General features: G+C 60.0%; 103 protein-coding genes and 3 pseudogenes (1 of these 106 only partly in view). 68 read left to right on the plus strand and 38 right to left on the minus strand.

Going from position 1 to position 114,408, the window contains the following annotated elements:
- Both IFT66_RS23565 and IFT66_RS16865 read left to right on the plus strand, forming a co-directional pair.
- Positions 1–170, plus strand: a pseudogene (locus tag IFT66_RS23565) (phosphoglycerate mutase family protein); the annotation flags it as partial.
- Positions 171–321: 151 nt separating this feature from the next.
- Positions 322–934, plus strand: a pseudogene (locus IFT66_RS16865) (3'-5' exonuclease); the annotation flags it as partial.
- A gap of 55 nt (positions 935–989) precedes the next feature.
- Here IFT66_RS16865 and IFT66_RS16870 read toward each other — a convergent pair.
- Entirely contained in the window at positions 990–2,483 is a 1,494-nt protein-coding gene (locus IFT66_RS16870; protein ID WP_192078295.1) for an aldehyde dehydrogenase family protein, read from the minus strand.
- A gap of 13 nt (positions 2,484–2,496) precedes the next feature.
- On the minus strand, positions 2,497–3,582 hold the full coding sequence (locus tag IFT66_RS16875; protein ID WP_192078296.1) for a Zn-dependent alcohol dehydrogenase: 1,086 nt from the start codon (positions 3,580–3,582) through the stop codon (positions 2,497–2,499).
- A 422-nt stretch (positions 3,583–4,004) separates the two neighbouring features.
- On the opposite strand from IFT66_RS16875, the gene IFT66_RS16880 reads away from it, so the two are divergent.
- Genes IFT66_RS16880 through IFT66_RS16890 form a run of 3 tightly spaced genes read left to right on the plus strand, consistent with a single transcriptional unit; the run spans position 4,005 to position 7,868 of the window.
- On the plus strand, positions 4,005–4,922 hold the full coding sequence (locus tag IFT66_RS16880; RefSeq protein WP_062577608.1) for an ABC transporter permease: 918 nt from the start codon (positions 4,005–4,007) through the stop codon (positions 4,920–4,922).
- Position 4,923: 1 nt separating this feature from the next.
- Positions 4,924–5,763, plus strand: a complete 840-nt coding sequence (locus IFT66_RS16885) for an ABC transporter permease (protein ID WP_192078297.1) — start codon at positions 4,924–4,926, stop codon at positions 5,761–5,763.
- Positions 5,760–7,868, plus strand: a complete 2,109-nt coding sequence (locus tag IFT66_RS16890) for an ABC transporter ATP-binding protein (RefSeq protein WP_199864863.1) — start codon at positions 5,760–5,762, stop codon at positions 7,866–7,868. The genes IFT66_RS16885 and IFT66_RS16890 overlap by 4 nt, the downstream gene beginning before the upstream one ends.
- Before the next feature lie 5 nt (positions 7,869–7,873).
- On the opposite strand, the gene IFT66_RS16895 is transcribed toward IFT66_RS16890, so the two are convergent.
- A complete protein-coding gene (locus IFT66_RS16895; RefSeq protein ID WP_192078298.1) occupies positions 7,874–9,472 on the minus strand; it encodes an FAD-binding oxidoreductase in 1,599 nt (532 codons plus the stop codon).
- A gap of 133 nt (positions 9,473–9,605) precedes the next feature.
- Between IFT66_RS16895 and IFT66_RS16900 the strand changes: the two genes are divergently transcribed.
- Entirely contained in the window at positions 9,606–11,297 is a 1,692-nt protein-coding gene (locus IFT66_RS16900; RefSeq protein WP_192078299.1) for an alpha/beta fold hydrolase, read from the plus strand.
- Between the two features lie 10 nt (positions 11,298–11,307).
- Here the strand turns inward: IFT66_RS16900 and IFT66_RS16905 are convergent, their stop codons facing one another.
- A complete protein-coding gene (locus IFT66_RS16905) occupies positions 11,308–12,135 on the minus strand; it encodes a cupin domain-containing protein (protein ID WP_192078300.1) in 828 nt (275 codons plus the stop codon).
- 225 nt (positions 12,136–12,360) lie between these two features.
- Here IFT66_RS16905 and IFT66_RS16910 point away from each other — a divergent pair, with 225 nt between their 5' ends.
- The 4 genes from IFT66_RS16910 to IFT66_RS16925 all read left to right on the plus strand — a co-directional run bounded on the left by IFT66_RS16910 (position 12,361) and on the right by IFT66_RS16925 (position 16,974).
- Complete coding sequence (locus IFT66_RS16910; RefSeq protein ID WP_062577618.1) at positions 12,361–13,863, plus strand: ABC transporter substrate-binding protein; 1,503 nt, start codon at positions 12,361–12,363, stop codon at positions 13,861–13,863.
- Positions 13,864–13,970: 107 nt separating this feature from the next.
- Positions 13,971–15,353, plus strand: coding sequence for a phenylacetate--CoA ligase family protein (locus tag IFT66_RS16915; RefSeq protein WP_192078301.1), 1,383 nt, complete (start codon positions 13,971–13,973; stop codon positions 15,351–15,353).
- The gene (locus IFT66_RS16920; protein ID WP_192078302.1) at positions 15,350–16,102 is read left to right on the plus strand and encodes an enoyl-CoA hydratase/isomerase family protein; all 753 of its coding nucleotides are present in this window, start codon (positions 15,350–15,352) and stop codon (positions 16,100–16,102) included. Before IFT66_RS16915 ends, IFT66_RS16920 begins: the two co-directional genes overlap by 4 nt.
- Before the next feature lie 185 nt (positions 16,103–16,287).
- Positions 16,288–16,974, plus strand: coding sequence for a GntR family transcriptional regulator (locus tag IFT66_RS16925; protein ID WP_082471747.1), 687 nt, complete (start codon positions 16,288–16,290; stop codon positions 16,972–16,974).
- Between the two features lie 43 nt (positions 16,975–17,017).
- Here the strand turns inward: IFT66_RS16925 and IFT66_RS16930 are convergent, their stop codons facing one another.
- Positions 17,018–17,923, minus strand: a complete 906-nt coding sequence (locus tag IFT66_RS16930) for an amidohydrolase family protein (protein WP_062577626.1) — start codon at positions 17,921–17,923, stop codon at positions 17,018–17,020.
- Positions 17,924–18,182: 259 nt separating this feature from the next.
- Here IFT66_RS16930 and IFT66_RS16935 point away from each other — a divergent pair, with 259 nt between their 5' ends.
- From IFT66_RS16935 to IFT66_RS16950, 4 genes are all read left to right on the plus strand, one after another.
- Entirely contained in the window at positions 18,183–19,070 is an 888-nt protein-coding gene (locus IFT66_RS16935; RefSeq protein ID WP_192078303.1) for an isocitrate lyase/PEP mutase family protein, read from the plus strand.
- Complete coding sequence (locus tag IFT66_RS16940) at positions 19,067–19,744, plus strand: isochorismatase family protein (RefSeq protein WP_192078304.1); 678 nt, start codon at positions 19,067–19,069, stop codon at positions 19,742–19,744. Before IFT66_RS16935 ends, IFT66_RS16940 begins: the two co-directional genes overlap by 4 nt.
- Positions 19,745–19,786: 42 nt before the next feature.
- On the plus strand, positions 19,787–21,181 hold the full coding sequence (locus tag IFT66_RS16945; protein ID WP_199864864.1) for a dihydroorotase: 1,395 nt from the start codon (positions 19,787–19,789) through the stop codon (positions 21,179–21,181).
- 258 nt (positions 21,182–21,439) lie between these two features.
- Positions 21,440–22,939, plus strand: coding sequence for an ABC transporter substrate-binding protein (locus tag IFT66_RS16950; protein WP_192078305.1), 1,500 nt, complete (start codon positions 21,440–21,442; stop codon positions 22,937–22,939).
- Positions 22,940–22,994: 55 nt separating this feature from the next.
- Here the strand turns inward: IFT66_RS16950 and IFT66_RS16955 are convergent, their stop codons facing one another.
- The 11 genes from IFT66_RS16955 to IFT66_RS17005 all read right to left on the minus strand — a co-directional run bounded on the left by IFT66_RS16955 (position 22,995) and on the right by IFT66_RS17005 (position 32,207).
- The gene (locus IFT66_RS16955) at positions 22,995–25,295 is read right to left on the minus strand and encodes a xanthine dehydrogenase family protein molybdopterin-binding subunit (protein WP_192078306.1); all 2,301 of its coding nucleotides are present in this window, start codon (positions 25,293–25,295) and stop codon (positions 22,995–22,997) included.
- Positions 25,292–26,275 (minus strand): FAD binding domain-containing protein, encoded by a 984-nt coding sequence (locus IFT66_RS16960; protein WP_192078307.1) that lies wholly within the window; start codon positions 26,273–26,275, stop codon positions 25,292–25,294. Before IFT66_RS16960 ends, IFT66_RS16955 begins: the two co-directional genes overlap by 4 nt.
- Positions 26,272–26,766, minus strand: coding sequence for a (2Fe-2S)-binding protein (locus IFT66_RS16965; protein WP_192078308.1), 495 nt, complete (start codon positions 26,764–26,766; stop codon positions 26,272–26,274). Before IFT66_RS16965 ends, IFT66_RS16960 begins: the two co-directional genes overlap by 4 nt.
- A 15-nt stretch (positions 26,767–26,781) precedes the next feature.
- Positions 26,782–27,966: an FAD-dependent monooxygenase gene (locus tag IFT66_RS16970; protein WP_082471749.1), complete on the minus strand. Its 1,185-nt coding sequence runs from the start codon at positions 27,964–27,966 to the stop codon at positions 26,782–26,784.
- 281 nt (positions 27,967–28,247) lie between these two features.
- Positions 28,248–28,466 carry a Rid family hydrolase gene (locus IFT66_RS23855; protein WP_342344781.1) on the minus strand — a complete coding sequence of 73 codons (219 nt, stop codon included), beginning with the start codon at positions 28,464–28,466 and terminating at the stop codon, positions 28,248–28,250.
- 133 nt (positions 28,467–28,599) lie between these two features.
- The gene (locus tag IFT66_RS16980; protein WP_274604878.1) at positions 28,600–28,800 is read right to left on the minus strand and encodes a hypothetical protein; all 201 of its coding nucleotides are present in this window, start codon (positions 28,798–28,800) and stop codon (positions 28,600–28,602) included.
- A 770-nt stretch (positions 28,801–29,570) separates the two neighbouring features.
- Positions 29,571–29,930: a hypothetical protein gene (locus tag IFT66_RS16985; protein WP_192078309.1), complete on the minus strand. Its 360-nt coding sequence runs from the start codon at positions 29,928–29,930 to the stop codon at positions 29,571–29,573.
- A 168-nt stretch (positions 29,931–30,098) separates the two neighbouring features.
- Positions 30,099–30,416 carry a hypothetical protein gene (locus tag IFT66_RS16990; RefSeq protein ID WP_192078310.1) on the minus strand — a complete coding sequence of 106 codons (318 nt, stop codon included), beginning with the start codon at positions 30,414–30,416 and terminating at the stop codon, positions 30,099–30,101.
- Between the two features lie 77 nt (positions 30,417–30,493).
- Positions 30,494–30,700 (minus strand): hypothetical protein, encoded by a 207-nt coding sequence (locus tag IFT66_RS16995; protein WP_192078311.1) that lies wholly within the window; start codon positions 30,698–30,700, stop codon positions 30,494–30,496.
- Between the two features lie 90 nt (positions 30,701–30,790).
- On the minus strand, positions 30,791–31,027 hold the full coding sequence (locus IFT66_RS17000; protein WP_139283871.1) for a hypothetical protein: 237 nt from the start codon (positions 31,025–31,027) through the stop codon (positions 30,791–30,793).
- Positions 31,028–31,310: 283 nt separating this feature from the next.
- Positions 31,311–32,207 carry a LysR family transcriptional regulator gene (locus tag IFT66_RS17005; RefSeq protein WP_192078312.1) on the minus strand — a complete coding sequence of 299 codons (897 nt, stop codon included), beginning with the start codon at positions 32,205–32,207 and terminating at the stop codon, positions 31,311–31,313.
- A 148-nt stretch (positions 32,208–32,355) separates the two neighbouring features.
- Here IFT66_RS17005 and IFT66_RS17010 point away from each other — a divergent pair, with 148 nt between their 5' ends.
- Positions 32,356–33,366, plus strand: a complete 1,011-nt coding sequence (locus IFT66_RS17010; RefSeq protein WP_192078313.1) for a zinc-dependent alcohol dehydrogenase family protein — start codon at positions 32,356–32,358, stop codon at positions 33,364–33,366.
- Positions 33,367–33,929: 563 nt separating this feature from the next.
- The gene (locus IFT66_RS17015) at positions 33,930–35,567 is read left to right on the plus strand and encodes an alpha/beta hydrolase (RefSeq protein ID WP_174196952.1); all 1,638 of its coding nucleotides are present in this window, start codon (positions 33,930–33,932) and stop codon (positions 35,565–35,567) included.
- A 59-nt stretch (positions 35,568–35,626) separates the two neighbouring features.
- Here IFT66_RS17015 and IFT66_RS17020 read toward each other — a convergent pair whose 3' ends face one another.
- Positions 35,627–37,141 (minus strand): metal-dependent hydrolase family protein, encoded by a 1,515-nt coding sequence (locus tag IFT66_RS17020; RefSeq protein WP_249406480.1) that lies wholly within the window; start codon positions 37,139–37,141, stop codon positions 35,627–35,629.
- 110 nt (positions 37,142–37,251) lie between these two features.
- Here IFT66_RS17020 and IFT66_RS17025 point away from each other — a divergent pair, with 110 nt between their 5' ends.
- The 8 genes from IFT66_RS17025 (at position 37,252) to IFT66_RS17060 (ending at position 46,130) form a co-directional block, all read left to right on the plus strand.
- Entirely contained in the window at positions 37,252–38,049 is a 798-nt protein-coding gene (locus IFT66_RS17025; protein ID WP_192078314.1) for a hypothetical protein, read from the plus strand.
- 260 nt (positions 38,050–38,309) lie between these two features.
- Positions 38,310–39,437, plus strand: coding sequence for a transporter substrate-binding protein (locus IFT66_RS17030; RefSeq protein WP_192078315.1), 1,128 nt, complete (start codon positions 38,310–38,312; stop codon positions 39,435–39,437).
- Positions 39,434–40,015, plus strand: a complete 582-nt coding sequence (locus IFT66_RS17035) for an ANTAR domain-containing response regulator (RefSeq protein ID WP_192078316.1) — start codon at positions 39,434–39,436, stop codon at positions 40,013–40,015. Before IFT66_RS17030 ends, IFT66_RS17035 begins: the two co-directional genes overlap by 4 nt.
- Positions 40,015–40,863: an ABC transporter permease gene (locus IFT66_RS17040; protein ID WP_192078317.1), complete on the plus strand. Its 849-nt coding sequence runs from the start codon at positions 40,015–40,017 to the stop codon at positions 40,861–40,863. Before IFT66_RS17035 ends, IFT66_RS17040 begins: the two co-directional genes overlap by 1 nt.
- Entirely contained in the window at positions 40,863–41,783 is a 921-nt protein-coding gene (locus tag IFT66_RS17045; RefSeq protein ID WP_192078318.1) for an ABC transporter permease, read from the plus strand. The genes IFT66_RS17040 and IFT66_RS17045 overlap by 1 nt, the downstream gene beginning before the upstream one ends.
- A 22-nt stretch (positions 41,784–41,805) precedes the next feature.
- Positions 41,806–43,434, plus strand: coding sequence for an ABC transporter substrate-binding protein (locus IFT66_RS17050; RefSeq protein ID WP_192078319.1), 1,629 nt, complete (start codon positions 41,806–41,808; stop codon positions 43,432–43,434).
- 69 nt (positions 43,435–43,503) lie between these two features.
- The gene (locus IFT66_RS17055) at positions 43,504–44,448 is read left to right on the plus strand and encodes an acetamidase/formamidase family protein (RefSeq protein ID WP_113166302.1); all 945 of its coding nucleotides are present in this window, start codon (positions 43,504–43,506) and stop codon (positions 44,446–44,448) included.
- A 23-nt stretch (positions 44,449–44,471) separates the two neighbouring features.
- On the plus strand, positions 44,472–46,130 hold the full coding sequence (locus tag IFT66_RS17060; protein WP_199864879.1) for an ABC transporter ATP-binding protein: 1,659 nt from the start codon (positions 44,472–44,474) through the stop codon (positions 46,128–46,130).
- Between the two features lie 134 nt (positions 46,131–46,264).
- On the opposite strand, the gene IFT66_RS17065 is transcribed toward IFT66_RS17060, so the two are convergent.
- Positions 46,265–46,573 carry a hypothetical protein gene (locus tag IFT66_RS17065; RefSeq protein WP_192078321.1) on the minus strand — a complete coding sequence of 103 codons (309 nt, stop codon included), beginning with the start codon at positions 46,571–46,573 and terminating at the stop codon, positions 46,265–46,267.
- 416 nt (positions 46,574–46,989) lie between these two features.
- Here IFT66_RS17065 and IFT66_RS17070 point away from each other — a divergent pair, with 416 nt between their 5' ends.
- On the plus strand, positions 46,990–47,496 hold the full coding sequence (locus IFT66_RS17070) for a DUF427 domain-containing protein (RefSeq protein WP_092662723.1): 507 nt from the start codon (positions 46,990–46,992) through the stop codon (positions 47,494–47,496).
- A gap of 96 nt (positions 47,497–47,592) precedes the next feature.
- Here the strand turns inward: IFT66_RS17070 and IFT66_RS17075 are convergent, their stop codons facing one another.
- Positions 47,593–48,246 carry an NAD(P)H-dependent oxidoreductase gene (locus IFT66_RS17075; protein WP_249406481.1) on the minus strand — a complete coding sequence of 218 codons (654 nt, stop codon included), beginning with the start codon at positions 48,244–48,246 and terminating at the stop codon, positions 47,593–47,595.
- A 154-nt stretch (positions 48,247–48,400) separates the two neighbouring features.
- Here IFT66_RS17075 and IFT66_RS23570 point away from each other — a divergent pair, with 154 nt between their 5' ends.
- Together IFT66_RS23570 and IFT66_RS23575 are read left to right on the plus strand one after the other, a co-directional pair.
- Positions 48,401–48,739, plus strand: a complete 339-nt coding sequence (locus tag IFT66_RS23570; RefSeq protein ID WP_342344782.1) for a hypothetical protein — start codon at positions 48,401–48,403, stop codon at positions 48,737–48,739.
- An 18-nt stretch (positions 48,740–48,757) separates the two neighbouring features.
- On the plus strand, positions 48,758–49,075 hold the full coding sequence (locus tag IFT66_RS23575) for an FCD domain-containing protein (protein WP_244508836.1): 318 nt from the start codon (positions 48,758–48,760) through the stop codon (positions 49,073–49,075).
- Positions 49,076–49,384: 309 nt separating this feature from the next.
- Here the strand turns inward: IFT66_RS23575 and IFT66_RS17085 are convergent, their stop codons facing one another.
- A complete protein-coding gene (locus tag IFT66_RS17085) occupies positions 49,385–50,008 on the minus strand; it encodes an exopolysaccharide biosynthesis protein (protein WP_062577675.1) in 624 nt (207 codons plus the stop codon).
- Positions 50,005–50,319 (minus strand): hypothetical protein, encoded by a 315-nt coding sequence (locus IFT66_RS17090; protein WP_244473955.1) that lies wholly within the window; start codon positions 50,317–50,319, stop codon positions 50,005–50,007. The genes IFT66_RS17085 and IFT66_RS17090 overlap by 4 nt, the downstream gene beginning before the upstream one ends.
- 202 nt (positions 50,320–50,521) lie before the next feature.
- Here IFT66_RS17090 and IFT66_RS17095 point away from each other — a divergent pair, with 202 nt between their 5' ends.
- Positions 50,522–50,908 carry a hypothetical protein gene (locus IFT66_RS17095; protein WP_062463197.1) on the plus strand — a complete coding sequence of 129 codons (387 nt, stop codon included), beginning with the start codon at positions 50,522–50,524 and terminating at the stop codon, positions 50,906–50,908.
- 282 nt (positions 50,909–51,190) lie between these two features.
- Entirely contained in the window at positions 51,191–51,613 is a 423-nt protein-coding gene (locus IFT66_RS17100; protein ID WP_062463200.1) for an ABC transporter permease, read from the plus strand.
- Here the strand turns inward: IFT66_RS17100 and IFT66_RS17105 are convergent.
- Positions 51,573–52,730 carry a patatin-like phospholipase family protein gene (locus IFT66_RS17105; RefSeq protein WP_342344784.1) on the minus strand — a complete coding sequence of 386 codons (1,158 nt, stop codon included), beginning with the start codon at positions 52,728–52,730 and terminating at the stop codon, positions 51,573–51,575. The two genes, IFT66_RS17100 and IFT66_RS17105, sit on opposite strands and share 41 nt — an antisense overlap.
- Before the next feature lie 138 nt (positions 52,731–52,868).
- Positions 52,869–53,321 carry a BA14K family protein gene (locus IFT66_RS23945; protein ID WP_192078322.1) on the minus strand — a complete coding sequence of 151 codons (453 nt, stop codon included), beginning with the start codon at positions 53,319–53,321 and terminating at the stop codon, positions 52,869–52,871.
- A gap of 1,407 nt (positions 53,322–54,728) precedes the next feature.
- On the opposite strand from IFT66_RS23945, the gene IFT66_RS17115 reads away from it, so the two are divergent.
- The 7 genes from IFT66_RS17115 (at position 54,729) to IFT66_RS17145 (ending at position 61,459) form a co-directional block, all read left to right on the plus strand.
- Complete coding sequence (locus tag IFT66_RS17115) at positions 54,729–55,364, plus strand: TetR/AcrR family transcriptional regulator (protein WP_174197842.1); 636 nt, start codon at positions 54,729–54,731, stop codon at positions 55,362–55,364.
- Between the two features lie 41 nt (positions 55,365–55,405).
- Positions 55,406–56,257: a metallophosphoesterase gene (locus tag IFT66_RS17120; RefSeq protein ID WP_192078323.1), complete on the plus strand. Its 852-nt coding sequence runs from the start codon at positions 55,406–55,408 to the stop codon at positions 56,255–56,257.
- A gap of 29 nt (positions 56,258–56,286) precedes the next feature.
- Positions 56,287–57,585, plus strand: coding sequence for an ABC transporter substrate-binding protein (locus IFT66_RS17125; RefSeq protein ID WP_192078324.1), 1,299 nt, complete (start codon positions 56,287–56,289; stop codon positions 57,583–57,585).
- 89 nt (positions 57,586–57,674) lie between these two features.
- Positions 57,675–58,394, plus strand: coding sequence for a tyrosine-protein phosphatase (locus tag IFT66_RS17130; RefSeq protein WP_192078325.1), 720 nt, complete (start codon positions 57,675–57,677; stop codon positions 58,392–58,394).
- Positions 58,395–58,469: 75 nt separating this feature from the next.
- On the plus strand, positions 58,470–59,390 hold the full coding sequence (locus tag IFT66_RS17135; protein ID WP_092662735.1) for a carbohydrate ABC transporter permease: 921 nt from the start codon (positions 58,470–58,472) through the stop codon (positions 59,388–59,390).
- Entirely contained in the window at positions 59,380–60,252 is an 873-nt protein-coding gene (locus IFT66_RS17140) for a carbohydrate ABC transporter permease (RefSeq protein WP_113167712.1), read from the plus strand. The genes IFT66_RS17135 and IFT66_RS17140 overlap by 11 nt, the downstream gene beginning before the upstream one ends.
- 85 nt (positions 60,253–60,337) lie before the next feature.
- The gene (locus IFT66_RS17145; protein ID WP_192078326.1) at positions 60,338–61,459 is read left to right on the plus strand and encodes an ABC transporter ATP-binding protein; all 1,122 of its coding nucleotides are present in this window, start codon (positions 60,338–60,340) and stop codon (positions 61,457–61,459) included.
- A gap of 210 nt (positions 61,460–61,669) precedes the next feature.
- Here IFT66_RS17145 and treS read toward each other — a convergent pair whose 3' ends face one another.
- The 8 genes from treS to IFT66_RS17185 form a co-directional block, all read right to left on the minus strand.
- On the minus strand, positions 61,670–63,736 hold the full coding sequence (treS, locus tag IFT66_RS17150) for a maltose alpha-D-glucosyltransferase (protein WP_062577695.1): 2,067 nt from the start codon (positions 63,734–63,736) through the stop codon (positions 61,670–61,672).
- Between the two features lie 424 nt (positions 63,737–64,160).
- Positions 64,161–65,813, minus strand: a complete 1,653-nt coding sequence (locus IFT66_RS17155; protein WP_192078327.1) for a dihydroxyacetone kinase subunit DhaK — start codon at positions 65,811–65,813, stop codon at positions 64,161–64,163.
- An 11-nt stretch (positions 65,814–65,824) separates the two neighbouring features.
- Positions 65,825–66,820 (minus strand): ATP-binding cassette domain-containing protein, encoded by a 996-nt coding sequence (locus IFT66_RS17160; protein WP_192078328.1) that lies wholly within the window; start codon positions 66,818–66,820, stop codon positions 65,825–65,827.
- Complete coding sequence (locus tag IFT66_RS17165) at positions 66,813–67,910, minus strand: ABC transporter ATP-binding protein (RefSeq protein ID WP_192078329.1); 1,098 nt, start codon at positions 67,908–67,910, stop codon at positions 66,813–66,815. The genes IFT66_RS17160 and IFT66_RS17165 overlap by 8 nt, the downstream gene beginning before the upstream one ends.
- A 3-nt stretch (positions 67,911–67,913) precedes the next feature.
- On the minus strand, positions 67,914–68,102 hold the full coding sequence (locus tag IFT66_RS17170) for a hypothetical protein (protein ID WP_192078330.1): 189 nt from the start codon (positions 68,100–68,102) through the stop codon (positions 67,914–67,916).
- Positions 68,099–69,043, minus strand: coding sequence for a carbohydrate ABC transporter permease (locus tag IFT66_RS17175; RefSeq protein ID WP_062577702.1), 945 nt, complete (start codon positions 69,041–69,043; stop codon positions 68,099–68,101). Before IFT66_RS17175 ends, IFT66_RS17170 begins: the two co-directional genes overlap by 4 nt.
- A complete protein-coding gene (locus IFT66_RS17180; RefSeq protein ID WP_062460076.1) occupies positions 69,040–69,987 on the minus strand; it encodes a carbohydrate ABC transporter permease in 948 nt (315 codons plus the stop codon). The genes IFT66_RS17175 and IFT66_RS17180 overlap by 4 nt, the downstream gene beginning before the upstream one ends.
- Positions 69,988–70,198: 211 nt before the next feature.
- Positions 70,199–71,485 carry an ABC transporter substrate-binding protein gene (locus IFT66_RS17185; RefSeq protein WP_062460537.1) on the minus strand — a complete coding sequence of 429 codons (1,287 nt, stop codon included), beginning with the start codon at positions 71,483–71,485 and terminating at the stop codon, positions 70,199–70,201.
- 315 nt (positions 71,486–71,800) lie between these two features.
- Between IFT66_RS17185 and IFT66_RS17190 the strand changes: the two genes are divergently transcribed.
- From IFT66_RS17190 to IFT66_RS23950, 3 genes and pseudogenes are all read left to right on the plus strand, one after another.
- Positions 71,801–72,823 carry a LacI family DNA-binding transcriptional regulator gene (locus IFT66_RS17190; protein ID WP_192078332.1) on the plus strand — a complete coding sequence of 341 codons (1,023 nt, stop codon included), beginning with the start codon at positions 71,801–71,803 and terminating at the stop codon, positions 72,821–72,823.
- A 188-nt stretch (positions 72,824–73,011) separates the two neighbouring features.
- A pseudogene (locus tag IFT66_RS23580) lies at positions 73,012–73,202 on the plus strand (ribokinase); the annotation flags it as partial.
- Positions 73,203–73,670: 468 nt separating this feature from the next.
- Positions 73,671–73,928 carry a DUF3253 domain-containing protein gene (locus IFT66_RS23950; RefSeq protein ID WP_192078333.1) on the plus strand — a complete coding sequence of 86 codons (258 nt, stop codon included), beginning with the start codon at positions 73,671–73,673 and terminating at the stop codon, positions 73,926–73,928.
- A 154-nt stretch (positions 73,929–74,082) separates the two neighbouring features.
- Here the strand turns inward: IFT66_RS23950 and IFT66_RS17205 are convergent, their stop codons facing one another.
- Positions 74,083–74,733, minus strand: a complete 651-nt coding sequence (locus IFT66_RS17205) for a DUF2461 family protein (RefSeq protein ID WP_062577706.1) — start codon at positions 74,731–74,733, stop codon at positions 74,083–74,085.
- 230 nt (positions 74,734–74,963) lie between these two features.
- Here IFT66_RS17205 and IFT66_RS17210 point away from each other — a divergent pair, with 230 nt between their 5' ends.
- From IFT66_RS17210 to IFT66_RS17255, 10 genes are all read left to right on the plus strand, one after another.
- Complete coding sequence (locus IFT66_RS17210) at positions 74,964–75,116, plus strand: DUF2256 domain-containing protein (protein WP_342344795.1); 153 nt, start codon at positions 74,964–74,966, stop codon at positions 75,114–75,116.
- A 440-nt stretch (positions 75,117–75,556) separates the two neighbouring features.
- Positions 75,557–76,633 carry a LacI family DNA-binding transcriptional regulator gene (locus IFT66_RS17215; RefSeq protein WP_062577710.1) on the plus strand — a complete coding sequence of 359 codons (1,077 nt, stop codon included), beginning with the start codon at positions 75,557–75,559 and terminating at the stop codon, positions 76,631–76,633.
- Positions 76,634–76,699: 66 nt separating this feature from the next.
- The gene (locus IFT66_RS17220; RefSeq protein WP_192078334.1) at positions 76,700–77,986 is read left to right on the plus strand and encodes an extracellular solute-binding protein; all 1,287 of its coding nucleotides are present in this window, start codon (positions 76,700–76,702) and stop codon (positions 77,984–77,986) included.
- Between the two features lie 78 nt (positions 77,987–78,064).
- Complete coding sequence (locus IFT66_RS17225) at positions 78,065–78,973, plus strand: carbohydrate ABC transporter permease (RefSeq protein ID WP_199864866.1); 909 nt, start codon at positions 78,065–78,067, stop codon at positions 78,971–78,973.
- Between the two features lie 12 nt (positions 78,974–78,985).
- On the plus strand, positions 78,986–79,828 hold the full coding sequence (locus IFT66_RS17230) for a carbohydrate ABC transporter permease (RefSeq protein WP_092662762.1): 843 nt from the start codon (positions 78,986–78,988) through the stop codon (positions 79,826–79,828).
- Positions 79,829–79,886: 58 nt separating this feature from the next.
- A complete protein-coding gene (melA, locus tag IFT66_RS17235; RefSeq protein ID WP_092662764.1) occupies positions 79,887–81,212 on the plus strand; it encodes an alpha-glucosidase/alpha-galactosidase in 1,326 nt (441 codons plus the stop codon).
- A 64-nt stretch (positions 81,213–81,276) separates the two neighbouring features.
- Complete coding sequence (locus IFT66_RS17240) at positions 81,277–82,329, plus strand: ABC transporter ATP-binding protein (protein WP_192078336.1); 1,053 nt, start codon at positions 81,277–81,279, stop codon at positions 82,327–82,329.
- Positions 82,330–82,725: 396 nt separating this feature from the next.
- Positions 82,726–82,905 (plus strand): 4-hydroxythreonine-4-phosphate dehydrogenase PdxA, encoded by a 180-nt coding sequence (locus IFT66_RS23955; RefSeq protein WP_446737928.1) that lies wholly within the window; start codon positions 82,726–82,728, stop codon positions 82,903–82,905.
- A 256-nt stretch (positions 82,906–83,161) separates the two neighbouring features.
- Complete coding sequence (locus IFT66_RS17250) at positions 83,162–84,190, plus strand: four-carbon acid sugar kinase family protein (RefSeq protein ID WP_192078337.1); 1,029 nt, start codon at positions 83,162–83,164, stop codon at positions 84,188–84,190.
- A 2-nt stretch (positions 84,191–84,192) separates the two neighbouring features.
- The gene (locus IFT66_RS17255; RefSeq protein WP_192078338.1) at positions 84,193–84,897 is read left to right on the plus strand and encodes a FadR/GntR family transcriptional regulator; all 705 of its coding nucleotides are present in this window, start codon (positions 84,193–84,195) and stop codon (positions 84,895–84,897) included.
- 93 nt (positions 84,898–84,990) lie between these two features.
- Here IFT66_RS17255 and IFT66_RS17260 read toward each other — a convergent pair whose 3' ends face one another.
- Genes IFT66_RS17260 through IFT66_RS17270 form a run of 3 tightly spaced genes read right to left on the minus strand, consistent with a single transcriptional unit; the run spans position 84,991 to position 88,261 of the window.
- The gene (locus tag IFT66_RS17260) at positions 84,991–86,112 is read right to left on the minus strand and encodes an iron-containing alcohol dehydrogenase (RefSeq protein WP_192078339.1); all 1,122 of its coding nucleotides are present in this window, start codon (positions 86,110–86,112) and stop codon (positions 84,991–84,993) included.
- Positions 86,109–87,068 (minus strand): 4-hydroxythreonine-4-phosphate dehydrogenase PdxA, encoded by a 960-nt coding sequence (gene pdxA / locus IFT66_RS17265; RefSeq protein ID WP_062459984.1) that lies wholly within the window; start codon positions 87,066–87,068, stop codon positions 86,109–86,111. The genes IFT66_RS17260 and pdxA overlap by 4 nt, the downstream gene beginning before the upstream one ends.
- Positions 87,065–88,261, minus strand: a complete 1,197-nt coding sequence (locus tag IFT66_RS17270; protein ID WP_192078340.1) for a sialidase family protein — start codon at positions 88,259–88,261, stop codon at positions 87,065–87,067. Before IFT66_RS17270 ends, pdxA begins: the two co-directional genes overlap by 4 nt.
- Before the next feature lie 348 nt (positions 88,262–88,609).
- On the opposite strand from IFT66_RS17270, the gene IFT66_RS17275 reads away from it, so the two are divergent.
- From IFT66_RS17275 to IFT66_RS17295, 5 genes are all read left to right on the plus strand, one after another.
- Positions 88,610–90,127 carry an ABC transporter substrate-binding protein gene (locus IFT66_RS17275; protein ID WP_192078341.1) on the plus strand — a complete coding sequence of 506 codons (1,518 nt, stop codon included), beginning with the start codon at positions 88,610–88,612 and terminating at the stop codon, positions 90,125–90,127.
- Between the two features lie 97 nt (positions 90,128–90,224).
- Positions 90,225–91,139 carry an ABC transporter permease gene (locus IFT66_RS17280; protein ID WP_092663432.1) on the plus strand — a complete coding sequence of 305 codons (915 nt, stop codon included), beginning with the start codon at positions 90,225–90,227 and terminating at the stop codon, positions 91,137–91,139.
- A 14-nt stretch (positions 91,140–91,153) separates the two neighbouring features.
- Positions 91,154–92,083 carry an ABC transporter permease gene (locus IFT66_RS17285; protein ID WP_371816266.1) on the plus strand — a complete coding sequence of 310 codons (930 nt, stop codon included), beginning with the start codon at positions 91,154–91,156 and terminating at the stop codon, positions 92,081–92,083.
- Entirely contained in the window at positions 92,076–93,701 is a 1,626-nt protein-coding gene (locus IFT66_RS17290; RefSeq protein ID WP_192078342.1) for an ABC transporter ATP-binding protein, read from the plus strand. Before IFT66_RS17285 ends, IFT66_RS17290 begins: the two co-directional genes overlap by 8 nt.
- A 15-nt stretch (positions 93,702–93,716) precedes the next feature.
- Positions 93,717–94,598, plus strand: a complete 882-nt coding sequence (locus IFT66_RS17295; RefSeq protein ID WP_192078343.1) for a dihydrodipicolinate synthase family protein — start codon at positions 93,717–93,719, stop codon at positions 94,596–94,598.
- Positions 94,599–94,808: 210 nt separating this feature from the next.
- Here IFT66_RS17295 and IFT66_RS17300 read toward each other — a convergent pair whose 3' ends face one another.
- On the minus strand, positions 94,809–95,708 hold the full coding sequence (locus tag IFT66_RS17300) for a LysR family transcriptional regulator (RefSeq protein ID WP_192078344.1): 900 nt from the start codon (positions 95,706–95,708) through the stop codon (positions 94,809–94,811).
- A gap of 127 nt (positions 95,709–95,835) precedes the next feature.
- Between IFT66_RS17300 and IFT66_RS17305 the strand changes: the two genes are divergently transcribed.
- Positions 95,836–96,996: an L-talarate/galactarate dehydratase gene (locus IFT66_RS17305; RefSeq protein WP_446737929.1), complete on the plus strand. Its 1,161-nt coding sequence runs from the start codon at positions 95,836–95,838 to the stop codon at positions 96,994–96,996.
- Positions 96,997–96,999: 3 nt separating this feature from the next.
- On the opposite strand, the gene IFT66_RS17310 is transcribed toward IFT66_RS17305, so the two are convergent.
- Positions 97,000–98,025, minus strand: coding sequence for a LacI family DNA-binding transcriptional regulator (locus IFT66_RS17310; RefSeq protein ID WP_192078346.1), 1,026 nt, complete (start codon positions 98,023–98,025; stop codon positions 97,000–97,002).
- A 240-nt stretch (positions 98,026–98,265) separates the two neighbouring features.
- Here IFT66_RS17310 and IFT66_RS17315 point away from each other — a divergent pair, with 240 nt between their 5' ends.
- The 9 genes from IFT66_RS17315 (at position 98,266) to IFT66_RS17355 (ending at position 110,003) form a co-directional block, all read left to right on the plus strand.
- Entirely contained in the window at positions 98,266–99,246 is a 981-nt protein-coding gene (locus IFT66_RS17315) for a Bug family tripartite tricarboxylate transporter substrate binding protein (protein WP_192078347.1), read from the plus strand.
- Between the two features lie 62 nt (positions 99,247–99,308).
- Positions 99,309–99,788 carry a tripartite tricarboxylate transporter TctB family protein gene (locus IFT66_RS17320; RefSeq protein WP_192078348.1) on the plus strand — a complete coding sequence of 160 codons (480 nt, stop codon included), beginning with the start codon at positions 99,309–99,311 and terminating at the stop codon, positions 99,786–99,788.
- Between the two features lie 51 nt (positions 99,789–99,839).
- Positions 99,840–101,339: a tripartite tricarboxylate transporter permease gene (locus IFT66_RS17325; RefSeq protein WP_162759485.1), complete on the plus strand. Its 1,500-nt coding sequence runs from the start codon at positions 99,840–99,842 to the stop codon at positions 101,337–101,339.
- Positions 101,340–101,388: 49 nt separating this feature from the next.
- Positions 101,389–103,125: an L-arabinonate dehydratase gene (gene araD / locus IFT66_RS17330; RefSeq protein WP_192078349.1), complete on the plus strand. Its 1,737-nt coding sequence runs from the start codon at positions 101,389–101,391 to the stop codon at positions 103,123–103,125.
- A gap of 20 nt (positions 103,126–103,145) precedes the next feature.
- Entirely contained in the window at positions 103,146–103,856 is a 711-nt protein-coding gene (locus IFT66_RS17335) for a ribonuclease activity regulator RraA (RefSeq protein WP_062577750.1), read from the plus strand.
- Between the two features lie 363 nt (positions 103,857–104,219).
- On the plus strand, positions 104,220–106,208 hold the full coding sequence (locus IFT66_RS17340; RefSeq protein WP_192078350.1) for a BCCT family transporter: 1,989 nt from the start codon (positions 104,220–104,222) through the stop codon (positions 106,206–106,208).
- 254 nt (positions 106,209–106,462) lie between these two features.
- Positions 106,463–107,722, plus strand: coding sequence for a DUF2254 domain-containing protein (locus IFT66_RS17345; RefSeq protein ID WP_192078351.1), 1,260 nt, complete (start codon positions 106,463–106,465; stop codon positions 107,720–107,722).
- 164 nt (positions 107,723–107,886) lie between these two features.
- Positions 107,887–109,389 carry a dihydrolipoyl dehydrogenase family protein gene (locus tag IFT66_RS17350; protein ID WP_192078352.1) on the plus strand — a complete coding sequence of 501 codons (1,503 nt, stop codon included), beginning with the start codon at positions 107,887–107,889 and terminating at the stop codon, positions 109,387–109,389.
- Complete coding sequence (locus tag IFT66_RS17355) at positions 109,386–110,003, plus strand: CDP-alcohol phosphatidyltransferase family protein (RefSeq protein WP_192078353.1); 618 nt, start codon at positions 109,386–109,388, stop codon at positions 110,001–110,003. The genes IFT66_RS17350 and IFT66_RS17355 overlap by 4 nt, the downstream gene beginning before the upstream one ends.
- Positions 110,004–110,020: 17 nt before the next feature.
- Here IFT66_RS17355 and IFT66_RS17360 read toward each other — a convergent pair whose 3' ends face one another.
- A complete protein-coding gene (locus tag IFT66_RS17360) occupies positions 110,021–110,629 on the minus strand; it encodes an RNA polymerase sigma factor (protein WP_062463278.1) in 609 nt (202 codons plus the stop codon).
- A gap of 154 nt (positions 110,630–110,783) precedes the next feature.
- On the opposite strand from IFT66_RS17360, the gene IFT66_RS17365 reads away from it, so the two are divergent.
- The 4 genes from IFT66_RS17365 to IFT66_RS17380 form a co-directional block, all read left to right on the plus strand.
- Entirely contained in the window at positions 110,784–111,575 is a 792-nt protein-coding gene (locus tag IFT66_RS17365) for a TVP38/TMEM64 family protein (protein ID WP_342344785.1), read from the plus strand.
- 35 nt (positions 111,576–111,610) lie between these two features.
- Positions 111,611–111,856 (plus strand): zf-HC2 domain-containing protein, encoded by a 246-nt coding sequence (locus IFT66_RS17370; RefSeq protein ID WP_092662804.1) that lies wholly within the window; start codon positions 111,611–111,613, stop codon positions 111,854–111,856.
- Between the two features lie 96 nt (positions 111,857–111,952).
- Positions 111,953–113,173: an ABC transporter substrate-binding protein gene (locus IFT66_RS17375; protein WP_249406482.1), complete on the plus strand. Its 1,221-nt coding sequence runs from the start codon at positions 111,953–111,955 to the stop codon at positions 113,171–113,173.
- 42 nt (positions 113,174–113,215) lie between these two features.
- Positions 113,216–114,408, plus strand: partial view of an ABC transporter permease gene (locus tag IFT66_RS17380; RefSeq protein WP_192078355.1) — the 5' portion only. 496 nt of this gene lie beyond the right edge of the window; 1,193 of the gene's 1,689 nt are visible here — the first part of the coding sequence; its start codon is at positions 113,216–113,218; its stop codon lies off the right edge, out of view.

Below are 114,408 nucleotides of genomic sequence, written 5' to 3' on the forward strand. Positions count from 1 at the left end.
AACGTTCGGACAATCCCGGGAATGCTGACATCACTCTGATCGAGGGAACGCGCGAAATGGGATACACCTCGACGATGCTGCACCGGGCAAATGACCGTCAGCCTGGTCATAACGATCTGCGCCAGGCGTATGGCGCCGCGACAACTATACGGTCAGATCCGGAGGCCTGAAATACATAACAACCCGCGAGGGATACTGCGGATAATAAGTGGGTTATCTCGTAGGTATGCGGCGGTAAACTCGGTCCCTTTAGGGCCAGCGAGCCGGAACTTGGCGCGCTTCTTTACAGGTCGGCGATGCGAGGTGCAGGTAGGGCCATATGTGGTTGCCGGTCAGTTCATTGATATACCGGAGCTACGGTCGCTCATCGAACCTGCTGATCTGGTTATTGCCCACAATGCCAGATTCGATCGCTCCTTCTGCGAGGTATTTTCGCCGATGTTTTCCGGCAAGGCATGGACCTGCTCGAACGCCGAAATCGACTGGTCGTCGCGAGGCTTCGAAGGCACCAAACGCGGTTACCTGATCGGCCAGGCAGGATTTTTCCACAATGGCCATCGAGCGGTCGACGACTGCTTTGCGTTACTGGAGGTCCTCGACCGGAAGGGTGAAGCCGACGGTATCTCACCGTTCGCAGAGCTTTACAACGCGACCCAGCGGTCACGTGTCCGAATTTGCCGAGAGCAGCCCTTACGATTTCAATGATCACCTGAAGGCTCGTGGCTATCGTTGGTCGGACGGAGCAGAGGGTGGATTGAGAATCTGGTGGATAGAGGTTGATGAGGCCGACCTCGAGGACGAGCTTTGCTACCTGCGAACTGAGATCTACCCGTATCCTGAAGCCGATCCGCTAACCAAAATCCTGACGGGCTTCGAAGCCGCTACGACCTCTAGTGCGGCCTCGTTAATTTTGTCATTTCTCGACCCTGTTTAATGCTGATACGCCGCCACTCCTGACGAGTGACGGCGTTTTTTGTTGTAAGGCTGGATTACAGCGGGCTCGCGATGGTCTTTGTCTCAAGATAGCTGTCGAAAACATCGCGGCCACGTTCGCGACCCCAGCCGGACTGGCGAAAGCCACCAAAGGGGAGGGCGCTGTCGCCGACGAAGTGACGGTTGATGCCGATTGTGCCGGCGCGCACCCGTGCCGCCATCTTGTGGGCGACCTTGAAATCGCGCGTCCATATGCTTGCGGCAAGTCCGTAAACACTGCGATTGGCTTCTGCTGCAATGCGGTCGAGGTCGTCGTCATCGTATCGAAGGACGCTAAGCACTGGTCCGAAAATTTCGTCATTGACGACACTCATGTCCGGTCGAAGGCCGGCAAGCACCGTTGGCTTGTAGAAATAGCCGTCCGTGCCGATCTGTTCGCCACCGGTAATAACCGATGCGCCCTCCTTGACGCCGATATCGGTCATCGAAGAGACCCGCGCAAGATGTGCCGAGGAGATCAGCGGCCCCATCTGCACGCCCTGGGAGAAGCCATACCCCACGTTGAGCGCCTGAGCCGCAGCCGACACGCCCTCAACGATCCGGTCGAACACGTCGCGATGGGCGTAGACCCGTGATCCCGCCGTACAGATTTGACCGGAATTGGCGAAGATACCGGTCGCGACGCCCGGAATTGCCAGATCCATGTCGGCGTCGGGAAAAATGATGACCGGGCTCTTGCCGCCCAGCTCGAGCGAGCAGCGCTTAAGATTGCTGGCGGCGGATGCTGCGACGATGGCGCGGCCGACCTGTGTCGATCCGGTAAAGGCGATCTTGTCGACATCCGGGTGTGATGCCATCGCCGATCCAACGGCGGCACCGCCGGTCACGACATTGAACACGCCTTTGGGGAAGCCTGCTTCCAAGGCCAGTTCGGCAAGCAGAAGTGCGGTGAGCGGTGTCTGTTCGGCAGGTTTCAGGATCACCGTGCAGCCAGTCGCAAGAGCCGGCGCGATCTTCCAGCTCGCCATCAGCACTGGTCCATTCCACGGCACGATCTGGCATACGACACCGATTGGTTCACGTAGCGTGTAGGCGTGCCATTCTCCGGGCGACGACACCGGGATTGTTTCACCGGTCAGCTTGGTCGGCCAGCCGGCGGTATAGCGCATCAGATCGACCGAGGAGCTGACATGACCCGCTTTTGCAAGTGCCAGCGGCATTCCATTGTTGATGGTTTCGATCTCTGCGATCTTGTCGGTATTGGCTTCGATGAGGTCAGCAAAGCGCCAAAGCAGTTTGGAGCGCTCGTTCGGCTTCATCAGCCGCCACGCGGGGTTGTCAAATGCCGCACGGGCGGCCTTGACGGCGCGATTGACATCCTCGGCATCGCCCCTCGGTACCGAGGTGACGACCTTGCCGGTGCCCGGATCGAACACATCCGTCATTGCACCGTCATGGGCCTGTACCCACTGGCCATCGATCATCATGGCATGGCTGCGCGCGACATATTGCTGGGTTGCCGCGCTCGGCGACGTTATCTGGATATTCATGGAATAGCTCTCCTCAGGCGGCCATGTCGATGATCTGACGCACCGGTGCGCCGGTGCGCAGCTTGGCAAAGGCATCGTTGATGGAGGTGAGTGGGATGCGGTCGGAGATCAAGTGATCGAGGTTCAGACGCCCTTGCATGTAATATTCGAGAAGGTTCGGGATATCGACGCGAAACTGATTTGAACCCATCGACGAGCCCTGGATACGGCGGTCCTTGATGAACATCGAGCCCTCGAGCTCAAGCTTCATGCCGGGCTTGAACATGCCGAGGATGGTGGCTGTACCGCCCATTCTCAGCATCGCAAAAGCCTGTTCGGCGGTCTTCTTGAAACCGAGCGCTTCGAACGAGTAGGGCACGCCGCCGGAGGTCATATCCATTACGGCCGCGACCGGATCGACCGTCGAGGCATTGATGACGTCGGTCGCGCCGAGCTGCCGGGCGAGATCGAGCTTGCTGTCGAGCATGTCGATGGCGATGATGCGGCCCGCACCGGCAAGCATGGCGCCGCTAACGACGGAAAGTCCGACGCCGCCACAGCCTATCACCGCAACAGTTGAGCCCGGCTTGACCTTGGCGGCATGAATGACAGCGCCGACACCGGTCAACACACCGCAGCCGACCAGTGAGGCACGGTCGAGCGGCACGTCGCGGTTGATTTTGACGATCGCATTTTCATGCACCAGCATCTGCTCGGCAAAAGACGACAGGTTGGAGAACTGGTGCACGAGCTTGCCATTCAGCCACATTCTTTCAGCCTTGCCCGGCGGGAGCTTCACATCGACGCTCTCGCAAATATTGGGTCGGCCAGTAACGCAGTTCGGGCATGTGCCGCAAAACACCGAAAGGCAGGTGACGACGTGGTCGCCCTTTTGGACGTAGGTCACGTCTTCGCCGACGGCCTCAACGATGCCCGACGATTCATGCCCCGGTATGAATGGCATGGGATAGGCATAGGTGCCGTCGGCAAAGTGAAGATCGGAATGGCAGACACCGGCATAGGATGTGCGGATCAACACTTCTCTCCGCGCGGGCTTGCCGATTTCGACATTCTCGATGGTCATAGGCTGACCAGATTCCCAGATCACTGCGGCTTTCATCGGTCTATCCTGCTCTCTAAGTTGACAAAATCTACAACCATACTGCAATCTGTTGACAGTTGACGTCAAGGTCTAGTTGTTAAGTCGATTGCGCATTTCTGACGTCGTGATATGTCTGAAGCACCTGCGAGATCTCACTAAGACAACCAAATAACTTGGCACTCGTTCCGATCCTCGTCTCACGAGACCTGACTTTCGTCAGTTTACCAAGATCGACGTTCGATCACTTATCGAACACTTTTGCCTCAAAAAACCTATCGAAGCACAGATTTTAAGCAATATCATTGAGTTTATGTAGACTGTTGACAGTTCAATGGTCGCGCGGTAGCTTTGGTCAACGCCGTACGAAAACGGCAATGGGAACTCTCACGTCTGACTGGAGCCGGCTGATGCCGGCATTCGACGCAAGGCGGAGGATGCAAATGACCAAATTTCTGCTTCGGCGCATATTCCAGTCGATCCTAACTGTACTTGGCGTCATCACCGCCGCGTTTTTTCTCGTGCGGATGGCCGGTGACCCTGCCGTCCTGCAGCTATCCGCCGAAGCGACGGCCGACGATATTCAGAGGGTCAGGGAAGCGCTTGGCCTCAACCGGCCTATGATCGTTCAATACGGTGATTTCCTCTGGCGCGTGCTGCATGGCGATTTCGGGGTATCGCTGCGGCAGAATATATCGGCCATGGATCTGGTGCTGGAGCGCGTTCCGGCAACGCTGGAACTTGCACTGACCTCCTTCTTCATCGGTATCGGGCTTGCGTTTCTCTTTGGCATCATCATGCGCATGACCGGGTCAAGGACGGTGCGTCAGGTGATCATGTGGATTGCGCTCGGTCGACAGGCAATCCCTATCTTCTCCTTTGGCTTGCTGATGATCCTGATCTTTTCGGTGTGGCTGCGATGGTTGCCGTCTCTCGGGAGAGGCACCTGGGCGCATCTGGTTCTGCCGGCTATGACGCTCGGAACCTACGAGCTGGCGCTCTATCTTCGTCTATTCAATGCCTCGCTCGCCACCGAGCAGCGTCAGGACTATGTACGCACCGCCTATGCAAAGGGGCAGGGCCGGATACAGGTTCTGCTTGGCCACATGCTGCCCAATGCACTTTTGCCGCTGGTCACTGTCGCCGGCATCAATCTCGGCCTGCTCCTGGGCGGTACCGTGGTCACCGAAACCGTTTTCAGCTGGCCGGGTGTAGGGCGTCTGATTGTCCAGTCCGTCAGCCAGCGGGACTTCCCGGTCATCATCGCCGGAGTATTCCTGATTTCGCTGATGTTTGTCGTGATCAACCTGATCGTGGATGTGCTTTACGGCTTCCTTGATCCGCGTGTGAGGCTAACCTGAGATGCGTTTCGACCTTTCCAGAACCATTGCTGTCACGCTCCTGGCGATCATGGCACTGTTTATGATCATCACGCCGGTGATGCCGTTCTACGACCCCTACGCGCAGGACCTCGCCGGCAGTCTTGTGCCTGTCGGCGGATCCTCCCTCGAGGGCCGATTCTATCTACTCGGCACCGATACGCTCGGCCGGGATATTCTCAGCCGCCTCGCCCTTGCTGGGCAGGTCTCCGCATTGATCGGCCTCGGCGCCGTTGCCGTCAGCCTTGTGATCGGCGTCTTTCTCGGGCTCGTCGCAGGCTATTTTCGAGGTCCGGTGGAGGCCGTGATCATGGGGCTCGCCGATCTTCAGCTTTCGATCCCGCGCGTCTTGCTGCTGATCGCCGTCAGCGCGATTGTCGGGCCGAGCGTCACCAATCTCGCGCTCCTGCTTGGCATCACCAGTTGGGTCGCCTACGGTCGCGTGGCGCGGGGCATGGCGCTCAGCCTGCGGGAACGTGAGTTCGTCCTGTCTGCCCGCACCCAGGGCGCGACCGCCACCTGGAACATCCGGAAGCATCTCTTGCCCAACGTGCTGCCGCAAATGCTGATCGTCGGCTCTTACGAGTTTGGTCAGATCGTGGTGATGGAAGCCTCACTCAGCTACCTGGGCCTTGGCGTGCAGCCGCCCCTGCCGAGCTGGGGGATGATGGTCAGCGAAGGCCAGACTTACTTGGCGCTTGCACCATCCCTGTCGATCCTGCCCAGCATCGCCCTGTTCATACTGGTGGCCGGGCTTCAATTTCTGTCACAGGCCTTCACCTCCGAAGGTGAAGTAGTCGGCGTTGCCGAAAGGTCGAAATGATGATGGCCGCAGTTTCACCATCCGACGCGATCGATCCCGACGTCATCCTCAGCGTTCGCAACCTGTCGATCGAGGTCCCGAAGGCGAGCGGCAACGTCCGCCTCGTCGATGACGTCTCCTTCGATGTCCGGCAGAACGAGGTGTTTGGCATCGTCGGCGAGTCCGGGTCTGGCAAGAGCCTGACTATGCTGGCGGTGCTGGGCCTGCTGTCGCATCCGCTCAAGATCGTCTCGGGTTCGATCCGGCTGCGAGGGCAGGAGCTGACCGATCTGACGTTCGAGCAGATGCGCAAGATCCGTGGCAAGACCATGTCGATCGTGTTCCAGGATCCGATGACGACGCTCAACCCGGTCTTGCGCGTCGGGGCGCAGATCGGCGAGGCGGTTCGCCTCCACAATCCGAAACTGAACCAGCAGCAAATCCGTGACCGGGTTATCGAGCTTCTGTCGCTCGTCGGTATCCCCAATCCGCAGCAGCGTTATCATCAGTACCCAAATGAATTCTCCGGCGGCATGCGTCAGCGCGTGGTCATCGCCATCGCCATGGCAAACGAGCCGGACCTGCTGATTGCTGACGAGCCGACAACGGCGCTCGACGTCACGATCCAGGCGCAGGTAATGCGGGTTCTGGCCGAGGTGCGCCAGCGCACCAAGGCGGCGATGGTGCTTATCACGCACGATCTCGGTCTGGTGGCCGAAACTGCCGACCGGATGGCTGTTATGTACGGTGGCCGTATGATGGAAAGCGCGCCGGCCGGTTCTCTGTTTTCCGACCCTGCGCATCCCTATACCGCCGGCCTCATCACCAGCCTGCCGCGCGTTGACCGCGAAGTGGGCGAGCTCTATTCCATTCCGGGCTTTGTGCCGGATCCGGCAAACAAGCCGAGCGGCTGTGTGTTTCACCCGCGCTGCGCCATGTCCAACGGCCGCGCGCAATGTCGCGACTACAAGCCGCAGTTGGCGCCGCGGGGTACACATCGTGCTGTCGCCTGTCATTTCAGCGAGGAAACGCCGGCTTGGCGCGCAGCCCAAGAGCGACTGATGGAGCAGTCCGTCGATCACAAGCGGATGCTGGACGCCACGGAGACGCTCGAGCCTATCCTCAAGGTGTCCGGCCTGACCAAGGAATTCCAGGTTGGTTTCAAGTTCCTGCGCGGCAGCCAGAGCCTGAAGGCCCTTCGGGATATTTCCTTCGAACTGCCGCGCGGTCGGACCCTTGGCCTGGTCGGCGAGTCCGGTTGTGGCAAATCGACCCTGGCCCGCGTTCTCCTGCGTCTGTTCGAAGCGTCAGGCGGCAACGTCATCCTCAATGGCGAGCCGTTCATGACGATGACCGGAACAAAGCTCAGAACCAAGCGGCGCGACCTGCAAGTCGTGTTCCAGGATCCTTATTCGTCGCTTGATCCGCGCATGACCATTCACGAAGTCATCGCGGAGCCGCTACGCATTCACGGTCGCTATGATACAAACCGCGTCGACGAACTGCTTGCGCATGTCGGGCTGACACCGGATGCGGGCAAGCGGCGACCGCCTGAATTTTCCGGCGGACAGAGGCAACGTGTGGCGATTGCGCGGGCGCTTGCGCTCAACCCGGATGTGCTGATCCTGGACGAGGCGGTCTCGGCGCTGGACGTGTCGATCCAGGCCCAGATCATCAATCTTCTGCGCAACCTGCAGAGCAAACTCGGCCTCACCTATCTGTTTATTTCGCACGATCTATCGGTTGTCCGGCATATCTCAGACGAGGTGGCCGTGATGTATCTGGGGCGGATCATCGAGCATGGCCCTGTGCGGCGTGTGTTCGAGCATCCGGCGCATCCTTATACACAGGCGCTGTTGTCCTCGATCCCGCGTCCGGATGCGAGCGGCAAGCAGACTCATTCACGGATCATCTTGTCGGGCGATCTTCCCAATCCGCTGTCGCCGCCTTCCGGCTGTACGTTCCGCACCCGTTGCTTCCGGGCGGTGGAGGAATGCGCAAGGATCGAGCCCGAGTTGAAGGCGCGCACGGCCGAGGATCATCTCAGCGCCTGCCTGTTTCCCGGAAATATCGATCCGCGAAAGATTGAGGCTCTTCCTGCAGACGAAAGCCTGCAGGAAGCCTGACGGGATCATGTCCCGGCTGTAAACAGATTGCCTGGGTTGATGACGCCGTCCGGGTCGAGCGTCTGTTTGAGGCTCGACAGGAAGTCAGCCGTCGCGGGCATTCTGGTCTCAAGATAGGGATATTTCCGGCCGATCTGCATATGCACGCCGCCAAGCGCGCGCCAGGCATCGATGATGTCACGCGACAGGGCGGTGATTGCCGCCGCGGCCTGTGGATTGGACGCCCGCGTGCGGATCCTGGCGCGTTCCTCGTCCGTCATGAAATGCGTGTGGAGTGCATAAGGCATATCGGACCAGCGTATAAGCGTCTCTATGCCGACACCGGATGGGCCGTGGGTCGAGAGAAGATAACCCCGGTCAATGCCATGCAATTTCATCGCGGCGGAGTGCTTCTCGAAAACCACTTCGGTCTGCAGAAAACAGTCGCTGCCACGGGAATTGGGCACGACCGTATGGAGCCAGTTCATCCGTTTTGCAGATGGCGTCAGCAATCCGTTCATGCGCGGAAATGGCATGGCGCGCATAACCTTGGGGATCGATGCCGGTACGGCCCGGCCCCCGGCCTTGGCGGCGATCTCCTGGACGCGGCGCAGTTTCGACTGAGCGTCCTGGGCATCGCGGCCTTCCGTGACGCAGTTCATCAGGTATCCGATGTCGTTGGCGAAGCGCCGGCCGCGTGCCGCGATCACGGCTGCATCACGCAGGCCCTTGAACAGGGAGCCGCTGCCTTTCACTATCGCGACAAGCGTGGCAAGATCCTTGGCGAGACCCTCTCCGCTCATGCGACTGCGCGCGGTGAACGGGTCCATGCCGAGACATTCGCTCGCTAAAAGCTCGGAACCGATCTGGCCCATGGCGGCCAGCTGAGCTGCCGGATCGGCAAACGAGAACGAACAGAACCGCATTGCCGTAGCCTGCGGGATCAGCTGCAGCGTAATCTTTGTCTTGATACCAAAGGCGCCGCAGTCGCCGAGGAAGAGGCCAGTCAGGTCCGGTCCGTAGTTGCGGAAGAAGGGTGAGGAATTGACAACTCCTGCAGCCGAACCGGTGGTGATGATCTCACCGTTTCCGGTGACCACATCGAGGCCAAGGACGCTTTCTGCCGACGTCCCACGCGAGGCGGAGCCGTAAAATTTGCCACCCTGCGAAACAGTCGCGCCAATCGTCGCGTAGAGGCCGGAAAATGTTCCCCAGAATGGCGTCGTCAGTTTCAAGGGTTCGAGCGCCTGCCGCAATTGGGCCCAGGTCACGCCCGGCTCGACAGTGACATAGCGATCCTGTTCGGATAGCGCGATAATGGCGTCCATCCTGGTCATATCAACGACCAAGGTCCTGGCGTTTCCCGGAATGTAGCCGGCACTGTAGGAGAGACCCGCTCCGCGCGTTGCAAGCGACAGGCTTAGCTCGCGCGCCGTTGCGACCAGGGCCACGACGTCGGCAGCAGATCGTGGCGCGGCAATGCCGATCGGCAGATGCTCGGAAACGTAATAGATATCTGTCCGGTACAGATCGAGATCGTCGGTGGAGATTGGCAGGTCAGGATGCCGTGTAACGACCGCGTCAAGCAAAGAAGCGGATGGGGCAGAAGGGTCGCGAGCGCTCATGCAAACTTCAGGTCTGTCAGCAGGCCTGTCCTGGCTTCAGGGAGGGAAGACGGCAAAATTGTCTGGACATGCATACTGCAGTCATGTGTAAACTGTCAACAGATGCGAGGCCAGCGAGTCTTCAGGAGCTCTTATGTCGGATACCCGTGAATTTGACGTCCCAGTCGCTTTGCGCATTCACAGGGGCTTCGTTGAAGTCGGCGGCAGGCTGATCCACTACATGCGCCAGGGCCATGGTCCTGCTCTCGTTCTGTTGCACGCCGCGCCTTGCTCGGCGCGGGTCATGGAGCCGCTGCAGGCGAAATGGTCGCACCACTTCACCACGTTTGCCTTCGACCTTCCAGGCTTTGGCATATCCGACATGGTCGATGCCGCGCCGCTCGAGACGGCCGACCTGGCGGATGCGATCGCAGGTGCAGTGCAGGCGCTCGGGCTTGAGAAGATCACCCTTTATGGGCGCCATACGGGGGCAGGGGTCGCGGTCGAACTCGCCCGCCGGCATCCGGCGCTGTGCAATTTTGTGCTGACCGACGGATTTCCGGTGTTTTCCACACCCTACACGCCGGAGCGGCTTGCCGAATATCTGACCGAGATCAAGCCGCAATGGGATGGAGGGCATCTAACCTGGACGTGGTTTCGCTATCGCGAACAGCATATGTTCTGGCCGTGGGACAAGTCCTCCTTGGCGCATCGCGCCGATACCGATCTGCCTGACCTCGATTTCCTCTATCGCGGCACGACAGAACTGCTCGCGGCTGCGGATACCTATGCGGACGTCTACGCCTCCGCCTTCCGTCACCCCGGCCTTGCCATGATCGATGACGTCAAGGTGCCGGTCGTCTACGGCAACCGGCCGGGCGACAGCCAGTTCAAAACCGTCAGCGCCTATCCTGACCATGTCCGGGTCCAGGTATTTTCCCGTGACCATGAGGAAGCCGCGGCAGCGGAACTAGAGATCCTGCTTCAGAACGTCAATGACGGGGCGGTACCGGTCCATGACGATCGGATCGACGGACAAAAACGGTCGGTGCGCAGCTATCTCGATCTGGAGCTCGGCCCGGTCTATATCCGCGGCGAGGGGCTGGACGACGTCCGGCCACCTATCCTCTTTTTGCCTGACCTCCCGGGTGGCGTCGATCTGCATGTCGATGAACTGAAAATGCTCGCCCAGCATGGGCCGGTTCTGGGCTTCGATCCCTGGGGCAACGGCAATTCGATCGCCGCGGACGGCGAAGAGCTATCGATCGGGCTGTGGGCGAAACAGGCAGTCGAGATCCTGCGCAAGGTCGGTTATCGCCAGGTCCGGATCTATGCCTCCGGCATGTCCGCAGCGGTCGCTGCCGAATGCGTCCGTTTGGCGCCGGACCTGATAGATCGCATTATTTTCCGCTCCCCGCCGGCGATCGAAGCAGACAGCCGCTTTGTGGAAAACTACGCGCCGGACATTGCTCCGGAATGGAGCGGCGGAAACTTCCTGAAACTGTGGCATCATCTGCGGGATCAGGAACTATGGTGGCCATGGAACCAGCGCACCGTCGCTCATGCCCGTCGGACCGAGCCGCGGATCGAGCCGGCTTTCCTGAACCGACGCGCAATTACCTTGCTGCGGCAGCCGCTGACCTATCGTACCATCTGGCAGACGGTACTGGCCTATCCGCTGACAGACGCTCTCAAGACGCTTGCAGTTCCGGGCGCGATCGTCACCCACGAACAGGACCTGTTCGCCTTCGCGGCCGACGCGGCGGGACGGCTCAGAGGCGACCGGTCGCCGGTTGCCTTGCTCGACAACGGCAAACCGGATTTTCCATCCGATCTGTTTTCATGAAAGCCGCGGATCAGTAACGCGGCTGCGGCGCCTGCAGCTTGCTGAATGGCTTCAGCCTATCCGGCAGGATCGGCTGGTGGGTGGGATAGAAGGTAAACGGATCGGCTTCTTCCCAAAAGGTCTCCTGTCGGCCGCCGAAACCGCGGAACAGGATCAGCGCGCCGGTGGGCGAGCCGTAAGGAGCGTGCTTCGCCATCGGTGGGCGGATGCAGTAGGCGCCGGCCTGCATCGTGCCGAGCGGGCCTGACAGTTCGCCCGCGAGCATGAAGAATTCCTGCGCGATCGGATGACGCTCGGCCTTTTCGCCGCGCCGAAAGGCGATCGTTGCCGTGATATAGGTGGTTTCGCCGGAGACCGGATCCTGCCGCAGAACGCGCATGCGGGCGCCTGCTTTCATGCTGCCCAGGCCGAACTGATCGAAATCCCCATCCCACTGGCCTTCTGAGAGATCGATATGTCGTACCAGTCTCGCTCGGATTTTTTCCGCATCCGAGGCCAGCTCTTGCGCCATCTGTTCCGAGCGAAAGTAAAGCAGGGTGGCGCCGGTCTCCGATGAGAAGGCATTGCCCTGATAGCCGGTCGGCAGGAAACTGTAGGAATGCGCCAGGAAGTTGCTGCCGTCGACGATCAGGGCGCCATCGAGCACATAGATTTCCTCATCAAACGGCAGGCTGCCAGCAGCGCGGGTCCAGCCTGCGGGGACCGAAAGGATACAGCTGAGGGCATCCGTCTCGTCGTCACGGCTGAGCAGCTTCATCCTTGCGACGTCGAATCCCAGCTGGTCTGCTTGTTCCCAAGGCAGATGCTGCGCCTGGATGTAGTCGATATGTTCCCGCATGGCCTCTTCTCCGCTTGCTTCTGTCGGTAATCGCGGCACGATTTCGCCGCCGTATTCCATGCCTATCACAGCGCAAATCAAGCCGAAAGACAACTGTTGACAGTTGTCAGTTGGCCGAATAGCGTATCGGTAAAGCGGGGGATGATGAACTCACGCCGACCGCATGGCTTTGCGTCCTTGCCACGTCCGACGATGATTGAACCCTTAGTTTTTCAGGAGAGGCCGATGAATTTTCTGCGCAAACTAACGACGGTCGCGGGTGCCGCGACGGTGACGATGGGGCTGATGGCGCTCCCGGCCGTCCTATACGCGGCACCGGCCTCGGTCAGCGTGGCCTTGCCCGGGGATTTCCCGGGCCTTGATCCAAGCAAGGACACGTCTCCGCTGGGCTTTAACTACCGCCTGAACGTTTTTGATGCCCTGACAGAGTTGCAGCGTGACGGCCAGATGAACCCACGCTTGGCGGAATCCTGGACGGTTTCTCCGGACCTCCTGGAGTGGACATTCAAGCTCCGCCAGAATGTCAAATTCCATGACGGCAGCCCGTTCACTGCCGATGACGTCGTCTTTACGGTGGAGCGCATTCTCAACGACAGCAAGTCGCCGGTCCGCACCTTCATCAAGCTGGTCAAGACCGTTGAGAAGGTCGACGACAACACAGTCAAGTTCACCCTGTCGGCGCCATACGGGATTTTCTATCGCCAGATCAGCTACGTTAACATCATGTCGAAGACCTATTTCGACAAGGTGGGCGACCAGGGTTATGCCACCAAGCCGGTGGGTACGGGTCCATATCAGCTCGTCGAATGGAAGAAGGACGACCGGATGGTCCTGAAGGCCAACGAGAGCTACTGGCGCGGCGCGCCTGCAATTAAGGACGCGACCCTTCGGCCAATCCCCGCCGACGCCAGCCGAGTGTCGGCGCTTCTGACCGGCGAAGTCGACCTGGTGCCGGCATTGCCGCCATCGCTGATGGCGCAGGTCAAGGCGTCGCCGGATCTGAATGTTGGTATTGCGCCCGGCTTCCGCGTCATCTTCGTCGCCTTCAACGTCAATAAGCCGCCTTTCGACAATCCGCTGATCCGCGAGGCCGTCGACAAGGCGATCGATCGCCCCGCGATTACCGACAAGTTGCTGCGCGGTCTTGGCAAGCCCACTGGGATCATGGTTCCGCCGATGAACATCGGCTACGATTCTTCGCTCGCGCCAACAAAATACGATCCTGCCGCAGCAAAGGCGCTGGTTGAAAAGTCCGGCTACAAGGGCGAGGTTATCTCGATCCAGTATCCCAACAACAATATCGTCATGGCCAACGAGGTCGTGCAGGCGATCGCCGGCTACATGACGGCGGCTGGCCTCAAGGTCGAAATCAAGCCGATGGAGTTCACGGCCTTCTTCCCGATCTGGCTGCAGTCCAAGGTCGACAGCATGTATCTCTTCGCCTTCGGCTCGTCGCAGTATCACGCTGAAAGCGTCCTGACGACGATGTATGAGGAAGGATCGCATGCCTATAAGGTGGACAAGGAAATCGACCGGCTGCTCAAGGAACAGCGCACCGTGACCGACGTCGACAAGCAGAAGAAGCTTCTCGTCCAGGCTTTTCGGATAAGCAACGAGAATCGCTACCACCTGCCGCTCTATGACGAAATGCAGGCGTATGGCGTCAAGAAGACGGTTGGCTATAACCCGTGGCCGGATGGCTTCGTGCGCCTCTACGACATCAAATAGCTTTTCCCAAACCTATCCCGGCGAACTGTCATCGATCGTTCGCCGTAGCGCCTTTCAATCCCGCCGATACGCCGATCGCAACTTCAACTGTAATGGACGACGCAAAGATGACGACGGAAACGCCAAGCTTCACCCTGCCTGACATCCTGCGCCAGCCGAAGGCGGAAGTCGAAGCGCTGCAGGACCGGCTTTTGCAGACGATGGTGCAGCGTTGCTACGATCACCATCCCTACTATTCCAAGCTGATGCGTGCTGAGGGTCTAAAGCCGGACCATATCCGTACCCGCGCCGATCTCGAGCGGCTTCCGCCATCATCAAAGAAGGAGTTCCTGGCTGACCCTGAGGCCTTTCGTCTGCGACCCGATGGGTTGCCCGGGAACGAAGGCATTCTCTGGAAGGTGATCTACACCACCGGAACGACCACGGGGAAGCCGGCGCCGATCTTCGTCACCGCTCATGATCATTTTGCCTATATGTTCGCCTTTCAGGACCGCCGCGAACTGGTCGGGCTTACCGATGCCGATCGGGTCGCCAACCTTTTTCCGATGACAGGTTTCCCGATGGGTGCGTTCTCTCGCGCAGCGGACGAGGCGGGCGCCATCGGCGCTGCAATCATGTTCGGCAATACCGGACGGACCGACTCGATGTTTCCCGTCAACCGAAGCCTCGATTCCGCGGTCGTTGCCATTGCCCGCCATCGCGCCACGGTGCTCTGGGGGGTCGCGGGCTTTGTCCGCCGGATCCTCATCCGCGCGCAGGAGACCGGCGCGGATTTCAGCAGCGTCCGGATGGTCATGACGACGGGCGAAGCGTCGTCTCCGGCGATGCGCGAAGACTTCCGCGAGCGCATGCGCAATCTCAACTGCGCCGATACCCAGATTGTCAACCGCTATGGCTCGACGGAGCAGGGCGGCACGATGATTGAATGCTGCGAAGGCAGCGGCTTCCACAGCGCACTGCCGGACCAACTCTACCACGAGGTCGTTGACGACGAGACTGGCAAGAGACTGGCGGATGGCGAAAGTGGCATGCTGGCATTCAGCCATCTCAATCGTCGCGGCACGGTGTTCCTTCGCTACAAGATGGGCGACGTCGGGTCACTTACGCATGACAGTTGCCCACATTGCGGTCGTACTTCGGTGCGCCTGTCCTCAAAGCCGACTCGAACCGGTGATATCGTCAAAATCCGCGGTGCTTTGGTCAATCTCGGCAACCTCAAGGAAGAATTCGACCGGATGAACGGGATCGACGAATACCAGATCGTCGTCGCCTCGGAAAATCCGTCTGATCCGTTTTCGATGGACGAACTTGTGATCCGCCTTGCCCCGGCGCAGGGAAGGGCGTCCGACATGTCCGACGTGATGGTCGAGGAGGTGAAGCGGCTGACCAACCTCCGCCCGCGGATCGAGATCGTCGAACGCGACAAGATCTACGATCCGACCTCGCCGGCGAAACCGAAGCGCATTGTCGATCAACGCCTGGCCAGATGAAATCTGATCCGGACATCGATGGGGAGGTAAGGTACGACCTATCAAACGGTGTCGCGACGATTTCCATTTGCCGCGAGCACAAGCGCAATGCGCTGACGCCACGGCATTTCTCTCGGCTTGTCGATCTTCTCGAAAAGGCAGCCAGCGAAGCAAGCGTCAGGGCAATCGTGCTGACGGGTGAGGGCGAGCGAGCATTCTGTTCGGGCGCGGACATTTCGTCAAAGGACGTCTTCTGGCAGGGCCTTGAGGAAGGCACGACGACAGGGCTCGGTGACTACCTCCGATGCTGCCGCCTATTGTCCAAACCTCTTATCGGCCGGATTAACGGCCACTGTTATGCCGGCGGTCTAGGGTTGCTTGCAGCTTGTGACCTGGCAGTTGCTTGCGACGACGTGCGGTTCTGTCTTCCGGAAATCAAGCTCGGCCTGTTTCCGTACGTCGTTCTTGCCGGCTTCGACAACAGGGTCTCGAGAATGGCGCTTACATCGCTCGCCCTGAGCGGTCTGCCGATATCCGCCGCGAAGGCTCTGGAAATCGGGATGATATCCCATTGCGTACCGCGTGCGGAACTCGATGAGACGCTGATGAATTTGATGCGCGAGCTCATTCTTCAGCCTGCGCTGCTGATTTCAGAGGGATTGCGGGCTTTGAAGGGCCAGGACAGCCAAGCCTACATGAACAGCATCGATGCGGCAGAAGCACGGATCCGGGCGCTTGCCAGCGAACGCCACCCGTTCGCAGTGAAGTAAGGCTTAAATCCATGTTTGAAAGCAAATTCAACGTCTTGTGGAGGCAACGTGTATGTGGGGAGGCCTGTACCATCGGCGATTTCAGTTGAGCGGAGCGTCGAACGATATTATGTTGACAGTCAACGCCGCTATACCTTCGGAAATCACGCCGGATGTGTCGCTTCTGCGCATCTGAGGAGCATGGTTTGTCAACGATTAAGCCCATAGTCACATCGTCTTTGAGTTCCGAGGCCTTCGATAAGGTCGTCGAAGCGATCACGTCCGGCGAGTTTGATCCCGGCCAGCGGATTTCCGAAGCGGAACTGGCTCGCAATCTCGGCATCAGCAGAGGCCCGCTGCGCGAAGCGCTCGGGCGGCTGGAAGGCAAGCTGGTCAAGCGGACACCGCGGATTGGAGTGCGGGTTATCTCCTTCACCAAGGAGGATCTCGAATCCCTGTTTCTGACGCGCGAAGCCCTGGAAGGCATGTCCGCGCGTCTGGCTGCCGAGCGGATGACGTCAAGGCAACTCAAGGATCTACGCGAACTGCTTGAAAATCACGCGCACCAGCCAGAGCTGGCCGCCGGAGAAGCCTATGTACAGCGGTCGCGGGACGAGGATTTTCACTTCGCCATCATCCACAGCGCCCAGTGTGAGCGCATCGAACGGCTGTTGATGGATGAAATCTATTATCAGCTGCGGATCCATCGCCGCAAGTCGAGCGCCCAGCCTGGCCGTGCTCAGGCGGCACTCAAGGAACACCACCTGATCGTCGAAGCTTTGGAAAGTCGCGATCCGGACAAGGCGGAAGCGGCGATGCGAACGCACCTGCGCAATGCGCGGTTCAGTTCACTGGCGTCAGTCGCCATAGAGCCGACGCAAAAGACGGCCTGACAAGGACAAGCGCGAAGCCTTGCCTCGCGCTTGTCCCTAAATCCTAGCCGGGTAGATTGAACACCTTGATGGCATTGTCACGAAGAAGCTTGCGCTTGGAAACCGGGCGCATGTCGAACTCGTGAATTTCCTTCATCGCGCGTTCCGGATCGATCACCCACCAGTCCGTACCGAACAGGAATTTGTCCTGACCGAACGTGTTGGCGAAATGCACGGCGGAGGCGCCCCAGTGTTTGGGAGCGTAGGCGTCGCCGCACATGAAGACGTTTCTGTGCTTGGTTGCAACGCTGATCATTTCCTCGGTCCATGGATACCCGAGATGGATCCCGATGATCGTCAATTCCGGAAAATCGATGGCGATCCTGTCCAGCGCCATTGGTCTTGCAACGGTGGCGAGCCGGTTGTCGTCCCGGTAGACGAGGCAGTGGCCGACCTGCATCATGATCGGGATGCCCAGTTCGGCACATCGGGCGTAATAGGGATAGTAGATCGCTGCGTCCGGCGACTGGCCGAACCAGTGGGGATAGAGATGCGCACCAACGAAGCCGTATTCGTGCACTGCCTTGTCGAGTTCCTTGAGCCCGGCAATGCCGCGCAGGGGGTCGATCCCAGCAAGCCCTGAATAGCGGTGCGGGTGCTCCTGGCAGGCCTCGTAGACATACTCGTAGGGTATTTCAGTTGACGTGCTCATGCGGCGATCGCCGCAGCGCGTGGCAATCAGCAGCGAGCGTTCGATACCCGCACGGTCCATCTTCTCTATGTATTGTTCCGGGGTCATGCCCTTGCGATGAGACTCTTCCATGCGGACCTGATCGCGAAAGTTCTCGTCCGTAGGCACCCGCTTTTCAGCGATTACGCGGGGTGTGTAAAAATTGGTGACGATATCGATGGCGCCATAGCCGTCGCGGGTGTTGGAACTATTGAATTCGTAGGCTCTTTTTTCGCTCATCTGCACTCACCGGCTCTCATTGACAGGTGCCAGTTTGGTCATTAACGCATAACTGTCAACAGTTGGCCGTTCAAATCTTGTGACATCGCAGTGAACATTCCAGTCGCATCGGAATGCACAGGCGTTGATTGGGAGGCGGGCCTAGGTTCGTCGCCCAACGCCCGCATTGTGCTGAACGCGAATCTTTGTAGACTGTTGACAGTTAACGGTGAGTGGCTATGCTCACTTTTACCTACGACCTTTAAGGATGAGAATACGGATGTCAAAAGCCACACAACTCAAACGGATCGTGGCGCGCCGTGACGCGGTTATCGTGCCCGGTGCCGCAAACGCGTTGAGCGCGCGGGTGATCGAAGATCTTGGCTTTGAGGTCGTGTATCTCACTGGCGCTGGCTTTGCGAACACGTCCCTGGGTGTGCCGGATATAGGCCTCACGACGATTACGGAAGTGACCGCAATGACGGCGATGATTGCCGATGCAGTCGATCTGCCCATCATCGTTGACGCGGATACCGGCTTCGGCAATCCGCTGAATATGGTGCGTACCGTCAAGATGCTGGAGCGCGCCGGGGCCGCGGGGCTCCAGATCGAGGATCAGGTTTTCCCGAAGAAATGCGGTCATTTTTCCGGCAAGGGCGTGGTGCCGCTAAGCGAGATGCTGGACAAGCTCAAGGCGGCTCTCGACACCCGCACCGACCCCGACCTGCAGATTATCGCCCGCACCGATGCGGCTGCAGTCGAGGGTCTGGACCGGGCAATCGAGCGTGCGCAAGCGTTTGCCGAAGTCGGTGCGGATCTGACCTTTGTCGAAGCACCGCGATCGTTCGAAGAACTCGCCAAGATCACGCACGAACTGAAGACGCCACAGGTCGCCAATATAGTCTTCGGCGGCAAGACACCGGATCCCGGCAATGCACGCCTCTCGGAGATGGGTTTCTCGATCGTCCTTTATGCCAACGCCGCTTTGCAGGCATCAGTCCGGGCCCACTACGAGGTGCTGGGGGCGCTGAAGCGCGACGGGTCGCTGGATGCTGTGGCGCATCGTCTTGCATCTTTCGACGAACGCCAGCGCGTCGTGGCAAAACACACCTGGGATGCGTTAGAGGAACAATATAGCGCAAGCCGAATCAAGGGAGCGGCCGAATGAGTTATCCTTGGGATGGGATCGTCAGCGAAGAGGAACAGGCGGCCTACAAGGCGGTAGGGTTCGGCAGTTCGTCGGGGATCGGAAAACGTCCGGCCCTCCTCATCATTGACGTGCAATACCGAACCGTCGGCTCGCATCCAATGCCGATGTCCGAGGCGATCAAGGAATATGCGACGTCCTGCGGCGACGTCGCCTGGGCTGCCGTGCACCGCATTCGGGTGCTGCTGGACCTTTTCCGTGCCAAGGGCTGGCCGGTGATGTATCCGCATGTCGCACCAAAGCTCTCCTTCGACTCCGGTCGTCTCTCGGAGAAGGTGCCGAGCATCATGGGCATCCCGGCTAAGGGATATGACTTCGTCGAGGATATCGCACCGGTCGAGGGCGACATCCTGCTGCCCAAGAAACATCCAAGCGCATTCTTCGGCACGCCGCTTGCGAGCTACCTGATCAACGCCCAGGCCGACACTGTCGTCGTCACGGGGTGTTCGACCAGCGGCTGTGTCCGTGGGTCTGTCGTAGACGCCTTCGCCTACAATTTCCGAACCCTTGTCCCGCACGATGCAGTTTATGACCGTTCGCCCACTTCGCATGCGGTCAATCTGTTCGATATGGCGGCAAAATATGCCGATGTCGGTTCGACGGACGAGATTGTCGATAAGCTCCGCGCCATCTGACCCGTCTGCCGGCCTGGTCTTTTAACAAGTAGCGAGTTCATCATGACAACGTGTGACCTGGTAATCAGAGACGGTGAGGCAATCCTGCCGGAAAAGGGCAGGACACGCTGCGATATCGCCATCTCCGGTGGCAAGATTGCTGCCATTCTGGAGCCGGGCACTGCTCTGGAAGCCACAGAGACCCTGTCTGCTCAAGGTCTGGTAATCTTGCCGGGACTGATCGATCCGCATCTGCATCTCGGTCATGGCGGCGATATTTCGAGGCCTCGCGAGCCGCAGGATGCCGATCGGGAGACGGCTGCGGCCGCGGCAGGCGGCATCACCTGCTTCATCCCGTATCTTCTGGCAACCGAGCCGTTTGAAGACATTTTTGAAGAGGTCGTAGGCGTTACCGAAGGCGGTGCGCGCATCGATTTCGGTTACCACTTTATCATCTCGACGCCTGAGCAGCTTGCGGCAGTTCCCCGTTACGCGGCTGAAATGGGTGCGCCGACCTTCAAGATTTTCATGAACAACCGCGGTGGTGAGGGCAAGCGTCTCGGCCTGCCTGATATCGATGACGCCTTCTTGTTTCGCCTTTGCGAGCTCGCGGCCGAGAACGGCGGTATGGTCTGCCCGCATCCGGAGAATATTGAAGTCGCCTGGGTTCTGCGCGACCGGTTGAAGACTGATAGCGGAGGGCTCGGCGATCTGGCCCTTTGGAACGCCTCACGGCCACCATTTGTTGAGGCGGACGCAGTTCAGCGTTCGGCCTATCTTGCCCAGCAGGCGGGTTCACCGCTCTATGTGGTGCATACGTCATCGAAAGAAGCTCTAGAACTCGGGCTCATGCATCGGGCCCGCGGCGCAAAGGTCTATTTCGAAACGTGTCCGCATTATCTGACGCATGACGTAACCTGGTCAGGCGGGCGCATGGGCAAGATCAATCCGCCTCTGCGCGAGCGCAGTGACTGCGAGCGGCTCTGGCAGGGGCTGCTGAACGGCGAGATCGATACCGTCGGGACCGATCATGTGCATCGCGACATTTCCTCCAAAGCCGCAGATATCTGGTCGGCCTCGCCGGGATGTCCGGGTCTCGAAACCCTCCTGCCGGTTCTGTTGACGGACGGCTTTCACGACCGGGGCCTGTCTCTGGAGCGTATCGCCGAGCTGACTTCGTCCAATCCTGCAAGGCTGATGGGGCTGGACCACGCCAAGGGAAAGATTGCCCCAGGCCTGGATGCGGATCTTGCGCTGGTGGATCTCGACGCTCGCTGGACGCTGAAGCGGGAAGACGTCAAAAGCGCTGCCGGCTATTCGATCTACGAAGGCAAGGTGTTCACAGGAAGCGTCGAACATACCCTGGTGCGCGGACAGTTCGCGCTCAAGAACCGGGCGTTGGCAAATGATAGGGTTGGGAGCGGTCGCTACGTGCATCGCAAGCTTAACTTTGCTTGAAGCTACTGCCGGACTCTGCGAATACGCGCGTGCTTTGACGGCACAACTATCGAGAATATATGCAGACAACTGTTGACAGTCTGCAGTTCTCTATTTAGCTTCCCAGGTGGGTGTATAGACATCCAAAGCATTGGGGAACAAAGGAAAAGTCGCGTATAAGCGACACCCTGAACGTTGGTCTCATTTCCTTACTATTAGATCGGCGCTCGCCAGTTCTCGGTCATAACGCGACTTATCGCCACTCTCCGGGAGAATTTAATGACCTATTTTGAACGCATAGTCCAAACGGCTGGAGCCGCGTCACTGGCAGCGTTGCTGCTGGCCGTGCCGGCGTTGGCGGCGGCGCCGCAAACCTTGACCGTTGGCCTGTCGGGAGATTTTCCGGCGCTTGACCCGAGCAAGGACACGTCTCCGCTCGGCACCAACTACCGCATCAACGTGTTTGATGCCTTAACCGAGATCAAGCGCGACGGCAGCGTCAATCCGCGTCTTGCTGAAAGCTGGAGCTACAGTCCTGACCTTCTGGAGTGGACCTTCAAGCTGCGCAAGGGCGTAAAATTCCACGATGGTGGCGATCTTACCGCCAGTGACGTGGTCTTTACCGTTGAGAAGGTCCTGGCGGACAACACGACGCCACTGCGCCAATTCCTGAAGATCGTGAAGACTGTCGAAAAGATTGACGACTACACCGTCAAGTTCACGCTGGTGCAGCCCTATGCAATCTTCAACCGCCAGATCAGCTACACATCTATCATGTCGAAGGCCTATTTCGACCAAGCCGGCCCGGATGCCTATGCCAAGAAGCCGATCGGTACAGGCCCTTACAAGCTCGTCGAGTGGGTCAAGGACGACCGCTTGGTTCTTGAAGCCAACGAGAGTTACTGGCGCGGTGCTCCTGCTATCAAAAAGGGCGTGTTCCGGCCAATCCCCGCAGAAGCCAGCCGCGCCACGGCGCTCCTGTCCGGTGAGGTCGATCTCGTCGCCGAGCTGCCACCGTCACTGATGGCCCAGTTGAAGGCATCGCCTGAGCTGACGGTAGAGACAGCCCCGGGCTTTCGCGTCAATTACCTTACGTTTAACGTCAACAAGCCGCCGCTCGACAATCCGCTGATCCGCGAGGCCGTGGACAAGGCAATCGACCGGGACAGTATCGCCAACAAGCTGCTGAGAGGCGTCGGCAAGTCGACCGGCATCATGGTGCCGCCGAGCAATGTCGGATACGACCCCTCATTCAAGCCGACCGCCTACGATCCCGAGGCTGCCAAGAAGCTGGTCAAGGAATCCGGCTACAAGGGCGAGGTTATTCCGCTCCAATATCCCAACAACAACTTCGTGATGGCAAACGAGGTCGCGCAGGCCATTGCAGGTTATATGACGGCGGCGGGATTGAAGGTCGAGCTGAAGCCAATGGAATTCACCGCGTTCTTTCCGCTGTGGCTTCAGGCCAAGTTCGACGGCATAAGTTTCTTCGCCTTCGGCTCGTCGCAGTATCACGCGGAGACGGTCCTTCAGACCCTCTACGAGCAGGGTTCACACGCCTACAAGGTCGATCCGGCTAGCGACGTTCTGGTCAAGAGACAGCGCACAGAAGTGGATCTGCCGACCCAGCAGAAGACCATCAGCGAGATCTTCGCCCAATCGAGCAAGAACCGCTACTACCTGCCGCTTTACGATCAGCTGCAGATTTTCGGCATCAAGAAGACGATCAGCTATAAGCCATTCCCCGATGGTGTCGTGCGTTTGTACGATTTCAAGTAAGCAAACCACAGAAGGCGGCACGGAAGTGCCGCCTTCTCCGTCTTCCAGACCGAACTCAGTCCAGAATTTCGGCTATATTGAGCGGAAGCCTTCGGAACCGTTTCCCCGTCGCATGGAAAACCGCATTCGAGATCGCGGCGGCAACTCCGACGATGCTGATTTCTCCGACCGGCTTGCCACCCATTTCCGAGGCCCTGTAATCCGGAACGCCGACAGAGATCGTCTCGATCGAGGGGATGTCGGCATTGGTGGCGATCAGGTAGTCGCCGAGACTGTTGTTGATGACGCGGCCGTTGCGAGGATCGACATTGCCGGCCTCAAGAAGGGCCTGGCCAATTCCCATGATGATGCCGCCGCGCCACTGGCTTTCCGATAGTTTCGGATTGTAGAGCCTCCCGCAGTCCAGAGCAGACACGACACGGCAGACGCGCACAGTGCCGAAATCCTCATCGACCCGGACCTCGATGAAATGGGCACACCAGGAATAGACCGAATAGCCGCCGTTTGGCGGTGCCTGCATCCCCGTTGTTGTCGTGTAGGATCTGTATCGGTCTGCAGCCGATACATCTGTCGGGAAAGTATCGCGCGTGACCTCGATGATTTCGGTCCCGGTAGAGCGCAGGATCTCGTAAACTGGAATGGTCTCCTGCGGCGCCATTGCCGAAGAAACCCGTCCGTCCCGGACCTCAAGCGTATTTGCCTGCAATCCCGCGAAAGCAGACCCTTTTGCCGTCAGGGCGATTTCGATCAGCCGTTCCTTGGCCGCGATTGAAGCCTTGTGCACCACGCCCGCCATCAGGCTGGCGATCTGCGAGTTTCCAGCAATGGGCGCGCGGGGCAGGATGCTGTCGCCGAGCCTGACCGTGATGTCGTCGATCGCAATGCCAAGCGCATCGGCGGCAACCTGCGCCAGGACGGTATAGGTGCCGGTGCCCATATCAATGGCGCTGGATAACACTTCGGCAGAGCCGTCCGCGAGGATGCGTATAGTCGCTTCGGCTGGCGTATGACGCGCTGGAAATGTTCCGCATGCGAGGCCCCAGCCAATGAGTTCATGTCCGTTCCGCATCGATCTGGGTGCCATCGGGCGGCGGTCCCAGCCGAAAGCTCTAGCGCCTTCCGCCAATGCATCGCGCATTTTTCGCGACGACCAGGGTTCGCCGGTCTGAGGGTTCTTCTCGGCCTCGTTGATCAGTCGCAGTTGCAGCGGGTTGATATTGGTCGCGTAGGCCAATTCATCCATCGCGCATTCCAGCCCGAACGCGCTTGGATTCTTGCCGGGAGCCCGCAACGCGCCTGGAAACACTGTATGAACCGGAACGGCGTTTTGCCGCGAATGAAAATTGTCGACGCCCCACATCACCGCTGTTGCCTGATTGAGTTGCTCCAGTCTGACGCTGTCCATCGCGGTTTCGCTGGCGCCAGTCTGGATGATCGAGACGAGCTTGCCAGTCTTGTCGGCGCCGAGCTTGAGTGTCTGCCAGGTGGCGGCGCGACCGCCAAAGGCGGTAAATGTCTGCGCGCGGGTGACCGCCAGTTTTACCGGCCGGCCAATCGCGCGCGCGGCCATGGCAGCAATTGCGCCATGCGGCATCGCAAACACCTTGCAGCCGAAGCCGCCGCCGACATAGGGAGAAATCAGTCGAACCTTTTCGAAGGGTAGACCGAACCATTCCGCATAGGTTCTGGCCATGCCATCCACCCACTGGCTGGGCTCATGGATCGTCAGCTGGTCACCTTGCCAATCAGCAACGACCGCATGCGGCTCAAGCGGCACGTTGTATTCGCGCGGCGTCTGGTAGGTCTGCTCGATCTTGATCTCGGCCGCATCGAACGCTCCCTGCGCATCGCCCCAATCAAGGTCGGCGCGTGCGACGGCGATGCCGGCGCCGGCATTGGCTGCGTGGAAATCGGCTGTGACGTCGGACTCGCGATAGGTAATGGCGAGGAGGGTCGCAGCTTCCTCGGCCTGCTCGCGCGTCTCGGCGACAACGGCGGCGATCTGCTGGCCGTGGTACAGCACGGTGCGAGCCAGAGGATTATAGGGCTCGGTCCTCATCGGGCCACCGACCGGATCTGTTGCGGGACTGAGCGGCTCGATCGTTTCCGCCGTCATTATCAACAGAACGCCGGGTCTGCTGTTTGCGGCGGTAGCGTCGATCGAGAGTACCTCGCCGGCACCGATTGTGGCCTGGACCAGCACTGCATGAACGGTGTTTTCCAGCACGTAATCCTGGGCGTAAGTTGCTGCGCCATTCACCTTCAGCGCGCCTTCCGCCCGTTGAAATGACTGGCCGAGCCGCATCGTCCCGTCGGCTGCGTCGCCCAGTTTGCGGTCTTCAGTATGAATTTTCATCTCAAGCCCGCCGCTTCCATGATGGCGCGCTCCACGACGTTGCAAAGCAGCCGGGGCTTGTGCCGATTATCCTCAGTGGTGACGGCGCCGACGGCTGCAAGTGTTGCGGCTTCCCGAACTGCGTTATGCGTCAGGATACGCCCCGCGAGTGCAGCCTCCACCGCGAAGAGACGCCACGGCCTGGTGGCTACGCCGCCGACGGCAACGCGGATCTCCCGCACACTGCCGTCCCTATCGTCGATTGCAAGCGCCACCGCGGCGCTGGCTGCGGCGAATTCATAGGACTGGCGATCGCGAACCTTCAGGTAGCGGGAGTTTCTCGCAGCCGAACTGACCGGTACCGAAACGGCAACGATCAGTTCGCCGGCTTCAAGCACCGTTTCCCGCTCAGGATTGGCAAGCGGGCAAAGAAACAAATCAACGATTTCGACATCGCGGCTGTCGAGATGGATGGTCGCCGACAGTGCGGTCAGGGCAATGGCCATGTCGCCTGCATAGGTGGCGATGCAAGACGGGCTCGTCCCCAGTATTGCGTGGTTATGAGTGACGCCACCCAGAGCGGCGCAGCCGGAACCCGGTCGTCGCTTGTTGCAGCAAACAAACGCAGCTGGGTCACGGAAATAGGCGCATCGGGTTCGCTGCAGCAGGTTGCCGCCGATCGATGCCATGTTGCGGATCTGCGCCGAGGCGGCAAGATCGAGAGATGCCGTGAGGGCCGGCAGATGCCTCGCGACAAGCGGATGCCGGGCGACGTCCGACATTTTCGCAAGAGCGCCGATCCTGATCCGGGATGCTTGCAGTTCGATGTCGGTCATGCCGGGGAGGGCGGTGATATCGACGACCACCGCCGGCCGCTCGACATTGCATTTGGCAAGATCGACCAGTGTCGTACCGCCGGCTAGAAGCATGGTCTCAGGCTGTGTGGCCAATGTCTTGGCCTCGGCGATCGATCCGGCTACCTGGTATGAGAAATCCCTCATCGGCTTTCCCGGGACACGCGCCGGATTGCCGCGACGATATTGGGATATGCGCCGCAGCGGCAGAGGTTGCCGGACATTGCCTCGCGAATTTCATTGTCGGTTGTGGTCTTCCCCTCGATCACGCAGGCGATTGCGGACATGATCTGGCCGGGCGTACAGAATCCGCATTGGAATGCGTCCTCCTCCAGAAATGCGGCCTGAACGGCGCAGCCGATGTCATGTGATCCGGCGCCCTCGATCGTTGTGATCTCATGCCGCTCGGCCTGTGCGGCAAGGGTCAGGCACGATAGAACGCGGCGCCCATCGGAAAGCACGGTGCAGGCACCGCATTGCCCATGATCACAGCCCTTTTTCGTGCCGACCAGATGCAGGCGTTCGCGCAGAACATCCAGAAGAGTGGCCCTCCCATCCGCCGTCGTAAGGTGCCGATTGCCGTTGACCCGCAATCGCAGGACACGTGCCGATGAGGGTGACGGATCAGGTTCGCACATCAGCGGCCACCGATCTCATAACGCGACGGTGGCCGGGTCGTAGCCATAGAGTTCGGGATTGGTATGAGGACGCTTCTTGCTGAGAAAGGAGTCGGTGTCGGGATCCTGGTAAAGCTCACCCTGTAGCCGGGAATTGATCAGGATATCCGTGGTCCGCGGCAGGCGGATTTTTTCGTACGTATGAAGGGCTGCCTGAAGGTCATCCGGGGAGGCGGCGCATGCCCGTGCCAAGACCACAGCGTCTTCGATCGCCATCGCGCCGGCAAGGCCGAGAAAGGGAAGGATGGGGTGAGCGGCATCGCCGAGCAGCGTGACCCGGCCATTCGTCCACTGCGTCAGCGGCTCCCGGTCATATAGCGCCCATTTGATCAGGTTCTCGCTCGGTGCGTGTTCGATCAACCCGGTCAGGCTTTCATGCCAGCCCGCATACTGGCCGTGCAACTCCTCACGTGTCGCAGGTGTCGACCAGCCTTCGTCTTTCCAGCCGTCAGTCTTGACGATGCCGACACAGTTGAGGATCGTGTCGTGGCGCACCGGGTAGCGGTTGAAGATGCAGCCGGGACCGATATAGGTGCCGGCCGGCCGTCCACCAAGAATGTCGCGCACGCGTTCCATCGGAACTAGAAAGCGGTAGGCGACCTGCCCTCGAAATTGTGGCGGCGCCTCGTCGAACAACTGGCCGCGGATCGGCGAGCGGACCCCGTCGGCGCCGATGATGATATCGCCTCTAACCTCGGCGCCGTTCTCGAGCATGACCGATGCGCCGTGATCGTCCTGCTCCACACGGGCAACCCGTGAGCCAAGATGGATCGTGTCCGTGCTGACCTCCCGGATGGCACGCTCCAGCATGCTTTGGAAGTCGGCGCGGTGGATTCGATGAAACCAACTGACGCCGTTTTCATCAACGGTCTGTCCGGCGCCCATGAACTCCGACATCGCCTCACCGGTCTTGTAGTGGTAGACGATCGGATTAAGCGAGAGATCGGCGAGTTCCCTCAGTTCCTTGCCGAGCCCAAGGAAGTCCATGGCTCTTGTCGCGCTTGGCTGGACAGTCAAGCCTGCGCCGACCTCGCCAAGAGCGGGTGCCTGCTCAAAGAGACTGACCTTGAACCCCGCGCGCAACAGCCCGAGAGCCGCCGACATGCCTCCAATTCCACCTCCGGCGATGAGGATGTGAGCGGAACGATTGGTTTGTGACATATGGATGGCTTCGCCCCGATCGTTAAAGTTCGCAACACGTAAACTGTCAACAATTGACAGTGTTATGGCTGCGATGTCAACAGAGGTGCAAATTCTTGATCCGCGAACCTATCATTTAGTGGCGTGCGATCGGATATCGTCGCTGGTCGCATCCTCATGGAATGCAGGTAGTAGCGGATGTTCGCCGGAATGACGCCGGCCGCATGCCAATCTTGAAATGTCAAAACGAAGAGAAACTTGGGATCGTTCTTCTTTCGCAGCAGCGACACCACACGCCAGCATCATTGCGCAGTGGTAAACGTGATCTCGACCAGAATGTCGCGATGGGCAAGACGGCATTCGCAGGAGGTGCACGCGGGCGGTTTCTGGGGGGCTATCCAGCCGTCCCAGATATCGTTCATCGCATCGAAGTCGGCGATGTCGCGCAGCCAGAGGGCGGCGGTCAGCAAACGCGCCTTGTCGGTTCCGGCCGGACCGAGCGTCTGTACCGCTTTCGCCACGACTTGCCGCGTCTGGCGGTAAGGCCAGACAGATAGACGACGCCCGCATGAATGACGATGCGGCTCATGGGCGATCCGGTTTCGAAGCGTTCGATCATGGCAATTCTCTATTGGATAAGAGGTCGAATGGTGGTCAAAACAGACGCGTGGTTTCGCCTTCGCCCTTGAGCGCGGCAAGGGCGCCGAGCGTGATTGGCTTGACGTGATTGCGCAGATGAAAATAGCCGATCTTTGCGGGCGATTGTCCAAGCTGCTGCGCCAAAATATCGGTCACGGTCAAGCCGCAAAGACGGCCCTGGCAATGGCCCATGCCGTTGCATAGAAAGGTTTTCAGCTAGCCGGGGCCCTGCGTGTCGTTTGGCACCTAATCGTGAGAATGCGGCCGTTCATCCAAGGTTGAGCATTTAAAATGAGACTAGCGTGACGTGAATCCCGGTCCGGCACGACGATATAGCTAGACAACCTTCTGTAATCGTCGAGATTTGTAAAGGTATCGCGAGCGAGATGTTCGTAATGAATATCGTGATGAATCTCAAATTAAGTGCCAAGAGCTGATTGAATAACTCGTATTAAGTGCCAAATCTCAAATTACGTGAAGCGCTAAGGATATGAATTTGTGGAAATATCTGTCTTGCGATTAAATACCAAAAGGCAGCATATGACGACTGCCTCTCGCGGGGATAGGGTATTAGATTCGCATCCGTTCAAGGCGGCCGATTTTACAAGTCTAGTGCACTCAGGCCCCGCAACCAAATCATCATTATTGAAAAACACCCGTAGCGACAAGCTGCGGGTGTTTTGCGTTTGGATTACTTTACGTGCGGGGCTGGAGCGAAGTCTCCAGCCGTAACCCGCACTTGCGATCCTATGCCCCGAGCCGTCAGACAATGCCGAGTGCCTTCACCTTCGAGGCAAGCGTTATCGGCTTCATGTCCAGGAGTTCGGGGGGCCCTCCTTTCCCGGAGACTTTGCCGCTGCAACGCTGCAGGGCATTGCTGCTATTGTCCAAGTCTTGCCGGCGCATCTGGCTTCCGTGAGGACCGCTCCAGCCGCATCGGATGGTAAAGGGCTGCGCCCTGCTGGGTGCAGGAGCGTCCGGGAGGTCTAAATCCATGCGGCACTGTCGCGCCAAAATGGCGGCCGTTCGTTCACGTTCTGCAGATCGCGGACATTGCCCGGCCAGGCATATCGCTGCAGGGTCTGAAGGTTGGCGTTCGACAGCGTCAACTCGCGCCGGTGGGCGACGCTCTGCCGTCCCATAAAACGCTGGGCGATGAGGGGAATGTCTTCCCTCAGGTCCCGCAGAGGCACCGACTCGATTGGGAGCACCGCCAGACGGAAGAAGAAGTCCACCCGAAACTCCGGGTTCTGCACGGCCTGCTTCAGATCGAGATAGGCGGCTACGCTAATCCGGAGAATGCCCAGATCGATCTCGACGGTACTGTTCGCAATGATGCCAGACATCAGGTGGGCGGCCAGTTCCGCGAGGACGGCCGCGACTGATTCGTGCTGCCATCATGCGTCGACTGTCGATGTCGCGACTTGGGATAACGCGTCCGTCATGCCTTGTTGGCAGCAAAGAACACGGTTTGATAAAACCCATCAGTCGGGAAGTCAGCCGTCAAGGTGCCGCTAATACGTTCTGGGAGATATACACTTCGACTGGACGCCGCCTTCGCCGATGTGGACGTCATTGACTGCATCGTAGCTCAGCCGATACCGGGCGGCGCACCATGTAATATGTCGGACTTCGCTCGGCGACAGCTTGGAGGAATTCGCGGTCGCCGAACCTTGTCCATTCTCGGCATATGCCGAGACCGAGTTCCCACCGAAAGCTTCTGCGTTCGCCTGGGGCTCGGGGAACTGAAACGCATTGGCAGGGGCCACGAAAGCGGCAAACATGAGACCGCTGAAGGAGACGATGGAGGCGAGCTTGGCGACGTTGCGCATCTGAGAACCGATCTTCTATTCACTTGAAGAACGGATGTTGCGCGATTTTAGTTCCTTTCGTCGGTGCTGTGGGCTTCTCAAGAGAATTTCGGGAACCAGAAAGCTGGATCAGACGGTGGAAATTGAGAAGACAAGCCTCGCTCAGGAATAACATCCACGAGGTCCTTGGGGCGGTCGAGCCACACTGCCCCGACCTCGACGACCTTCGATCGTGGTTGCGCCTGCTTGAAGTCGATCACCCGCTTACTGCCCGACGGCGTGATCACTGCGAAATGGTCGTTCACATCCGACTTCCAGCAAACGGGTAATCATCAGACCACTCCCACCTATCGCAAGTCGCAGCCTTGCCCGCACCAGCAGATAAGCAGACAGGATTAGCGCGCAGGCAGCATGGCTCGGCCGGCATTTCTAATTGTGAGCGCTGAGTCCGCCATGGGTGCGATAAGGCCGCTTGCTATCGCTGAAGCGAGGGCCTCTGTGAATTCGGCACCTTCGAGGCCATGCTTCTTCGAAAAGTTTTGCACAGCACCGCGTGTCGAAGTCGGTGATACGCCAAACTTGTTATTCTTAAAAGCGTTGACGATGATTTGGTTTGTTTCGTCCAGGGTCATGATCATTCCTATGTGATGCAACGTGCTACCAGCAACCGGATCACCTTCATAGCGCCTAAACCGTCGAGCGTGTCCTTTCGTGCTCAGAGCGAGAGATTGATCGCCGGAGGCGTGTGTATGACATTGGTTTTATCGCAAACTCATTTTCCGCCATCCTGCCTTTCTCTCCGTCGGTCAACACCATCTTCCTCAATGTCGCGCGATGCGGTCGGGTCAAAACGGCGAATTACCGGTTGCCTCCTTCCGAAAGGCTGGGAAGCAATCTCTCGCATCGGCCGATCGTCTAAGAGCTCCTGGCTTTCATGAAATCGATGAATGCCCGAACAGATGCGGCCATGTGAGAGCGTTCCGAATAGTAGAGATAGAATCCCGGGAAGAGCTTGCAAACCGGTTCGAGCACTCGCTTGAGTTCGTTGGTTTTCAAATAGGGTTCCACCAGGTCCTCGATGAGGTAAGCCAGTCCAAGTCCCTCGCGAGCTGCTGAAAGGAGTAGCTCCGTATCGTTGACGGTAACGACGTTCTCGACATCAACATCGAGGACGCCATCTGCATTTTCGAACCGCCATGGGTACAGGGCTCCCGTGCTTTTCCACTTGTAAGTGAGGCAGAGGTGGTCCTTGAGGTCGGCTGGCGCCTGGGGCGGCGGCCGATTGGCAAAATAAGAGGGTGCGCCCACAACCGCCATACGCAGATCGGGCGTGATCCGGACAGCGATCATATCCCGGCTGATTTGCCCTCCAATCCGAACGCCCGCGTCAAAACCTTCCGCAACGACATCCGTGATATCGTTGTCTATCACCAGATCAAGGCGGACCTCAGGATAGGCAAGACGGAACTGGCGCAGTCTTGGCAGAACCGCAATCTGCGCGGCAATGCTCGGCAGATTGACACGAACCACGCCCTTCGGCTCACTCTGGTAGGCTCCGACGGCCGAGACGGCGTCATCCATCCCCATCATCATCGGCTTGATGCGATCGTAGAGCACGCTTCCCGCTTCCGTCAGCCCGACACTGCGGGTGGTTCGATTAAGGAGGCGTATCCCGAGACGGCTCTCTAACGCGCGGACGATGCGGCTCAAAGCAGAAGGCGATATCGCCAGCCGTTTTGCAGCACGGCCGAACGCCCGCTCATCGCAGACTGCGACAAAGGCCTTGAGTTGGGAAAATTCCGCACCGTCCATTATGATCCTCAAAGGCAATACGTCATGCCGAATTGATACCATATTCAACCACAATCGCCATGCTGCATAACTGTGACAGAAGACAGGGTGAACGGACCGATGAACTATCGGGTCGCAGTCGTCTTCCGAAACGAGCGGAGATGCGACGATGAAGCGCTGGGAAATTGACGCGGTTGGCAGGCAGAAGCTGAAACTGAACGATGTCGAAGTGCCAAAACCTGGTCCGAAAGAGGTCTTGATAAAAGTGAACGCGGTCGCACTGAATTACCGCGACAAGATGGTTGTCGAGACAGGACGAGGACTTCCTCTCACCTTCCCTTTCACGCCGGGCTCGGACCTCGCCGGAGAAGTCGTCGGTCTCGGACAGGGCGCTTCCCGATTGAGGTTGGGCTCGAACGTCATCTCGACGGCAACGCCGGACTGGATCGACGGTCTGCGCGACGGCACTGCCCGAACGCCCGCCTATCAGACCTTAGGTGGCTTTTATCCGGGTGTGCTGGCTGAATACGTCGCGATGCCGGAAGACTGGTTTGTCGTGGCACCTGAGACACTCACCGCCCGGCAGGCTTGTACACTCCCAGTCGCTGGTCTTACGGCCTGGTTTGCGCTCGTCGAGCGGGCGGGCGTTCGAGCTGGCGATACGGTGCTCATCCCCAGCACCGGCGGCGTTGCTCTGTTCGGACTGCAGATCGCGAAAGCTCACGGTGCAAGGGTGATCGTTTGTGGTCGACCTGAAAACGAAGACTACGTGAAGGCCCAGGGCGCGGACCATTTCATCGACGCAAGCACCGACTGGATGGAAACGGTTTACCAGTTGACGACTGATCGGGGCGTGGACGTCGCCCTGGAGGTTATTGGCGGCAAGCATTTCGGCAAATCCATCCAGGTCACGACGGTGGGCGGTCATGTCTGTCAGATCGGCGCGCTCGACGGTTGGGACATCAGTTCCGCAGCTATGCCGCTGATGCTCAAGGACATAACAGTTCATGGTATTGGAACTGGGAGCAGGACGGCGCTGGAAAGGTTCGTTAGAGCGATCGATCAGACGCGTATCGTCCCTGTTGTGAACTCCTGCTATTCTCTGGCCGATCTTCCAGCGGCCTTCGACCATTTGGATCGAGGAGCATTTGGGAAAATCGTCATCGACGTAGCCGAATAGAAGATGCCGCAGTCAGCAGTCGGATCACCTGTATCAATGCCTCAAAAACCGATCGTAGCGGCACGCCGCTACGATCGCCGGTAGACGCTTCGGGCCGCATGCGGGAATAATTTCCGCACCGCGCCCCGCCAATCGGTCATTCGCGACCTTGGACCTAAATCCCGTAACCAGTCGTTCGCTGCGCATTCGATGACAAGCCGCCAATAGCTTTGTGAAACACTTGTCTCAGCTTCTGAAACGGGGAGACTACGCTGTCGGATCCAGTGAAGGGTTCAAATCTTGATCCCTCGAGCTGACTGGATTTGTAATGCTGTTTGATTTGCATTTGATTGCTGCTGACTTTCGATGGGTTGGCTGGCATCCCTATCGCTCATGGGCAGTCCGAACAGGTATCCCTTGATCAGACGCGGCTTGAGGGCAGCAAGAACAGCCATCTCCTATTGGGTGTCGACGCCTTCGAGCACGCACCGCAAAATCAGCTTTGAGCATAGGGCAATGATGCCGGCGACGATTTCCCGCGATGTGATGCTATGGGTAGCGAAACTCCGGTTAGGAGCGGTTTGATGTACCAAATGGTCCGACGTTTTCTTGGTTCTTTGTCCCACACAGGCACGTTCATCGCGCTTGTTTTCTTTGCTGCCTCTCTCACTCCAAGTCTCTTGCCTCGGTCTTACCTGGTGCAAGGAGCGCTTTCGGGCGTCTGCGCCGCCGTGGGCTATATGGCGGGCGTGGCAGTGGCTTGGCTTTGGCGATACCTGGAACTTCCTCGCGCGTCGAGCAGGGAACGACCCCTGAAGGTCGCATTCCTCATCGCTGCCATTGCCATCCTGGGTGTTTTTCTCTGGCACGCGGTCGAATGGCAAAATTCCATTCGCTCACTTTGGGGCATGGATGCGCTCGATAGCGCTGAACCTTTGAAACTGGCGGCCGTTGCCATCCTCGCCTTCGCCGTGCTGCTCTTTACAGGACGTGTCTTTCAGCTTGCGGCTCGCGGTCTTTCGGGGTGGATCAACAGGTACGTTCCTCGACGGGTGGCGAACGCCCTAGGCGTAACACTGGCCGCCCTGTTGTTCTGGACTGCCGGGCAGGGGCTGCTGCTGCGATGGGCGCTGGACGCAACGGATGCCTCGTTCCAGCAAGTTGATGCCCTGATTGACGACGACACTCCTGCACCGACCGACCAGGCGAAAACCGGGAGTGCATCTTCACTGGTTTCGTGGGAGGGCCTTGGACTGCAGGGGCGCCGTTTTGTCAGCTCTGGCCCCACTGCGCCCGACGTCGGCGCGTTCTGGCAGCAGACAGCCGAAAAGCCGATCCGCGCCTATGTCGGGCTCAACAACGGCGAGACGGTGGAAGCAAGAGCCGCGCTCGCCCTGAGAGAGCTTCAGCGACAGGGCGGTTTCGATCGGTCGATCCTCGTCATTATCGTCCCGACAGGAACCGGATGGGTTGATCCAGCCGCCATGGACACGCTCGAGTTTCTTCACCGCGGCGATGTGGCCAGCGTCGCGCTCCAATATTCCTATCTTGCGAGCTGGTTGTCTTTGATGGTGGAGCCGGACAATGGTCAGGCTGCGGCGAGGGCATTGTTCACCGAAGTCTACAGCCACTGGAAAACGCTTCCGCGTGAACGGCGGCCGAAGCTTTATCTGTATGGCTTGAGCCTCGGTGCGCTCAATTCGCAGCTATCGACGGACATCTATGATGTTGTGGCCGATCCGTTCCAGGGAGCACTTTGGACCGGTCCCCCATTCCGCAGTCAAAGATGGCGCACAATCACAGATCAGCGGCAAGACCTTTCGCCTGCGTGGCTTCCCAGGTTTCGCGATGGTTCCTTGGTGCGCTTTGCGAACCAAGCATCCCCTCCTGTCCAGTTTGATGCGTCCTGGGGACCGATACGGTTTGTCTACTTGCAATATGCCAGTGACCCGATCGTCTTTTTTGAAACTGCTTCGTTGTTCAAGGAGCCGGATTGGATGAAGGGGGAAAGAGGCCCGGATGTCTCGCCGCGGCTCAGGTGGTTTCCCGTGGTGACCATGCTGCAACTGACATTTGACATGGCGATCGGCACAACATCGCCAATGGGGTTTGGCCACGTCTATGCACCGGAGGACTACATCGACAGTTGGATCGCATTGACCGATCCGCCCAATATGGATCACTCGGTGGTCGAGCAACTCAAGGCGCGGTTTGCCAAGTGACCGATTTCGGCGTGATCCAATAATCTCCGTGGGAGGGGACGGCCAGAGGACGAACTGATCTACGCAGCAATGTTCTTGTTCAACTGCCCATCCTTCATGATCACAAGGAAGTTTTTCGCCGGGTCCTCGATTAAGGCGATGTCCGCAATCGGGTCGCCGTCGACCAGCAGTAAGTCGGCGAGTGCGCCTTCCTGAACCACGCCCAGCTTCCCTTCGTAAGGGCTCCGAAGGCCGGAGAGCGCGAGTAGCTGGCCATTGTCCCCCGTCGCCATCTTCAGGATTTCGGCAGGCTTGTACCAGCGGGTGAGTTTTGTGAGTTGTGCACCCTGCCGCGCGGCTGCCTTATCATCGAACAGCGTGTCGGTACCCCAGGCCGTCTTGACCTTGTGCTTCTTGGCAAGCGCGTAGGCGGCGTCGGTGCCGGAAAACATCTGCAGTTGCTTGCGTCTGTTTGGCGACCCCTCGGCAAAGGGCGTTGCGTCCTGATCGTCCAGAAAGGGCTGTAGGCACCACCAGATACCTTTTTCCGCGAGCAGGGCCACCGTCTCGTCGTCGAGCAGGTTGCCATGCTCTATGCACCGAACGCCAGCGGCGACCGCCTGGGCGACTGCTTTTGGCGTATAGGCATGAACCGTCGCGTAGGTCCCCCAGTTCTCCGAAGCGCCGACGCCCGCTTCCATTTCCTCAAGCGTGAACTGCGTCACATCGAGCGGGTCGAACGCGGATGACACGCCTCCACCCGCCATGATCTTGATCTGCGACGCGCCGAGTGCCAGTTGTTCGCGGGCGCGCTTTCGGACCGTGCCGGGATCGTCGGCAATGGCCGAGCCGCCCACACGCTCACTGTAGGTGAAATCGTCCGGCCGCGCGGGGAGGTCGATCGGAAGCCTGAAGTCGCCGTGGCCACCCGTTTGCGAAATGAACGCACCCGATGGCCAGATCCTGGGCCCGGGAACGAGCCCGGCATCGATGCCGCGCTTCAACCCGAAGCAGGGGCCGCCCATATCGCGAATTGTGGTGAACCCCCTCATCAAGGTGTCGTTGGCCGCCTTCACTGCCGCGACATTGATGAAGCCGATATCAGACGTCAGGACGGCCAATTGGGGAACCGTCGCAAACATGATGTGGGTATGCGCGTCGATCATGCCCGGCATCAGCGTTCGCCCGCCGCCCGCTATTCGCGTGACGGAAAGGTCGGCTGGAATCTGGATCGGTGACGGTGAAATCGACGTTATCCGGTTTCCGATCACCAGCACATTGGATGGATTGGACAATGTTTCCGACATACCGTCGAATATGCGCACATTTTCGAACAACACGGCTTTTGTCGGCGTTGCTTGAGCCTGCACGGCGCTCGGCAGACCCGCCAGCCCGAACCCCGCCAGCACCGCAGCGGCGCCGACGAAAAATCCGCGGCGCCGGAGATCGGCATTCATTCGGTGCGTGAGCGTCTGCAATACGGGATCGCAACATTTGCACGGCAGGTCGCTGGTGAGATGATCGTACTTCGTGCCAAACCGAAATCTCATGCTTCCCCCCTCCGCGAGCATCACGACACAAGCATACGCCCGCATTCAATTTTCCACGAAAAGTCGAAATAGGTTACGCGTGAATAACCACTGCTTGCAAGCAAAAACTATAGTGATATCGTGGAAGTACGCACAGGTTCCGATGGGAGAAACCTATGTTTTACAACATCATTCTCGCGGCCGGACTTACGCTCGCATTGTCGCTTCCCGCATCCGCCGAAGATCAGGCGACTGATCTACTTGCTGACCGTGAATGGAGCATCATCGTCAGTCCCTATGTCTGGGCTGCGTCCCTGGATGGCGATGCGTCGCTGGCAGGTTTGGACAGCAATGTCGATATTCCGTTTTCGGATATTTTCAAACACCTCGATCTTGCGGCCATGGGCAATGTCGAAGTGACGAACGGACTTTTCGGCTTCTACTTTGATGGACAGTACGTTCAGACGAGCCAGGACGAGGATCTCGCCGACTTCGAGGTCGGCTTGAAGATCAAGACGACTATTCTGGCAGCCGGCGCTTACTACCGCGTCTACGACCTCGCACTTGGGGGCGACACGGTGTTTGGTGAACCGCGGCATTTCACCGTCGAGCCTACGGTCGGCATCCGTTGGACAAAACTCGAAGCGCATGCTGATGCAGGCTTCACCTCGGCAAACAAGTCTGCGGACTGGCTTGACCCGTTCGTGGGCATGCGTCTGAGCACAGACCTTTCCGACCGGTGGAACCTGGCCGGCGAAGCCGACATTGGCGGGTTAGATATTGGTTCGAAGCTCGCAGTAAATGCCCAGGCCTATCTCGGATACCGGACCTACATGTTTAATCATCCAACGATTTTGCGCGTTGGGTATCGTGTGCTTTCGCAAGACTACGAAACGGACGATTTCACCGGAAACAAATTTCGCTGGGACGTTACCCAGCATGGCCCGGTATTGGGCTTTTCCATGCGTTTCTGACGGTGTCTCGATCCCAGTGATCTGCGTCTGAGATCAAGTCAGCGAGGACGTCTGGATGTCCAACAGACAGCTTGCGATCCCGAAGTCGAAGACCCATCGCACTTGACAACGCAGTGCTGCCTGTATTTTACTCAAGCTCGCGGAATAGGCATGCGCCACCGCATCACATGACTTCGATTGTCTCCAGGCAGTTTCGCCTCACATCGCCCCGCACTGTGCGGGATCTGCGTTGTGGGGTTTTTTGGTTTTGGTGCACCCGCATGAACGACCCGATCAAGATTGGCATTCTCTTTTCGACAACCGGCCCCTATGGGTCGATGGGTCGGGACGCGCGCGACGGTGCCGATCTCGCGATTGCCGAATTCGGCGACGCGTCTGATGGCGGCGTCGATGCTGTGTTCTTCGATCCACACGCGGATCTTGCCGCCTATCTGGATGGTGCCCGCAATCTGCTACGACAGGGATGCCGCCACATCGTCGGCACCATCACCTCGGCTGCCCGCAAGGAAGTCCTGCCGCTGATCGAAAAGCATGACGGTCTTCTATGGTACATGTGCCCCTACGAGGGGTTCGAGGCCAATGAGAGCGTCATCTATCTCGGTGGCTGTCCGAACCAGCATCTCCTGCCGCTGTTCGAATATCTCATCCCGCGCTATGGCAATCGGCCCTATCTGGTCGGCGCCAACTATGTCTGGGGCTGGGAAATGAACCGGCTGGCGCGCGAACTGGTGGGCAATGCCGGCGGCGAGGTTCTCGGTGAGCGTTACCTGCCGCTTGATGAAACCGCCGTCGAACGGATTATCGCGGAGATCGAGCAGCGGCGTCCGAGCTTCATTCTGAACAATCTCATCGGGCCGTCCAGCTATGCGTTTCTGGCCGCCATGCGGGCGCTGGCTGACAGGGATCCTGCGTTTCGGCCTGAGGTCTGCCCGGTCGTCAGCTGCGACCTGATGGAATGCGAGCTTGCCGATATCGCGCCGGGTGCTGCCACCGGGCAGCTTTGCGCCGCCTCCTATTTCGATACTCTGGCGACGTCCGAAAACGCGCGCTTCAAGCGGAATGTTCATGCGAGGTTCGGCGAGCGCCGGGTGTCGAGTGTCTTTGCGAGCGCCTACACGGCGGTCAAACTCGCACTTGCGGCGATTTCGGCGGCGAGTACCGACGATCCGCGGGCCGTGCGGCAGCAGCTGAGCCGCCAGCCCTGGCCGAGCCTGTTTGGGCCGCTTGCCATCGATGCGGAAACCAACCATGCGGCGCTGCCCTTCCATCTCGGCCGCATCAACAGCTCCAACAGTTTCGACGTGATCGCTTCGCGGCCGCCGCTTGCGGCAGATCCTTATCTCACCGGCGGCAATCGTCTGCAGCCGAGACTGCGGGTGGTGTCATGAGGCAGACCCCGACTTTCGCCGGCTCAAAGGTCACGATCCTCCACCGCGAAGACGGCAATACCGAAAAGCTCGTGCGCCAGCTTCGGCTGCTCGGTGTCGAGGCAAATGCCCAGTGGGCGCCGCTATCGCCCGGCGATCTGCCCGACATCATCATGGTCGATGCGGACCAGGGCTGGGACGATCTCCTGCCGTTCGACAGGCAGGCACCGCTTCGCCCCGTCGTCGCACTGCTCGGATCGGAAGCGCCCGGTCGCATTGCCTGGGCGCTGTCGCAAGGGGCGGGCGCCATCATCGCCAAGCCCGTCGCCAGTTCCGCCGTCTATCCCGCGCTTGTCATGGCGCTGTCCATCCAGCAGGAGCGAGAGGAGGCACAGGATCGCATCCGGCATCTGGAGGAGCGCTCGCGCCTGAGGCCGCTCGTCTATGCGGCGGTCGAGCGTTTGATGGCCTCGCATGCCATCGGCGAGGATCAGGCCTATCGGACGCTGCGCGAATGCGCCATGCGCCGCCGCTTGCCGATGGAGCAGATCGCCGCCTTTATCGTTGCCGGTGCCGAACCGCTCCCGGAGGCGATCTGATGCGGGTGTTCAAGGAGCTTCTGAGGCAGCCGGTCGCGTTGTTCGGCATTCTCATCGTCCTCACGGTCGCCATTGCAGCGCTCGCCGCGCCGATGATCGCGCCGTTCGATCCTGACAACCAGATGTTCGACGGGCTTTCGCTCGAAGGTGCGCCGTTGCCGCCGGGCGGACCGTTCCTGCTCGGCACCGACACGCTGGGTCGGGACCTGTTTTCGCGTCTTCTCTACGGCGCCCGCACATCGCTGATCATCGGGCTCGTCGCCAATGGCGTGGCGGTCACGATCGGGCTGTTCGTCGGCATCGTCGCCGGCTATGTGCGCGGCTTCTTTGGCACGCTCTTGATGCGCTTTACCGATCTGATGATGGCGTTTCCGGCGCTGCTGCTGGCGATCGTGCTCGCCGCGCTGCTTCGCCCGAGCCTCTGGATCGTCGCGATGGTGATCGCCTTGGTCAACTGGGTGCAGGTCGCCCGCATCGTCTATACCGAGACCCGCGGGCTGGTGGAGCGCGACTTCATCATGGCCGAACGCTCGCTCGGTGCCGGTCACGGCCGGATCCTGTTCCTGCATATCCTGCCGCATCTGATGCCGACGGCGATCGTCTGGGGCACGCTCGGCATCGCGACGACCGTGCTTCTCGAAGCGACGCTGTCCTTCCTCGGGATCGGCGTGCAGCCGCCGCAACCGTCCTGGGGCAATATCATCTTCGAGAGCCAGAGCTATTTCCAGGCGGCACCGTGGCTGGTGTTTTTCCCCGGCGCGATCATCCTTTTGACGGCACTCTCCTTCAACCTCGTCGGTGACGCCCTTCGCGACATTCTCGATCCGACGCAGCGGGGGCGAGGCTGATGGCGATGCTCTTTCTCCGGCGCGTGGTGCAGATGGCGCTGATCCTGCTCGGGGTCGCGGCGATCACCTTTGTGCTGCTCTACGCCCTGCCGGCGGATCCGGCCCGGATGATTGCCGGCCGCAGCGCAACGGCGCAGACGGTCGCCAACATTCGCCGCGAACTCGGCCTCGACCAGTCGTTGCCGGTGCAGTTCTGGTCCTATCTCTCCAACCTGCTGCAGGGCAATCTCGGTCGCTCCTATGCGCAGAAGACGGAAGTCGCGACGCTGATCATGGCGCGCCTGCCGGCCACCCTGACGCTGATGTTTTCCGGCATCGTCGTCGAAGTGGTGCTCGGGCTGACGCTTGGAACGATCGCAGCAGTCCGCCGCGGAGGGTTTGTCGACCGGCTGGTGATGATGGCATCCTTTGTCGGCGTGTCGGCGCCGCAGTTCGTGGTGGCGCTGCTGCTGCTTTATGTGTTTGCCGCAACGCTCGGCTGGTTTCCGATGAGCGGCTACGGCACGTTTTCGCATGTGGTTCTGCCGGCCGCGACGCTCGGCGTGCTTGGCGCCGGCTGGTATGCCCGAATGGTCCGCTCCGCAATGATCGACGTGCTCAACCAGGATTACGTGCGCACGGCCCGCGCCAAAGGGTTGTCGTCGCGCCGCATCACCTTGCGCCATGCGCTGCCCAATGCCGTGCTGCCGGTCATCGCCATGATCGGCATCGACATCGGTCAGTTCATGGGCGGTGTCGTCGTGGTCGAGGCGGTCTACGGTTGGCCGGGCATCGGCCAGCTGGCCTGGCAGGCGATCCAGCAGGTGGATATTCCGATCATCATGGGCGTCACGCTTACCTCGGCGCTCGCCATCATTCTCGGCAACCTCGTTGCAGACCTCATCGCGCCGGTCATCGACCCGCGCATTAGAAACCGCTGACAGCAACAAAAAGGGGAACGACATGTTCAAACGCTGGCTTCGAAACACAACCGTGGCAACCGTGGTGGCAATCGCCCCCATGGGCACCATGTCCGCAATGGCGCAGGGCACACCGCAGCAGGGCGGCGATATCGTCGTCACCTACAAGGACGACATCACCACGCTCGATCCCGCGATCGGTTATGACTGGGTCAACTGGTCGATGATCAAAAGCCTCTACTCGCGGCTGATGGATTATGCGCCGGGCACGCCGAACCCGGTGCCGTCGCTCGCCGAAAGCTTCGAGGTCGCTCCGGACGGGCTGACCTACACGTTCAAGCTCCGCAAGGGCGTAAAATTCTCCAACGGTCGCGAAGTCGTCGCATCCGACGTCAAATACTCGATCGAGCGTGCCGTCGATCCGAAGACGCAAGGCCCCGGTGCCGGCTTCTTCGGCGCCATCAATGGCTTCGAGGACGTGACGGGCGGCAAGTCGACGACATTGTCGGGCATCGAGACGCCGGATGCCGGCACGGTCGTGTTCAAGCTGTCGCGCCCGGATGCGACCTTCCTGCACGTGCTCGCCATCAACTTCGCCTCGGTCGTGCCGAAGGAAGCCGTCGAGGCAGCCGGTGGTGATTTCGGCAAGAGCCCTGTCGGCTCCGGTACGTTCACTCTGAAGGAATGGACGATCGGTCAGCGTCTCGTGTTCGAGAAGAACCCGGCCTATTACGTCAAGGACATGCCGCATATCGACAAGTTCACCGTCGAAGTCGGCCAGGAACCGCTGGTCGCCTTGTTGCGTCTGCAGAAAGGCGAAGTCGATATCGCCGGTGATGGCATTCCGCCGGCAAAGTTCCTGGAGATCAAGAACTCTCCTGACGGCGCCCGGATCATCGTCGACGGCGCGCAGCTGCATACGGGCTACATCACGCTCAACACCAAGATGAAGCCGTTCGACAACGTCAAGGTGCGTCAGGCTCTCAACATGGCGGTCAACAAGGATCGCGTCGCCCGCATCCTCAACGGTCGCGCCACCCCCGCCAACCAGCCGCTGCCGCCGCTGATGCCCGGTTACGACAAGTCGTTTACGGGTTATGCCTACGACGTCGCGAAAGCCAAGGCGTTGCTTGCGGAAGCGGGCTTTGCCGACGGTTTCGAGACGGTGCTCTACTCGACGAACACCGATCCGCAGCCGCGCATTGCGCAGGCTATCCAGCAGGATCTGGCGGCAATCGGCGTCAAGGCCGAAATCCGGGCGCTTGCCCAGGCGAACGTGATTGCTGCCGGCGGTACCGAAGGCGAGGCGCCGATGATCTGGTCGGGCGGCATGGCCTGGATCGCCGACTTCCCGGATGCGTCGAACTTCTACGGCCCGATCCTCGGCTGTGCCGGTGCCGTACAGGGTGGCTGGAACTGGTCCTGGTACTGCAACAAGGATCTCGATGCACGCGCCGTTGCGGCAGATTCGATGTCCGATCCTGCAAAGGCTGCGGAGCGTACCGCTGCCTGGGGCAAGGTCTTCACGGACATCATGGCTGATGCGCCATGGGTTCCTGTGATCAACGAGCGCCGCGTCGTTGCCAAGTCGCTGCGCATGGGCGGTGCCGACAACATCTACATCGATCCGACCCGCGTCATCAATTACGACGCGATCTTCGTGAAGCAGTAAGCCTTCTCGCAGTTACCCTCCCGGCCAGGAAGCCGGGAGGGTTTCGATAAGAATGAAGGGAGAGACCCCATGTGCATAGCCTGTACCCACACCATTCACCGCGCTCAGCATAATTTCGGCTGGAACAAGGATTTCGAACCGGCCGTGGTCGCGAAATCGGGCGAGACGATCCATTTCGAGTGCCTGGACTCCTCCGGCGGCCAGCTCGGTCGCGATGCGACGCTGGAGACCCTGAACAGTCTCGATTTCGGAAAGATCAACCCGGTTTCCGGACCTGTCTATGTGGAAGGCGCCAAGCCCGGCGACGCGCTAAAGGTCACGCTGCGCAAGTTCATTCCGTCAGGCGTCGGCTGGACGGCCAACATTCCGGGCTTCGGTCTTCTGGCAGACCAGTTCAAGGATCCGGCGCTGCATGTCTGGACCTATGATACCGCGACTATGGCGCCGTCGCTGTTCGGCCCCGGCGGAAGGGTGCCGCTGAAGCCGTTTGCCGGGACGATCGGTGTCGCTCCTGCCGAACCGGGCACCCATTCGGTCGTGCCGCCGCGCCGGGTCGGGGGCAATCTCGATATTCGCGACCTGTCGGCCGGCGTCACGCTCTACCTCCCGGTTGAAGTTGAGGGTGCGCTGTTCTCGATCGGCGATACGCATGCCGCCCAGGGCGACGGCGAGGTCTGCGGCACGGCGATAGAAAGCCAGATGAATGTCGAGGCGACGATCGAGCTGGTCAAGGATGCGAAGCTCCAGTCGCCGCGCTTTACGGTTACCGAGCCGGTGACCCGCCATCTCGACGGCGCCGGATACGAAGTCACGACCGGCATCGGGCCGGACCTGATGACCGGTGCGCGAGAAAGCGTCATGCGGATGATCGATCTGTTGACCGTCGAACACGGCTTGAACCCGGTCGATGCCTATATGCTCTGCTCCGTCTGCGGCGATCTCAGGATCAGCGAGATCGTCGATGCGCCGAACTGGGTGGTGTCGTTCTACTTCCCGCGGATCGTCTTCGCGTGAACGAGCATTCCGCCACAGCTGCAATGCCGATCCTCAGCGTCCGCGATCTCGATGTCGATGCGCGAACGCCCGAGGGGCGTAAGCCGGTTCTGCGAAACGTAAGTTTCGATCTGGCAGCGGGCGAAACGCTCTGCATCGCCGGCGAATCCGGGTCGGGCAAATCCGTCACCTCGCTGTCGATCATGGGACTGTTGCCGAAGGCCTCGCTGACGGTGACCGCGGGCAAGATCCTGCTCGGCGATCGCGACCTGACATCGCTTTCCGACCGGGCGATGCGCGCTGTGCGGGGAGGCGATATCGCCATGATTTTCCAGGAGCCGATGACCTCGCTCAATCCCGTGATCTCGATCGGCACGCAGCTGACCGAAGCGATCCGCGAGCATCAGGGTCGCGACAATGCGGAGGCCGTGGCGCTTCAGATGCTCGACGCGGTGCATATGACCGAACCTGCGCGCCGGATGAAGCAGTTTCCGCACGAGCTTTCCGGCGGCATGCGGCAGCGGGTGATGATCGCCATGGCGCTGTCCTGCCGGCCGAAAGTGCTGATCGCCGACGAGCCGACAACCGCGCTCGACGTAACGGTACAGGCGCAGATCCTGACGCTGATGCGCGAATTGAAGCGCGAGTTCGACACCTCGATCATTATGATCACCCACGACATGGGTGTTGTGGCGGAAATGGCCGACCGCGTCGTCATCCTGCAGAACGGCAGCATCGTCGAGCGAGGCGGCGTCATCGATATCTTCCACCGGCCGCAGGCTACCTATACGCAGCAATTGCTGGCCGCCGTGCCGATCCTTGGTGCGCATGCGGGAACCGACGGTCCGCCGCGGGTCTCGGCCGAGCCGAAACAGCCGCTTCCCGCGCCGGATCGGTCGCCTGTCCTCAATGTCCGCGATCTCGGCGTCAGCTATGGCAGCGTCGCCGGCCGGATTTTCAAGGGCAAGCCGCCGGTGAATGCGGTCAGCGACGTCGCCTTCGATATCCTGCCCGGCGAGACGCTGGGTCTGGTCGGCGAAAGCGGATCGGACAAATCGACCACCGGAAAGGCCGTCCTCGGGCTCATTCCCTTCACCGGCCAGGTGATGATCGACGGCCGCGAGATCGGCATGCTTAGCCAACGCGATATGCAGGCGGTGCGCCGGTCGGCGCAGATGATCTTCCAGGATCCCTATGCCTCGCTCGATCCGCGCATGGCGGTCGGGCGGGCGATCGCCGAACCACTGGTCATCCACGGTATCGGTAACAGAACCGAACGACAGGACCGGGTCGCAGACCTGCTTCGCCGCGTCGGGCTGCCGCCGGAGGCTGCCAGCCGGTATCCGCACGAGTTTTCAGGCGGCCAGCGCCAGCGCATCTGCATCGCCCGGGCGCTGGCTCTCGAACCCAAGCTCATCGTCGCCGACGAAAGCGTTGCGGCGCTCGACGTCTCCGTGCGGGCGCGCGTGCTGGACCTGATGCTGGAATTGCAGGAGACGATGGGGATCGCCTATCTGTTCATCAGCCACGACATGGCGGTGATCGAGCGCATGTCTCACAATGTGGCCGTGATGCGCGGTGGGTCGATCGTCGAGATGGGCCGCCGCCGCGACGTCTTCGAACAGCCGAAGAACGACTATACGCGGGCGTTGATGGCTGCCGTCCCGATCCCCGATCCCGCTGCGCGTCGCCATCACAGTTAAGGCGACGCGTATTCGTGGATTGCCTGACCTCGATGCGGGTCCGTTGCCAACCCTTGACGGAGCAACCAGGCAATCGCCTCATCTAACCTCGACTTTCGCATATTTGCTGATCCGCGCACCAACGCCCTACGGTCTCAGAAGTCGCTTTGAACCGCTCGGCGCTTCTCCCGCTCCATTCTCTCCTGTTCCGACATGGGGCGGTTCGCGGAGGCCTCTTCTTCGAGACGACTGCGTTCGCGGGCCTTGTCGCGGAAGATCGCGACGGTTGAGGCCATCGCGCCGATTTCGTCTGATCTGCCTTCGCTATATATCAAGAAATCGACGTTGCGGTGCGCAAGCGAGCCTATTGCCTTTGCAATCGCGTTGAGGGGGACGGTGACGCTGGCGATGACGGCCCAGATTGAGAGGGCGGCGAGAACCAGTGCAGATCCAAGTCCGATCATCTGCAGGTAGGGAAAGCTGCCGGCAGCCTCCGAGACATCAGCACCGATCGTCTTGTTCTCTGTCTCCTGTTAGTCGATGAAGCGGTTGATTGCGGCCAGCCATTCCACGAAGTATGGGCGGGCCTTTTGCATCAGCAGGACTTAAGCGTCTGCACTGTTCCCGTTGCGGACAATAGAGATTATCTGAGCGACGACCGGGTTTGTTTTAGCCTGTATGTGAGCAATGTCGTTGATAATAACCTTCTCATCAGCTGATGTGTCGGCGCGCTCGCCCAGCATCTTGTTGAAATGCGCCGGCGGCTGCGGCGCACGTTGAATGTTTGTTGAGACGGCCGATTGCGAGGACCAGCCATGTCGCCCTTCCGCCCTTGTAAATTACCGTCGCTGATGCATCCTGGCACGGACTGGAGGACATCATGGCTACACTTACTTATCCCGTTCCAGACCCATGCCTGCCCGGGCAGGAGAGTGTCTGGTCTTTCCCGAGGCCGAGCATCGCCCAGCCTGTGCGCAATCATTTGAAAATCATCTACAACGGCCGCGTTCTCGCGGAGACGACGGCCGCAGTGCGCACGATCGAAACAAGCCATCCGCCGACCTATTATTTTCCGCCCGCCGACGTAGATCTCTCTATGCTGCTTGAGAGCAGCAGCAGGTCGATCTGCGAGTGGAAAGGACAGGCGCGCTATTTCGATATTCAATCGGGCGACAAAACGAGCAGGAACGCAGCCTGGGCCTATGCGCATCCCACGACATCCTTTGCCCTGATTAAGAGTTTCATAGCCTTCTACCCAAAGGCCATGGACTTGTGCCTCGTAGACGACGAGGCCGTTGTGCCCCAAGCCGGGACGTTCTACGGCGGCTGGATCACCTCAGCCGTTGCTGGCCCGTTCAAAGGTCCGCCTGGGACAGAGCGTTGGTGAATGGGGCCAGATAACGTTCAATGGGCTTGCGATGTACCAGCGACGCTGCAGACCGATAGACGGCGGAGTTAGCTTAGAAGACCTTGGGCCTTCCGTTCAACGTCCCCGGAATTCCTCGTAGAAGTCGATGTGACGGCGGGCACGGTGGTCTGACCGGCTGCGTTCCTCTCGGAAGTTTTCTATCGCGCAGCGGACCCTGGCCATGAAGGCGGAGCGGGTTTGTTCAGTGCAGTTGTTCATGTCGTAATCGGCGAGATACTTCACTGGGGCTCCGATCTTGATCTGGCCGCGGATCACGCGCTTGACGATCTTTTTCGGCGGATTGCCGGCGAGGAAGGCGCGCATCGGGGTGGCGCCGTAGGTCATGACGGCTGCGAGCTTCCTGATGTGGCGCAGCGTCGGAGTCAGTTTGCCATCCACGAGGTCAAAGGAGACGCCCGGTAGCCAGACGCGGTCGAAATAGCCCTTCAGCATGGCGGGAAAACCGAAATTCCAGACGGGGGAGACGATGACAAGTGCTCCCGTCTTCCTCAGGCGCTCGACATAGGGCTGAACGAGGGAGAGATTGTCGGGAATGTCGTGATAGACGCGGCGGTCATGGGCGGAGAGGACAGGATCGAAACCCTCCTTGTAGAGATTGCAGCCGTCCACCTCGTGGCCGGCATTTTCCAAGCTCTCGCAGGTGAGCTTGCAGAGCGCCCGGCCGAAGCTTTCTTCGAGGGGATGGGAGTGGAGGACGAGTACGCGCATGTCAAAGCTCCAAGTCGTTGCCCGCCGCATCAGCGGTCGGGGTTCCAGTTCGAAAACTTCCGCGCCGTTTGTCCCCGCATCCTGATCCCTTGGCTCCTAATTTATGATCCGATCTTAGCCAAAGCGGCTTGGTTGGTCGAAAGGGAATGAAGAAATGCTGGTAACAGAACCAGGATATGCCGAGCCGGAGCTGACACTTGCCGATCGAACCTATGTTCGGCTGCGCGAAGAGATCATCACCACGCAACTGCCTCCCGGCACGTTGCTGCGTGAGGCCGAGCTGATGGAGAGTCTTGAAAGCGGCAGGACCCTGTCCGGGAGGCCCTGCAACGATTACAGCACGACGGGTTCGTGGTCGTCGGCGCTCGCCGGGGCACGTTTGTCAGCAAGGTCGATATTACCGATCTCACCGCAGTCTATGAGGCACGGGCACGCATTGAATCCTACGCCACCCGGCTGGCAGCAGAACGTCTGCGCGAATATGAGCGCGTAGAGGCCCTAGCGCTGGTCGATGAGTTGCAGCGCACGGAAGGTCCGATGGGAGCTGAGCGACATCCTCGCTCTTGACCGCCGGGTGCACCGTTTCATCTATCGGGCGGCGAAAAATCCATATCTTCTCACGACACTCGAGCACTATCACAACCTGTCCCTGCGAATACTCTACGTCGCAATGAAACGCTTCCCCGTTCTCGTGCCACGCCTGGAGGACGTTCTGCGCGAGCAGATCGCAATGCTCCAAGCCGTCTGCGCCGGCCATGGCGAGGATGCCGAAAAGCCGTCGATGAACCACGTCCTGAGTTTCGAGGTCGAAGTGCGCAAGATCATATGATGGGAAGGGAGAGAGGAATCACCATGTGAATTCATCCACAGCAAAAGATTCCGGTTGAACGGCGTATCAACGATTTGCGCCGGTTTCACATGGTGTTTTGGGTTCAGATCCGTTCAGGCAATACATCAGCTTGTCGAGTGTCTGCGATCCTTGTCTCACCGGACAGTCGAGTTTGAACGGCTTTGCATCCTGGACGCCTTCGAAGTTGCAGTCACGGATATCTGGGTGGACTGCGAGAAATGTGGCTGACGTCTGCTCCATTCTTTCAGCCCCCATGACGTTCGCACTTCATGTCCGGGAGGGCGAACGTCAAAGCCACGGGATGGCGCCAGCCGCCATGTAAAGGAGCGCTCCCGTGATGCCGAGCGCGATGGCCGTCATACTAAGCCCGACAAGAACCACGAGCCCGTCGCGCTCGATCAGACCGATGGCGATCGCACAGAGTGCCGCAACGGGGGCAAGGTTTCCAAACGGGATTGGCAGAGCGACGGCGACTGCAAGGCAGAAGACCGGAAGCGCAAGCAGGTAGGGCATGCGTGGTCCGGCAAATGCCTTCATCCGACCCGGCCGGACAAATTGTTCGATCCGTCGGACCAACGGCGATGCATACCGCTCCAACGCTTCGAATGCCTTTGCCGATATGCGTCGATTGGCTAGCAGCGACGGAAGCCATAGGGATTCCAGTCCGATCGCGAATTGAAGCGAAACAATTGCGAGCGCGGAGCCGAATATCATCCCGAAAGGACCGGGGATCGGGATCAGCGCCGGCAGTGCCAGAAGAAGCATCACGAAACCGAAGCCGGACCTCCCTATGAGCTCGAGAGCGTCGGCAATCGTCAGGCCGTCCCGGGTGCGTGCGTTTGCTACAAGATGTGACAAGGTCTTGGACGCTGTGCCGGTATCGTGCTCGCCGTCGGGCCCTGCCAGGGTCAACCTTCCGCCTCGCGCGTATTTTTAGTGCTGATAAGTGCGCGCAACGCGCCGCAGCTCGGATCGGCACCATCAAACACCCGTTCAGGTGACATCCACCCAATCGAGATGCCGATCGCTGTAGCCGTCGCCCAGCCCGGCTCATTGCCGGCCTTGTCGATGAGGCGTGGAACCTCAATAGCGAGGCATTGGCGCGACTGCTGCACAAGCTCTACCGGCGCGTTAGCGTTATCGAGATGTTGCCGCATCTCGGCATGCAGCGGATCGATAACGAATAGCGTAAAAATCCATGCGGCAATGTCTGCGATCATCATCCTGGTCCCGTGTCTTACGGCATCTGTCGGTATGGGGTCCGACATCGTGAAAGCGCCGAAGACTTTCACCAGAGGGGCCCGGACCAGCGGGTCGAACATGATTTGGGAAGAGGAGTGGGAGTGTTCAAGGCTGTGGGGCCTTGACGGCGCAAGTCGGCCTGGTCGATCACACTGCAATCGCGTGAACAGAAAGCAATGCTGCATGCCATATTACCTCGTCACCCAGACGTCGCTCGTGGAGGGTGCGGATGAAGTTGAAGCCGCTCGGAAAGTCCTCACGAAGTTGAAGTCGGATTCCGCCGTGAGATTCACCGTCAAACACGATGAAGAGACGATCCGGCAGGTGACGGTTGCCAACGTCCCTGCATGGGGAGCCGCGCAACCGACTGCGCAAGATCCTCGATCATCCCCGAAACGGATCCAGCAAGACATCGTGCTTGAGGCCTCAGGCGTCAATCAAGCCGATGCAAATGTCTCCAAGCGGCCTGTCCTGTCAGCCAGGAGTGTTATTCTAGGATTGAGCCTGTTTGCAGCCGGCGTAACAGCGGGGCTGGTCATCATGGCTTTATTTGATCGCACTCATGGATGAGCCAAGGGAAACTTCCGGAAGACAGTTGAGAAGAGCTGCTACTGTTCCTTGAGGGGATCGTTCGGACTGGAAGCGTCACCGCCGCAACCGTTGAATTAGCCATGCGCCACAGCGCTTTCAGCAAGCAGCTTTTTTTTGCTGCAAGCATGGTTAGGCATCCTGCCCTTCGAAGAAAATCGCAGAGGGATGATTTCGAAAGCCGATGTCGGTCGCCTTGCGGAAGTGCTCGGTGGTGCTTTGACGGGATTCACGATGCGTTGGAAGTGACTGTCGCTGTTCCTCGTGTCGCTGGCGGTCTTCTTCATCACGGAGTTGTTGCCCGGCGATACCTCACAAGAACTGCTTGGCCAAGCCGTGACGACGGAAGCCGCATCCCAGCTTCGCGAAACGCTCGGTCTCGATCGTCCGGCAATCCTGCGTTATTTCGAGTGGATTTTTGGGCTGCTGACCGGCGACCTCGGTTACTCGCATGTCTCTGACCGGCCGGTTGCCAACCTCGTCGCCGAACGCCTGCCGAACTCGCTCACACTCGCTGCCATCACCATGGCGATCACCATTCCGCTGGCGCTCGGTCTCGGTATCGTCGCCGCCATCTGGAGAGGTTCAATTTTCGACCGGGCGATCTCGTCAGCTGCGATCATGCTCGTGTCGCCAAACGAGACAGCTATCTTGCACCGGAAAGGGCTTGGGGTACGCCGGGAGTGAAAATAGGCTTTTGTCGCCAGATCCGGCCCTGTTCCATGCGATCGTAACCGATCTTGAACACTGCCCTCATGTACACATTGCCGAAGGGTTGACTGAAATTGTAGGGGACAGGGGCGTCAATGACTGCCATGTGGAAGTTTACTCCGGTACGCCTGCAATACTCGTAGGCCGCGTAGAGAGACTGCCGTGTCTGAGATTTAACCAAGCTTGCGTAAGCCCGCGTCACTACGGGTACGGTCGAATTGGACGTGACAGAAAACTCAGGCATCAGTGTATTGTTGATTAAGAAATACATGTCCGCCCCGCGAATGACTGCGGGCAACGAGACATTCGTATCCGACAACATCGCTTCGGGAACAGTCACGATCTGGGAAGACGGGGCTCCATCTGAATGAAGCTCGGAAATCGTTCGACCATTGATCGTAGCAATGATCTTTACCGCTGGAAAAGCGCCGGGAATACTGGCAGATGCCACCAATACATTGCGGAACAGATTAAGCGCATCCGGGCGCGAGCTGGCGGCAATCGCGCCCATGTCCCAGAGCATGCCGCGCTGAGTATCGAGATTGGTTGTCAGGACAAAAAGATCTCTGCCTTTTCGGTATTCCACCGCAATTCGGTCGAGTACTTCTTGCGTTACGTGTTGCTCGACCATGTTCATTAAAGGCTTCTGGTAGTATAGGCTCTCGCCGAGAAGCCCAGAAATAATTGGTCTGCGTTGGAGCAGATCTTCAGCGACTCCACTCGTGTATAGATGCTCCAGCGTATCGTCGTAGTCAGGGCCGAGAAACGCAAACGGGGCGATGAGTGCTCCCGTGCTGACGCCACTGACAACGTCGAATGTTGGACGGTCGCCGCGTTGCGACCACGCTTTGAGAGCGCCCACAGAGAACGCACCGCCAGCGCCGCCGCCAGAAATTGCCAGATATTTATGCCGCAATGGAGATGGTGTCCGCGGTACTCTTTTCTTGGCAAATAGTCCGACTTCGCCGTCCAAAGGCTTGCGCACATTCGCAAATCCGGGGATCTCGGCGCCACGCGCATCGTCTCGAGAGTAAGGCTCTCTTGCCGATGTACAGCCGAACAAACCCAGAGCGATGATGAGGCTGCTAAGCACGCCTCTTAAGCAGAACGTTGGCAGCGGTATCAAAGCCGCACGGAAGGGTGACGCCAATTTTGCAGGCCTTGGTTAGCGCTTCAACGTTATCCTGATCGCGAAAGCTCTTCGCGATCAGGACGGCTCTCACACTACGCGTTAGCTGTAGGGTGACATGCAATGCGCGCGTATTCCTGCTCGCGGAACATAGCTGTTGTCAGATGCGACATAGGATCGGTAACGCTTCGCGCACCAAGCGAAATGTTCCGGTGGCAAATCCTGACGCATGCGGTGGCCAGGTGGTCTGTATCCTGGTGGTGGCGGCTCGTAACCCGGAGGTGGAGGTGGCGGACTATCATCCTGCGCGGCGATCGCTCCGCCAACTATCGAGCCGGCCGCAAACGCCGACAGTGGGTACCACCATCCATCGGGGCCACGACGTAAACCGCCTCTCGGCTCAGGTTCGCCGCGATAGCCGTTCAAAAAACCGGGCCCATTCTGCGCGACAATGATGGATTTGGGGGCCTCATTAACAGGCGGGAAGAATTGTGCCCAGGCCGGCGAGGCGATGACGACGGACACTGCCAGAAGTGCAATCGATAATTTATTCATTGTTGTTCTCTCGTTAACGCGAGAACCAAAGTCGGCACACTATGGCAAAAATCGAGCGATTACTGTGTGATAGCGTCTTATTTACTCTGCTTTACTGAAGTCGTAATTATCTTAACAACAGATTAGACAACTCGGGGAATAAGCGCTCTGGTGCAGGTCTTGACCGGCTAGGACGAGTTCGGCGCCGCGGTGCAACTCGCCTATCTTACCCGCGGACAGTTGCCGCGACGTGTCCGCGTTCTGATGGATTTTGTCGTCGAGGCTTTTTTGAATGAAAACGCTTTGGGCCAAAACAGGGCCTTGCTCAAAAGCCGTGTTCCCTTGGGACCATAGCGCCATGATCTATCAAACACGGCCTAAGCCGTGCATGTCTACATCGGAAATGGGCTTGAGCTAGCGGCGAAGATTTGTTCAGCCCCGCGTCTGGCACTGCTGGCTCATTGAGCAGATATGTCCGCTTCCGTGGTACCGTCGCTAGGAGCGGACTGCCCCCGCACGGCCCTATATCGGTCGTTCTCCATACGACAAACCGACGTTCTCTGTTGAGCAGTTTCATCGCGTTAGTTCTAGTATAACAGAGTCGGAGGTTAGAACCGTTCAAGGTAGCCGATTTTACAGGTCGCGGCGCAATTACGCCCTGAAACCAATAAAACTTGTAAATCCTCCCACTCGGGAAACTCTACTAAAAGCTCCTCGGCATGATCGCTGAGGAGCTTTCGCGTTCTGGGCTGATTGCCAAGGTTACCCGAAAGTTGGCGCGCCAGGACATACTGGCCCAGCATTATAGTCCGTCCCGCTGATCGCCTTGTGTGAGTAGGTTCGAGCAGACGACAGCCGCGGGTCTTGCTAAAGTCCTGACAAAGTTCGATCTGCTGCTCGATCCGCACATCTGTATGGTCCGAGGGATTGCGCGCATAGATAGGAGTATTTTTGGCCTCTTATGGGATCATGACGTCCGTTTCGCCGAGCACGAGGAGGTGAATGGTCACTACCTCAATGAGGGGACAGCTTCGACGCGGCTGGCGTTAACGTCGTTGTACGACGGGATGGCCTGTTTTCCTGCCCCCTCCCGGTACAGCTACTTCGCTTAGCGTGTTCCGGTTCTTCACCGCCTTCATTACGTACCTGCGGAAGGTCCGCCGCTTTGGCGACGCACGTATATCTGGTCTCGAGTGGCCTCTTTTCACTGAAAGTCCCAACCGGCTCGGCGTGTTGCGACAAACCTCATCGCTTCTCTGGCGCGGTCGCCGGTAGCCCCTTTCAGGAGACGGGCGTTCTCGCGGGCCTGCCCGACCCGATTTGCGCGAGAGGCGTGGTCTCCGCGCCAGCCTTCTCCTTGACCTTCACTCGGATGTCACAGAAATTGCGCTACGCAACCGTATGATAGCAAGCCATACGCGAGAGAAATTGCGCACTGCGTGCGAGCAACTGCTGTCGGCTGCTCGGCACCCCGATGACGTGACGGTTCGAACGATCACCTGTCGGGCGGGCACCAATGTCGCGGCGGTCAACTATCATTTCGGAACCCTTCAGCACCTGATTTTTTCGGCTGCCGAGCGCGTCTACCTCCGCCTTAATGCGGAGCGCCTGGCATTGCTTCAGGCGGCGGTTCAACGGGCCGATCCGGCGCCTGCCTGCGCCGGCGATCTTATCGCAGCGCTTGTCGGGCCATCCATCCGCTGGAGCCTCGATCCCCATTCCAGTTACGGGGTGCTCCGTCATCTGACGACGCTGGCACAATCCAGCGACGACCCAGAAATATTCCGGCCGATGGTTGAGGATATCGAGCATCATCGCCAGTTCGTCCCGCATTTCAGAAAAATCGCGCCGTGGCTGAGCGAGGTCGATGTCGGGTTCCGCATCTCGTGCCTTCTCGGGGTGCGCACGCAGATGACGCGAAGCCGCGGCCGTACCGACGAACTGACGGACCACCAGCTCGATCTCGGAAATGCCAGCAGCATCATTGCCCTCGTTGTTGCGGCAACGGAGCCGATGTTTACCACGCCGATTTCAAACAGCGTTTCAAAGCCGTCATCCCGCTGAGACGGGAAGCGCCTAGACAGGCTCCAACGCAGGAGCTCCCCATGGTCGAAACGACGTTCATCCACATCACCGATCTGCATGTCGGCAATCCTTCCGTCGCCGATAGCCATCTGTTCAGCGACACCTCGGCCACGCTTTCGCGCGTGCTCGCGCTGATCGGATCGATGGAGCAGAAGCCGCAGTTCATTATCGCCAGCGGCGATCTCACCAATCGCGGCGATGTCGAGAGCTACCGCCAGCTGCGGTCGTTGATGGCGGCCACCGACGTGCCGGTCGTCTACGCGATCGGCAATCACGACACGCGCGCCGGCTTCTACCAAGGCATGCTTGACCGAACCAGCGATCTCGATGCCCCCTATGACCACGACCAGGTGATCGGTGGCATCCATATCGTCACGCTCGACACCACGACCCCCGGCGAGATCGGCGGCAGCCTGACGCCGGCGCAATTCGCCTGGCTCGCTCAGGCGCTCGACCGGCACGGCGATCTGCCCAAGCTGATCGTTGCCCACCATGCCCCGGTGCTGGGCGACGCTGTTCCGTGGGACCACTGGCGCACGATCGAGTTCAGCCAAAGCCAGCAGCTGGCCGGCGTGCTCAAGGGCCGCAACATCCTCGCGATCCTCTCCGGCCATATCCATCACGACCGGTTCTCCTCATGGCATGGCATCCCCGTCATCGTCGGCATGGGCCAGCATGCGGCGACCGATATCCTGACGACAGACATCCTGCGCATGGTCGAAGGCGCCTCCTTCGGGATCGGCACCATTCGTACCTCGGGCCTGACCATGGCGCTCGTTCCCCTGCCGCAGACCCGCAACGAACTCAACCGCTACGACCTGTCCCTGCTGCGCCATAAGCAGGATGCGGCCATGGCGGGCGCCACCGAATGACCAACTTCTCTCAACAGGAGCTTCCCGCGATGAGAAAACGCACCTTCCTCGGCCTTGCGGTCGCCGCAGTCCTCGGTGCCGCCGGAACAACCGGCGCCGCGCATGCCGAAATGGCCGCCGAGATTACCAAGCCGGTGACCATCACTTTCTACAACTACAACCTCGCCACGGCGAGCGCCGGTGCCGACGCCACCCGCGAGATGATCGCCAAGTTCGAGCAGGAAAACCCGCTGATCAAGGTGAAGACTGTCGGAGTTCCCTCCAACGACATCATCACGCGCCTGCAGGCCGATATGGCCGCCGGCATGCAGCCCGACGTTGCCCAGCTGGTGTTTCGCGACCTCATCTATCTTGCCTCCGATCTGGGTGCACAGCCGCTCGAGGACATGGCCGGGGCCAAGGGCTACGCTGCCCTTACCGACGGACTGATCCCGCGTGGCGTCGACCTCGGCAAGATCAACGGCAAGACCTATGGGCTTGCCTATACGTTCTCGACGCCGATCCTCTACTACAACGCTGATCTCTTCCGCAAAGCCGGCCTCGATCCCGAGACGCCACCCAAGACCTGGGCCGAGGTGAAGACGGCAGCCGAAGCCATCGTCGCCAAGACCGGCGCGGACGGCTTCTTTCCGGGCGCTTATGGCCCGACAGACGGCACCTTCGTCTATCAGGCGATCCTGATGTCGAATGGCGGCAAGGTCCGCGATGGCAACACGCTGACCTTCGCCGACAAGAATGGCATTGAAGCGGTGCAGATGCTGCGCGACATGGTCGACAGCGGCGCCCATGCCCGCCTCGACCCGGCCAATCCGCAGGAGGCTTTTGCCGCCGGCCGGCTGGGCATGTATCTCTACACCAGCGCCCTGCAGAACTCCTTGTCCAAATCCGCCGACGGCAAGTGGGAACTGCGCGTGACCGGCATGCCGGCCTTCGGGACCAAGCCGACAGCACCCACCAATTCGGGCTCGGCGCTCTATGCCTTCTCGCAGGATCCGGTCAAGCAGCGCGCCGCCTACGAGTTGATGAAGTTCCTCACCTCCGACTACGGCTACACAATCATCACCTCGAAGATCGGCTATCTGCCGCTTCGCCTCAACATCGTCGACGATCCAAAGCTGCTCGGCCCCTGGACGGCGACGCACCCGCTGATCCGTCCGAACCTCGAACAGCTGTCGCGTCTAACCCCCAATGTCGCCTTCCCCGGCCCGAACTATCGCCAGGCCGAAGCGATGATGAAGGAAGCCGTCTCGGAGGCCGTGCTCGGTCCCAATGACGTGGTGAAGACCCTGACCGAGGCGCAGGCCAATGCCCAGGCGCTGATGCCCTGAGCACGCGCGAGTGGGGGCGTTGCATCCGCGACGACGCGCGCCCCCACTTGAACCAAGACAAACAGACCGAAGCACAGCAGGAGGCCGCCATGCGTCACTGGACGCTGCCTGACACCCACAACATCCGCGACCTCGGTGGTTACAATCGGCAGGCCGGCGGCACCACGCAATGGCGCCGGATCCTGCGCGCGGAAGCACTGCACCCGCTCAATGGCGAGAGCCTGGCGACGCTTGTCGCCGATGATCTCTCGCTCGTTATCGACCTGCGCGGGCCGCACGAGACTGCGGTCACCAGCCACCCCTTCATCGGCCACGAGACGGTGTCCTACCGCAATATCGTGCTCTTCGACGCGCTGGCGCCGATCGCAATGGTGCGGCAGCCCTTCGACATGGCGGAGCGCTATTGCAGCGCGCTGGATCATTGTGGCGCGCAGTTCGCCACGGTCTTTCGCGCCATCGGGCAAGCCCGGCCGGGGATGGTGCTGTTCCACTGCACGGCCGGCAAGGACCGCACCGGCGTCGTCGCTGCCATGCTTCTGGCCACCGCCGGCGTCTCGCATGCCGACATCGTGGCCGACTATGCGCTCACGGCCTCCGCTGAGGGCCTGATCGCGCAGCTTCGCGCCCGTTCGCTTGCGGCCGGCATCGATGCCGGCCATGTCGATCGGATGCTCGCCAGCGACGCCGCAACGATGGAGGCCTTCCTCGCCTTTCTCGATGCGGCGCATGGCGGGATCGCGGCCTATCTTCAACGGATCGGCCTCACGCCCGCGGAGATCGAAGCGCTGACGGACCGTCTGTGCGCGTAAGACACCCGTCGCCCGAATTGCCACGACCGGACCGACGGAAAAGGCCAACGCCTTTCAAACCCACTGGAGCGTAGAATGGCCTTGGCCACACAAGTACCGACCCGCCGCAGACGGATGACCCAGTCGCGCTGGGCACCCTGGCTCTACCTGTCTCCGGCCATCATCCTGCTTGTGGTTTGGATCTACTGGCCGCTGGTCGATGCGCTGCGTCTGAGCTTCTACCAGTGGAACATGCTGCCCAATTCGCCGCAGATCTATGTCGGCTGGAACAACTACACGCGCATCTTTGCCCTGCCCAAATTCTGGCAGTCGCTGCGCAATACCGGGATCTACATTTTCGGTCTTTTGCCGCTGGCCGTGCTGATCCCGCTGGCGATCGCCATCTATACTCATGACCTTCCCGAGCGCTCGCGCAACATCTACCGCGCCATCATCTTCGTGCCGATGATCATCGCGCCGGTGGTGGCCGCCGCCGTCTGGCGCTGGCTGCTCGATCCCGGCTACGGCCTAGTCAACCAGATGCTCCAGGGCATCGGCTTCAAGCCCGTGAAGTTCCTCTCCGATCCCAACACCGCCATCTGGACCGTCATCCTGATCACCGGCTGGAAGCTGATCGGGTTTTCGACGCTGATCCTGTCTGCCGCCAATGCCAACATCAACCCCTCCCTGGTGGAGGCCGCGCGCATGGACGGCGCCAGCAAATGGGAGATCATCCGCGACATCCGCCTGCCGCTGCTCAGTTCCACGGCCCTGTTTCTGGTCGTCATGACGATCCTGCTCGGCGCGCAGTGGAGTTTCACCTACATCAACGTGCTGACAGGCGGCGGCCCGCTCGGCTCCACCTCCAACATCTACTATCTCCTTTGGGATTTCGGCTTCTCCACCATGTCGGTGGGCTGGGGCTCGGCTGCGGCCGTCATCCTTTTCCTCGGCTTCGGCGCAGTGGCCTTTGTGCTCTTCCGCCTGATCGACAGGTATACTTTCCATGACAACTGACGTCCTGCACGCGCCCCGCCCGATGGCGCGCCCGCTTCGTCGCATCTCGGACAAATCCGGCCTCGACACCGCGGCCGGGCACGTCCTCATGGTCCTTCTGTCGATCCTGTGCCTTTTCCCGGTCTACTGGATGCTGGCCAGTTCGCTGCGTCCCGCCAATGCCATGTTCGAGACGAGCCTATGGCCGACGAGCATGTCGCTCGACAATTACCGGCAGGCGCTGGAGGCCATCCCGATCGGCCGCATGCTGGTCAACACGCTGGTCTTTTCCGTCGTCTCCACGGCCTTTCAGCTTCTGACCGGGCTTCTTGCCGCCTTCGCCTTCGCCCGCTGGACATTCGCGCTCGACAAGCTGGTGTATAGCGCCGTGGCGTTGACCTGGCTGGTACCCTTTCAGGTGGTGATGATCCCGAACTATCTGCTGATTGCCCAGATGGGTCTGCTCGATAGCATCGTGGCGCTGATCCTGCCGAACCTTGTCTCGGCGCTTGCGATCCTGCTTCTTGCCCAGGCCATGCGCAGCTTCCCCCGGGAAGTCATCGAGGCGGCGCGGATGGACGGCGCACGCAACTGGCGGATCCTCTGGGAGGTGATGGTGCCCAATCTGCGCGGCACGATCGCCTCGCTTGCCATCCTCATCTTCATCTCGACCTGGAACGAGTATTTCTGGCCACTGCTGCTCAGCCGCACGGCCGAAAACTCCGTCATCCAGATCGGCATCCAGATGTTCATGACGGCCGAGGGCAACCAGTGGGGACCACTGATGGCAGCCTCGACGCTCGCAAGCCTGCCGGTCCTCGTCATCTACGTCCTCCTGCAGCGCCAGGTCGTCCAGTCCTTTATGAAATCCGGTATCCGCTGATGCGCGGCAGACCCATTCTCGCAGGCATCGGCCGCGACACGTCCACGATTGCACACCTGCACAACCGTCGTCCGGGAGACATCTGATGGCTGATCTGACACTCTCAAACCTGAAAAAATCCTATGACGGCAAGCCGGTCCTGCATGGCGTCGACATCACCATCCCCGATGGCCATTTCGTCGTCATCGTCGGTCCGTCGGGCTGCGGCAAGTCGACCCTCCTGCGCATGATCGCGGGACTGGAGGAGGTGACGTCAGGCACGATCTCCATCGGTGAAATGGTGATGAACGACATCGAGCCGGCCGATCGTGGCTGTGCCATGGTGTTCCAGAACTACGCGCTCTATCCGCACATGACCGTGCGCCAGAACATTGCCTATCCGCTTCGGATCGCCAAGCTGCCGCGGCCCGAGCGCGACCGCAAGGTCGAGGCTGTGGCGAGGATCCTGAACCTGACGGAGTATCTCGACCGGCGCCCGGCGCAGCTCTCCGGCGGGCAGCGGCAACGCGTGGCCATGGGCCGCGCTATGGTGCGCGAGCCCGACGTCTTCCTGTTCGACGAACCGCTGTCCAATCTCGATGCGCTGCTACGCGTCCAGATGCGCATCGAGATCAAGAAACTGCACCGACGCCTCAACGCGACGTCGGTGTTCGTGACGCATGACCAGGTCGAAGCGATGACGCTCGCCGACACGCTGATCGTGATGAATGCCGGCCGCGTCGAGCAGATCGGCTCGCCCGCTGAGGTCTACCGAAACCCGGCCTCGGTCTTCGTCGCCGGGTTCATGGGGGCGCCTGCCATGAACCTTTTCCCGGCCGCCATCGGGGCAGGCGGTGCTCTCGTCATCGATGCGACGGCTGGCGGGGTCGGCATCGGCCGGACAAGCCTTGCCGAAGGCACTCCGGTCACCGTTGGCGTCCGGCCCGAAAACCTCCTTCTGAGTGAAACTGCCGGAACCGGCCTTCAGGCGACGGTCGATTTTGTCGAGGAACTGGGTGGCTCGCGCGTCGCCTATTGCACCCTTGGCGACCGGGAGATCGCGGCGACCCTGCCACCTGGAGACCAGCAACTGGAAGGCCGGTCCGTCTGGCTGACCCTGCCGCCAGAGGCACTGCACCTCTACGACCGGATCACAGGACAACGCGTCGACGTGCCGGTCCATGCCGCCAGGAGCAACATCCCGAGCGCTTTCGAGCTGTCCATGTGATGTGATGCATGGAGGCAGCTTGATGTCGCCCGCTTGGTCCTGCGATCGGTTGCCACTCGACAGCAGGTGAAGGCGTCAGAGATCCCGTATCGCTGGATCACCGCCGGCCAAGCCGTGCAAAATCCCGTCAAGTATCACGTCCGCAAGCGGGTCGTAGACCCGCAAGCGAACGCACAAGCGCGGCTATTTGCAGAGATATGCGCGTGACATTTAGAGCGTCGGGAGCGTTCCAACAACTCTGAGGGATAGACCCTCGTAGGGCTCCAGATTGATAGTCAATGCGCCATCTTCTGTAAGGTCGCCTTCGATTGATTCCGCAATCATGTCGACGACAGGTCCTGGCCTGACGTTCTGCAAGATCACGACTTCGGAGATCGCCGAGGAGCTGAAATTCAGGGCGGTCACCTGCGTGCCTCGTAGATCCGGAAGTTCGTGGACCATGATGAGCAAACCTGGGGCGGTGGTATCAGGTATCGAGACTTGTCGACTGGCCGCGATCCCATAAGCTTCCCGAACGGCCAGCAGGCGTTTGAGCTGCGAGGCAAACGAGTCCGGCTGCGCGAGCTGCTCGCTGATCGGGCCGTATAGGGCGCGGGCACGCGGCATGCCGTCGGCGGAAAACTCCTCGCCAGAGTTCTGACCCGTCAGATCATAGGCGCCGCGTTCGATCCAGCGGGTGTCGCCGTCGGCCATCAGGTGCTGCACCTGAGCCGGCGTTAATGGCAAAGCGCCGACCAGATCCCATCCGGAAAGCGCGAATACGCCCGGCTGAAAAGCGTTGTACATCACCAGCAGAAGGTGAATTTTCTGGATCAGCTTTGTCGTCTCGTCATCGATGCTTTCCAGGTCGGCAATGTCGAGGGCTGCGGCAATGACGCTCGCTGTCGTGCAGGCGATTCCGTTCGTGACAAAGGGAAGGTTATAGGGGGCGTTGGGTCCCGAAAGGCGCTCGCGTATTACGTCGCGAATATGCATGCGCAGCGTACGCCCCTGCCAGGTCTGGCCGGCAAAGGTGTAAATATCGTCTGCATGCAATGTCCAGAAATGCACGAGTTCCGTCGTCAGTTCATCGTGATTCTGAAGCGCATGAATAAGCGACGCAGGATCGATGCCAAATTCATGGACCATCCGCAGCATCATGCGCAAGAACTCGGTATTGCCTGTCAACAGCGCGTGATGATAGGCCGGGCGCGTGATAAAATCGTAGGACAGATCCGCTCCACCCTTCGACATCGCGGCAATATCATCGATCGTCAGGTTAAGCTCCTGAAACGAAAACCCGCCGGCCTTGCGGATCATGCCAGCGAGCAGTGCGTTGCCCGTCACGGAAAGCGGATGGCTTTCCGACCATGCCGGCCCCTCCACTCGGCGCTCGACGCCGAGAAATCCATTCGCGTCCAACCGCAGGCCACGGGCGCCCATCTGGTCGATCGAATGCAACGCATCGCCGATGATCATCTGTTGCGCGGCAAATGATGGATCCAGCCAGTTCAGGCTCGGCTGCCCCTCCTTGAAGTAGTGCAGGTAAACCCAGCGGCGCTCCTTGCCGTCGACGCCGGTAATCGGGCCGGTCGCACTCCAGTCCGTCTCTTTGACGCCGGGCTCGAAGAAAATGACCCGCTGGAGCTGGCCGACAATCAAGCCACGATCCCTCAGGTAGTCAACGGTATCGGCAGGCAGGTTGACCGCCTCCCGGCCCTCAGGCACGTCCGGAAGACGCTGCCATTCTTCCTCTGGAATTTCGACCATGTGATAGAGACCAGGGTAGGTCGAATGATTCATTTCGGCGAGCCGGAAATCCGGACCCTTGCCCGTGTGTGAAGGAATGACATCGTCAATGACAATGGCGTTGTGTGCAGCCGCCATGCGGCTGATGGCAACGAATTCCTCGTTCGTGCCGAAAGTCGGATCGATGTCGAAGCTTATTCTGTCGAAATTGCCGTCGATCGTCGGGCTGTAGACGCCGTCTTTCATACTGCCGGCACGTTTCATCGGTCCCGTGTGAATACCGCGTACGCCGATCGCCGAAAGGGCTGACCACAGATGTGCGTCGCCAAGGGTCTTGAGAACGGATTCGCCGGGCAACGGGATTACCGAAGGGGGATAGGCCGTCATCCATACCGATGCGATCGATGAAGCGACACGAGGCCGCGCCTCTGCATAGGGCCGCTGCCATAGGCGCGACTGCCCGCCGTAGGCCTCGGCAAATGTACGTGCTTGTTGCAACATCGACAAAGCGACGAGCTCTTCGATTGATTCATTGCTTGGTAGCGTCATTAATGCCTCGAAGCCGGAGCGGGAGTACAGGGATTATTGCAGGCCGATGCAGGTAGCAAGCCTCCCGAAAAGAGCCTGCCTATTGGAAACTGCATCCTCACTTACCCCGGAGTTGTCGGTTCTACCAACAGACTTCTTGCTTTCCTCACACCCAAAGCGTCCGAACACCGATAGCGCGACATCCTCAAATCCAGGTTTCGCGGTGCCCAGTAAAGAGCGGAGCTGCCGGCACACCCACTCTGCAAACCGCGTAAGTACCGAGTCGACGGTTCCTTTGGGTTTAAGGCGGTCGAGTTTTCAGATCGCTGCGCCATCAGGCCCCCGCAACCAAATCATCAAAAAGCACCCGTAGCTCTAAGCTGCGGGTGTTTTGCGTTGCGGCGGACCTCGCCCAGGATGGCTCCCGCCGCGCCGATCCCCGCCGTCAGTCCGCGGGTTTGTCCTCCGACCTGCTATGTCGAAGGGAGAGAAACTCGAAGAGACGCGCGACTGCCTCCGCGCCGGGATCGATGTGACCTTCGAGCTGCCGGGCATTCAGGTAAGCCGCCCGGCCTGCGCGTGCGTTGAGATAGGTTGCGGTCAGGTTGGCGCCGGCGCGGGCTGCACTGGCCGCTGCTGCAAAACCCTTGTCATAGGCGTCCAGTGCGGGCGAGAGCGCATCGACCATGGTGCGGTCGCCGAGCTCTGCGCCGCCGATTTCCTGCATGCGGGCAAGGCCGGCTTTGAGCGCGTCGCGCATGCCAAGCCCACTCGAGGCCCCATCGCCTGCCGCGGCAAAGAAGATGGCGAGCAAGACGCCGGAAGAGCCGCCCATGGTCTGGCTGAGTTCCTGGCCCATGGCGCGAAAGAGCTGGGTGTGATCTGCAAGCGGTAGCCGATCGAGGGCCTCGATCAGGGCACGCGCGGCGCTTGCAAGGGTCGAGCCGGTGTCACCGTCGCCGGATTTGGCATCGAGCGCGTTAAGGTGTTTTTCCGCCTCGATCAGGAGCTTGCAGCACTCTGTGAGGAATTGACGGGTGGGCAGATGCTGCGAGGCAAGCGGCGCGATCGGGGTCAGTCCATCGGGCAGGGCGATGACGTTGACGGGTCGCATCGCCGTCACGCCTGGCCATGCTGCAAGGCCGACCGGCTTGGCCAGCAAGTCGAGATCGGCCTTTTCCGCCGGCACTACGGAAATCGAAAAGCCCTGCATGTCGAGCGAGGTCATCATCGCAGCAGGCCCGACGATATGCGAGAGGCGCGCGCCGATCGCCGACTGAACCAGTTCGTTGACGACCACGGCCATTTCCAGCACGGAGGTGCCGCCGAGATTGTTGACAAGTACGACATGCGGCTTGTCCTCCATGCCCGCCGCAAGCCGGTCCACCATGGCGGCCACGGCGCCGCGCACGCCGTCATACTCGATCTGCTCCACACCCGCCTCACCGTGGATGCCAAGGCCGAGTTCGGCGTGACCTTCGGGAATGCGTTTTTCCTTCGGCGAGCCCGGCACGGTACAGGTGTCGAGTGCAATGCCGATCGAGCGGGTATTGGCGATCACCCGCCGCGCAGTGTCGATGACGTCATCAAGACTTGCGCCGTTTTCCGCCATCGCACCGGCGATCTTGTGGACGAAGAGCGTGCCCGCCACACCGCGGGACTGCGGCAGATCGGGGAGCGCGATGTCATCGTCCACGATCACCATGCCGACATTCAGCCCAAAGGCACGGGCGCGTTCGGCCGCAAGGCCGAAGTTCAGCCGGTCGCCTGTATAGTTCTTGACGATCAGCAGGCAACCGAGCGGGCCAGTCACCGCGAGGATTGCGGTCAGGATAGCGTCAACGCTCGGCGAAGCGAAGACATCACCACAGACGGCGGCTGTCAGCATGCCGCGTCCGACGAAACCGGCATGGGCCGGCTCATGGCCGGATCCGCCGCCCGAGACAATCGCGACCTTCGATTTGTCCCAGTCGGATCGCAACACGACGCGGATGTGCGGATAGCCGTCGAGGCGGCTCAGCGCTCCAGCCGAGGCCATGAGCATGCCATCGATCGCCTCGGTGACGGCATTTTCGCGGCTGTTGAGGAATTGAGACATGAGACCCTCCCTTAGACGAGACGCATTCCGGCCGCATCGAAATAGATCGGCTCCTGCGGCTGGATTTTGATGATGTCGCCGCCCTTCAGGGCGGTGTGGGCATCGGTGACGGTGATGATCGGATATTCTCCAAGTGTGAGATGAAGACGCGTCTGGTCGCCGAGATGTTCCACCCGGACCACCTTGGCTTCCTGCCCTTCTCCCTGGAGAATATGCTCGGGCCGAAGCCCGATCGTATGGGCCGCCGCCGGTGCTTCGGGGAAGAGGTTTGCGGGGAGCACGTTGATGCGCGGCTGGCCAAGCCGGGTCGCGGCATAGATGCTGACCGGCGCTTCGTAGATCTCGCGCGGCGATCCGAACTGCACGAGGCGCCCTTCCTTAAGCACGCCGACATGGGTTGCCATGGTCATCGCCTCGATCTGGTCATGCGTCACGTAGAGGAAGGTGGCGCCGGACCGGGCCTGGATGTTCTTCAGTTCGACCCGAAGGTCGGCGCGGAGTTTCGCGTCGAGCGAGCTCAGCGGTTCATCCATGAGATAGATCTGCGGATTACGGACCAGCGCCCGGCCGATCGACACGCGCTGCATCTCGCCGCCCGAAAGGGCCGTTGCCCGGTTGTCGAGCTTGTGGGCGATCTGCAGGACCTCGGCGATTGCCTTCACCTTCTGGTCGATCACCGCCTGCGGCGTGCGCAACAACGGCGACTTCAGCGGAAATTCGAGGTTCTGCCGCACCGTCATGTGCGGGTAGAGGGAATATTGCTGGAAGACCATCGCGACATTGCGCTGTGCGGGCGTGAGCCCCGCCATGGACTGTCCGCCAATCCTGATGTCGCCGCTGTCCTGCGTGTCGAGGCCCGATACCAGGCGCAGCAGCGTGGTCTTGCCGGCTCCGGTCGGACCGAGAAGCACCACGAAGGCGCCGTCCGGTACGGTCATCGTCACGTCGTCGAGCGCGCGGGTGGCGCCAAACGACTTGCGGATGCTGGAGAGGACGACTTCAGCCACGGGTGAGGGCTCCTTCATTGCCTTCGGACACCAGTGCCATCCCGCTCTTGGCATCAAACAGGGTGAGTGAGCGGCGATCGAATTCAAGCCCGACGGGAACGTCCGTCCGGATGGCATCGCTCGACGCCGTCCGCGCCTTGATCTCTCCATGGGCCGTCTCGATCGTGACGATCTGTGTGGTGCCGAGATATTCGACGGCGGCCACCCGTCCGCGAAAACCGGCTGCGTCCGACAGGCGGACATGTTCCGGCCTGACGCCGAGCGTGAGCGCACCCTTGCGGCCTTCGCGGGATTTGGGAACCTCGATGCGGGACCCACCGATCGTCACCGCGTCGCCCCCGTCGTCGATCGCACCTTCGAATTCCAGGAACGACATCGGCGGCGAGCCGATGAATTTCGCCACGAACTTGGTTGCCGGCCAGTCATAGATCTGCTGGGGCTTGCCGAATTGCTCGATCACGCCATGGTTCATGACGACGATCTTGTCGCCCATCTGCATGGCTTCCAGCTGGTCGTGGGTGACATAAACGGTGGTCGCCCCCATGCGGTCATGCAGGGCGCGCAGCTCCTCCGCCATATGCTCGCGGAACTCCGCATCGAGCGCGCCGAGGGGCTCATCCATGAAGAAGGCCTTCGGCTGGCGCACGATCGCACGGCCGAGTGCGACGCGCTGGCGGTCGCCGCCCGAAAGCCCGCCGACCGATTTGTCGAGGATGGGCTCAATCTGCAGGATGCGGACGACTTCCGCCACGCGGCGATCGACTTCCGAGCGCGCTATGCCCTGGCTGACCAAGGGATAGGAGATGTTCTTGCGCACGTTCATGTGCGGATAAAGTGCAAACATCTGAAAGACGAAGGCGATGTCGCGCTCGCTCGCGCGCTTCATGCCGACCTCTTCGCCGCCGATATAGATCTCGCCACTGGTCGGCAGTTCAAGGCCGGCCATCATCCGCAGCGTCGTCGTCTTGCCGCAGCCGGACGGGCCGAGCAGCATGAAGAACTCTCCATCCTCGACGGTGAAGCTGGACGACTTCACCGCATTGAAGGCTCCGAAGTCCTTGCGCAGGTTCTCAACGCGAATCTGGGCCATGATCTACTCCGGAAAATGACTGACGACGATGAACATGACGGTTCCGATCAGCGTCACCGGAAAGGAGAAGGTAAAGAGTGTCAGCGAAAGCGGCTGCATGAGCATGATCACGCCGAGCGCGATCAGCGCCGAGGCGAACATCTCCCATTCGGATCGCCGGAACCGGCGCAGGCGGGCAAGGAAGTTGATCATTTGCGCACGGCTCCGAAGGTGATGCCGCGCAGCAGATGCTTGCGCAGCAGCACGGTGAAGATAATCACGGGCAGCAGGAACAGTGTCGCTGCAGCCGCAACGGCCGGCCAGTCGATACCGCCGCCAACCGACAGGATGGTCGGGATGAAGGGGGGCGCCGTCTGGGCATTGCCACTCGTCAGCAGGACTGCGAAAGCATATTCGTTCCAGGCGAAGATCAGGCAGAAGATCGCGGTCGAGGCGATGCCTGTTGCCGCCTGCGGCAGGACGACCTTGTAGAAGGCCTGGAAGCGGGTGTAGCCATCGATCAGTGCCGCTTCTTCGTATTCGCGCGGGATTTCGTCAATAAATCCCTTGAGCAGCCAGACCGACAACGAAAGGTTGACCGCCGTATAAAGCAGGATCATCCCGAGGTGCGTATCCGAAAGCCCCAACTGACGGAACATCAGGTAAATCGGGATTGCGACGGCGATCGGCGGCATCATGCGTGTCGACAGGATGAAGAACAGGAGGTCATCCTTGAGCGGCACCTTGAAGCGGCTGAAGGCGTAGGCTGCCAGCGTCCCGAGGAAGATCGACAGGAATGTCGAGCCAAAGCCGATGATGACCGAGTTCAGGAATCGTTGCCCGAAGCGCGACGGGCCCGAAATGATCATGCCCCTTTCCCGTGTGATCTTGTCATACCACGTGGTGGGTGCCGGCAGTTTGGCGAGGTCTTCCGCCGAGGGGCGCGACTGTGTCGTGAAGAGGTTTACGTAGCCTTCAAGCGTCGGCTCGAAGACGACCTTCGGCGGATAGCTGATCGAATCCGGGCCGGACTTGAAGCTCGTCGAAATGATCCAGATGAGCGGGATCAGCGTGATCACCGCATATAGTCCGACCAAGATGCCGGCAATCCACTTCGAGGCAGGCGACGGTTCGGTGACGGAATGGGCGCTCATCGTTCCTTAACCTTGTTCAGGGCCTTCACGTAGATGGAGGCGAGGCCGAATACCGTGACGAACAGGACAATTGCATAGGCGCTGGAATAGCCGGTCCGCCATTTCTCGAAGGCCTCGCGCTTGAGGTCGATCGAGGCGAGCAGCGTCTCGTCCCCCGGCCCGCCGCCGGTGAGGAGGACCACGAGGTCGAACATCCGGAAGTTCTCGATGCCGCGAAACAGGACTGCAAGCATCAGGAATGGCAGTGCCATTGGCAGCGTGATCGTCCAGAACTGCCGCCACTTCGATGCGCGGTCGACTTCCGCTGCTTCATAGATGTAATCGGGGATGGAGCGCAGTCCGGCGAGGCAGATCAGCATGACGAAGGGCGTCCACATCCAGGTGTCGACGATGACGATCGCCCAGCGCGCCCAGCCACCGGGGCCAAGCATCGAGAAGCTGTCGGCGGGAATGCCGGTCAGGAATTCGACGGCGTAGTTCACGAGGCCGATCTGCGGCTGGTAAAGGAAGGTCCAGAAGTTGCCGACCACGGCGGGCGAGAGCATCATCGGGATGACGATTAGTGTCGTCACCAGGTCGTTGCCCTTGAACTTGCGGTTGATCAGCCATGCCAGGGAGAAGCCGATCAGCACCTGGAAGGTGATCGTCCAGATGAGGAAATGGGCGGTCGTCTGCATGTTCGCCCAGGTGTCGGCGTCGGTGAGGATGCGCGTGTAGTTGCGCAATCCGACCCATTTCACCTCCGCGTTCGGCTTGTTCGCGGCAAAGTTCGTGAAGGACAGGCGGATCGTCCAGATCAGCGGAAATATGTTGACCGACAGAAGCAGGAAGATCGTGGGTGCTACGAAGATCCAGGCGATGGCCCTGTCGCTTAAGCCCCGGATGCGTCTGGCAACCGGTTGTGGCGTCGCACGGGCGAGGCGGTCTGCGGGTGTGTCGGTCATCGTCCGGATCCGTGTGGCGTTTCCAAAGGGCAACCGCATGCGGTGCCGTGGCCGGTGAGGCAACAAGGCAAAGCTCGGGTTGTGCCGGCAGGCTGGGTTTCTAAAGATGTGCAGGCGGCAACGCTGGCTTTGGACTTTCCCCCGGCATTGCCGGGGGAGAGATTAAGGGCACTGCCCCCGGATCAGGTCCAGGAGCCAGGCTTTTCTTCTGTCAGAGCTTGCCTTCGTCCTCGAACGTTTCCGTCCAGTCGGCAATCAACCCGTCCAGAGCTTCCTTCGCGGTGCCATTGCCAGCGACGACATAGTCGTGGAACCGCTTCTGCGATGCCTGCAGCAGCGTCGCATAGGACGGCTCGGCCCAGAAGTCCTTCACGATCGCCATGCTGTCGAGGAAGGTCTGTGCATAGGGCTGGCTCTTGGTAAAGTTCGGGTCTTCGACAACGGCGCGAAGGCACGAGAAGCCGCCCATGGACCACCATTTGTCCTGTACATCCTTCTGGGCGAACCATTTGATGTAGCCCAGTGCGCCGTCCATGTTGTCTGTATTGGCGACGACCGAAATGCCCTGGCCGCCGAGCTGGGCGAACTTCTCGCCACCGGGCCCTGCGGGATTGACGAGATAACCAGTCTTTCCGCCCCCGACATTCGGATCAGCCTCGAACCCCGGCCAGGTAAAGGCGAAGTTCATCTGCATGGCGACCTGGCCCGATTTGTAGGCGTCGATGCCTTCGCCCATGTAGGTGTTGGATGTGCCCGGTGCGACGCAGCAATCATAGAGCGACTTGTAGAATTCGAGACCCTTCACGGCGCCTGCGGAATCGACGAAGCCTTTCATGTCATAGGGCTTCTTCGGGTTTTCGTACTTGAAGCCATAGCTGTAGAGCACGTCCATCACGCCCATCGTGATGCCTTCAGAGCCACGTTCGGTATAGATCGAGGCGCCGTAGACGGTCTTGCCATCGATCTTGCGGCCCTGGAAGAATTCGGCGACCTGCTTCAGTTCGTCGAAGGTTGCGGGCGGCGTCAGGTCGCGACCGAACTTTTCCTTGAAGGCGGTCTTAATTTCGGGCCGCTCGAACCAGTCCTTGCGGTAGGTCCAGCCGACCACGTCCCCGAAGGCTGGCAGCGACCAGTAGTTCGGGGTGTTCTTCGGCCATTCGGAATAACCCGTGACGGTTGCCGGAACGAAGGCATCCATCTTGATGCCTTCCTTGTCGAAGAACTCGTTGAGCTTCACATACCAACCGTTCTCGGCGGCGCCGCCGATCCACTGGCTGTCGCCGATCATCAGATCGCAGAGCTTTCCGCCCGAGTTGAGTTCGTTGAGCATGCGGTCGGCGAAGTTCGGCCACGGGACGAACTCGAATTTCATCTTGATGCCGGACGACGCCTCGAAGCCCTTGCTGAGTTCGACGAGTGCGTTTGCCGGGTCCCATGCGGCCCAGCAGAGCGTCAGTTCCTTTTCGTCGGCATGCGCCATCATAGTGCCGAAACCCATCGAACAGGCGACCGTTCCGGCAGCAAGCAGACCTTTCACGTAAAGCGATTTCATCATGTCATCCTCCCAGCGCCGTCCGGTCTCCTGCGGATGGCGAAACGCCCTTGCGGGCCAAATGCCGGCTCCGGACCCTAATCTCTGGCCGGCCTCCTCCAGCGGAACGGGGTGTAATGGATGCCTCTCCCGAACCGAGATGGAGGCTAATTGATGTGCGCACCTCAAAGCAAGTGATTTTTGAGGTGCGCACATCAATTCTTGCGTTTGCTGATGTTTTGAAGGAAAGCTCTGGAAGGCGGAAATCATTGGGAAGTCGTCATGCGTCCAACAGCGAAGGATCTGGCCGAGGCTGCAGGCGTCAGCCTTGCAACGGTCGATCGTGTCTTGAACGAACGACCGAATGTGAGCCCGAAGGCAGCCCGGCTGGTCAATGACGCAATCGAGCGGATCGGCTTCGTTCGAAATCCGGCGGCTGTCAGCCTTGCCCGCAACAAGGTGTACCGCTTTCTCTTCCTGCTTCCGGCAAGCGGCGATCTATACCTCAAGGAGCTCCTGCGGCACGTTGAAGAGCTGACCGATGCGCTCAAGGGCGACCTCACCGAGATTGCCTACCGCCAGATCGGGATCGACGATGCGCACGGCGTGGCAAAGCTCCTCTCCAGCCTCGACAAGGAGGAGGTCGACGGCGTGGCTGTCATGGCGCCTGAATCGCCTCAGGTGCGTGACGCCATGGCGCGGCTTCTCCAGCGCAACATCAAGGTGGTGCAATTCCTGTCCGGTCAGGAAAAGCTGCCAGAGGCTGATTTCGTCGGCATCGACAACTTTGCGGCGGGTGCGAGTGCGGGCAAGCTGATGGGCATGCTGGCAGGTCCCCAGCCGGGAAAGGTCATGGTGATCGCGGAAACCATGCAGTCGCTCGACAGCATCCAGCGCCGCCTTGGCTTCGACCACGTGATCAACAGCGCCTTTCCGCATCTGACCTGTCTGCCCTCCATCGAAACCCACGCCGACGAGGCACGCAGCCGGCAGGTGATGGCCCGCGTGTTGGCCGGCAATCGCGATGTTTCCGGAATCTACGTGCTGAGCGCAGAGGCTCGCGTGCCGATCCTGGCTGCTGCCGGGAACGTCGATCTCGGCGGCATTGCCGTGGTTGTCCACGAGCGAACTCCCTTCACCGAACAGGCGCTCCGGGACGACCGTATCGATGCCGTGATCGCACAGGATCCGGGCCATGCGGTGCGCAGTGCAATTCGCATCATGCGCGCCCGCTCGGATGCCCGCGAGCCGCTCGCCGCACAGGAAAAGATCCGCATCGAAATTCTACTCAAGGAAAACCTTTGAGCCATATGAAGGGCGGCGCGCGCGATTGGTCAGAGGCTTTTATTTGGCCGGATGCGAAGCAAATAAACGAGCGTTTACATTTACTTGCGCCTGGCGGCGGGACTTCGGCGACCGGTGATGTGCAATAGGCAATTTTGGGAAAATCCAGAAAAGACTATGGCGGCCGTCGCCTCCAGACGGAAAGACAAATTTCTAAGACCGCACCCAGCCCCGCTGTCGTCGTTTTCGGCAGTCTCCATTACGACATCATCGTCAAATGTCCGGTCCGGCACGGCCGCGCAAAGGCGAAACAGTCACCGGCTCCGCCTGGAACCCGGCATGTTGCGGCAAGGGCGGCAACCGAGCGGTTTCCGCAGCCAAGGCCGGCGTGCGCTCGGCAACCCCGTATTCGGACAACGTCGAGATCTGCAGCGGCGTCCCGGTCATGATGCCTGCGACGCGGACGCGGGTTTTCGCCTCAAGTCCGATCAGCAATACCATCTATGACGCCTTCAGGTTCGTCACCACTGTTGCTATCGAGCAGTGGCTCAAGTATTCCAAGCTGACAATCAATGGCGCCTCCAAAGCCTCTGCGATGACGGGGTGGCGCATCGGTTAGATCTTGAGTAACGATCCGCTGCGTTTCCCGGCAACTGAGACAGCGTCAAAAGCCGCCGCATGGTTGAACGGTTTTCCATATCGCTTTGCCTGAACGAAGTAGCTCTCTCGCTTATTCAAAACGGAGCCGTCCAGCGCAACACCACCGCTGTAAGACATATTGCGCAGAGATGGTCTTGCCTGATGCTTTGCTGAGACAATGTAACTGTCAAATGACCCGCGAGACAGTTCAGTTAAATGGGGACGAGCCATGCGAGCGAATGCGGAATCGACCATTTTAAGTTTTGTCGTCAGTCGACCTGATGGGACGACGTGCCCGAGCGAAGTTGCGCGCAGCCTTGCAAATGATCACAACGCTCCGCTTGAGTGGCGTGACTACATGCCAGCCGTCCATGAAGCGGTTGATGCCTTGATTGCGCGACGAGAGATCACCCTTTCTTGGAGATCTGTCGTAATGGGGGAGAGAGCCGGTCCCTACCGTATAAGTGCTCGCAAGCAAAATCTCTAATGCCGAGACGTCTGCGGCCACCTTTTTAGCGTCCTAAACAATCTCAATGACAGGAAACCGATCAAGCACATCCCGACCGTGCTGATAGTCGCGAGCCTACTTTTTCATCTCTATAAGCTTCGGGTCAGTAAGTTTGCGCGTAAGAGCCTTCCGGTTATCGAGACTCGGGGAGCTTAGTCGTTGCCCGATTGATGTAATCGACCAGCGCGCGGGCAGCGGCGAATGATTTTACTATTTCCTCGACAAGATTGGAGGACACGAGCATCTCGTCAGAAACGTTGCGACAGGCTCCGAAGTTTTTGAGATTGAAAAAGTCGAGCGCGTCGTGATTTCTGACGTACCCGCTGGCGCTCAAATCATGACCGCCCGTCAGACCATTTGGGAAATATGTCCGAAATAATGGACCCTCGACGATCCCTCTCCATTTGCCGGTGTGGCTTGCGATTGTTTGCCGCAAAATGCGGGCAAGCCGTGGCGGGGGTAGCAGCGCTCCGCCTCCGCTGTATGAGCTGTGCGGAGAGATTTGCATGTAATATGTCGCGGCTGCGTTCTTCGAAGGCGAAACTCGCAACGTGATGCAGCAGGTGCCTTTCGAGATAGACGCGGCACTCAAACATTTGCGGGGATCTCGGTTGGCCTCATCTACGCGCTTGTCGATCGACCCTGTGCTATTAGCTAACGCTAGGGTGAATTCAATTAAGTCGCGGCGCGCGCAATCAAGTCTAGCTCGGTTGTCGTCGAGCCACTCGGCGCCGTGATTACTGGAGGCTTCCTCTAGAAATTCAAAAGTCGATCGGTTGATCATCCACTGTCTCAAACATGGCAAACCCGCCTGTCATAGGGCAGGCGGAACGTAAAGTGAACAGAAATAGCTCGAGCGGACATGAAAAGAGGTTGAAGTCGGGTGCTTCCAATCGCTTAGTGCTTCCCCAGATAGGGTAGGGCTCGTGGAATTGCCACTTCGGTAACTGAGCGGCGAGTGGTTCGTTCGCATTTCGTAAACACGTTGAATAGGAGAGGATCCATATGGCGAGAATGGTCAAGAAAGCGGATCTGCCGATAAAAACGTGTGCGACATGCGGAAAACCTTTTGCATGGAGGCTGAAGTGGGCCAAGAACTGGAGCGACGTGAAGTACTGTTCTGAACGCTGCCGCCGCTCTAAGCTCAAGCCATTACCCACGTCATGATCACGTTGCTAGCATAATAAAGCGTGCAAGACCCGTCGAACGGTGGGTGTGTTGGCGCACGAGCGTATCGCGCCCTCGCAGAAACCTGAACGTGGCCGCAGCAACGGAGGCGAGGAACGTTTGCTCGTCGATCCTCCCAGCTGCAAGTGACCCTACCATATAGCTCTCGATTTGAAGGAGCCACTTACTGGGGACGGGCTTTTTCAAGATCATGCAAAGCCATTGGGTCCGGAGCCTCCTCAGCATCCCGCTGTAGGCGAGACCGTGAAGCGGATCTCCCATACGCTGAAGGCAACAAAAGCTGCCTCCGACGGTCACCTATTCCCTTCCAGAAAGGACGCGACGATGCGATTGATTTCGCCTCCATTTGAGGGCTTGACAGCCCGTCGCTCGTGCTAATACGTATTAGCTAATACGATTTAGCAAGTGTAGGGTCCGCGATGAACCGCAAGTCCACGGGTGAACATTCGGCCGCCGCTGCACCGACAAGCGCTGATGTCGCACGCCTCGCGGGTGTCTCCCAAGCGACCATTTCCCTCGTGCTCAATGGCCGGGATAGTGCCGTGCGCATTTCTCCGGAGACACGGGAACGCGTGATGTCCGCCGCTGCCCAGTTGGGCTACACGCCCAATCATGCCGCCAGAAGCCTGCGGCAGCGCAGCACCAAGATCATCACTTTCATTCTGCCGACCTTGGAGAATCCGTACTTCCTAGAGATCGCGAGTGCGGCGCAAGCGGAAGCCAGTTTGCGCGGATATTCGGTCACGATCATTTCGTCCCGCAACGAACTGAGCGAGTTTCACACTGCGCTCTTGTTGCAAGGGGCGGCTTACGACGGGATCATCGTCGCAGGACACAATAACTGCGCTGCTCCGGAACTACCTGCTCTCGTAAAGCGCGGTGTCGGCGTTGTCGTGCTGCAGGAGCCTAGCCCCGCACCGGGAATTCAAAGCGTCCGCGTCGATCTTGAGAGAGGTGGATATATCGCCACCCGCCACCTCATTTCGCTTGGACATCGGCGCATCGCACACTTTACCCAGGCGTTGCGAAGTTCGCATGGCGGGCACGACCGTATCGATGGCTATATGCATGCGCTTTCCGAGGCTGGTCTGCCATTCGATGAAGATCTCGTTGTGGTGACCGAGAATTCGCTATCAGGCGGTGTCCTCGCCCTTGACCGCATCCTGGCGCTTGACGTCCCGCCGACGGCTCTCTTCGCCTATAACGACCGGCTCGCGATCGGCGCTTTGCATGGATTGCGCAAGCGCGGGCTGAGGGTGCCGGATGATTTCGCCGTCGTCGGTTTCGATGGCATTGCCTTCGGTGGCTTTACTGCCCCGACGTTGACAACAGTCGACAGCTCCCGGGAGGAGCTCGGGAAGCTGGCAATGCAAGCGGTCATAGATGCAATCGATAAGAAGGAAGGGCGGCAGGATCATCTGCTGCCCGTCAGGCTACTTGTGCGCGAATCGTGCGGTGGAACGGAGGTCGATTCGGAGGGAATGCCGCACAACTGAAAACGTGCCTTCCCGGCATGTGTGTCGAGGGAGGCGTTGGAAAATTGACACTCATGGGAGGAAGACATGACGCAATTTATCAATCGACGTACCATTTTGAAGACCGGCGCAGGTCTCGGCGCGGGGCTTGTGACCGGCGCGCTCGGCATGCCGGCGCTTGCACAGGAAAAACAGCTGACATTTGCCGTCTGGGGCGGCGATTCAGAAGTTGCTGGCTACAGGAACGTGATCGCCAAATTTGAAAGCGCCAATCCCGGCGTCAAGGTCAAGCTTGATGTGATGCCGTTCGCGCAATTCTACCAGCAGGTCGATACGCGCCTTGCGGGCCGCCAAGCGCCCGACCTCTTCCGCGTGACCTATCAGCAGATCGGGCGATACGCGAGCAACAAGGCCGCCATCGACCTTACGCAGTATCTCGAGAAGGACTTCGGCAAGGGCTTCACACCTGCCGTCTGGAGCGCCGTCAACGTCAAGGGCACTCCCTACGCGCTGCCGCATCACACCGATACGTTTGCCCTGTTCTACAACGAGGAACTGTTGGAAAAGGCCAATATCGCGGTACCGTCCAGCCTCGACGAAGCTTGGACATGGGCGGCGTTCATCGACAACGCCAAAAAGCTCAAGACGCAGGGCGGCTCATCCTATCCGTTCGCCATGAGCTGGCAGAACGGCGCCGTGCATCGCTGGATGTTCTATCTCTACCAGCATGGCGGGCGCTTGCTGAGCGAGGACCTGACGGCCTCCCGCATCACCGAGAAGGCCGGCATCGAGACGATTGCATGGACACAGAGCTGGTTCACCGAAGGACTGGTTCCGCCCAGCACCTCGGTCAAGAGCGCCGAGAAGGTGCAGAACCTGTTCGCCAACGGCACGATCGCCATGATGCTGAATGGCAATTGGCAGATTCCCTTCGTCGAGCAGCAGATGAAGGCCAAATGGGGCGTCACCTACCTGCCGCGTGACGTCGCAATGGCCGACGATCTTGGCGGCACCTGCGTCGCGGTTTCCCGCGATAGCAAGACGCCAGAATTGGCCGCCGAGTTTGTCAAATTCCTCGTCAACGAGGAAAACATGCGCAGCTTCGTCAATACGGCCCAGCTTCTGCCGGTGCGCACGTCGATTGTGGACAAGGGGATCGAGTTCTCTCTACGGCCGAATGAGATGAAGGTCTTCGTAGAGCAGACGAAGACCATTCCCGAACATCTCGTCAGTACGGTCATCCATCCCAACTGGGGCAGGTTCAACCCCAAGATGGCCGACGAGCTCGATCTGGCTTTTACATCCGGCCAGTCTGCGGAGCAGACAGCCGAGAATATCCAAGCCCATATCGAGCGGCTTCTGCTGCGGGCCTGAACGAATCGTTAAACCCCTGAAATCTTATCAAAGCGAATGCAGGTCATGGCCCCCACCTCAATATCCCTTGAGAAGGCAATGAACGAGACTGCCACCAGCCGGTTTTCCGGCTGGTGGGCATCCTTCCGGCCGCGACTGACGCCTTATCTGTTCATCGCGCCCAATCTCGTTCTATTTTCGGTCTTCATCTTCTTTCCGCTTCTCTATGCGGCTTTCATCAGCGTGCACGAATGGTCCCTGATCGATGAACCGTTCTATATCGGCGCGGAAAACTACACTCGCCTCCTGACCGACTACCAGTTCTGGCAGGCGATGAAGAATACCGTCATCTATTCTGTGGCAACCGTGCCGACGAGCCTCGCCATTGGCCTGTTGCTCGCCGTCGGCCTCAACCGTGATCTCTATGCCCGCACGTTCTTGCGCAGCATCTACTTTCTCCCCGTCGTCGTGTCGAGCGTTGCGACGGCGATCATCGCAGCCTGGCTGTTCAACGACCATTACGGCGTCATCAACGCTTTGCTGAAGCTCGTTGGGATCCAGCCTGTCGCCTGGCTTTCGACCACAAGCTGGGCCCTGCCGTCGATCATCATCACGACGCTGTGGACGCGCGTTGGATTCTGTATGGTCGTCTATCTGGCGGCGCTGCAGTCGATTTCGCCGACCTATTACGAGGCCGCGTCAATCGACGGCGCCACCCGCCTTCAGCAGTTTCGCCACGTCACATGGCCGCTCCTGCGTCCCACGACATTCCTGCTGCTCATCCTCAACGTCATCCATTCCTTCCAGGTCTTTGACCTGATCTTTGTGATGACGGGTGGTGGTCCAGGTTTCTCGACGACGATGATCGTCCAATACATCTACCAGTCGGCATTCGCGACATCCGAAATGGGTTATGCGAGCGCCATGGGTATCGTCCTCTTCCTTCTGATCCTCCTGTTCACTCTGCTGCAGTGGCGCGTGAACAAGCGGACCGAAGAATTTGTGTAGGAGACCACGGCCATGATGGTCACCACAACTACTCCGACGAAAAAGCGGCTGGAAACGATCGGTCTTTGGGTTCTCATGGCGTTTGGCGCCGTAATCATGATCTTTCCGATCTACTGGATGTTCGTGACGGCAGTCAGGCCAAAGGATCAGATCTTCATTCCTGACGTCAGCCTAATGCCCACGGGATGGGTCTGGCAGAACTTCGCCGACGCGCTGGCGCATATGCCGTTCCTGCATTGGTTCTGGAACTCGACCGTCATCGCCGTGGTGGCAGTGGCGATCACCGTCACCATCAACCTGCTGTGCGGTTATGCCTTCGCAAAGTTCAGGTTCGCCGGACGCGACGTGCTGTTTCTGGCGGTGCTGAGCGCCCTGATGATACCGGTCCAGGTCATCATCGTCCCGCTTTTCTTCGTCGTGTCCGAGCTTGGGCTGCTCAATTCCTACTGGGGCGTGATCCTGCCGCGTGCTGCCGAAGCTTTCGGCATCTTCATGGTACGCCAGTTCATGGTGTCGATCCCGGACGAGTTGATCGAGGCCGCGCGGCTTGATGGCGCCAGCGAGCTCACGATCTTTCGCAAGATCGTCCTGCCGTTGTCCAAGCCGATTATCGCGGTGCTGATCATCTTCACCTTCATGTGGCGGTGGAACGACTTCGTAATGCCCTTGGTCATGCTCACTGATCAGGAGATGTACACCGTCCAGCTCGGCCTCAACCTGCTCAAGGGCCAGTACAACACCGAATGGACGGACATCATGTCCATCGCGCTTTTGTCCCTAGTGCCGATGCTCGTCATATTCGTGTTTTTCCAGCGCCAACTGATCCAAGGCATTGCCGGAACGGGCCTCAAGTAAGCCGGCTCACAAGACTTGGTGGCGATGCAAATTTGAATTCTACGTGAAAGGACTACCTATGTTGAAAGTTGCCATGATCGGCGCCGGCAGCGTCGTCTTCGTCAAGAATCTGCTGACCGACATTCTTGATTTCCCGGAACTGCGCGATGTCACCATCACGCTCCACGACATCGACCAGGAGCGGCTGGAGACGGCGGGCATGATGACCCGCTGGACGGCGGCGCAGTTCGATGCGAACCCGGTCATCGAAGAACATCTCGACCGGCGGGCTGCATTGAAGGATGCGGATTTCGTCATCAACATGGTACAGATCGGCATGCACGAGGCGACGCTGCTGGATTTCGAAATCCCGCGCAAATACGGCCTCAAGCAGACCATCGCAGACAGCCTCGGCATCGGCGGCATGTTCCGCGGCCTGCGCACCATTCCGTTCATGCTGGATCTCGTCGCCGACATGCGCGAACTCTGCCCGGACGCGGTCCTGCTCAACTACACCAACCCGATGAGCATCCTGACCCAGGCCGTCTACGAAGCCTATCCGGAGCAGAAGGTGATTGGCCTCTGCCACAACGTGCAGAACACCGCGCATGAGCTCGCATCCTATCTCGACGTCCCGGTCGAAAGCTTGTCCTACGATTGCGCCGGCATCAACCACATGACCTGGTTCCTGAAACTCAAGATCGACGACGAGGATGCCTATCCCCGGCTCTGGGCGGCCATGGAGAATCCGGAAATCTTTGCCAAGGACAAGGTCCGCTTCGAACTGATGCGTTCCTTCGGCCGCTTCATCAGCGAGTCCAGCGAGCACAATGCGGAATACACGCCCTATTTCCTGAAGAGCGAAGCAGATATCGCCGCGTACGACGTTCCAGTTGATGAGTACATCCGTCGCAGCGTTCGCAACCTTGGTCGCTATGCCGAGACCCGCCGCAAGCTCTTGGCGGGAGAGACCTTCCCGCTGGAGCGCTCGCGCGAATACGGTTCGCTAATCATTCATGCGATGGCGACCGGCAAGCCGCAGTTGATCTACGGCAACGTCCGCAACGATGGCCTGATCAGCAACCTTCCGGACGGATGCTGCGTCGAAGTTCCAGTCGTCGTCGACAAGAGCGGCATGCGCGCCTGCAATGCCGGCTCGTTGCCGCCTGAGCTTGCCGGGTACTGCGCCCCACATGTCTACGTTCAGGACCTGACCGTAAAGGCAGCGCTCAACGGCGATCGTGACCAAGTGCATCGCGCCGCCATGCTCGACCGCCATGCGACAAGCGTGCTGTCAATCAAGGACATCCGCGCCATGGTCGACGAACTGATCGAGGCCCACGGCGATGCGATGCCGGCAGGCATCCGCGGTCGGACCGCCACCACACTGCGCAAATCCGCTTGAGGAGAGGGCGGCGGACGCGATGCCGTGTCGCCGCCATTTCGACCTGCAATAATGGGAGTAGATCATGGCTGACGTCAGCATTCGCAATGTCAAGAAATCGTATGGCGCGGTCGCGGCGATCCACGGGATCTCGGTCGACGTCGAGGACGGGGAGTTCGTCACGCTCGTCGGCCCTTCGGGCTGCGGAAAGTCGACTCTGCTGCGCATGATCGCCGGGCTGGAAAGCATCACCGGCGGCGATATCAGCATCGGTGGCCGAGTGGTAAACAATGTGCCGCCGAAAGACCGAGACATTGCCATGGTCTTCCAGAACTATGCGCTGTACCCGCATATGACGGTGGCCGAAAACATGGGTTTTTCACTTCAGCTCAAGGGCCTGCCCAAAGCTGAGATTGCCGAGAAGGTCAAAAAGGCTGCCGAGATCCTTAGCCTCGACAAGCTACTCGAACGCCATCCGCGCCAGCTTTCCGGCGGCCAGCGCCAGCGCGTAGCGATGGGCCGCGCCATCGTTCGGGATCCGCAGGTCTTCCTGTTCGACGAGCCACTCTCCAATCTCGATGCAAAGCTACGCGTGCAGATGCGCACCGAGATTAAGGCGATGCACCAGCGCCTGAAAACCACGACGATTTACGTCACCCATGACCAGATCGAAGCGATGACCATGGCAGACAAGATCGTCGTCATGCATGGTGGCATCATCGAACAGGTCGGCGCACCGCTCGAGCTTTATGACCGGCCGGCCAATTTGTTCGTTGCCGGCTTCATCGGCTCGCCTTCCATGAACGTTCTGGAAGGCCGCATCGAATCCTCCGGTTTCGCCTTCGGCGACCTAACGTTCCCGATCGCCAATGCGCCGTCGGGCTCCTCGGGCCGGCCGGCACGGTATGGCTTCCGTCCCGAGCACTTGATCATGTCCGGCGAAGGTATGCCGATGGAGATTGTCGTCGTCGAGCCGACCGGATCGGAGACCCAGGTTGTCGCGCGGGCGAACAATACTGAAATTACCTGCCTCTTCCGGGATCGTATCACGGCGCGGCCCGGCGAGATCATCCGCGTCATGCCGGATGTTCAAAAGCTGCACCTCTTCGACAACGACGCCGGCTTGCGCCTCAACTAAGGAAAGGATTATCATCAATCAGCATGGCAAAGCCGTCACGGTTCTATGACCGGTCTTCAATCGAAAGAAACTCTGTCCACCGATATGCAACACGATGACCGTCCGATCGTCTCGTTGGCGACGAGCGATCCGGCGGGTATTAGCCCGGAACTGACCGGCGGCCTGCTTAAGCTCGCCGGTTTCAAGGAAAGGCCTATATCGCGCCAGATGTCGACGTAACCACCGAGCGCGCGCGATACCTGCAAAGCGCTGGGTGTTTGATAAGTCGACGATGTACCTAGCCGATCCCGGCTATAGTGATGACGCCATCTTCTTGCCAGATGCCCTGTCGTTCAAACTCAAGATGGGCGAGTTCAACGTGCTGAAAATGATTGAAATGCACGCGCCATCTCGCATATCCCGCTGACGGCCGTTGCAAGCTGTCTCTCGGTCGAGCGCATTGTCGGCGAAATCGAGTTGACGCGAGCCTGCCTGAAGGCTGCGGGCATCGACCAGCCTAGGGTCGTGGTCGCCGGATACAATCCGTATGCGAGCGAAAGCCGACAACATTGTCACGGACGCATTCAGGCGCGCTGATCTGGTCGAGAATGGCATGGTTCCCGGAAACACTTTTGGGGACTTTGACGGCTGGTCGTCTCGAATGATGATAACGGATCACGCCGTCGCGATTAGTCGTCGACGACGATGTCATTCATGCCAACCTCTCTGAAATTTAACACTGTTGCCCCAACCGAGCTTAATACCTTACATTTGTCATTTAACTCCATACCGATGTTGACTTATAAGCGCTTTTCCGTGGTATAAAGCTTACAACATAAGTAGGCGGAGGCGTATGTTAGTCATTCTTGCGGACGACCTGACCGGTGCGCTCGACTCGGCGGCGCCTTTTGCCGGGCGAGGTATTCGCACCGACGTGGCGCTCAACCTTGAAGCAATTACGGGGATCGTCGCCGATCGCCCCGACGTTCTGTCCATCAACCTCAATACACGCGAAACAAGTGCCGGCGAAGCACGTGCCGCCACGGTTGCGGCAATCGCCTTGCTACCGCCGGGAACGCGGCTGTTCAAGAAGGTCGATTCCCGCCTCAAGGGAAATATCGTTGCCGAACTGCACGCTATCCCTTTCACCCATGCCCTCGTTGCGCCTGGGATACCAGAGTTCGGTCGGGTCGTTGCGAACGGATGTGTCACCGGCTTTGGTATCGACGCTCCGATCGTGATCGCCGACAGGCTCGGTGCGCACACAGCTCGTGCCCATATCCCTGACGCTAGCTCAGCCGCCGACATGGACGTTGCGCTCGACGTCGCTGAGAACAACGGGACCGATCTGCTGATCGGCGCTCGCGGTCTTGCAGAAGCGCTCGCCCGTCGCATGACGAACAAGGTCGATGCGCAGGCAGCGACCATCCCGTCCGGTCCGATCACATTTGTCATCGGTTCGCGCGATCCGATCACGCTTGCGCAGATCGACGCCCTGCGCAACGGCCACAGCCTGACGTATCTGCCTGCGCCGAACGGCCGGCTGGACGCGGAAAGTGGGACAAGACCTGATCTGATGCTGGTGCACGCGACGCCGGGTAAGGAAGAGGTCGATGCGCAGCTTGTGGCGGAAGCTCTGGCTGACGGCGTGCACGAGAACCTTGCCGGTTACGACGGAACGCTGCTTCTCTCCGGTGGAGCGACGGCGGAGGCGGTGCTGCGTCGGCTGGGCCTGTCGAGGCTGCGTCTGCATGGCGAATGCCTGCCGGGTCTTGGTCTTGCTTCGGCACAAGGGCGATGCATTATTGCAAAATCGGGTGGCTTCGGTCATCCCCATACGTTGAAGCAAATTGCAGACATGGTCCTGCGAAAGGCAGGTTGACGATGGGACTGGAAACGGGAACCGCCCGCAAGGGCCTTGCGGATATCGTGTTCGAGCGGATGTTGCGCGCAATCAAGTCCGGTGCGTACAAGCCCGACGAGCGCCTGCCGACGGAACACGATCTGGCCGCCGAATTCGAGGTGTCCCGACCCGTCATCCGCGAAGCACTGAAACGGCTGCGCGACCAGAGCCTGATCTATTCAAGGCGCGGTGCCGGCAGTTTCGTCCGCTCGGTGGGCTTGCGCAATCCCCTCGGTTTCGGCCAATTGGAAAACGTCGCAGACCTTCTCAACTGTTACGAATTCCGCCTGACGATGGAGCCCGCTGCCGCCGCTGCCGCTGCCGCCCGTCACGATGCCGACAGTCTGAAGGCGATCCGCCAGGCGCTCGAACTGCTGCGCGATGCCACGAACCGTCAGTCACACCGCGAGGATGCCGACTTTCAGTTCCACCTCGCCATCGCCCGGGCCGGGCAGAACAATTATTTCACCACCGCCATGGAAGCCCTGAAGGATCATATTGCGGTCGGCATGAAATTCCATGGCGCCTCGATCAAGAGGGAAGCGTCCGGCCTGTCGCGCGTGTTTGGCGAGCATGAGGCGATTGCGACGGCGATCGCCAACAGCAATGAGGAAGAAGCGCGCCGTCTGATGTTCGAGCATCTGAAGGGGTCGCGGGAGAGGCTCTTTCAGTCGTCGCATCTGTAGGCTCGATCTTGAGGATCGCGAGCGATTTGACTTCGGTATGAGACGCAAAAGGCGGCGCTTGGCGGCACCGCCTTTTTCACTGGAGCGAGGTTCTCAGAAGCTAGCGCGATAGATCGCCAGAACGTCATCCACGCTCATATCGGCCGGGTTGTTGTCCATGAGGCGACGGATGGCATGCGCATCTGCGGCAAAGCGCGGAAGATCGGCTTCGGTCGCGCCATGTTTTGCCAATGACATCTCGATGCCGAGATCGGCGCAGAAGCCATGGGCCTGCGCGGACAGGTCGGCCTGCGAGAGATTTTGGCCTAGCCCCAGCGCCTGCGCGACCTCAGCAGTCTTGTCCTTTGCCACTGGCGCGTTGAAGGCCAGAACATGCGGGAAGACGATGGCATTGGCCAGTCCGTGTGGCAGATGAAGCAGCGTGCCGAGCGGGTAGGCAATGGCATGGCCCGCCGCTGTATTGACCGGCCCAAGGCAGATGCCGCCGTAATAGGACGCCAGCATCAGCCCTTCGCGGGCCTCACGATCTGCGCCGTCCTTGACCGCGCGGCCCAAGAACTTGCCGACGAGGTGAATGCCCATGCGCGCAAAACCGTCGATCATCGGATGCGAACGCTTGCTGGTGAAGGCCTCGACGCAATGCGCCATCGCATCGACTCCGGTTGCAGCGGTGACCGCCGGCGGAACCGAGTAGGTGAGTTCCGGGTCTAGCACTGCAAGATCGGCGATCAGGTGAGGGGATTCGACGGCAATCTTGGCGCCCTTTACGGGATCGGTGATCAGCGAGCGGATGCCGGCTTCCGAGCCCGTTCCGGCCGTGGTGGCAACCTGCGCCAGACGCGTGCTGCGCCCCGCCACCTTGTTGGGGCCGGCGACATCGGACAGCGTCTGCTCGCTATCCCAAAGGGCCGCGACAAGCTTGGCCACGTCCATGACGGAACCGCCGCCGAGGCCGACGACGAGATCCGGCTTTGCGGCACGGGCGGCAGTCAGCGCGGCATCAAGCGTTTCGATATCCGGCTCGCCGGGAATGGCATCGAACAGGGTAACCTTGCCCGGCAGTTTCAACCGGTCGACGAAACCAGCGGTAATCGGCGTGGCGATCACCAGCGTGGAGGAAACGTCGCAGGCCCAGGTGCCGACCTCGCCGACAGTGCCTGCGCCGATGATAAGTCGTTTCGGTTGATGCAGAACGATCAGGGGAGCGCTGCTCATGTCTGCTCTCCCTTGCCGCCGGCTACCAGTTTGCGGGCATAGGCGATGGCCGACAGCATGTTGCCGTGGTTGGCGATGCCCTTGCCGGCGATGTCAAAGGCTGTGCCGTGGTCGACGGACGTGCGGTCGATGGTAAGATCGACGGAGACGTTTACGGCCGTATCGAAAGCGACGAGCTTGATCGGGATATGGCCCTGATCGTGGTATTGCGCGACGACGAGGTCGAAGCCGCCGGAATAGGCACGGTGGAACACGGTGTCTGCCGAGATCGGGCCGTAGGCGTCGATGCCTTCGGCGCGGGCGGCAGCCACAGCCGGCGCGATCTGGTCGTCATCCTCGGTGCCGAACAGGCCGTTTTCACCGCAATGCGGATTGATACCGGCGACCGCGATGCGCGGACGCTCGTAACCGGTGCGCTTCAGGTGATTGTTGCCGGCCTTGATGGTGGCCAGCACCCGTTCGGTGGTGGCGCGGCGGATCGCTTCCTGCAGCGAGACATGGGTGGAAACGTGGATGACCTTCAGCTTTTCCGAAGCGAGCAGCATATAGGCGGCTGCCGATTTCGTCAGGCTGCGCAGCATGCCGGTATGGCCGTCGTAATGATGGCCGGCAAGGTTGAGGGCTTCCTTGTTGATTGGGGCGGTCACGATGCAGCCGATCACGCCGGCTTCGGAATCGCGCACGGCCTTTTCGATAAAGCGGAATGCCGCATCTCCGGCGACCGGTGAAAGCTGGCCCCAAGGTAGCGGTGCCCCTTCGATCGGCAGGTCAACGACATAGGCCGCAAGATCGATCTCGACGTTCAGCGCCTTGCGGGCGGCTTCCAGCGTCGGCAGGTTTCCATAGATGCGCGTGACCGCACGATCCGCGTCGCTCATTTCGGCCAGCGCCCGCACCGTGATTTCAGGTCCGACGCCGCAGGGGTCACCCATGGTGATGCCGATGATATTGCTCATGCTTGTTCTCCCGCTCCTGAACTGGCCCAGCCTGGCGCCAGACGAACGTATTTGATGGCGCGCCTGTAGTAGGTGTAGGCGATATGAAGGCTGCCGTCGTTACCCTCAAGCAGCGACGGATAGGACATTTCCTTGTTGTGACCGTCGATCGAATTGTTCGACAGGCAGGTGCCGGGACCATCCTCGATGATGATCCGTTGCGAGAAACTTTTTGCTCCGTCGTCGGAAATGCAGACGGTAACCGGCGCACGGGGCACACCCCAGATCGGCACGCAGCCGCCATCCGGATTGGCATCCGGCCGGTCGTCGCCTTCGCCCAACTCGTCGTAAAGCGAGGCGCGGCGGTCTGTGGACATGTCCGCATTGGTCGGGTTGCAGATCATCGCGATACGGCCATCCTGCAGGCGGGTTGCGGCGATCGATGAATTGTTGTTGGGAACGTCGGTCGCTTCGGGCGCGGACCATGTACGGCCGCCGTCGACACTCTCGGTGCGATAGACGAAATCGGCCTGCCTGCGGCGGAACACGGCGGCGTATTTGTTGGCTCCGATGGATACCGGGCTCATATGGACGCAGCCGGTCGACTGATCGAGGTCGTCCAGACGCCAGGTTTTGCCGTGATCTTCGGAAATGCCGACGGCCGCGCGGTCGTGGCTGCCGTTCCATTTCTGGCCAGGACGCTGGATGCAGCGGAAGATCGGCAATAGCCAGGCTCCATCGTCGCGAACGGTCAGCGGTGCCCGAACGAAACAGCCGCGCGGCACATCGAGATAGCGTCCATCGCTGACCGTTAGTTTGGTCGCGTCACCGGCATCGCGATTTACCTCCGCCATGCGGATACGGCATTCGTCCTGATTGCCTGACGGCTGAGACGTGTGGAACAGGAACAGGCCGCCTTCAGGTGCAGCAAACAGAACCGGGTTCTGTTCGGAATGGGCGGGGTCGAAACTCAACCGCTGCGGCTCGCCCCATGTGTCAGACCCCAGCGCCAGAACCGAAGCAAAGATCGAGATATCCGACTTGCCTTCCAGCGTGCCGCCGAACCAGGCGCAGATCAGCGCGCCGTCTTCGGCGAGGTGCAGGAACGAGGCGTGGTTCTGGATCATCGGTGAGGCCAGCATGGCCTCGTGTCGTCCATTTCCGACGGCTTTCACCGTGCCGGTCATGACGGTTGCAATCTGTTCAGGCGTCATCGGCGTCTCCTCTTGCCACCACGAAAATCACCAAAATAACAAAGTTGTCAAGTTTGAAGGGTTTCTAAATTTGCCGATTTGGACTAGCTAGCCTATGGCATCATCATGATATTAAATAGATTTATTCTCACGAAAGTTTGTCCAAATCATATAGAGGAATAATTAATTTGACAAACTTGGTGAGACGTCAGATGGTCTGCGTCAGCCCGCTTATGGCGACGAAACGGACGGAGGCATCCCGACCGACGCACAGGGCCACACGGAGGAATGCCTGAAGCGCGCAGTCGGGAGGCCATCGCAAGATGAGCACTGACCAGTGCGATCAGCAGCTAGAGGGAGGAGAATGACATGAAAACTTCGCACCTATTTGGAGCCGTTCTGTGCTCTGTCCTCGCACTCGGTACCGGTTTTTCTCCGGCTCAGGCTGCGTCGAGCGACATCAAAATCGTCTTGCCTGAGGAAGCCGACCTGCTCGAGCCCTGCATGGCGACGCGCTCCAATATCGGCCGCGTCATCATGGAGAATGTCAGTGAAACGCTGACCGAGCTCGATGTACGCGGCAAGCAGGGCGTCATGCCGCGGCTCGCTGAAAAGTGGGAGCAGACCGGCGACGGCACCTGGCGCTTCCATCTGCGCCAGGGCGTGAAATTCTCCGACGGCAAAGCCTTCGGCGCCAAGGACGTCAAATACAGCTTCGATCGCATTTTCAGCGACAAGAACATCTGCGAATCCCGTCGTTATTTCGGCGGCATGAAGTTCGACGTAAAGATCGTCGACGACACCACCATCGATTTCAAGGTCGATCCGGTTCAGCCGATCCTGCCGCTGCTGCTCTCGCTCGTGACCATCGTTCCCGAGGGCACGCCGCTCGAATTCATCCGCGAGCCAGTCGGCACCGGCCCGTACAAGCTGTCCAACTGGACGCCGGGCCAGCAGATCGTGCTCGACGCGCGTGATGACTACTGGGGCAAGAAGCCCGCCGTTACCAAGGCGACCTATCTCTTCCGCTCCGATCCGGCCGTGCGCGCCGCCATGGTTCAGACCGGCGAAGCAGATCTTGCGCCGTCGATCTCGCAGGTCGAAGCGACCAATGAGAAGACCGACTTCTCCTATCTCGACAGCGAAACCGTCTACCTTCGCATCGATGGCAATATCGCGCCGCTCAATGACGTCCGCGTCCGCAAGGCGCTGAATCTTGCGATCGACCGGGAGGCCTTTATTGGCACGCTCGTGCCGCAGGACGCGGTGCTGGCGACGGCTCTTGTGCCGCCAACGACACTTGGCTGGAACCCGGACGTGAAAGTCTTCCCGTATGATCCGGATGAGGCGAAGAAGCTGCTCGACGAGGCAAAGGCTGATGGCGTTGCAGTCGACACGCCGATCACCGTCGTCGCGCGGACAGCCAATTTCCCGAACGTGACGGAAATCATGGAAGCCATCCAGGCTCAGTTGCAGGATGTGGGTTTCAAGATCGACCTCCGGTTTGTCGAAGTAGCCGAGCACGAGGTTTACTACTCGAAGCCGTTCAAGGAAGGTCGCGGTCCGCAGATCGTTGCTGCCATGCACGACAATTCCAAGGGTGATCCGTCCTTCACCATGTTCTTCAAATACGACTCGAAGGGCACCCAGTCTGGCTATTCCGATCCGAAGGTCGATGACCTTGTATCGCGCGCCTCGGCTGCCACCGGTGATGAACGTGCAAAGTTGTGGTCGGAGCTGATCGCCTATGTCCACGACGATCTCGTGGCCGACGTTCTGCTCTTCCACATGGTCGGCTATTCCCGCGTGTCCGAACGTCTGGACTTCAAGCCGAGCATCGCCACCAACTCGATGCTGCAGCTCTCCGAGATCGGCATCAAGAACTAACCCGGACCATACGCCGAGGACGTATTCTGATCGTCCCAATCGAAGTGAAATGGGCGGCGCTCCTGCCGCCGTCCATTCCAGCAAGATCGAGGTCACCATGCTCACTTTCGTTCGCAAGCGCGCCTTTGCCAGCCTCATCTCGCTCGTCGGGCTGCTGGTCATGGTGTTTTTCCTGTCGCGGCTGACAGGCGACCCGGCTTCCCTTTTCCTCCCCGTCGAAGCATCCGCCGAAATGAAGGCCGAGTTCCGTGCGCTGCACGGCCTCGATCAGCCGCTTCTCGTGCAGTTCGGACAGTATGTCGGCAATGTCGTGACAGGCGACCTCGGCGAAAGCCTGCGCAAGGCGCGCCCGGCGCTCGATGTCGTTCTCGAAGCCTTCACCTGGACGCTGTGGCTTGCCGTCATCACCATGACGCTGGTCACCATCGCGGCGATCGTCGTCGGCTCGCTTGCCGCGTTTCGCACCGGCGGCTTCTTCGACCGGTTTTCCTCGATGGTGTCGCTGATCGGTGCTTCCGTCCCGGATTTCTGGCTCGCGATCGTCGCAATCGTGGTGTTTGCCATCCAGCTGTCCTGGTTGCCGACCTCGGGCACGGGCACGCTCTCGCACTGGATCCTGCCGATCTGCGTTCTGTTCGTGCGCCCATTCGGTATCATCGTCCAGGTGGTGCGCGGCTCGATGATTTCGGCACTGTCTTCGGCCTATGTGAAGACGGCTCGCGCCAAGGGCGTCAAATCCGGGCCGATCATCTTTATCCACGCCCTGCGCAACGCCATGCTGCCGGTCATAACCGTGATCGGCGATCAGGCCGCCAGCCTTCTCAACGGCGCGGTGATCGTCGAAACCATCTTCGGTTTCCCGGGCGTCGGCAAGCTGATGATCGACAGCATCCTGCAGCGTGACTTCAACGTCGTGCTCGCGGCGATCCTTGTCACCGCTTTCGCCATCTTCCTCATGAACCTCGTGATCGACCTTGCCTACGCTTTGCTTGATCCACGCATCCGCTACTGAGGATCGACATGACCATGGCCGTCCCATCCCCCACGCCCGACAATACCATCGCCGCCGAGCCTGGCTTCTTCGTCCGCATGGCGCGTATGCTCTGGGCCGACAAGTTTGCGCTCTGCGCCGCCATCTTCCTCGTCTTCGTCATTGTCATGGCGATCATCGGACCGACCCTTCTTGATGATCTCGCCACCAAGCAGAACCTGCGCGGTCGCAATCTCGCGCCGTTCGATTTCAGCCGCGACTGGTTCATGTGGCTCGGCGCCGACGCACTGGGTCGCCCGCTCTGGCCGCGCATCATTGTCGCTACGCAGAACACGATCATGGTTGCGGCAGGTGCCGTGCTGATTTCGGCTGTCATCGGCACGCTGCTTGGCCTGATCGCCGGCTTCGCGTCGGAGCGGACCAGCCAGGTCATCATGCGTATCGCCGACGTCATCATGTCCTTCCCGTCGCTGCTGGTTGCAGTCATCGTGCTCTATATTCTGGGCTCATCGATCCTCAACCTGATGCTTGTCCTGTCGATCACCCGTATCCCGGTCTATCTGCGCACCACCCGCGCGGAGGTTCTCGAAATCAAGAGCCGCATGTTCGTGCAGGCGGCCCGCGTCATGGGCGCATCGTCCAAGCGCATACTCTTTCGCCACATTCTGCCCGTCGTCTTTCCGACGCTGATGACGCTTGCCACGCTCGATTTTGCTTATGTGATGCTGGCCGAAAGCGCGCTTTCCTTCCTCGGCATCGGCATCCAGCCGCCGGAAATCACCTGGGGCCTGATGATTGCCCAGGGGCGCCAATACCTGACCAATGCCTGGTGGCTGTCCTTCTGGCCCGGTCTTGCAATCATTCTGACCACGCTGTCGCTCAACCTTCTCTCCAACTGGCTGCGGATTGCGCTCGACCCGGTTCAGCGCTGGCGCCTGGAAATGAAAGGATCGAAACATGGCTGATCATCTTCTCGAGGTCCGCGATCTCTCCGTCGACTTTCACACCGTGTCCGGCACCGTCCACGCCGTGCGCAACATTTCCTACTATCTCGACCGTGGCGAAACGCTCGCCATCCTCGGCGAAAGCGGTTCTGGCAAATCGGTATCGTCGGCGGCGATCATGAACCTGATCGACATGCCGCCGGGCAAGATCACGTCCGGCGAGATCCTGCTCGACGGCAAGAATCTCTTGAAAATGTCGGGCGAGGCTCGCCGCGCGGTCAACGGCCGACGCATCGCCATGATCTTCCAGGATCCGCTCAGCCACCTCAACCCGGTCTATACCGTTGGCTGGCAGATGCGCGAGGCGCTGAAGACCCACGGCATCAGCACCACGCAGGCGCAGGCAGAAGCCTTGCGCCTGTTCAAGCGGGTGGCGCTGCCGGATCCTGAAGCTGCGCTCGACAAATATCCGCACGAGTTTTCCGGCGGCCAGCGTCAGCGCGTCATGATCGCCATGGCGCTGGCGCTCAAACCCGATCTGCTGATTGCCGACGAGCCGACCACCGCGCTCGATGTCACTGTACAGGCGGAAGTGCTGGCACTTTTGAAGGAATTGCAGCGCGAAACGGGAATGGGCGTTCTGATCATCACCCACGATCTCGGCGTCGTCTCTGAGGTCGCCGATCGCGTCGTCGTGATGGAAAAGGGCCAGCTTGTCGAAAGCGGCACGGTGCGCGACGTCTATCGTAACCCGCAGCACGCCTATACCAAGAAGCTGATCGCCGCCGCCCCCGGCAAGGGCGACATGCACGAGCCGGACGCACACGGCGCATCGATCCTCAGCGTCAAGGATGTCCGCAAGTTCTATGGGGGATTCGAAGCGCTCAAGGGCGTGTCCTTCGAGCTGAAGCCCGGTGAAACCGTCGCCGTCGTTGGCGAAAGCGGGTCGGGAAAATCGACGCTTGCCCGCGTCCTGTTGCGCCTCGAAGAGCCAGATGGCGGCACTGCGCGCTGGAAGGGCAAGGACCTCTTCACGATGTCGCCGGGCGACCTGTTCAAGCTGCGCCGCGATCTGCAGATGGTCTTTCAGGACCCGACGCAGTCGCTCAATCCGCGCATGACGGTCTATCAGCTGATCTCCGAGGCCTGGGTCATCCACCCGGAAATCCTGCCCAAAGCCAAATGGCGGGAGCGTGCCGCCGAACTGCTCGATAAGGTCGGCCTGTCGCCTGAGCATATGGGGCGCTATCCGCACCAGTTTTCCGGCGGTCAGCGCCAGCGCATCGCCATTGCCCGCGCCCTTGCACTCGAGCCGCAACTGATCGTCTGCGACGAGGCCGTGTCGGCGCTCGACGTGTCTGTCCAGGCGCAGGTGATCCGGCTGCTCGACGGGTTGCGCAAGAAGATGGGCATCGCCTTTATTTTCATCGCCCACGACCTGCCGCTGGTGCGCGATTTCGCCGATTACGTGATGGTCATGCAGAAGGGCGAGGTCGTCGAGTTCGGCACTGTCGCGCAGGTCTTCGACAATCCGCAAATGCCCTATACGCAGGCGCTCCTCGCCGCGAGCCTCGATCCGGATCCGGATGTGCAGGCCGCAAACCGCAATGCCCGCCTCGCACGCGTTTCCCAGATTTGATCCCGGAGTAAAATAATGACCAAGAAAGCCTTCGTCGCGATCGTGACATGTTTCAACGACGACGAGACCATCAATTACGAGGCCACGCGCGCTCAGGTGCGCCGCCAGGTCGCGGCCGGCAACAACATCATGTGCGCCGGCACCAACGGCGATTTTTCGGCGCTGACCCACGGCGAAAAGATCAAACTGCTCGAGGAAGTGGTCGATGAAGTCGGCGGCAAGGTCGATGTCATCGTCAATGCCGGCATGCCCGCGACATTCGAGACGCTGCAGCTTGCTAGGGAATTCGACCGGATCGGCGTGACCGGCATCGCCGTCATCACGCCGTTCTTCATCGCCTGCACGCAGGATGGCTTGGTCCGCCACTTCTCGACGGTCGCTGATGCGGTCGACACCCCGGTCTATCTCTATGACATTCCCGCCCGTACCCAGAACCATATCGAGCCGGAAACCGCCCGCAAACTGGCGACCCACGGCAACATCGCCGGCATCAAGGATTCCGGTGGCGCGCAGGAAACGCTCGCCGCCTATCTTCAGGTTTCCAAGGAGGTCGAAGGTTTCGAAGTCTATTCCGGCCCCGACCATCTCGTGCTCTGGGCGCTGCAGAACGGCGCTGCCGGCTGCATCTCCGGCCTCGGAAACGCCATGCCTCACGTGCTTGCCGGCATCGTCGGCGGATTCAATTCAGGCGATATCGCAGAAGCCGAACGGCAGCAGGACATCTACACCGCTTTCCGCACCGATCTCTACGCCCACGGCTTCCCGCCGGCCATGGTCAAGCGCGCGCTCTACCTGCAGGATCCCTCCGTCGGCGCCAGCCGCCAGCCGGCGCTGCTGCCAAATGCCGAGCAGGATGCCCGCATCGGCGAAACGCTGAAGACGTTCGGACTGCTGTAAGCAGCGACTGAGATATTGAAGGTCCGGACCGAACCGTGCTGCAGTCATGCAGCGCTGACGGATCCTGATGCTGCGATCAGCTATTCTGGGGCACTCGGCCACGAAGAGTGGAGTCAGGCAGCACGAGGCCCGATTAACATCCAAGACTCGTCCGAGAACTGGATTGGCGAGAGATGGTCCTGAAATCGAGCACCGACTGCCTTTGCAGATCTAGCTGGAGAGATCACGCACTGCGGAGCTTCCAACAAGAGCGCGAATCTCCGGCAATAGGGGATTGCGGTTTTCGCTGCTCCATATGGCATGCAGTTCCGCGATGCATTCTTGCCTGAGGTCGAGCGGGCGGAAGACGACGTTGTCGAAGCATGCGTTGCGGGTTGCCGCGGGGACGATGGCGAGGCCGATGCCGGCGCTGACCAGCGACAGGATGGCCTGTGAATGCGTCATGCTCTGGACGATGTGGGGCGTGATGTTGTTGTCGGTCATCAATGCGGCGAGCTTTTCGTGTAGATAGCGGGCCTGGGGTGAGAACATGATGATCGGTTCGCCGTTCAGCGTCTCGAGCGGGGGCCTTCGCCTCGACGCCAGCGGGTGAGCCCGCGGGATGGCAAGCATCATCGGCTCCTGCACAACGCACAGGCTCTGCAGTTGATGCGCGCCGGAAAGCGGGCGGGAGAAGCCGAGGTCGACATCGCCGCGATTGATCGCCTGCAACTGTTCGGCCGTTTCCATCTGTACCAGGTCGAGTTCGATCTGCGGCGTAAGCGTCCGGGCGGCTGATATGAAGTGCGGCAGAAAGCCGTAGGTTGCGGCGCCGACGAAAGCGATCCGGATGGAGCCGGCGCTGCCGCGGGCGGCGCGGCGTGTTGCCTTTATCGCTGCATCGCCTTGTGCCAGAAGCTTTTGCGCTTCGGCTAGAAACGCGAGGCCCGCCGGGGTCAGCGTGACGCGCCGGCTGTTGCGCTCGAAGAGCGTCACGTCGAGTTGCTGTTCCAGCAATCTGATCTGCCGGCTGAGTGGCGGCTGGGTCATGTTCAACTGCCTCGCGGCGCGGCTGAAATTAAGTTCCGACGCGACAGCGACGAAGGATTTAACCTGAACCATATCGAGCATCTATTCAATTCCTGTATCGCTGAGCGACAATCTTCGGTTTGGACTTAAATTGATCGGACGCGTATTCGTCAAGCAGGACGCTCCTTGCGGGCGCACGACAGGAGGAGTTGGAGACATGGACGCGCAAATGGAAAAGAAGACTGCATCGCAGGCCGCCGTTGAGGCGGATAGCATCGCCTGGATCAAGCTGTCTTCGGTCTTCCTGCCGCTGAAGACACCGATCAGTGATGCGAAGGTGCTGACCGGACGGCAACGCCCGCTCACCGAAGTGGCGTTCCTGTTTGCCGAGATCGAGACGAAAAATGGCCATTCCGGCATCGGCTTCAGCTATTCCAAGCGCGCCGGAGGACCTGGCCAGTACGAGCATGCCAAGGAAATCGCCAATGTGCTGATCGGTGAGGATCCGAACGATATCGGCAAGTTGTGGAATAAGCTGTGCTGGGCGGGGGCATCGGTTGGGCGCAGCGGGCTTGCGGTGCAGGCGATCGCGGCCTTCGACGTGGCCCTGTGGGACCTCAAGGCCAAGCGCGCCGGACTGCCCCTCGCAAAGCTGCTGGGCGCGCATCGCGATAGCGTCCAGTGTTACAATACCTCTGGTGGGTTTCTCTCTTCTCCGATCGAGGAGGTTCTCGAGAATGTCGAACAGTCGATTGCCGACGGTATCGGCGGTATCAAGATCAAGGTGGGCCAGCCCGACCTAGCACTCGACCTCAAGCGAGTTGCTGCCGTGCACGAGCGTATCGGCGAGCGGGCGGCGATGATGGTCGATGCCAACCAGCAATGGGACCGCCCGACCGCCATGCGCTTCGGCCGCCTGATGGAGCCCTATCACCTGACCTGGATCGAAGAGCCGCTGGATGCCTATGACGTCGAGGGGCATGCGGCACTTGCAGCCCAGCTTGATACGCCCATCGCGACCGGTGAGATGCTGACGAGTGTGCTGGAGCATGTGGCGCTGATCCAGAACAATTCGGTCGATTTCATCCAGCCGGACGCCCCGAGAGTGGGTGGCATCACGCCGTTTCTGAAGATCTGCGCGCTGGCGGAGGCGAAGAAACTCCAGCTCGCCCCGCATTTCGCTATGGAAATTCACCTGCATCTTGCCGCAGCCTATGAGCTGGAGCCGTGGGTGGAGCATTTCGACTGGCTCGATCCGCTGTTCAACGAACGGCTCGAGATCAGAAATGGGCGCATGCTGGTACCAAGCCGTCCGGGCCTCGGGATCACGCTTTCGGAACAGGCTGCCCACTGGACACGTGGCACGGCGGAGTTCGGCAAGCGGGCCTGAGGCTCAGGCGGTTCCTCGGACGACGATGTGGAAATCGATATTGATCATCGCTTCCACATTCTTGTCGCCTGCAATTTTTCTAAGGATCGACTGGGCCGCTTTGGTTCCGATATCGCGGCGATCGATGCGCACGGTGGTCAGCGGCGGGTGGGTGTGAGGCGCGAAGTCGAAATCACCGAACCCGACAATGGCAAGTTCGTCCGGCATGCGGCATCCGCGGGCGTAAGCTTCCGCCAGTGCGCCGTGGGCAACCACGTCCGACGAGCAGAAGACCCCGAGAGTTCCCTTTCCGCGATCGAGAAGCTGTGTCATCGCCAGCCTTCCGTCGCGGAAGGTGGAGGGCGAATTCATTTCCAGGTCCGGCAGTTCGACATCGGCGACGCCTCTCAGGCGGCTGACGAAACCATCGCGGCGCTGGACGGCGCGGGGATCGTTGGCGCCGACCTGTGCGTAACGGTCATATCCCCGGATGAGAAGATGGTCGGCAACCAGTGCGCCGACAGCGGCATGGGAAAACCCGACGGCGGTATCGAGTGGCGAAGGTGTCGAATCCCAGATCTCGACGATGGGCAGGCCGGCACCCGTCAGCATCGCGCGGGTTTCCTTGAGATGTGTGATGCCGGTAAGGATCACGCCATCGGGCCGGCGGGCAAGAATGGCGCGGGTCAGTTCCAGTTCGCGCGCTGGCTCATAGCCGGAAAGGCCGAGCAGCAGCTGATAACCGGCAGAGACCAGTTCGGCATTAAGGCCCTCGATCGTTTCGGCAAAGATGGTGCTGGCAACAGAGGGAACGATCGCGGCGATGAGCCTCGTCCTTCGGGATGCGAGGCCGCCCGCGAGAAGATTGGGCACATAGCCCGTCCTCGCAATGACCTTCTCGATCGCCTCCAGCGTTCGTGGTTTCACCAGAGCGGGCGTGTTGATGGCACGGGACACAGTGACAGGCGAGACCCCTGCGAGCTTCGCGATATCGGCAAGTGTCACCGGGCTGTTGCTGGTCATGCGCTTGCTATTGAAATCGTCTGTCATCGTAAGTGCCCCTATCAAAATGAGTTACGCTTTCATTTTGGAACTAATCAAGTGGCCGGAGACGAAATCCTACTACGGTACGTCCAATAGACTGATTTTTAACGCTTTAAATTTTGCGATTGGATGTTGCGGTTGCGGATTTTGACGGTAAAATGAAAGCGCTTCCATTTCTTCGGAAGGAGGGTTTCGAAGAATGGTTTAATGGGACCGGCCGAATGCCGGATAAGTGGAGGAAGTATTATGAACCTCAAGCGTTTCATGACGTTGGCGGCCGCTACGGCCGTGATATCAGCAGTCGGCATGACGGCTAGCCGTGCGCAGGACTATCCGACAAAGACCGTAACCGTCGTCGTTCCCTTTGCGGCCGGCGGCAATACCGACACATTCGGCCGCCTCGTCGCGGAAGAACTCGACAAGCGGTTGGGCCAGCGTTTCATCGTCGAGAACAAGCCAGGCGCCGGCGGCAATATCGGCCTTGGCGATCTCGCCCGCTCCAAGCCCGATGGCTACACGATCGGCATGGGGACAGTGAGCTCGAACGCGATCAACCAGACACTTTACAAGAACCTCCCTTACGACCGGGAAAAGGGCTTCGCGCCGATTTCGCTGATCGCCAGCCTGCCGAACGTGCTTGTCGTCAACCCGGACAAGATCAAGGCAAACACTGTCGAGGAGCTGATCGCGTTCCTGAAAACGGAGCCAGGAAAGCATACCTACGCTTCATCAGGTGTCGGCACATCGATCCATCTTGCAGGTGAGCTGCTCGCGACAAAGACCGGCATCAAGATCACGCACGTACCCTACAAGGGTAGCAGCCAGGCAATCCTGGACGTTGTCGCCGGACACGTGGATATGATGTTCGACAATATTCCCACTGCCGCCCAGCAGGTAAAAGCCGGCAAGGTCAAGGCGCTGGCCGTCACCAGCCTGGAAAAGGCCAATCTGCTCGCTGACGTGCCGACCATGGCAAGCGTGATCCCCGGCTTCGAGGCAACCTCGTGGCACGGGCTCTTTGCTCCTCCCGGCACGCCGCCGGAAATCGTCGAAAAGCTCAGCAAGGAAGTGCAGGCGATCGTTGCCGATCCGGCGATGAAGGCAAAGCTCGAAGCGATGGGCGTGACGCCTGTCGGCAATACGTCGGCCGAGTTCCAGGCCTTCATCGACAAGGAAACGGCGAAGTGGGCCGAAGTCATCAAGGCCGCCAACGTGCCGCTGCAGTGAGACAATCTGCCGGCCGGGTCTAGTCTCCGGCCGGCACATCTTTCACACCTGAGTATCAAGCCATGCTGAAAATTAGAAACGGCCGCGACTTCGTCGGCGGCGTGACGATGATTTGCGCCGGACTTCTGTTCATCTGGTTCGGCCGCGAGCTCGCAGTCGGCACCTCGTTCCAGATGGGCCCCGGCTATTTCCCAATCATGCTGAGCCTGCTCCTGATCGGGATCGGTGGGCTGATCATCGTGCAGGCGGTGATTGTCGGCGTCGAGGAGAGCGAGCCGGAGGTCTGGAACTGGAAGGCCTATGCCTTGGTGATTGCGGCGCCGGTCGGCTTCGGCCTGTTGCTCTCGGGCCTTGGTCTTGCGCCTACGATGTTCCTCATGATCGTCGGGGTCGCGACCGCAAGCCGATACGCAAACTGGCGGCACTCGATCCTGCTGGGGCTGTTTCTCGCGGTCTGTTCCTCTCTGCTTTTCACAAAACTCCTTTCGCTTCCTGTCAGCGCCTTCGGCCCATGGGTTCCCTTCATCGGCGAACTCATCTGACGCTCGCATCTGATGCCTTAGGGCAGCCGACGAAACCGGATTGGATTGCATATGGATCTCTTTTCTAACCTCTGGCTCGGCGCCTCGACCGCCTTCATGCCGATGAACCTGTTCTATGGCTTTGTCGGCTGTCTCTTGGGCACCGCGATCGGCGTGCTGCCGGGGCTCGGGCCGACGGCCACGATCGCCATGCTTTTGCCGATCACCTTCGGACTTCCGCCGGAATCGGCCCTCATCATGCTGGCCGGCATTTTCTACGGTGCCCAGTATGGCGGCTCGACGACGGCGGTGCTCATCAACCTTCCCGGCGAAAGTTCGTCCGTCGTCACTGCGATCGACGGTTACCAGATGGCCCGAAACGGCCGCGCCGGACCAGCGCTTGCAACCGCAGCGCTCGGATCCTTCTTCGCCGGCACGGTCGCGACGATCCTGCTTGCGGTCGCAGCACCGCCGCTTGCCGCCGTCGCCCTCAATTTCGGGCCTGCGGAATATTTCTCGCTGATGGTTCTCGGCCTCGTCGCGTCCGTGGCGCTTGCCAGCGGATCACTGCTCAAGGCATTCGCGATGATCGTGTTCGGACTGATCCTCGGCACGGTCGGGACAGATGTCGAGAGCGGAACGCCCCGCTATGTCTTCGACATTCCGGAACTCTATGACGGACTGAATTTCGTCGCCGTCAGCATGGGCATATTCGGCATCTGCGAGATCCTGCGCAATCTGGAAAGCGAGCAGGAACGCTCGGTCGGCGTCAAGAAGGTGACCGGCCTGATGCTGACCAAGGAGGATTTCAAGCGCATCATCGCGCCGGTCCTGCGCGGCACGGCACTTGGTTCCTTCCTTGGCGTGCTGCCGGGCGGCGGGGCGATGCTGGCATCGTTCGCCTCTTACGCGGTGGAAAAACGCATCTCCCCGAACCGTGCCGAATTCGGCAAGGGAGCGATCGAGGGCGTGGCTGCGCCGGAAGCGGCCAACAATGCCGGCGCGCAAACCTCGTTCATCCCCATGTTGACGCTTGGCATTCCCGGCAACCCGGTGATGGCGTTGATGGTGGGCGCAATGATCATCCAGGGCATCACACCCGGCCCGAACGTGATCTCCGACGAGCCGGAACTGTTCTGGGGCATGATCGTCTCGATGTGGTCGGGCAATCTGATGCTCGTGATCCTCAACCTGCCCCTGATCGGGCTCTGGGTGCGGATGCTAACGGTCCCCTATCATCTGCTGTTTCCGGCCATCATCGGTTTCTGCTGCATCGGCGCCTACAGCATCAACAACAGCGTGTTCGACGTCTTCGTCATGGCAGGCTTCACCGTTGTCGGTTTCGCGCTCAGCAAAATGCGCTTCGAGCCGGCGCCGCTTTTGCTGGGTTTCATTCTGGGACCGATGCTGGAGGAGAACCTGCGGCGCGCGATGCTGATCAGCCAAGGCGATCCGTCGATCTTCGTGCGCAGCCCGCTCAGCCTGTCGCTGCTGATCTTCGCCGTAGCCGTTCTCGCGCTCGTTCTGGCACCGAGCATCAGCCGCAAACGCGAAGAGGCGTTTACCGAATAAGCGATCATCGTGATCTTGGAAGAGTGCCCTCGCAGCACGGGAGTTTGGAATGGCAGGCAGGAAGACTTACGAAGAACTGCGCTCGGCGCGCTGGATGATGCCGGATGATCAGCGGTCGTTCGGACATCGGTCGCGAACGATGCAGATGGGCTATGCCCCGGAGGACTGGGAAGGCCGGCCGATCATCGCGATCATCAACACCTGGTCGGATGCGCAGCCCTGCCACATGCATTTTCGTGAGCGTGTGGAATGGGTGAAGCGCGGCGTGCTGCAGGCGGGCGGGTTCCCGATGGAGCTGCCGGCGCTGTCGCTGTCTGAAAATTTCGTCAAGCCGACCACTATGCTTTACCGCAACATGCTGGCCATGGAGACGGAAGAGCTTCTGCGCTCGCATCCGGTCGATGGCGCCGTGCTGATGGGCGGCTGTGACAAGACCACGCCGGGACTTGTCATGGGCGCGGTATCGATGGGCGTTCCCTTTATCTTTCTTCCGGCCGGACCGATGCTGCGGGGCAATTATGCCGGCAAGGCGCTGGGGTCGGGCACCGACGGGTTCAAATACTGGGATGAGCGACGCGCCGGCACGATCTCCAAGGAGGAATGGCAGGGGATCGAGGGCGGTATCGCTCGAAGCTACGGTCACTGCATGACGATGGGCACGGCTTCCACGATGACGGCGATCGCCGAAGGCATGGGGCTGACGCTGCCGAACGCCTCTTCCATTCCGGCTGCAGATGCCAACCACCAGCGCATGTCGGCCACCTGCGGGCGTCGCATCGTCGAGATGGTGTGGGAGGATCTGACGCCGGACAAGGTGATCACCCCTGCTGCCGTGAACAATGCGGTGACGATCGCGATGGCGACGGGGTGTTCGACCAATGCGATCATTCACCTGATCGCCATGGCACGCCGGGCTGGTATTCCGCTGGAACTCGACGACCTCGACAGGATCGGCCGCACCACGCCCGTCATTGCCAATATCCGCCCATCCGGCAGCACCTATCTGATGGAAGATTTCTTTTATGCTGGCGGCCTCAGGGCTCTGATGAAGCAACTGGGCGACAAGCTCGATCCGGCGGCGATCACCGTTACCGGCCTGCCGCTGACTGACGGTCTGGATCAGGTGAAGATCTACAACGAGGACGTCATTCGGCCGCTCGACAATCCGGTCTATCATGAAGGGTCTCTTGCCGTGCTGAAGGGCAACCTTTGCCCGGATGGAGCGGTGATCAAGCCCGCCGCCTGCGATCCCAAATTCCACAAGCACCGGGGCCCGGCACTGGTGGCCGACAGCTATGCCGAATTGAAGACGATCATCGACGACCCGGATTATCCGCTGACGCCGGAAACCGTGCTGGTTCTGCGCAATGCAGGGCCGCAAGGTGGGCCGGGCATGCCGGAATGGGGCATGATCCCGATGCCCAAGGCGCTTCTGAAGCTCGGCCTGCGCGATATGGTGCGGATTTCCGATGCCCGCATGTCGGGCACGAGTTTCGGCGCCTGCGTGTTGCATGCCTCGCCTGAAGCCTTTGTCGGCGGCCCGCTGGCGCTCCTGAAGACCGGTGACATGGTGGAACTCGATATTCCCGCGCGCAGCCTCAACATGCTGGTTTCGGCCGAAGAGCTCGACTCGCGTCGCGCCGCCTGGGTGGCGCCGGAACCGCGCTATGAACGGGGCTACGGCTTCATGTTCACCAAACACATCGAGCAGGCCGACAAGGGCTGCGACTTCGATTTCCTGAAGACGAACTTCGGCGCCAAGGTGACCGAGCCGGCGATCAACTGAGCAAGCATCAAGGAGAAACTATGAACCCCGCAACCCGTGACAAACTGATGGGCGTCTCCGTCGCGACGCTCTGCTCGGCGCTCTACAAGCGTGGCCTCAGGAACCAGACGATCCAGGACGTGCGGCCGGTCAAGCCGAAGGGGCGCAACATGGTGGGGCCCGCTTTTACGCTGCGCTACATGCCGGCGCGCGAGGACCGCAATCCCATGACGGTGTTTCGCAACCCTCAGCATCCGCAGCGCCATGCGATCGAGACCTGCCCGCAGGGGCATGTGCTTGTGATGGACAGCCGAAAGGATGCGCGTGCAGCGTCCGCCGGCGATATCCTCATTACCCGCCTGATGGTGCGCGGCGGGGCAGGGGTCGTGACCGATGGCGGCTTTCGTGACGCGATGGTGATCGGCGAACTGGACATCCCCGCCTATCATCACCGACCCTCCAGCCCGACAAACCTCACCCTGCACGAAGCGATCGACATCAACGTGCCGATCGGCTGCGGCGACGTCGCCGTATTCCCGGGCGATATCGTGGTCGGCGACGACGACAGCGTCATCATCATCCCTCTGGAAATCGCCGACGACATCGCAGACGAGGCGGTCGAGATGACGGCCTACGAGGATTTTGTCGCCGAACGGGTCAAAGCCGGCCACACGATCATCGGCCTGTATCCCGCCACGGACGAGAACAATTTGTCGATCTTTGCCGAATGGAGAAAGGCGAATGGTCGGTGAGGGGATGGAGGTCGGGGTCCAGGGTGATGGTCGGCCAAGACCTCTGGAGAAGGCGCTTGCGGAGCTATTTTGCCCTACCACGATGATCGATGGTTGCCGCGCGTTTCAACGCCTCACCGGAGGCCGACATACGCTGTTCGCGAGTAACGACGGCCAAGCTGGAGCACGATTGCAAACTTCGGTCTCGTATCATGTCTCGCCGTCATGGTCGAAGAATGGACATTTGCGATAGGCATCGGCTTGCGTCGTCATTGTGGACTTTTCAGGAGCGCCGCCTAGTTTCCATGAAAAGCGGCCGGATTGGGGCGGGATCGTCCGTCCCAATGATCCGCAAGTCGGAGCGCAGGAGGACAAATCCGCGGTATGAAAAGTTTTGTCATCAACCCCCCGGTTTTCTACGGCTCAGTCATCGTCATCGGTCTGTTTCTGGTGGTCGGCATCGCCATACCCGGGCAAGCGGGCGCTTTTTTTGGCGCGGTGCAGGCATCGATCCTCGGCGCGTTCGGCTGGTTCTATCTGCTTTCCGTCGGCATATTTCTCGCATCCGTCCTGCTGCTCTGTTTCGGCCGCTTCGGACAGCTCAAGCTTGGTCCGGATGATTCCGTTCCCGATTTCCGCTTTCTGTCGTGGATCGCCATGCTGTTTGCCGCCGGCATGGGGATCGGCCTGATGTTCTACGCCGTCGGTGAGCCGATGACGCATTTCATGGCGCCGCCGACGGCCGAGCCGCGTTCGGTCGCAGCCATGCGCGAAGCAATGACTGTGACCTTCTTCCATTGGGGGATCCACGCCTGGGCAATCTACGCCGTTGTCGGCCTGTCGCTCGCCTATTTCGGCTATCGCTACAACCTGCCGCTGACGATCCGTTCCGGCCTCTATCCGCTTCTCAAAAACCGTATCGATGGTCCGATCGGTCACGCGGTGGATATCTTTGCGATTGTCGGCACGATGTTTGGGATCGCCACGTCGCTCGGTGTCGGCGTCTCGCAGATCAATGCGGGTCTCAACCATCTTCTCGGCGTTCCGATCGGCATCGCTGTGCAGTTGCCGTTGATCGCAGTCGTGACCGCGATGGCGACCGTGTCGGTCGTGACCGGCCTCGACAAGGGCGTCCGCATCCTGTCGGAAACCAATCTTATCGTTGCCATCCTGTTGATGATCTTCGTTCTCGTGGTTGGTCCGACCAGCCTGTTGTTTCGGGATTTCGTGCAGAACCTCGGTCTCTATTTCGACACGCTGGTCCTGCGCACATTCAACATCTACGCCTATGAGCCGACGCCCTGGGTTGATGCCTGGACCCTGTTCTACTGGGCCTGGTGGATCTCCTGGTCGCCCTTCGTCGGCATGTTCATCGCCCGCATATCCCGCGGCAGAACCGTGCGGGAATTCGTCGTCGCCGTCCTCTTTATTCCCGCCGGGTTCACCTTCTTCTGGATGACGGTGTTCGGCAATACAGCGATGTTTATCGATACCGGCATCGCCAACGGCGCTCTCGGCGCGGCTATCGCCAATGACGTATCAGTGGGGCTGTTCCGGTTCTTCGAGTATCTGCCGCTGCCGGCAATTACCTCGACGCTCGCGGTTCTGCTGGTGTCAATCTTCTTCATCACCTCGGCAGATTCGGGTGCGCTTGTCGTGGACTCCATTGCAGCCGGCGGCGAGACGAACACGACAACAGGACAGCGGGTTTTCTGGTGCGTTATGGAGGGTTTCGTGGCGGGGTGCCTGCTGCTCGCCGGTGGCCTGACAGCGCTGCAATCTGCCACTGTCGCCAGCGCGCTGCCGTTTGCCGTGATCATGCTCGGTCTTGTCCTTTCGCTGTATCTGGGCATGCGAGAGGACCTTGCACAGCGCGATGCGCACAACGGCGCCACTCTTCCGGCTGCCCAGCCGGCATCCGGGCAGACCTGGCAGCGGAGACTGGCCCTGATGCTGGCCACCGCGACCGAAGCCGATGTCCGTCGCTTCATCGACACGTATGTGCGTCCAGCCCTTGATCAGGTCGCGCAGGAACTGACCTCCCGGGGACGGCATGCGCAGGTGGTCGATGACACGGACGGAGCGATCGTCCTGCGCTCACCCGCACAAGATGTTCGTGACTTTGTCTACGGTGTCACACCCACAAAGCAGCGCGTCGCGAGTTTTACGCCTGTGCGGGCCGGAGAGCCTGAGTTTCGCTTCGAGGCACGAACCTATTTCTCGAGCGGCAATCGCGGGTATGACGTGATGGGGATGTCGCGCGATCAACTCATCAGCGACGTCCTGGCGCAGTTCGAACGCTATCTTCACCTGGTGCATTCGCCGGAGTTTCAGCTGGTCCACAGTGCTCCAGAACATCCATCCGGAATATAGCTGTTATGGGGGGCGGCCTCGTTGCAAGGCGCGCCTGTTACCATAACAGGTCCGACGCTCATCGTAGCGGAAGGCGGTCTGTTCGCAGACGCTTGATCCTAGGTCCCGCGACGTGGGTTGAGCTCCAAAGCGGACACCAACTGTCGCTGAAGACTGACGAGCGACCTGATTAATCCCAACTTGGCAGGCAAAGGCGTACACCTGAGACGTCGACAAGAGACGGCCCGCGATGAGCCAGAAGAGTGAGAATACCGATGACATCACGCTGGGTTTGGCTTTTGTCGAAACTGGTCCGGAAAATCTGGTTTCGGGCAAGTCTGTTTTCCATCCTTGCCATTATCACCGCACTTGTCGCCATCGTCGCCAGTCCGTTCATTCCAGGTGATCTTCCCACGAAGATTGGCGCTGACGCTGTCGATAATATACTGGGCATCATTGCCTCAAGTATGCTGACAGTCACGACATTCTCTCTCAGCACGATGGTGTCGGCCTATTCGGCTGCAACCAGCAACGTCACGCCCCGCGCGACCACGCTGGTCATGGAGGACAGCACGACGCAGAACGTGCTCGCGACCTTCATCGGCTCCTTCCTCTTCAGTCTTGTCGGGATCATCGCGTTGAGCACCGGCGCCTACGGCGACCGCGGTCGCGTCGTTCTCTTTGTTGTGACAGTTGCCGTGATTGTGCTGATTGTCGTCACGCTCTTGCGTTGGATCGACCACCTTTCCAGGCTCGGGCGTGTCACAGAAACGACCGAGAGAGTGGAAAAGGTCACCATAGAGGCGATGCGGTCCCGGCGTAAGCAACCGTATCTCGGCGGAAGCCGGTTAAGCGCTGCAGAGACCATTCCGGCCACGGCGAGACCGGTCTTTGTCGATCGGATAGGGTATGTGCAGCACCTTGATACCGGCGCCCTTTCCGGCATCGCAACCGACGCGAAAGCGCAGATATACATTCACATGATTCCGGGTCAGTTTGTTGATCCGTCGACGCCGGTTGCGTGGATCGACGGCGCCGATGACGCCGAGGAGACAACGGCAATCTCCCGCTGTTTCACGGTGGGCGATACCAGGTCCTATGATCAGGACCCGCGATTTGGCGCTGCAGTTCTGTCGGAGATTGCGTCTCGCGCCCTTTCGGCGGCCACCAACGATCCCGGTACCGCGATCGATGTTCTCACGCGGACAGTACGCGTTCTGGCTGTCTGGAACGAAACGACAGGGGAGGATGAGCATGAAGTGCCGTATCCAAATGTCTACGTGCCGGCAATCAGCCTTGACGATCTGTTTGATGATCTCTTCACACCGATCGCGCGGGACGGCGCCGGCGTTGTCGAAGTCGGGCTGAGATTGCAGAAAGTGCTGCGAATTCTCGCGACGTTTGAACATGATCGCTATCGCGAAAATGCCATACGCCACTCGAGGGAGGCCCTTGAGCGGGCCAAACATGGACTGACTTTGCCGGCGGATTTCGAGCGCGTAAAAGCCGCGGCAGAGGCGGTTGGGGGATTGTAGCTGCGGTTGTTCAAGCGTGACGAGCGAAGCCAGCATCGCGTAATAGCGCTGTTCTGAACGGAAAATCCATTCATCACAGGAAATCTTGATGCAGCCTTGTAACAATGTGGATTCCTGCGCGTCTTCCTGAAGCAACGTATATTGCGGGTGGAAAGACGAAATCTATGGACCAGAACGAGGGCTTTTCCCGATCCACCTGGACGCGGCCGAAGCGTTTCGATCGCAACCTGGTGGTCATTGGCGCCGGATCCGCTGGGCTGGTGTCGGCCTATATCGCTGCCGCCGCCAAGGCGAAGGTGACGCTGGTCGAGGCGAACAAGATGGGCGGCGATTGCCTGAACTATGGCTGCGTCCCTTCGAAGGCCCTGATCAAGAGCGCAAAGGTGGCGCACCAGATGCGCCATGCGGACCATTATGGCCTGGAGCCGGTCGAGCCGAAGGTGCCTTTTTCTGCGGTGATGGAGCGGATCCACAAGGTGATCGCCGAAATCGAGCCGCATGACAGCGTCGAACGCTATACGGGGCTCGGCGTCGACGTCCTGCAAGGCTACGCAAAGCTGATCGATCCCTGGACGGTGGAAATTTCCCTGAACGAAGGCGGCACGCAGCGTCTGACGACGCGCGCGATCATCATTGCGACCGGCGCCCAGGCCTTTGTGCCCCCGATACCGGGCCTCGCCGAAATTGGCTATCTCACATCCGATACCATGTGGGAGCGGCTCCGCGATCGCCCTTCTGTGCCGCAGAGGCTCGTCGTTTTGGGCGGAGGGCCGATCGGCTGCGAGCTGGCGCAGAGTTTTGCTCGACTTGGCTCCGAGGTCACGCAGATCCAGATGGCACCACGGCTGATGATGCGTGAGGACGATGATGCGGCCAGGGTCGTCGAAGCCTCGATGAAGGCGGACGGCGTCAATGTGCTGACCAGTCACAAGGCGGTCGCCTGTGGCGCGGATGCCGGTGAAAAATGGATCGAGGTCGAGAAGGACGGGGCCAAGTTCCGCATCGGCTTTGACGAGATCATCGTCGCGGTCGGACGCGCCCCGAGGCTGAAGGGCTTCGGGCTCGAAGATCTGGGCATCAAGGTCGATCGTGTGGTCGAGACCAACGAATACCTCCAGACCCTTCATCCGAACATCCTGGCGGCAGGCGATGTTGCAGGGCCCTACCAGTTCACCCATGTCGCCGGGCATCAGGCCTGGTTTGCGGCGATCAATGCGCTGTTCGGTGATCTCAAGCGCTTCAAGGCCGATTACTCGGTCATTCCGTGGGCGACCTTCACCGATCCGGAAGTGGCGCGTGTCGGGCTTTCGGAAGACGATGCCAGGCAGAAGAATATTCCGCATGAGGTGACGCGTTTTGGCTTGGACGATCTCGATCGCGCGATCGCTGATGGATCCGCCCGCGGCTTCGTCAAGGTGCTGACCGTGCCGGGCAAGGACAAGATCCTGGGTGCAACCATTGTCGGCGAGCACGCCGGCGACTTGCTTGCAGAATTCGTCTTCGCCATGAAACATGGCCATGGGCTCGGCAAGATCCTCGGCACGATCCATATCTACCCGACGCTGGCAGAGGCCAACAAGATGGTGGCAGGCCAGTGGCGCCGCAATCACATCAACGGGTTTCTGCTCTCGCTGCTTGAACGCTTCCAGACCTGGAGGCGCGGATGATCGACGCCAAGATCCTGCCGCTGCAGAAGGCAGCTCTGCAGCCCATCGCTGCGTTTCTGGCCCATCGTGGGGTTCGTGCAGATCAGATCAGCCTCGTTGGTTTCGGGGGCGGGCTCGGCGCCTTCGCCGCTCTCTGCCTCGGCTACTTTTGGGTGGCGCTTCTGCTGATCCTTGTGAACCGGGCGCTGGACGGGCTCGATGGTGCGGTTGCCCGCCTGCATGGTCCGACGGATCGTGGCGCGTATCTCGACATCGCGCTCGACATGGTCTTCTACGCGCTGATCCCGCTCGGTTTCGCGGTTGCGGTGCCCGAGATCAATGCGCTGCCCGCAGCGGTGCTGATCGTGTCCTTCGTCGGCACAGGCTCGTCCTTCCTCGCTTTCTCGGCAGTTGCGGCGAAACTCTGCCGCGAGGCCCCGGAATTTCCCACCAAGGGCATCTACTACGCTGGCGGTCTCGCCGAAGGCTTCGAGACGATCGCGGTCTTCATCGCCATGTGCCTCTTGCCTTGGCATTTCCCGCTGATTGCCTATGGATTTGCCGCGCTTTGCGGGGTGACGACCGTCATCCGCTGGCGCCAGGGCTGGGTCGCCTTTTCCGGAGATGATCGATGAGCCACGCCGTGTCCCTCTCAGAGATCCGCATTCAGCCGGTCAAGCGCGTTGCGCACCGTCAGCCGCGCTCGGTGCAGAAGTACCCGCATATTGCCCTCGGAAATGTCGAGAAGGGTGCAGACCTCCGCCGGATCGAGCTCCTGCTGGCCGCGCAGGATCAGCACCGCGCGCTGCGCCTGAGGCAGAGTTTCGATGACGGCTTCCACATGCTGCAGAACGCTTCGACCCTCGACATGGCGTTCCGGCGTCAGGTTTTCCCAAAGTGCGGGCATGGTACGCCAGTGGCCGCGCCCGTCGAAAGCGTCGTTGAGGGTGCCGTCGACACCAAAATCGTCGAAGGACACCGTGCGGCCTTCGCGTCTGGCGCGGCTGCGCGCCTTGTTGATCAGGATAGTGTAGATCCAGCTTGCAAGCGATCCGCGCCCCTCGAAGAGATCGATGCGGTCGAGCACTGTGACCCAGGTGTCCTGCGCGACGTCTTCCGCGATGACACGCGAGCGGACGATGCCGTTGCAAAGGCGGATCATCGCGGCATTGTGCCGACGATAGAGCAACTCGAACGCTGCCGCATCCCCCTCGACGAGACGCAGCGCCAGAGCCCGATCATCACAATCAACCTGCGCCATGCTGCCCCCAGCCTCAGCTCAGGCGTCATTAGCAAAACAATCGCCTTCAAAGTCCAGCCGCATTCGATCCTATCAAGCCATAGTGACCACGCGGGATCTGTCGCGTCGGTACATCCGATCCCACAAGGCGTGCCGCAGCTTCACGGAAACCGCCATGATTGACAGCCGTTCCCCACAACACGGCGCGCCGCCGGATGACGAGCCCGCCACCTCGAAGGGCGCTGTCGGCAAAGGTAGCATGTGGCGTTATATGCCCTTGGTCGTCGTCATCGCCGGCCTCGCACTCGGCTATGCCTTCGGCCTGCAGGACTATCTCAGCCTCGGATTTCTTGCCGAACAACGGCAGGCTTTGAGGAGTTACGTCGACACCAATGTCCTCTGGTCGGCGGTCATCTTCCTGCTCGTCTATACCGCGGCCGTCGCCTTCTCGTTTCCGGCAGCGTCCGTGCTGACCATCTTCGGTGGTTTCCTCTTCGGCTGGATGATCGGGGGAGCGCTGGTGGCTGTTGGTGCCACGGTCGGTGCGGCGATCCTGTTCCTCGCCACCCGCTCGGCCTTCGGCGATTTTCTGCGCCACCGGGTTGATGGCGTCATCAAGAAAATGGCGGACGGTTTCCGGGAGAATGCCTTCGGCTATCTCTTCGTCATCCGTCTCGCTCCGGTCTTTCCCTTCTTCGTCGTCAATATCGCGGCTGCCCTGTTCGACATCAGCCTCGGGCGGTTCATAGCCGCCACGTTCTTCGGCATCCTGCCCGGCACTTTCGCCTATGCCTATCTCGGCCAGGGAGTTGACAGTGTGCTGGTCGCCGCGCAGGCGAGCGGAAGGCAAGCGCAGATTTCGGATCTCGTGACGCGCGATATCACGCTCGCCTTCTTCGCGCTGGCGCTGGTGGCGCTGATCCCGACGCTCGTGCGGCAGATCGCCAAGCGCAGGAGTTCGCAATGAGCGTTCACTTTACCACATCCGGGGAGGGCTGAGCCATGTTTCGATGCAATGAAGTGGTCGAGCGCGCCAGCCTTCTGATCGACGGCGATCTCGGCTTCTGGCCGCGGCTCAACATCAGGCTACATCTGGCGATTTGCCGGGGATGCCGGGCCTTCGTCGAACAAATGCGCATTACCCATGAGCTGACTGCAATGGCGGGCGCCACGTTTGATTCGGAGCCAAGCGAGGAGATTGCGGCCGCGCTCGCGCGACGACAAATGGGTCCCGGCAAGAAAGCATGAAACCCGGCGCATCTCGAAGACGTAATTCAAACAGGAGCCGCAGCGCGTCAGCGTCAGGCGGTCGACTTTCAGGGAGTAGGGCACAGAATGCGATTGATGACAGGGATTTTCGCCGCCGCTTTGATGGCAGCCACAAGTAGCTTTCCGGCGAAAGCCGCCGGCCCCGAGCTTTCCGACTGGGCAGCCGTCGAGAAGGCAGCAACCGGCCAGACGGTCTATTTCAACGCCTGGGGCGGATCGGAAAACATCAACGCCTATCTCGAATGGGTGGGCGCCGAGATGCAGTCACGCTACGGGGTGAGCGTGGTGCAGGTGAAGCTTGAGGATACCGCAAGCGCGGTCGCCAAGGTGATCGCCGAGAAAGCCGCCGGCAAGAATGACGGCGGCTCGGTCGATCTCATCTGGATCAACGGCGAAAACTTCGTCTCGATGAAGCAGCAAGGGCTGCTCCTCACCCCCGGCTGGGCAAGCTCGCTGCCCAACTGGGCCTATGTCGATGTCGAAAACCAGCCGACCATCCTCACCGATTTCACCGAGCCGACAGAGGGCCTTGAAAGCCCCTGGGGTGGCGCGAAGATGGTTTTCTTCCATGACAGCGCGCGCACCGAAGCCTTCGCCATGCCGGACAACGCGACTGCGCTTCTCGATTGGGCGAAGAAGAACCCAGGCCGTTTTTCCTATCCCGCGCCACCGGATTTTACAGGCTCGTCCTTCCTGAAGCAGGTTTTGAGCGAGGTGATCGCCGACCCCTCCAAACTGGCGAAGCCGGTCAGCGAAGAGACTTTTAACGCTGATGTCGAGCCGCTCTTTGCCTATCTCGACCAGTTGCATCCGGCAGCCTGGCGTTCGGGCAAGACATTCCCGCAGAACTATTCGGATATGAAACAAAAGCTGGCCGACGGCGAACTGGACATCATCTTCGCCTTCAATCCGTCGGAAGCCTCTGCCGGGATCAAGGCCGGCGAATTGCCCGAGACCGTGCGCTCCTTCGCCTTCTCCAAAGGCACGCTCGGCAACACCCATTTCGTCGCCATTCCCTACAATGCCACTGCGAAGGAGGGGGCGCTGGTGACGGCGAACTTCCTCATCTCGCCTGAAGCGCAGCTTCGCAAGCAGGACCCGACCTATTGGGGTGATCCGACCGTTCTCGCCATGTCAAAACTGCCGGAACCGGATCGTGCCGCCTTCAAAGCGCTCGACCTCGGCGCAGCCACCCTTGCGCCGGACAAGCTCGGCCCCGTGATTGCCGAGCCGCATGCGAGCTGGATGGAGCGCATCGAGGTCGAATGGCGCCTGCGCTACGCCAGCGGAAACTGAGCTGTGACAGCCCCGGCGACCGATCGCTCTTTTTTGAACGGATTGACCGCACTTCTTCCGAGGAGTGCGGTTGCCGTCACGCTTGGCATTCTGGTCTTGCCGATCACCTTCGGGGTCCTCGGCACGTTGCTGCCGGCCTTCGGCTATCTGCCCGCTCTCGGCGGACATGACCTCAGCCTGCAACCCTTTCGAGATCTTGCGGCGACACCGGGTCTGCCAACAGCGGCAGTCTTGAGTGTAGCAACCAGCCTTGCCGCCACGCTGATCTCTCTCGGCATCACGCTGATCTTCGTTGCGAGTTACGCTGGCACACCGACGCTGTCACGCCTGCAGCATCTGCTGTCGCCTCTCCTGGCCGTGCCCCATGCGGCGGCCGCTTTCGGGCTCGCCTTCCTGATCGCGCCATCGGGTTTCTTTATTCGCCTCGTCGCGCCTCTCTTTGGCATTGATCGGCCGCCGGACATTCTTATCCCCCATGACCCGATGGGGCTGACGATGATCGCGGGCCTCGTGATCAAGGAAACACCGTTCCTGTTTCTGGTCACGTTGGCGGCCCTGCCGCAGGTGGAGCTTTCCGCTGCGCGAAGGCTTGCAGCCTCCTTCGGTTATGGGCGTATTGCGGGCTTCGTCTACCTGCTCTGGCCGTCGCTTTACCGGCAGATCCGTTTTGCCGTCTATGCCGTCATCGCCTACTCGTCCTCGGTCGTGGATGTGGCGCTGATCCTTGGTCCCAACCTGCCCGGCACGCTCGCGACCCGGCTCGTCCAGTGGATGAACGATCCGGATCTGTCCGTGCGTTTCCTCGCCTCGGCCGGTGCCGTCCTGCAACTGGGCGTCACCCTGGCAGGATTGCTCTTGTGGTTGATGCTGGAGCGGGTCGCTGCGGTCCTGCTCCGCGCATCGCGGGACAGGGGATGGCGGTTCGTTCGCGACCAGTTGCTGCGCCGCGCGTCGATCCTGGTCGTCGGCCTGATCGGCGGAGCCGTCTTCGCAGGCCTCGCCATTCTGGCCATCTGGTCTGTCGCCGGTCTGTGGCAGTTTCCCGATATCCTGCCGCAGAGTTTTACGCCGAGGAGCTGGATGAGTGCCTTGCCGCGCATTGGCGATCCGCTCGTAACGACACTGGTGACAGGTCTCGCCTCGACGCTGCTGGCCATCCTGCTGACCGTCGGCTGCCTGGAGCGGGAGATTCAGACGGGACGCCGCGTGAGCCAGAAGGCGCTGTTGATGCTCTA

Origin of the sequence: Rhizobium sp. CFBP 13726, assembly GCF_014841925.1 — a bacterium.
Classification (GTDB): Bacteria; Pseudomonadota; Alphaproteobacteria; order Rhizobiales; family Rhizobiaceae; genus Neorhizobium; species Neorhizobium soli.

Excerpts from the sequence above, each read along its gene's own strand:
- IFT66_RS23950 (WP_192078333.1), top strand. The coding sequence starts at position 73,671 with ATGCGAGCGAATGCGGAATCGACCATTTTAAGTTTTGTCGTCAGTCGA.
- IFT66_RS17375 (WP_249406482.1), top strand. The coding sequence starts at position 111,953 with ATGACAGGGATTTTCGCCGCCGCTTTGATGGCAGCCACAAGTAGCTTT.
- IFT66_RS17310 (WP_192078346.1), bottom strand. The coding sequence starts at position 98,025 with ATGACAGACGATTTCAATAGCAAGCGCATGACCAGCAACAGCCCGGTG.
- IFT66_RS16935 (WP_192078303.1), top strand. The coding sequence starts at position 18,183 with ATGTCAAAAGCCACACAACTCAAACGGATCGTGGCGCGCCGTGACGCG.
- IFT66_RS17290 (WP_192078342.1), top strand. The coding sequence starts at position 92,076 with ATGGCTGATCATCTTCTCGAGGTCCGCGATCTCTCCGTCGACTTTCAC.
- IFT66_RS17000 (WP_139283871.1), bottom strand. The coding sequence starts at position 31,027 with ATGACCCTGGACGAAACAAACCAAATCATCGTCAACGCTTTTAAGAAT.
- IFT66_RS16985 (WP_192078309.1), bottom strand. The coding sequence starts at position 29,930 with ATGTCTGGCATCATTGCGAACAGTACCGTCGAGATCGATCTGGGCATT.
- IFT66_RS17040 (WP_192078317.1), top strand. The coding sequence starts at position 40,015 with ATGCGGGTGTTCAAGGAGCTTCTGAGGCAGCCGGTCGCGTTGTTCGGC.
- IFT66_RS17075 (WP_249406481.1), bottom strand. The coding sequence starts at position 48,246 with ATGCGCGTACTCGTCCTCCACTCCCATCCCCTCGAAGAAAGCTTCGGC.
- IFT66_RS17275 (WP_192078341.1), top strand. The coding sequence starts at position 88,610 with ATGAAAACTTCGCACCTATTTGGAGCCGTTCTGTGCTCTGTCCTCGCA.
- IFT66_RS17045 (WP_192078318.1), top strand. The coding sequence starts at position 40,863 with ATGGCGATGCTCTTTCTCCGGCGCGTGGTGCAGATGGCGCTGATCCTG.
- IFT66_RS16965 (WP_192078308.1), bottom strand. The coding sequence starts at position 26,766 with ATGTGCGAACCTGATCCGTCACCCTCATCGGCACGTGTCCTGCGATTG.
- IFT66_RS17280 (WP_092663432.1), top strand. The coding sequence starts at position 90,225 with ATGCTCACTTTCGTTCGCAAGCGCGCCTTTGCCAGCCTCATCTCGCTC.
- IFT66_RS17350 (WP_192078352.1), top strand. The coding sequence starts at position 107,887 with ATGGACCAGAACGAGGGCTTTTCCCGATCCACCTGGACGCGGCCGAAG.
- melA (WP_092662764.1), top strand. The coding sequence starts at position 79,887 with ATGTTGAAAGTTGCCATGATCGGCGCCGGCAGCGTCGTCTTCGTCAAG.
- IFT66_RS16955 (WP_192078306.1), bottom strand. The coding sequence starts at position 25,295 with ATGAAAATTCATACTGAAGACCGCAAACTGGGCGACGCAGCCGACGGG.
- IFT66_RS16930 (WP_062577626.1), bottom strand. The coding sequence starts at position 17,923 with ATGAGCGAAAAAAGAGCCTACGAATTCAATAGTTCCAACACCCGCGAC.
- IFT66_RS16885 (WP_192078297.1), top strand. The coding sequence starts at position 4,924 with ATGCGTTTCGACCTTTCCAGAACCATTGCTGTCACGCTCCTGGCGATC.
- IFT66_RS17345 (WP_192078351.1), top strand. The coding sequence starts at position 106,463 with ATGACATCACGCTGGGTTTGGCTTTTGTCGAAACTGGTCCGGAAAATC.
- IFT66_RS17325 (WP_162759485.1), top strand. The coding sequence starts at position 99,840 with ATGGATCTCTTTTCTAACCTCTGGCTCGGCGCCTCGACCGCCTTCATG.
- pdxA (WP_062459984.1), bottom strand. The coding sequence starts at position 87,068 with ATGAGCAATATCATCGGCATCACCATGGGTGACCCCTGCGGCGTCGGA.
- IFT66_RS17090 (WP_244473955.1), bottom strand. The coding sequence starts at position 50,319 with ATGATGATCGCAGACATTGCCGCATGGATTTTTACGCTATTCGTTATC.
- IFT66_RS17370 (WP_092662804.1), top strand. The coding sequence starts at position 111,611 with ATGTTTCGATGCAATGAAGTGGTCGAGCGCGCCAGCCTTCTGATCGAC.
- IFT66_RS17190 (WP_192078332.1), top strand. The coding sequence starts at position 71,801 with ATGCGTCCAACAGCGAAGGATCTGGCCGAGGCTGCAGGCGTCAGCCTT.
- IFT66_RS17205 (WP_062577706.1), bottom strand. The coding sequence starts at position 74,733 with ATGATCAACCGATCGACTTTTGAATTTCTAGAGGAAGCCTCCAGTAAT.
- IFT66_RS16895 (WP_192078298.1), bottom strand. The coding sequence starts at position 9,472 with ATGAGCGCTCGCGACCCTTCTGCCCCATCCGCTTCTTTGCTTGACGCG.
- IFT66_RS16890 (WP_199864863.1), top strand. The coding sequence starts at position 5,760 with ATGATGATGGCCGCAGTTTCACCATCCGACGCGATCGATCCCGACGTC.
- IFT66_RS16990 (WP_192078310.1), bottom strand. The coding sequence starts at position 30,416 with ATGCGCAACGTCGCCAAGCTCGCCTCCATCGTCTCCTTCAGCGGTCTC.
- IFT66_RS17285 (WP_371816266.1), top strand. The coding sequence starts at position 91,154 with ATGGCCGTCCCATCCCCCACGCCCGACAATACCATCGCCGCCGAGCCT.
- IFT66_RS17170 (WP_192078330.1), bottom strand. The coding sequence starts at position 68,102 with ATGATCAACTTCCTTGCCCGCCTGCGCCGGTTCCGGCGATCCGAATGG.
- IFT66_RS17015 (WP_174196952.1), top strand. The coding sequence starts at position 33,930 with ATGTACCAAATGGTCCGACGTTTTCTTGGTTCTTTGTCCCACACAGGC.
- IFT66_RS17360 (WP_062463278.1), bottom strand. The coding sequence starts at position 110,629 with ATGGCGCAGGTTGATTGTGATGATCGGGCTCTGGCGCTGCGTCTCGTC.
- IFT66_RS16950 (WP_192078305.1), top strand. The coding sequence starts at position 21,440 with ATGACCTATTTTGAACGCATAGTCCAAACGGCTGGAGCCGCGTCACTG.
- IFT66_RS16940 (WP_192078304.1), top strand. The coding sequence starts at position 19,067 with ATGAGTTATCCTTGGGATGGGATCGTCAGCGAAGAGGAACAGGCGGCC.
- IFT66_RS16900 (WP_192078299.1), top strand. The coding sequence starts at position 9,606 with ATGTCGGATACCCGTGAATTTGACGTCCCAGTCGCTTTGCGCATTCAC.
- IFT66_RS17135 (WP_092662735.1), top strand. The coding sequence starts at position 58,470 with ATGGCCTTGGCCACACAAGTACCGACCCGCCGCAGACGGATGACCCAG.
- IFT66_RS16910 (WP_062577618.1), top strand. The coding sequence starts at position 12,361 with ATGAATTTTCTGCGCAAACTAACGACGGTCGCGGGTGCCGCGACGGTG.
- IFT66_RS16920 (WP_192078302.1), top strand. The coding sequence starts at position 15,350 with ATGAAATCTGATCCGGACATCGATGGGGAGGTAAGGTACGACCTATCA.
- IFT66_RS17165 (WP_192078329.1), bottom strand. The coding sequence starts at position 67,910 with ATGGCCCAGATTCGCGTTGAGAACCTGCGCAAGGACTTCGGAGCCTTC.
- IFT66_RS16905 (WP_192078300.1), bottom strand. The coding sequence starts at position 12,135 with ATGCGGGAACATATCGACTACATCCAGGCGCAGCATCTGCCTTGGGAA.
- IFT66_RS23575 (WP_244508836.1), top strand. The coding sequence starts at position 48,758 with ATGAGTTGCAGCGCACGGAAGGTCCGATGGGAGCTGAGCGACATCCTC.
- IFT66_RS17180 (WP_062460076.1), bottom strand. The coding sequence starts at position 69,987 with ATGACCGACACACCCGCAGACCGCCTCGCCCGTGCGACGCCACAACCG.
- IFT66_RS17145 (WP_192078326.1), top strand. The coding sequence starts at position 60,338 with ATGGCTGATCTGACACTCTCAAACCTGAAAAAATCCTATGACGGCAAG.
- IFT66_RS17305 (WP_446737929.1), top strand. The coding sequence starts at position 95,836 with ATGGAAAAGAAGACTGCATCGCAGGCCGCCGTTGAGGCGGATAGCATC.
- IFT66_RS17315 (WP_192078347.1), top strand. The coding sequence starts at position 98,266 with ATGAACCTCAAGCGTTTCATGACGTTGGCGGCCGCTACGGCCGTGATA.
- IFT66_RS17055 (WP_113166302.1), top strand. The coding sequence starts at position 43,504 with ATGTGCATAGCCTGTACCCACACCATTCACCGCGCTCAGCATAATTTC.
- IFT66_RS17065 (WP_192078321.1), bottom strand. The coding sequence starts at position 46,573 with ATGATCGGACTTGGATCTGCACTGGTTCTCGCCGCCCTCTCAATCTGG.
- IFT66_RS17215 (WP_062577710.1), top strand. The coding sequence starts at position 75,557 with ATGAACCGCAAGTCCACGGGTGAACATTCGGCCGCCGCTGCACCGACA.
- IFT66_RS17300 (WP_192078344.1), bottom strand. The coding sequence starts at position 95,708 with ATGCTCGATATGGTTCAGGTTAAATCCTTCGTCGCTGTCGCGTCGGAA.
- IFT66_RS17060 (WP_199864879.1), top strand. The coding sequence starts at position 44,472 with ATGCCGATCCTCAGCGTCCGCGATCTCGATGTCGATGCGCGAACGCCC.
- IFT66_RS17010 (WP_192078313.1), top strand. The coding sequence starts at position 32,356 with ATGAAGCGCTGGGAAATTGACGCGGTTGGCAGGCAGAAGCTGAAACTG.
- IFT66_RS23945 (WP_192078322.1), bottom strand. The coding sequence starts at position 53,321 with ATGAATAAATTATCGATTGCACTTCTGGCAGTGTCCGTCGTCATCGCC.
- IFT66_RS16970 (WP_082471749.1), bottom strand. The coding sequence starts at position 27,966 with ATGTCACAAACCAATCGTTCCGCTCACATCCTCATCGCCGGAGGTGGA.
- IFT66_RS17270 (WP_192078340.1), bottom strand. The coding sequence starts at position 88,261 with ATGACGCCTGAACAGATTGCAACCGTCATGACCGGCACGGTGAAAGCC.
- IFT66_RS17030 (WP_192078315.1), top strand. The coding sequence starts at position 38,310 with ATGAACGACCCGATCAAGATTGGCATTCTCTTTTCGACAACCGGCCCC.
- IFT66_RS17255 (WP_192078338.1), top strand. The coding sequence starts at position 84,193 with ATGGGACTGGAAACGGGAACCGCCCGCAAGGGCCTTGCGGATATCGTG.
- IFT66_RS17335 (WP_062577750.1), top strand. The coding sequence starts at position 103,146 with ATGAACCCCGCAACCCGTGACAAACTGATGGGCGTCTCCGTCGCGACG.
- araD (WP_192078349.1), top strand. The coding sequence starts at position 101,389 with ATGGCAGGCAGGAAGACTTACGAAGAACTGCGCTCGGCGCGCTGGATG.
- IFT66_RS23570 (WP_342344782.1), top strand. The coding sequence starts at position 48,401 with ATGCTGGTAACAGAACCAGGATATGCCGAGCCGGAGCTGACACTTGCC.
- IFT66_RS17025 (WP_192078314.1), top strand. The coding sequence starts at position 37,252 with ATGTTTTACAACATCATTCTCGCGGCCGGACTTACGCTCGCATTGTCG.
- IFT66_RS17035 (WP_192078316.1), top strand. The coding sequence starts at position 39,434 with ATGAGGCAGACCCCGACTTTCGCCGGCTCAAAGGTCACGATCCTCCAC.
- IFT66_RS17175 (WP_062577702.1), bottom strand. The coding sequence starts at position 69,043 with ATGAGCGCCCATTCCGTCACCGAACCGTCGCCTGCCTCGAAGTGGATT.
- IFT66_RS17210 (WP_342344795.1), top strand. The coding sequence starts at position 74,964 with ATGGTCAAGAAAGCGGATCTGCCGATAAAAACGTGTGCGACATGCGGA.
- IFT66_RS17250 (WP_192078337.1), top strand. The coding sequence starts at position 83,162 with ATGTTAGTCATTCTTGCGGACGACCTGACCGGTGCGCTCGACTCGGCG.
- IFT66_RS17020 (WP_249406480.1), bottom strand. The coding sequence starts at position 37,141 with ATGCGGGCGTATGCTTGTGTCGTGATGCTCGCGGAGGGGGGAAGCATG.
- IFT66_RS16875 (WP_192078296.1), bottom strand. The coding sequence starts at position 3,582 with ATGAAAGCCGCAGTGATCTGGGAATCTGGTCAGCCTATGACCATCGAG.
- IFT66_RS17130 (WP_192078325.1), top strand. The coding sequence starts at position 57,675 with ATGCGTCACTGGACGCTGCCTGACACCCACAACATCCGCGACCTCGGT.
- IFT66_RS17050 (WP_192078319.1), top strand. The coding sequence starts at position 41,806 with ATGTTCAAACGCTGGCTTCGAAACACAACCGTGGCAACCGTGGTGGCA.
- IFT66_RS17295 (WP_192078343.1), top strand. The coding sequence starts at position 93,717 with ATGACCAAGAAAGCCTTCGTCGCGATCGTGACATGTTTCAACGACGAC.
- IFT66_RS17230 (WP_092662762.1), top strand. The coding sequence starts at position 78,986 with ATGATGGTCACCACAACTACTCCGACGAAAAAGCGGCTGGAAACGATC.
- IFT66_RS17140 (WP_113167712.1), top strand. The coding sequence starts at position 59,380 with ATGACAACTGACGTCCTGCACGCGCCCCGCCCGATGGCGCGCCCGCTT.
- IFT66_RS16870 (WP_192078295.1), bottom strand. The coding sequence starts at position 2,483 with ATGAATATCCAGATAACGTCGCCGAGCGCGGCAACCCAGCAATATGTC.
- IFT66_RS17220 (WP_192078334.1), top strand. The coding sequence starts at position 76,700 with ATGACGCAATTTATCAATCGACGTACCATTTTGAAGACCGGCGCAGGT.
- IFT66_RS17240 (WP_192078336.1), top strand. The coding sequence starts at position 81,277 with ATGGCTGACGTCAGCATTCGCAATGTCAAGAAATCGTATGGCGCGGTC.
- IFT66_RS17365 (WP_342344785.1), top strand. The coding sequence starts at position 110,784 with ATGATTGACAGCCGTTCCCCACAACACGGCGCGCCGCCGGATGACGAG.
- IFT66_RS17120 (WP_192078323.1), top strand. The coding sequence starts at position 55,406 with ATGGTCGAAACGACGTTCATCCACATCACCGATCTGCATGTCGGCAAT.
- treS (WP_062577695.1), bottom strand. The coding sequence starts at position 63,736 with ATGACGCTACCAAGCAATGAATCAATCGAAGAGCTCGTCGCTTTGTCG.
- IFT66_RS16960 (WP_192078307.1), bottom strand. The coding sequence starts at position 26,275 with ATGAGGGATTTCTCATACCAGGTAGCCGGATCGATCGCCGAGGCCAAG.
- IFT66_RS16945 (WP_199864864.1), top strand. The coding sequence starts at position 19,787 with ATGACAACGTGTGACCTGGTAATCAGAGACGGTGAGGCAATCCTGCCG.
- IFT66_RS17155 (WP_192078327.1), bottom strand. The coding sequence starts at position 65,813 with ATGTCTCAATTCCTCAACAGCCGCGAAAATGCCGTCACCGAGGCGATC.
- IFT66_RS17095 (WP_062463197.1), top strand. The coding sequence starts at position 50,522 with ATGCCATATTACCTCGTCACCCAGACGTCGCTCGTGGAGGGTGCGGAT.
- IFT66_RS17260 (WP_192078339.1), bottom strand. The coding sequence starts at position 86,112 with ATGAGCAGCGCTCCCCTGATCGTTCTGCATCAACCGAAACGACTTATC.
- IFT66_RS16880 (WP_062577608.1), top strand. The coding sequence starts at position 4,005 with ATGACCAAATTTCTGCTTCGGCGCATATTCCAGTCGATCCTAACTGTA.
- IFT66_RS17005 (WP_192078312.1), bottom strand. The coding sequence starts at position 32,207 with ATGGACGGTGCGGAATTTTCCCAACTCAAGGCCTTTGTCGCAGTCTGC.
- IFT66_RS17125 (WP_192078324.1), top strand. The coding sequence starts at position 56,287 with ATGAGAAAACGCACCTTCCTCGGCCTTGCGGTCGCCGCAGTCCTCGGT.
- IFT66_RS16915 (WP_192078301.1), top strand. The coding sequence starts at position 13,971 with ATGACGACGGAAACGCCAAGCTTCACCCTGCCTGACATCCTGCGCCAG.
- IFT66_RS17320 (WP_192078348.1), top strand. The coding sequence starts at position 99,309 with ATGCTGAAAATTAGAAACGGCCGCGACTTCGTCGGCGGCGTGACGATG.
- IFT66_RS17070 (WP_092662723.1), top strand. The coding sequence starts at position 46,990 with ATGGCTACACTTACTTATCCCGTTCCAGACCCATGCCTGCCCGGGCAG.
- IFT66_RS17340 (WP_192078350.1), top strand. The coding sequence starts at position 104,220 with ATGAAAAGTTTTGTCATCAACCCCCCGGTTTTCTACGGCTCAGTCATC.
- IFT66_RS17225 (WP_199864866.1), top strand. The coding sequence starts at position 78,065 with ATGAACGAGACTGCCACCAGCCGGTTTTCCGGCTGGTGGGCATCCTTC.
- IFT66_RS17355 (WP_192078353.1), top strand. The coding sequence starts at position 109,386 with ATGATCGACGCCAAGATCCTGCCGCTGCAGAAGGCAGCTCTGCAGCCC.
- IFT66_RS17185 (WP_062460537.1), bottom strand. The coding sequence starts at position 71,485 with ATGGGTTTCGGCACTATGATGGCGCATGCCGACGAAAAGGAACTGACG.